The organism is Nonomuraea sp. NPDC050310 (assembly GCF_040655795.1).
Taxonomy (GTDB): Bacteria; Actinomycetota; Actinomycetes; order Streptosporangiales; family Streptosporangiaceae; genus Nonomuraea.
Genome location: NZ_JBFAKP010000013.1, coordinates 54,391 through 163,754, shown reverse-complemented (window position 1 = coordinate 163,754; position 109,364 = coordinate 54,391). Strand labels below are relative to the sequence as shown.

The 109,364-nt window shown below is 71.8% G+C and carries 110 protein-coding genes, 1 pseudogene and 1 riboswitch (2 of these 112 only partly in view); of the genes and pseudogenes, 66 read left to right on the top strand and 45 right to left on the bottom strand.

Translation table 11 applies throughout. The features are described from left to right. Window positions 1–17, bottom strand: partial view of a serine hydrolase domain-containing protein gene (locus AB0I67_RS27550; RefSeq protein WP_357928813.1) — the start only. Its footprint begins 1,408 nt before the window's first position; 17 of the gene's 1,425 nt are visible here — the first part of the coding sequence; it begins with the start codon at window positions 15–17; the stop codon falls past the left edge of the window. Between the two features lie 169 nt (window positions 18–186). Here AB0I67_RS27550 and AB0I67_RS27545 point away from each other — a divergent pair, with 169 nt between their 5' ends. The 3 genes from AB0I67_RS27545 to AB0I67_RS27535 are packed head-to-tail and all read left to right on the top strand — an operon-like array spanning window position 187 to window position 3,207. Next, complete coding sequence (locus tag AB0I67_RS27545) at window positions 187–1,329, top strand: DUF418 domain-containing protein (RefSeq protein WP_357928810.1); 1,143 nt, start codon at window positions 187–189, stop codon at window positions 1,327–1,329. Window positions 1,330–1,342: 13 nt separating this feature from the next. Continuing rightward, window positions 1,343–2,587: a sensor histidine kinase gene (locus AB0I67_RS27540; RefSeq protein WP_357928808.1), complete on the top strand. Its 1,245-nt coding sequence runs from the start codon at window positions 1,343–1,345 to the stop codon at window positions 2,585–2,587. Next, complete coding sequence (locus AB0I67_RS27535; RefSeq protein ID WP_357928805.1) at window positions 2,584–3,207, top strand: response regulator transcription factor; 624 nt, start codon at window positions 2,584–2,586, stop codon at window positions 3,205–3,207. The genes AB0I67_RS27540 and AB0I67_RS27535 overlap by 4 nt, the downstream gene beginning before the upstream one ends. A 5-nt stretch (window positions 3,208–3,212) precedes the next feature. Here the strand turns inward: AB0I67_RS27535 and AB0I67_RS27530 are convergent, their stop codons facing one another. Next, window positions 3,213–4,637: an MFS transporter gene (locus tag AB0I67_RS27530; RefSeq protein WP_357928803.1), complete on the bottom strand. Its 1,425-nt coding sequence runs from the start codon at window positions 4,635–4,637 to the stop codon at window positions 3,213–3,215. 105 nt (window positions 4,638–4,742) lie between these two features. Here AB0I67_RS27530 and AB0I67_RS27525 point away from each other — a divergent pair, with 105 nt between their 5' ends. Beyond that, window positions 4,743–5,360: a TetR/AcrR family transcriptional regulator gene (locus AB0I67_RS27525; protein ID WP_357928800.1), complete on the top strand. Its 618-nt coding sequence runs from the start codon at window positions 4,743–4,745 to the stop codon at window positions 5,358–5,360. On the opposite strand, the gene AB0I67_RS27520 is transcribed toward AB0I67_RS27525, so the two are convergent. Next, complete coding sequence (locus AB0I67_RS27520; protein WP_357928798.1) at window positions 5,344–6,366, bottom strand: saccharopine dehydrogenase NADP-binding domain-containing protein; 1,023 nt, start codon at window positions 6,364–6,366, stop codon at window positions 5,344–5,346. The two genes, AB0I67_RS27525 and AB0I67_RS27520, sit on opposite strands and share 17 nt — an antisense overlap. A 71-nt stretch (window positions 6,367–6,437) precedes the next feature. Here AB0I67_RS27520 and AB0I67_RS27515 point away from each other — a divergent pair, with 71 nt between their 5' ends. Continuing rightward, window positions 6,438–7,376 (top strand): helix-turn-helix domain-containing protein, encoded by a 939-nt coding sequence (locus AB0I67_RS27515; RefSeq protein ID WP_357928795.1) that lies wholly within the window; start codon window positions 6,438–6,440, stop codon window positions 7,374–7,376. Here the strand turns inward: AB0I67_RS27515 and AB0I67_RS27510 are convergent. After that, the gene (locus AB0I67_RS27510; RefSeq protein WP_357928793.1) at window positions 7,373–7,942 is read right to left on the bottom strand and encodes a TetR/AcrR family transcriptional regulator; all 570 of its coding nucleotides are present in this window, start codon (window positions 7,940–7,942) and stop codon (window positions 7,373–7,375) included. The genes AB0I67_RS27515 and AB0I67_RS27510 overlap by 4 nt on opposite strands. Window positions 7,943–8,002: 60 nt before the next feature. Here AB0I67_RS27510 and AB0I67_RS27505 point away from each other — a divergent pair, with 60 nt between their 5' ends. Then, window positions 8,003–9,172, top strand: coding sequence for an FAD-dependent monooxygenase (locus tag AB0I67_RS27505; protein WP_357928791.1), 1,170 nt, complete (start codon window positions 8,003–8,005; stop codon window positions 9,170–9,172). Between the two features lie 100 nt (window positions 9,173–9,272). Then, window positions 9,273–11,285 (top strand): beta-galactosidase, encoded by a 2,013-nt coding sequence (locus tag AB0I67_RS27500; protein WP_357928788.1) that lies wholly within the window; start codon window positions 9,273–9,275, stop codon window positions 11,283–11,285. Between the two features lie 52 nt (window positions 11,286–11,337). On the opposite strand, the gene AB0I67_RS27495 is transcribed toward AB0I67_RS27500, so the two are convergent. Genes AB0I67_RS27495 through AB0I67_RS27485 form a run of 3 tightly spaced genes read right to left on the bottom strand, consistent with a single transcriptional unit; the run spans window position 11,338 to window position 14,508 of the window. Continuing rightward, window positions 11,338–12,672 (bottom strand): sugar ABC transporter substrate-binding protein, encoded by a 1,335-nt coding sequence (locus tag AB0I67_RS27495; protein WP_357928785.1) that lies wholly within the window; start codon window positions 12,670–12,672, stop codon window positions 11,338–11,340. 58 nt (window positions 12,673–12,730) lie between these two features. Further along, entirely contained in the window at window positions 12,731–13,624 is an 894-nt protein-coding gene (locus tag AB0I67_RS27490; RefSeq protein ID WP_357928782.1) for a carbohydrate ABC transporter permease, read from the bottom strand. Between the two features lie 2 nt (window positions 13,625–13,626). Continuing rightward, window positions 13,627–14,508, bottom strand: a complete 882-nt coding sequence (locus AB0I67_RS27485) for a sugar ABC transporter permease (RefSeq protein WP_357928779.1) — start codon at window positions 14,506–14,508, stop codon at window positions 13,627–13,629. A gap of 183 nt (window positions 14,509–14,691) precedes the next feature. Between AB0I67_RS27485 and AB0I67_RS27480 the strand changes: the two genes are divergently transcribed. Together AB0I67_RS27480 and AB0I67_RS27475 are read left to right on the top strand one after the other, a co-directional pair. After that, on the top strand, window positions 14,692–15,774 hold the full coding sequence (locus AB0I67_RS27480; RefSeq protein WP_357928776.1) for a LacI family DNA-binding transcriptional regulator: 1,083 nt from the start codon (window positions 14,692–14,694) through the stop codon (window positions 15,772–15,774). A gap of 150 nt (window positions 15,775–15,924) precedes the next feature. Beyond that, window positions 15,925–16,194: a hypothetical protein gene (locus AB0I67_RS27475; RefSeq protein WP_357928773.1), complete on the top strand. Its 270-nt coding sequence runs from the start codon at window positions 15,925–15,927 to the stop codon at window positions 16,192–16,194. Here the strand turns inward: AB0I67_RS27475 and AB0I67_RS27470 are convergent. Continuing rightward, window positions 16,172–16,453: an antibiotic biosynthesis monooxygenase gene (locus AB0I67_RS27470; RefSeq protein WP_357928771.1), complete on the bottom strand. Its 282-nt coding sequence runs from the start codon at window positions 16,451–16,453 to the stop codon at window positions 16,172–16,174. The two genes, AB0I67_RS27475 and AB0I67_RS27470, sit on opposite strands and share 23 nt — an antisense overlap. Then, the gene (locus tag AB0I67_RS27465) at window positions 16,450–17,037 is read right to left on the bottom strand and encodes a DUF2867 domain-containing protein (RefSeq protein WP_357928768.1); all 588 of its coding nucleotides are present in this window, start codon (window positions 17,035–17,037) and stop codon (window positions 16,450–16,452) included. The genes AB0I67_RS27470 and AB0I67_RS27465 overlap by 4 nt, the downstream gene beginning before the upstream one ends. Before the next feature lie 31 nt (window positions 17,038–17,068). Here AB0I67_RS27465 and AB0I67_RS27460 point away from each other — a divergent pair, with 31 nt between their 5' ends. Both AB0I67_RS27460 and AB0I67_RS27455 read left to right on the top strand, forming a co-directional pair. Beyond that, a complete protein-coding gene (locus AB0I67_RS27460) occupies window positions 17,069–17,656 on the top strand; it encodes a TetR family transcriptional regulator (protein ID WP_357928765.1) in 588 nt (195 codons plus the stop codon). Between the two features lie 31 nt (window positions 17,657–17,687). Further along, window positions 17,688–18,539, top strand: a complete 852-nt coding sequence (locus tag AB0I67_RS27455; protein ID WP_357928762.1) for an aldo/keto reductase — start codon at window positions 17,688–17,690, stop codon at window positions 18,537–18,539. On the opposite strand, the gene AB0I67_RS27450 is transcribed toward AB0I67_RS27455, so the two are convergent. Next, a complete protein-coding gene (locus AB0I67_RS27450; protein WP_357928760.1) occupies window positions 18,536–19,753 on the bottom strand; it encodes a low temperature requirement protein A in 1,218 nt (405 codons plus the stop codon). The two genes, AB0I67_RS27455 and AB0I67_RS27450, sit on opposite strands and share 4 nt — an antisense overlap. A gap of 13 nt (window positions 19,754–19,766) precedes the next feature. Beyond that, window positions 19,767–20,972, bottom strand: coding sequence for a helix-turn-helix domain-containing protein (locus AB0I67_RS27445; protein WP_357928757.1), 1,206 nt, complete (start codon window positions 20,970–20,972; stop codon window positions 19,767–19,769). Window positions 20,973–21,159: 187 nt separating this feature from the next. Between AB0I67_RS27445 and AB0I67_RS27440 the strand changes: the two genes are divergently transcribed. From AB0I67_RS27440 to AB0I67_RS27380, 13 genes are all read left to right on the top strand, one after another. Then, window positions 21,160–21,936: an ABC transporter ATP-binding protein gene (locus AB0I67_RS27440; protein WP_357928754.1), complete on the top strand. Its 777-nt coding sequence runs from the start codon at window positions 21,160–21,162 to the stop codon at window positions 21,934–21,936. Between the two features lie 65 nt (window positions 21,937–22,001). After that, window positions 22,002–22,754, top strand: a complete 753-nt coding sequence (locus AB0I67_RS27435) for an ABC transporter ATP-binding protein (protein WP_357928949.1) — start codon at window positions 22,002–22,004, stop codon at window positions 22,752–22,754. Beyond that, window positions 22,751–23,641, top strand: coding sequence for a branched-chain amino acid ABC transporter permease (locus tag AB0I67_RS27430; protein ID WP_357928751.1), 891 nt, complete (start codon window positions 22,751–22,753; stop codon window positions 23,639–23,641). The genes AB0I67_RS27435 and AB0I67_RS27430 overlap by 4 nt, the downstream gene beginning before the upstream one ends. After that, window positions 23,634–24,692 carry a branched-chain amino acid ABC transporter permease gene (locus AB0I67_RS27425; RefSeq protein ID WP_357928748.1) on the top strand — a complete coding sequence of 353 codons (1,059 nt, stop codon included), beginning with the start codon at window positions 23,634–23,636 and terminating at the stop codon, window positions 24,690–24,692. The genes AB0I67_RS27430 and AB0I67_RS27425 overlap by 8 nt, the downstream gene beginning before the upstream one ends. Beyond that, entirely contained in the window at window positions 24,682–25,962 is a 1,281-nt protein-coding gene (locus AB0I67_RS27420) for an ABC transporter substrate-binding protein (RefSeq protein WP_357928745.1), read from the top strand. The genes AB0I67_RS27425 and AB0I67_RS27420 overlap by 11 nt, the downstream gene beginning before the upstream one ends. 2 nt (window positions 25,963–25,964) lie before the next feature. After that, the gene (locus AB0I67_RS27415) at window positions 25,965–26,726 is read left to right on the top strand and encodes an ATP-binding cassette domain-containing protein (RefSeq protein WP_357928742.1); all 762 of its coding nucleotides are present in this window, start codon (window positions 25,965–25,967) and stop codon (window positions 26,724–26,726) included. Continuing rightward, a complete protein-coding gene (locus tag AB0I67_RS27410; RefSeq protein WP_357928739.1) occupies window positions 26,723–27,397 on the top strand; it encodes an ATP-binding cassette domain-containing protein in 675 nt (224 codons plus the stop codon). Before AB0I67_RS27415 ends, AB0I67_RS27410 begins: the two co-directional genes overlap by 4 nt. 3 nt (window positions 27,398–27,400) lie before the next feature. Then, window positions 27,401–28,246 carry a branched-chain amino acid ABC transporter permease gene (locus AB0I67_RS27405; protein WP_357928736.1) on the top strand — a complete coding sequence of 282 codons (846 nt, stop codon included), beginning with the start codon at window positions 27,401–27,403 and terminating at the stop codon, window positions 28,244–28,246. Next, window positions 28,243–29,223: a branched-chain amino acid ABC transporter permease gene (locus AB0I67_RS27400; protein WP_357928733.1), complete on the top strand. Its 981-nt coding sequence runs from the start codon at window positions 28,243–28,245 to the stop codon at window positions 29,221–29,223. The genes AB0I67_RS27405 and AB0I67_RS27400 overlap by 4 nt, the downstream gene beginning before the upstream one ends. Further along, complete coding sequence (locus AB0I67_RS27395) at window positions 29,220–30,455, top strand: ABC transporter substrate-binding protein (protein ID WP_357928730.1); 1,236 nt, start codon at window positions 29,220–29,222, stop codon at window positions 30,453–30,455. Before AB0I67_RS27400 ends, AB0I67_RS27395 begins: the two co-directional genes overlap by 4 nt. 48 nt (window positions 30,456–30,503) lie before the next feature. Beyond that, window positions 30,504–31,721 (top strand): cytochrome P450, encoded by a 1,218-nt coding sequence (locus AB0I67_RS27390; protein WP_357928727.1) that lies wholly within the window; start codon window positions 30,504–30,506, stop codon window positions 31,719–31,721. A gap of 74 nt (window positions 31,722–31,795) precedes the next feature. Further along, window positions 31,796–32,239, top strand: coding sequence for a CBS domain-containing protein (locus tag AB0I67_RS27385; RefSeq protein WP_357928725.1), 444 nt, complete (start codon window positions 31,796–31,798; stop codon window positions 32,237–32,239). Next, window positions 32,236–33,510 carry an ArsB/NhaD family transporter gene (locus tag AB0I67_RS27380; protein ID WP_357928723.1) on the top strand — a complete coding sequence of 425 codons (1,275 nt, stop codon included), beginning with the start codon at window positions 32,236–32,238 and terminating at the stop codon, window positions 33,508–33,510. The genes AB0I67_RS27385 and AB0I67_RS27380 overlap by 4 nt, the downstream gene beginning before the upstream one ends. Here the strand turns inward: AB0I67_RS27380 and AB0I67_RS27375 are convergent. Next, a complete protein-coding gene (locus AB0I67_RS27375; protein ID WP_357928721.1) occupies window positions 33,461–34,588 on the bottom strand; it encodes a GNAT family N-acetyltransferase in 1,128 nt (375 codons plus the stop codon). The two genes, AB0I67_RS27380 and AB0I67_RS27375, sit on opposite strands and share 50 nt — an antisense overlap. 112 nt (window positions 34,589–34,700) lie before the next feature. On the opposite strand from AB0I67_RS27375, the gene AB0I67_RS27370 reads away from it, so the two are divergent. The 7 genes from AB0I67_RS27370 to AB0I67_RS27340 all read left to right on the top strand — a co-directional run bounded on the left by AB0I67_RS27370 (window position 34,701) and on the right by AB0I67_RS27340 (window position 42,590). Further along, complete coding sequence (locus AB0I67_RS27370) at window positions 34,701–36,359, top strand: VanW family protein (protein ID WP_357928718.1); 1,659 nt, start codon at window positions 34,701–34,703, stop codon at window positions 36,357–36,359. Window positions 36,360–36,453: 94 nt separating this feature from the next. Then, window positions 36,454–39,195: a Na+/H+ antiporter subunit A gene (locus AB0I67_RS27365; protein ID WP_357928715.1), complete on the top strand. Its 2,742-nt coding sequence runs from the start codon at window positions 36,454–36,456 to the stop codon at window positions 39,193–39,195. Beyond that, window positions 39,192–40,013, top strand: a complete 822-nt coding sequence (locus AB0I67_RS27360; RefSeq protein ID WP_357928712.1) for a Na(+)/H(+) antiporter subunit C — start codon at window positions 39,192–39,194, stop codon at window positions 40,011–40,013. Before AB0I67_RS27365 ends, AB0I67_RS27360 begins: the two co-directional genes overlap by 4 nt. Next, window positions 40,013–41,515 (top strand): Na+/H+ antiporter subunit D, encoded by a 1,503-nt coding sequence (locus AB0I67_RS27355; RefSeq protein WP_357928709.1) that lies wholly within the window; start codon window positions 40,013–40,015, stop codon window positions 41,513–41,515. Before AB0I67_RS27360 ends, AB0I67_RS27355 begins: the two co-directional genes overlap by 1 nt. 7 nt (window positions 41,516–41,522) lie before the next feature. Further along, window positions 41,523–42,044, top strand: coding sequence for a Na+/H+ antiporter subunit E (locus AB0I67_RS27350; RefSeq protein WP_357928707.1), 522 nt, complete (start codon window positions 41,523–41,525; stop codon window positions 42,042–42,044). Then, window positions 42,041–42,313: a monovalent cation/H+ antiporter complex subunit F gene (locus tag AB0I67_RS27345; protein ID WP_357928704.1), complete on the top strand. Its 273-nt coding sequence runs from the start codon at window positions 42,041–42,043 to the stop codon at window positions 42,311–42,313. Before AB0I67_RS27350 ends, AB0I67_RS27345 begins: the two co-directional genes overlap by 4 nt. Continuing rightward, on the top strand, window positions 42,300–42,590 hold the full coding sequence (locus AB0I67_RS27340) for a monovalent cation/H(+) antiporter subunit G (protein ID WP_357928701.1): 291 nt from the start codon (window positions 42,300–42,302) through the stop codon (window positions 42,588–42,590). The genes AB0I67_RS27345 and AB0I67_RS27340 overlap by 14 nt, the downstream gene beginning before the upstream one ends. A 3-nt stretch (window positions 42,591–42,593) precedes the next feature. Here the strand turns inward: AB0I67_RS27340 and AB0I67_RS27335 are convergent, their stop codons facing one another. Continuing rightward, entirely contained in the window at window positions 42,594–43,001 is a 408-nt protein-coding gene (locus AB0I67_RS27335) for a DUF6098 family protein (protein WP_357928698.1), read from the bottom strand. Window positions 43,002–43,121: 120 nt separating this feature from the next. Here AB0I67_RS27335 and AB0I67_RS27330 point away from each other — a divergent pair, with 120 nt between their 5' ends. Next, window positions 43,122–43,655, top strand: coding sequence for a hypothetical protein (locus tag AB0I67_RS27330; protein WP_357928695.1), 534 nt, complete (start codon window positions 43,122–43,124; stop codon window positions 43,653–43,655). 49 nt (window positions 43,656–43,704) lie between these two features. Here AB0I67_RS27330 and AB0I67_RS27325 read toward each other — a convergent pair whose 3' ends face one another. Then, window positions 43,705–45,723, bottom strand: a complete 2,019-nt coding sequence (locus tag AB0I67_RS27325; protein ID WP_357928693.1) for a polysaccharide lyase 8 family protein — start codon at window positions 45,721–45,723, stop codon at window positions 43,705–43,707. Window positions 45,724–45,801: 78 nt separating this feature from the next. Then, a riboswitch (glycine riboswitch) is annotated at window positions 45,802–45,889 on the top strand. 119 nt (window positions 45,890–46,008) lie between these two features. On the opposite strand from AB0I67_RS27325, the gene glyA reads away from it, so the two are divergent. Beyond that, a complete protein-coding gene (gene glyA, locus AB0I67_RS27320) occupies window positions 46,009–47,256 on the top strand; it encodes a serine hydroxymethyltransferase (protein ID WP_357928690.1) in 1,248 nt (415 codons plus the stop codon). Window positions 47,257–47,410: 154 nt separating this feature from the next. On the opposite strand, the gene AB0I67_RS27315 is transcribed toward glyA, so the two are convergent. Genes AB0I67_RS27315 through AB0I67_RS27300 form a run of 4 tightly spaced genes read right to left on the bottom strand, consistent with a single transcriptional unit; the run spans window position 47,411 to window position 51,736 of the window. Next, window positions 47,411–49,261: a propionyl-CoA synthetase gene (locus AB0I67_RS27315; protein ID WP_357928687.1), complete on the bottom strand. Its 1,851-nt coding sequence runs from the start codon at window positions 49,259–49,261 to the stop codon at window positions 47,411–47,413. A gap of 17 nt (window positions 49,262–49,278) precedes the next feature. After that, the gene (locus tag AB0I67_RS27310; RefSeq protein WP_357928684.1) at window positions 49,279–49,941 is read right to left on the bottom strand and encodes a TrkA family potassium uptake protein; all 663 of its coding nucleotides are present in this window, start codon (window positions 49,939–49,941) and stop codon (window positions 49,279–49,281) included. Then, complete coding sequence (locus AB0I67_RS27305; protein ID WP_357928683.1) at window positions 49,934–51,301, bottom strand: potassium transporter TrkG; 1,368 nt, start codon at window positions 51,299–51,301, stop codon at window positions 49,934–49,936. Before AB0I67_RS27305 ends, AB0I67_RS27310 begins: the two co-directional genes overlap by 8 nt. A 21-nt stretch (window positions 51,302–51,322) precedes the next feature. Then, window positions 51,323–51,736, bottom strand: coding sequence for a VOC family protein (locus AB0I67_RS27300; RefSeq protein WP_357928680.1), 414 nt, complete (start codon window positions 51,734–51,736; stop codon window positions 51,323–51,325). A 321-nt stretch (window positions 51,737–52,057) separates the two neighbouring features. On the opposite strand from AB0I67_RS27300, the gene AB0I67_RS27295 reads away from it, so the two are divergent. Genes AB0I67_RS27295 through AB0I67_RS27285 form a run of 3 tightly spaced genes read left to right on the top strand, consistent with a single transcriptional unit; the run spans window position 52,058 to window position 54,167 of the window. Beyond that, window positions 52,058–53,083 (top strand): AI-2E family transporter, encoded by a 1,026-nt coding sequence (locus tag AB0I67_RS27295; protein ID WP_357928677.1) that lies wholly within the window; start codon window positions 52,058–52,060, stop codon window positions 53,081–53,083. Window positions 53,084–53,123: 40 nt separating this feature from the next. Beyond that, window positions 53,124–53,516 carry a hypothetical protein gene (locus AB0I67_RS27290; RefSeq protein ID WP_357928675.1) on the top strand — a complete coding sequence of 131 codons (393 nt, stop codon included), beginning with the start codon at window positions 53,124–53,126 and terminating at the stop codon, window positions 53,514–53,516. Between the two features lie 36 nt (window positions 53,517–53,552). Beyond that, window positions 53,553–54,167 carry a DUF1269 domain-containing protein gene (locus tag AB0I67_RS27285; RefSeq protein WP_357928672.1) on the top strand — a complete coding sequence of 205 codons (615 nt, stop codon included), beginning with the start codon at window positions 53,553–53,555 and terminating at the stop codon, window positions 54,165–54,167. 79 nt (window positions 54,168–54,246) lie between these two features. Here the strand turns inward: AB0I67_RS27285 and AB0I67_RS27280 are convergent, their stop codons facing one another. Then, window positions 54,247–54,417, bottom strand: a complete 171-nt coding sequence (locus AB0I67_RS27280; RefSeq protein WP_357928670.1) for a DUF3073 domain-containing protein — start codon at window positions 54,415–54,417, stop codon at window positions 54,247–54,249. Window positions 54,418–54,502: 85 nt separating this feature from the next. On the opposite strand from AB0I67_RS27280, the gene AB0I67_RS27275 reads away from it, so the two are divergent. Continuing rightward, the gene (locus AB0I67_RS27275) at window positions 54,503–54,838 is read left to right on the top strand and encodes a metalloregulator ArsR/SmtB family transcription factor (RefSeq protein WP_357928667.1); all 336 of its coding nucleotides are present in this window, start codon (window positions 54,503–54,505) and stop codon (window positions 54,836–54,838) included. A gap of 78 nt (window positions 54,839–54,916) precedes the next feature. On the opposite strand, the gene AB0I67_RS27270 is transcribed toward AB0I67_RS27275, so the two are convergent. Continuing rightward, the gene (locus tag AB0I67_RS27270; protein ID WP_357928664.1) at window positions 54,917–56,188 is read right to left on the bottom strand and encodes a carotenoid oxygenase family protein; all 1,272 of its coding nucleotides are present in this window, start codon (window positions 56,186–56,188) and stop codon (window positions 54,917–54,919) included. Between the two features lie 117 nt (window positions 56,189–56,305). Between AB0I67_RS27270 and AB0I67_RS27265 the strand changes: the two genes are divergently transcribed. From AB0I67_RS27265 to AB0I67_RS27255, 3 genes are read left to right on the top strand one after another with little or no spacing between them, the layout of a single operon-like run. Beyond that, window positions 56,306–56,818, top strand: coding sequence for a PadR family transcriptional regulator (locus tag AB0I67_RS27265; RefSeq protein WP_357928661.1), 513 nt, complete (start codon window positions 56,306–56,308; stop codon window positions 56,816–56,818). A gap of 10 nt (window positions 56,819–56,828) precedes the next feature. Beyond that, window positions 56,829–57,707 (top strand): 1,4-dihydroxy-2-naphthoyl-CoA synthase, encoded by an 879-nt coding sequence (locus tag AB0I67_RS27260; RefSeq protein WP_357928658.1) that lies wholly within the window; start codon window positions 56,829–56,831, stop codon window positions 57,705–57,707. Next, window positions 57,707–58,615, top strand: a complete 909-nt coding sequence (locus tag AB0I67_RS27255; RefSeq protein WP_357928655.1) for an aminoglycoside phosphotransferase family protein — start codon at window positions 57,707–57,709, stop codon at window positions 58,613–58,615. The genes AB0I67_RS27260 and AB0I67_RS27255 overlap by 1 nt, the downstream gene beginning before the upstream one ends. Before the next feature lie 17 nt (window positions 58,616–58,632). Here the strand turns inward: AB0I67_RS27255 and AB0I67_RS27250 are convergent, their stop codons facing one another. Continuing rightward, a complete protein-coding gene (locus tag AB0I67_RS27250; protein WP_357928653.1) occupies window positions 58,633–59,148 on the bottom strand; it encodes an HPP family protein in 516 nt (171 codons plus the stop codon). Further along, window positions 59,145–59,999 carry an alpha/beta hydrolase gene (locus AB0I67_RS27245; RefSeq protein ID WP_357928650.1) on the bottom strand — a complete coding sequence of 285 codons (855 nt, stop codon included), beginning with the start codon at window positions 59,997–59,999 and terminating at the stop codon, window positions 59,145–59,147. The genes AB0I67_RS27250 and AB0I67_RS27245 overlap by 4 nt, the downstream gene beginning before the upstream one ends. 80 nt (window positions 60,000–60,079) lie before the next feature. Between AB0I67_RS27245 and AB0I67_RS27240 the strand changes: the two genes are divergently transcribed. Further along, window positions 60,080–60,607, top strand: a complete 528-nt coding sequence (locus tag AB0I67_RS27240; protein WP_357928647.1) for a CGNR zinc finger domain-containing protein — start codon at window positions 60,080–60,082, stop codon at window positions 60,605–60,607. A gap of 72 nt (window positions 60,608–60,679) precedes the next feature. Here AB0I67_RS27240 and AB0I67_RS27235 read toward each other — a convergent pair whose 3' ends face one another. Both AB0I67_RS27235 and AB0I67_RS27230 read right to left on the bottom strand, forming a co-directional pair. After that, window positions 60,680–61,108, bottom strand: coding sequence for a rhodanese-like domain-containing protein (locus tag AB0I67_RS27235; protein WP_357928644.1), 429 nt, complete (start codon window positions 61,106–61,108; stop codon window positions 60,680–60,682). Between the two features lie 94 nt (window positions 61,109–61,202). After that, window positions 61,203–62,096, bottom strand: a complete 894-nt coding sequence (locus tag AB0I67_RS27230) for an NADP-dependent oxidoreductase (protein WP_357928641.1) — start codon at window positions 62,094–62,096, stop codon at window positions 61,203–61,205. A gap of 140 nt (window positions 62,097–62,236) precedes the next feature. Here AB0I67_RS27230 and AB0I67_RS27225 point away from each other — a divergent pair, with 140 nt between their 5' ends. The 3 genes from AB0I67_RS27225 to AB0I67_RS27215 are packed head-to-tail and all read left to right on the top strand — an operon-like array spanning window position 62,237 to window position 69,840. Beyond that, the gene (locus tag AB0I67_RS27225) at window positions 62,237–62,791 is read left to right on the top strand and encodes a hypothetical protein (RefSeq protein ID WP_357928638.1); all 555 of its coding nucleotides are present in this window, start codon (window positions 62,237–62,239) and stop codon (window positions 62,789–62,791) included. Then, a complete protein-coding gene (locus AB0I67_RS27220; protein ID WP_357928635.1) occupies window positions 62,791–64,974 on the top strand; it encodes a flotillin family protein in 2,184 nt (727 codons plus the stop codon). The genes AB0I67_RS27225 and AB0I67_RS27220 overlap by 1 nt, the downstream gene beginning before the upstream one ends. 48 nt (window positions 64,975–65,022) lie before the next feature. Continuing rightward, complete coding sequence (locus AB0I67_RS27215) at window positions 65,023–69,840, top strand: DNA repair ATPase (RefSeq protein ID WP_357928633.1); 4,818 nt, start codon at window positions 65,023–65,025, stop codon at window positions 69,838–69,840. 21 nt (window positions 69,841–69,861) lie between these two features. Here the strand turns inward: AB0I67_RS27215 and AB0I67_RS27210 are convergent, their stop codons facing one another. Beyond that, window positions 69,862–71,490 (bottom strand): TlrC/CarA/OleB/SrmB family ABC-F type ribosomal protection protein, encoded by a 1,629-nt coding sequence (locus tag AB0I67_RS27210; RefSeq protein WP_357928631.1) that lies wholly within the window; start codon window positions 71,488–71,490, stop codon window positions 69,862–69,864. Between the two features lie 150 nt (window positions 71,491–71,640). Beyond that, entirely contained in the window at window positions 71,641–72,108 is a 468-nt protein-coding gene (locus AB0I67_RS27205; RefSeq protein ID WP_357928628.1) for a MarR family transcriptional regulator, read from the bottom strand. 52 nt (window positions 72,109–72,160) lie between these two features. On the opposite strand from AB0I67_RS27205, the gene AB0I67_RS27200 reads away from it, so the two are divergent. Beyond that, window positions 72,161–73,327 (top strand): FAD-dependent monooxygenase, encoded by a 1,167-nt coding sequence (locus AB0I67_RS27200; RefSeq protein WP_357928625.1) that lies wholly within the window; start codon window positions 72,161–72,163, stop codon window positions 73,325–73,327. 35 nt (window positions 73,328–73,362) lie between these two features. Here AB0I67_RS27200 and AB0I67_RS27195 read toward each other — a convergent pair whose 3' ends face one another. Then, window positions 73,363–74,223: a 4-hydroxy-tetrahydrodipicolinate synthase gene (locus AB0I67_RS27195; protein WP_357928623.1), complete on the bottom strand. Its 861-nt coding sequence runs from the start codon at window positions 74,221–74,223 to the stop codon at window positions 73,363–73,365. A 71-nt stretch (window positions 74,224–74,294) separates the two neighbouring features. Between AB0I67_RS27195 and AB0I67_RS27190 the strand changes: the two genes are divergently transcribed. Then, a complete protein-coding gene (locus tag AB0I67_RS27190) occupies window positions 74,295–75,227 on the top strand; it encodes a LysR family transcriptional regulator (protein WP_357928620.1) in 933 nt (310 codons plus the stop codon). Here AB0I67_RS27190 and AB0I67_RS27185 read toward each other — a convergent pair. Next, complete coding sequence (locus AB0I67_RS27185) at window positions 75,149–76,066, bottom strand: serine hydrolase domain-containing protein (protein ID WP_357928617.1); 918 nt, start codon at window positions 76,064–76,066, stop codon at window positions 75,149–75,151. The genes AB0I67_RS27190 and AB0I67_RS27185 overlap by 79 nt on opposite strands. A 176-nt stretch (window positions 76,067–76,242) precedes the next feature. Between AB0I67_RS27185 and AB0I67_RS27180 the strand changes: the two genes are divergently transcribed. Further along, the gene (locus tag AB0I67_RS27180; RefSeq protein WP_357928614.1) at window positions 76,243–76,884 is read left to right on the top strand and encodes a hypothetical protein; all 642 of its coding nucleotides are present in this window, start codon (window positions 76,243–76,245) and stop codon (window positions 76,882–76,884) included. Window positions 76,885–76,935: 51 nt separating this feature from the next. Further along, window positions 76,936–77,481 carry a hypothetical protein gene (locus AB0I67_RS27175; protein WP_357928611.1) on the top strand — a complete coding sequence of 182 codons (546 nt, stop codon included), beginning with the start codon at window positions 76,936–76,938 and terminating at the stop codon, window positions 77,479–77,481. Window positions 77,482–77,495: 14 nt separating this feature from the next. Here the strand turns inward: AB0I67_RS27175 and AB0I67_RS27170 are convergent, their stop codons facing one another. Continuing rightward, complete coding sequence (locus tag AB0I67_RS27170; RefSeq protein ID WP_357928608.1) at window positions 77,496–78,866, bottom strand: MFS transporter; 1,371 nt, start codon at window positions 78,864–78,866, stop codon at window positions 77,496–77,498. A 168-nt stretch (window positions 78,867–79,034) separates the two neighbouring features. Between AB0I67_RS27170 and AB0I67_RS27165 the strand changes: the two genes are divergently transcribed. The 3 genes from AB0I67_RS27165 to AB0I67_RS27155 are packed head-to-tail and all read left to right on the top strand — an operon-like array spanning window position 79,035 to window position 82,059. Then, window positions 79,035–80,000: a 3-oxoacyl-[acyl-carrier-protein] synthase III C-terminal domain-containing protein gene (locus tag AB0I67_RS27165; protein WP_357928606.1), complete on the top strand. Its 966-nt coding sequence runs from the start codon at window positions 79,035–79,037 to the stop codon at window positions 79,998–80,000. 37 nt (window positions 80,001–80,037) lie between these two features. Beyond that, on the top strand, window positions 80,038–81,165 hold the full coding sequence (locus tag AB0I67_RS27160) for a cytochrome P450 (protein WP_357928604.1): 1,128 nt from the start codon (window positions 80,038–80,040) through the stop codon (window positions 81,163–81,165). A gap of 3 nt (window positions 81,166–81,168) precedes the next feature. Then, window positions 81,169–82,059, top strand: coding sequence for an NAD-dependent epimerase/dehydratase family protein (locus AB0I67_RS27155; protein WP_357928601.1), 891 nt, complete (start codon window positions 81,169–81,171; stop codon window positions 82,057–82,059). A gap of 75 nt (window positions 82,060–82,134) precedes the next feature. Here the strand turns inward: AB0I67_RS27155 and AB0I67_RS27150 are convergent, their stop codons facing one another. The 3 genes and pseudogenes from AB0I67_RS27150 to tnpA all read right to left on the bottom strand — a co-directional run bounded on the left by AB0I67_RS27150 (window position 82,135) and on the right by tnpA (window position 84,458). Further along, window positions 82,135–82,731 (bottom strand): class I SAM-dependent methyltransferase, encoded by a 597-nt coding sequence (locus AB0I67_RS27150; protein ID WP_357928599.1) that lies wholly within the window; start codon window positions 82,729–82,731, stop codon window positions 82,135–82,137. A gap of 29 nt (window positions 82,732–82,760) precedes the next feature. Continuing rightward, on the bottom strand, window positions 82,761–84,050 hold the full coding sequence (locus AB0I67_RS27145) for a transposase (protein ID WP_357928596.1): 1,290 nt from the start codon (window positions 84,048–84,050) through the stop codon (window positions 82,761–82,763). A 6-nt stretch (window positions 84,051–84,056) separates the two neighbouring features. Continuing rightward, window positions 84,057–84,458, bottom strand: a pseudogene (gene tnpA / locus AB0I67_RS27140) (IS200/IS605 family transposase). 212 nt (window positions 84,459–84,670) lie between these two features. Here tnpA and AB0I67_RS27135 point away from each other — a divergent pair. Next, complete coding sequence (locus tag AB0I67_RS27135; protein WP_357928593.1) at window positions 84,671–86,062, top strand: LCP family protein; 1,392 nt, start codon at window positions 84,671–84,673, stop codon at window positions 86,060–86,062. Here AB0I67_RS27135 and AB0I67_RS27130 read toward each other — a convergent pair. Further along, window positions 86,059–86,625, bottom strand: coding sequence for a L,D-transpeptidase family protein (locus AB0I67_RS27130; RefSeq protein WP_357928590.1), 567 nt, complete (start codon window positions 86,623–86,625; stop codon window positions 86,059–86,061). The two genes, AB0I67_RS27135 and AB0I67_RS27130, sit on opposite strands and share 4 nt — an antisense overlap. 135 nt (window positions 86,626–86,760) lie before the next feature. On the opposite strand from AB0I67_RS27130, the gene AB0I67_RS27125 reads away from it, so the two are divergent. From AB0I67_RS27125 to AB0I67_RS27110, 4 genes are read left to right on the top strand one after another with little or no spacing between them, the layout of a single operon-like run. Next, entirely contained in the window at window positions 86,761–87,789 is a 1,029-nt protein-coding gene (locus AB0I67_RS27125) for an ABC transporter substrate-binding protein (RefSeq protein WP_357928587.1), read from the top strand. Window positions 87,790–87,802: 13 nt separating this feature from the next. Next, window positions 87,803–88,588 (top strand): ABC transporter ATP-binding protein, encoded by a 786-nt coding sequence (locus tag AB0I67_RS27120; RefSeq protein ID WP_357928584.1) that lies wholly within the window; start codon window positions 87,803–87,805, stop codon window positions 88,586–88,588. Beyond that, complete coding sequence (locus AB0I67_RS27115) at window positions 88,578–89,471, top strand: ABC transporter permease (protein ID WP_357928581.1); 894 nt, start codon at window positions 88,578–88,580, stop codon at window positions 89,469–89,471. The genes AB0I67_RS27120 and AB0I67_RS27115 overlap by 11 nt, the downstream gene beginning before the upstream one ends. After that, window positions 89,468–89,845 (top strand): Rrf2 family transcriptional regulator, encoded by a 378-nt coding sequence (locus AB0I67_RS27110; protein WP_357928579.1) that lies wholly within the window; start codon window positions 89,468–89,470, stop codon window positions 89,843–89,845. Before AB0I67_RS27115 ends, AB0I67_RS27110 begins: the two co-directional genes overlap by 4 nt. 4 nt (window positions 89,846–89,849) lie before the next feature. On the opposite strand, the gene AB0I67_RS27105 is transcribed toward AB0I67_RS27110, so the two are convergent. Continuing rightward, window positions 89,850–90,275, bottom strand: coding sequence for a tetratricopeptide repeat protein (locus AB0I67_RS27105; RefSeq protein WP_357928576.1), 426 nt, complete (start codon window positions 90,273–90,275; stop codon window positions 89,850–89,852). Window positions 90,276–90,340: 65 nt separating this feature from the next. On the opposite strand from AB0I67_RS27105, the gene AB0I67_RS27100 reads away from it, so the two are divergent. Together AB0I67_RS27100 and AB0I67_RS27095 are read left to right on the top strand one after the other, a co-directional pair. After that, on the top strand, window positions 90,341–91,264 hold the full coding sequence (locus tag AB0I67_RS27100; RefSeq protein WP_357928574.1) for an ATP-binding protein: 924 nt from the start codon (window positions 90,341–90,343) through the stop codon (window positions 91,262–91,264). 67 nt (window positions 91,265–91,331) lie between these two features. Beyond that, window positions 91,332–91,718, top strand: coding sequence for an SCO5389 family protein (locus AB0I67_RS27095; protein ID WP_357928572.1), 387 nt, complete (start codon window positions 91,332–91,334; stop codon window positions 91,716–91,718). A 13-nt stretch (window positions 91,719–91,731) separates the two neighbouring features. On the opposite strand, the gene AB0I67_RS27090 is transcribed toward AB0I67_RS27095, so the two are convergent. The 3 genes from AB0I67_RS27090 to AB0I67_RS27080 are packed head-to-tail and all read right to left on the bottom strand — an operon-like array spanning window position 91,732 to window position 94,364. Then, window positions 91,732–92,718, bottom strand: coding sequence for an LLM class flavin-dependent oxidoreductase (locus tag AB0I67_RS27090; RefSeq protein WP_357928569.1), 987 nt, complete (start codon window positions 92,716–92,718; stop codon window positions 91,732–91,734). Window positions 92,719–92,728: 10 nt separating this feature from the next. Then, window positions 92,729–93,394 carry a ribonuclease HII gene (locus AB0I67_RS27085; protein WP_357928567.1) on the bottom strand — a complete coding sequence of 222 codons (666 nt, stop codon included), beginning with the start codon at window positions 93,392–93,394 and terminating at the stop codon, window positions 92,729–92,731. Between the two features lie 40 nt (window positions 93,395–93,434). Continuing rightward, the gene (locus tag AB0I67_RS27080; protein WP_357928566.1) at window positions 93,435–94,364 is read right to left on the bottom strand and encodes a LysR family transcriptional regulator; all 930 of its coding nucleotides are present in this window, start codon (window positions 94,362–94,364) and stop codon (window positions 93,435–93,437) included. 80 nt (window positions 94,365–94,444) lie between these two features. Between AB0I67_RS27080 and AB0I67_RS27075 the strand changes: the two genes are divergently transcribed. Together AB0I67_RS27075 and AB0I67_RS27070 are read left to right on the top strand one after the other, a co-directional pair. Then, complete coding sequence (locus AB0I67_RS27075) at window positions 94,445–95,683, top strand: pyridoxal phosphate-dependent aminotransferase (RefSeq protein WP_357928563.1); 1,239 nt, start codon at window positions 94,445–94,447, stop codon at window positions 95,681–95,683. Between the two features lie 64 nt (window positions 95,684–95,747). After that, window positions 95,748–96,392, top strand: a complete 645-nt coding sequence (locus AB0I67_RS27070) for a GNAT family protein (RefSeq protein ID WP_357928560.1) — start codon at window positions 95,748–95,750, stop codon at window positions 96,390–96,392. A 53-nt stretch (window positions 96,393–96,445) separates the two neighbouring features. Here the strand turns inward: AB0I67_RS27070 and AB0I67_RS27065 are convergent, their stop codons facing one another. Further along, window positions 96,446–97,243, bottom strand: a complete 798-nt coding sequence (locus AB0I67_RS27065; protein WP_357928557.1) for a class I SAM-dependent methyltransferase — start codon at window positions 97,241–97,243, stop codon at window positions 96,446–96,448. Between the two features lie 108 nt (window positions 97,244–97,351). Between AB0I67_RS27065 and AB0I67_RS27060 the strand changes: the two genes are divergently transcribed. Both AB0I67_RS27060 and AB0I67_RS27055 read left to right on the top strand, forming a co-directional pair. Then, a complete protein-coding gene (locus AB0I67_RS27060) occupies window positions 97,352–97,825 on the top strand; it encodes a hypothetical protein (RefSeq protein ID WP_357928555.1) in 474 nt (157 codons plus the stop codon). A gap of 244 nt (window positions 97,826–98,069) precedes the next feature. Continuing rightward, window positions 98,070–101,069: a BTAD domain-containing putative transcriptional regulator gene (locus AB0I67_RS27055; protein ID WP_357928553.1), complete on the top strand. Its 3,000-nt coding sequence runs from the start codon at window positions 98,070–98,072 to the stop codon at window positions 101,067–101,069. A 274-nt stretch (window positions 101,070–101,343) separates the two neighbouring features. On the opposite strand, the gene AB0I67_RS27050 is transcribed toward AB0I67_RS27055, so the two are convergent. Continuing rightward, on the bottom strand, window positions 101,344–102,708 hold the full coding sequence (locus AB0I67_RS27050; protein WP_357928550.1) for a methyltransferase: 1,365 nt from the start codon (window positions 102,706–102,708) through the stop codon (window positions 101,344–101,346). A gap of 122 nt (window positions 102,709–102,830) precedes the next feature. Here AB0I67_RS27050 and AB0I67_RS27045 point away from each other — a divergent pair, with 122 nt between their 5' ends. After that, entirely contained in the window at window positions 102,831–103,133 is a 303-nt protein-coding gene (locus AB0I67_RS27045; protein WP_357928548.1) for a hypothetical protein, read from the top strand. Here the strand turns inward: AB0I67_RS27045 and AB0I67_RS27040 are convergent. Genes AB0I67_RS27040 through AB0I67_RS27030 form a run of 3 tightly spaced genes read right to left on the bottom strand, consistent with a single transcriptional unit; the run spans window position 103,108 to window position 105,236 of the window. Next, window positions 103,108–104,067, bottom strand: a complete 960-nt coding sequence (locus AB0I67_RS27040) for an NAD(P)-dependent oxidoreductase (protein ID WP_357928545.1) — start codon at window positions 104,065–104,067, stop codon at window positions 103,108–103,110. The two genes, AB0I67_RS27045 and AB0I67_RS27040, sit on opposite strands and share 26 nt — an antisense overlap. 57 nt (window positions 104,068–104,124) lie before the next feature. Next, window positions 104,125–104,721: a TetR/AcrR family transcriptional regulator gene (locus AB0I67_RS27035; protein WP_357928542.1), complete on the bottom strand. Its 597-nt coding sequence runs from the start codon at window positions 104,719–104,721 to the stop codon at window positions 104,125–104,127. A 26-nt stretch (window positions 104,722–104,747) separates the two neighbouring features. Beyond that, a complete protein-coding gene (locus AB0I67_RS27030) occupies window positions 104,748–105,236 on the bottom strand; it encodes a GNAT family N-acetyltransferase (protein ID WP_357928539.1) in 489 nt (162 codons plus the stop codon). A 58-nt stretch (window positions 105,237–105,294) separates the two neighbouring features. Between AB0I67_RS27030 and AB0I67_RS27025 the strand changes: the two genes are divergently transcribed. Further along, complete coding sequence (locus tag AB0I67_RS27025; RefSeq protein WP_357928536.1) at window positions 105,295–105,762, top strand: helix-turn-helix domain-containing protein; 468 nt, start codon at window positions 105,295–105,297, stop codon at window positions 105,760–105,762. Here the strand turns inward: AB0I67_RS27025 and AB0I67_RS27020 are convergent. Next, window positions 105,759–106,412: a VC0807 family protein gene (locus AB0I67_RS27020; RefSeq protein ID WP_357928534.1), complete on the bottom strand. Its 654-nt coding sequence runs from the start codon at window positions 106,410–106,412 to the stop codon at window positions 105,759–105,761. The genes AB0I67_RS27025 and AB0I67_RS27020 overlap by 4 nt on opposite strands. A gap of 145 nt (window positions 106,413–106,557) precedes the next feature. Here AB0I67_RS27020 and AB0I67_RS27015 point away from each other — a divergent pair, with 145 nt between their 5' ends. Both AB0I67_RS27015 and AB0I67_RS27010 read left to right on the top strand, forming a co-directional pair. Beyond that, window positions 106,558–107,322 (top strand): SURF1 family protein, encoded by a 765-nt coding sequence (locus AB0I67_RS27015; protein WP_357928531.1) that lies wholly within the window; start codon window positions 106,558–106,560, stop codon window positions 107,320–107,322. A gap of 166 nt (window positions 107,323–107,488) precedes the next feature. After that, window positions 107,489–108,685 (top strand): amidohydrolase family protein, encoded by a 1,197-nt coding sequence (locus AB0I67_RS27010; RefSeq protein ID WP_357928528.1) that lies wholly within the window; start codon window positions 107,489–107,491, stop codon window positions 108,683–108,685. Here the strand turns inward: AB0I67_RS27010 and AB0I67_RS27005 are convergent. Together AB0I67_RS27005 and AB0I67_RS27000 are read right to left on the bottom strand one after the other, a co-directional pair. After that, window positions 108,666–108,932: a YkvA family protein gene (locus AB0I67_RS27005; RefSeq protein WP_357928525.1), complete on the bottom strand. Its 267-nt coding sequence runs from the start codon at window positions 108,930–108,932 to the stop codon at window positions 108,666–108,668. The two genes, AB0I67_RS27010 and AB0I67_RS27005, sit on opposite strands and share 20 nt — an antisense overlap. Window positions 108,933–109,048: 116 nt before the next feature. Next, on the bottom strand, window positions 109,049–109,364 hold the 3' portion of the coding sequence (locus AB0I67_RS27000; protein ID WP_357928522.1) for an amidase family protein. It continues 1,091 nt past the right edge of the window; the window shows 316 of its 1,407 coding nt (coding positions 1,092–1,407); its start codon lies off the right edge, out of view; the stop codon is at window positions 109,049–109,051.

Below are 109,364 nucleotides of genomic sequence, written 5' to 3'. Positions count from 1 at the left end.
AGCGCGTTGTTCGTCATGGGGCAATCGTGCGAGGTTCCCCTTGGGGGAAGGTCAAGCCCATTCGGCATCCTCCGAATGGAGGATGGGCGGTGTCGTCCGTCCGCCGTCCAGGTGCGCACGGTCGCACGATTCGCCGGGAGGGGCCTCTCTTCCAGACTCGAGGAGACATCGAGTCGAGGAGAGAACATGGTTGCCACCCTGGGGTTGCGCCCGGTCGGCGAGGGCGAGCGGCAGCTCGCTCCCGACCTGGCCAGAGGGGCCATGCTGGCGTTGATCGCCGTGGCCAACTCCGCCGTCTACCTGTACGGCCGGCCGTACGGCGTCCGGCAGCACATCGTCGAGCACGACCTTCCGGACCGGGTGGCCGCGGCGCTGACCATGTCGCTGGTCGACGGGCGGGCCTACCCGATGTTCGCCGCGCTGTTCGGCTACGGGATGGTGCAGATCTGGAACCGGCGGCGCGACGACCTGGAGGGCCGGCGGGTGCTGAAGCGGCGCAGCCTGTGGCTGCTGCTGTTCGGCGCGGTCCACGCGTTACTGCTGTTCTCCGGGGACGTGCTCGGGGTCTACGGGCTGGTCGGGCTCGCGCTGGTCCGGTTGCTGCGGGTGCGTGACCGGACGTTGCTGGTGCTCGGCGCGGTGTGGCTGGTCCCGGTCGCGTTGTTGTCCGCGCTGGCCTACAGCACGCCGGCCGGGTCGGGCGAGCGGAGCATCTTCTGGTCGCTCGCGGTCGAGGACCCGCTGACCGCGCTGGGGCTGCGGCCGATCGAGTGGGTCATGACGCCGGTCGGGATGACCGGGGTGTTCACCGCCGCGCTGGTGGGCGTCTGGGCGGGGCGGCGGGAGCTGCTTGCCGTACCGGATGGTCTGGTACGGCGGGCCGCGCTGTGGGGGCCGCTGCTGGGTGTGGCCGGGGGGCTGCCGGTGGCGCTGGCGGCGACCAAGTTCGTGGACGTCACCGACCCCGGCGCGATCGTGGGGCTGAACGCGTTGCACGTGGTCACCGGGATCGCCGCCGGGCTGGGGTACGCGGCGGTGATCGGCCTGCTCGCGCAGCGGATCGGGGCCCGGCGCGGAGTGATCGTGACCGCGTTGTCGGCCTGCGGGCAGCGGTCGATGACGTGTTATCTTCTCCAGTCGGTGGTCTTTGTGGCGCTTTTGCCCCCTTATACGATCGGGCTCGGTGGCCGGTTGGGATCCGCCGCGACGGTCGCGCTCGCCCTCGGCACGTGGGCCGCGACGGTGGTGGCGGCCGAGGTCATGCGCCGGACGGGAGTGCGCGGACCGGCCGAGACGCTGCTGCGGCGCCTGACCTACCGGCGCAAGTGAGGGCGAGGGCGGCATGGTCAAGGACTGGGAGAAGGCCTGGCGAACCCTGCTGCTGTTCCTGCTCGGCGTCGCCGCCCTGATCGCGGTGGCCGACTCGTCGGTGCCGCTCACCGAACGGGCGGTCGACGCCGGGCTGTCCCTGCTGCTGGCCGGCTGGCACTGGTGGATGGTCATGGCGCACCCCGCCTGGCCCGAGCGCGAACTGCTGCCGATGGCGGTCTACTTCGCCGTGCTGGTCGCGGTGGCCGGGGTGCTGTTCGCGCGGCATCCGGCCTACGGGCTCCTGGTGCTGGCCTGCTTTCCCACCGCCTTCGCCACGTTGCCCGGCGTCTACGCCTACCTGGGGGTGGCGGTCACGTCCGTGGTCGCGGTGGGCGGCCCGAACGCCCTGCTGTCCAACGAGGGACCGTGGTCGGTCGCCCTGGCGGTCACCGGGGCGGCGCTGGCGGCGTTCATCGGCTGGAGCATCCGTGCCCTTGAGGCGGAGATCGAGCAGCGACGCGCCGCCAACCAGGCGCTGGCCGAGGCCAACGAGGCGCTGGAGAGCGCGAACCAGCGCCTGGCGCGGCTCGGCCAGGAGAACGCCGAGCTGCAGGGCAGGCTGCTGGCCGCGGCCCGGCAGACCGGCGTCACCGGCGAGCGCAGCCGGCTGGCGCGGGAGATCCACGACACCGTCGCGCAGGGCCTGTCCGGCATCGTCACCCAGCTCGAAGCCGCCGAGGAGGCTGCCCACGACGCCGAGTCGGTACGGCGGCGCCTGGCCGTCGCGCGGACCCTCGCGAGGGAGAGCCTGTCGGAGGTGCGCCGCTCGCTGGACGACCTGCGGCCGGGCCCGCTGACCGGGACCCGGCTGCCGGAGGCGCTGTCGGCGCTGGTGGCCGAGTGGGGCGCGGTGCACGAGACGACCGCCGCCTTCACCGTCACCGGCACCGCCCGGCTGCTGCACCCCGAGGTCGAGGTGACGGTGTACCGGGTCGTGCAGGAGTCGCTGGCCAACGTGGCCCGGCACGCCCGAGCGGGCAAGACCGGCGTCACCCTGTCGTACATGGAGGATGTAGTGGTGGCCGATATCCGCGACGACGGCGTGGGCTTCGCCGCGGCCGAGCCCTCCGGCACCGGCTTCGGGCTCACCGCCATGCGGCAACGGGTCGTACGGCTCGCCGGGCGGGTCGAGGTCGAGTCGGCCCCCGGCCAGGGCACCGCGATCAGCGTGACCGTCCCCGCCATCCCGGCCGCGGCCGAGCGGGAGCCCCGATGAGCACCCGGCTGGTGATCGTCGACGACCACCCTGTCGTGCGCGACGGCCTGCGCGGCATGTTCGTCGAGCAGCCCGACCTGGAGGTCGTGGGCGAGGCCGAGGACGGCGAGCGCGGCCTGGCCGTGGTGCTGCGCGAGCGGCCTGACGTGGTGCTGACCGACCTGCGCATGCCCGGCCTCAGCGGGGCCGAGTTCATCGCCCGGCTGGCCGAGCGGGTGCCGTCGGCGCGGGTGCTGGTGCTGACCACCTACGACGGCGACCAGGACGTCCTGCCCGCCCTGGCCGCCGGTGCGATCGGCTACCTGCTCAAGGACTCCCCGCGCGACGAGGTCTTCCGCGCCGTGCGGGCCGCCGCGGCGGGCGAGTCGGTGCTCTCCCCCGCCGTGGCCGCCCTCGTGCTCAACCGGGTGCGCACCCCGCCCCCGGCCGAGCTCAGCGAACGCGAGCGCACCGTGCTCTCCCTGGTGGCCCGGGGCGCCACCAACAAGGAGGCGGCCGCGGCGCTGTTCATCAGCGAGACGACGGTGAAGACCCATCTCGCCCACATCTACACCAAGCTCGGCGTCTCCGACCGAGCCTCGGCCGTGGCCACCGCCTACGGCCGAGGCTTACTGCCCTAGGCGGTTCAACGCGCGGCGTGGTGCCGGCGGCGCAGGACGGTGGCTGCGATGAGGACGCCGAGCAGGACGAGGGCGGTGTTGACCGCGATGGCGAGGGTGACGCCGTGCAGGATGGCCGCGCCGGTCATCGCGCCGGCGGTGGCGGCGGTGACCACCGCGGACATGATCGGGGTGCCCAGCGTGATGCCGACCTGCTGCGACATGGACGCCAGGCCGGTGGCCAGGCCCTGCTCGTGGTCGGGCAGGCCGGTGGTGGCGGTGACCATGAAGCCGACGATGACCAGCATGTTGCCGACGCCGCCGAGGAAGGTGGCGGGCAGGAGCAGGGCCAGTGAGGCTGGGCCTGTGCCGAGGAAGAGCAGCGCGGCGGTGAAGGCGGCCTGGAGCAGCCCGCCGGCGACGAGGGCGGTGGTCGCGGAGGTCCTGGCCATGACCTTCGGCGCGATCAGGCCGCCGATCACGGTGCCCGCGCCCAGGACGCCGAAGGAGATGCCGGCGGTGAAGGCGGAGAAGCCGAGCGTCTTCTGCAGGTAGAGGGTGAGCAGGTAGACCAGCGAGGTCTCGGTGGCGAAGGCGATCAGGCCGAGGATGTTGCCCCAGGCCACGGTCCGCTTGCGCAGAACGTGCACGGGCACGAGCGGCTCGCGGGTCCGGCGCTCGACGAAGTAGAAGGTGATCATCAGCACCACGCCGGCGAGCAGCGAGAGCAGCGCGACGGGGTGGGTCCAGCCGTGCTCACCGGCCTGGGTGAGGCCGAAGACCAGGGCGAGCAGGCCGAGGGTGACGGCCGCGGCGCCGGGCAGGTCGATGCGGGGACGGGTGACCGGCCGGGACTCCTTCAGCACCGCCGGGGCGATCAGCAGCACGGCCAGCGCGACCGGCACGTTGACGAAGAAGGCCCACCGCCACGAGAGCAGGTCGGTCAGCACGCCGCCGAGGACGGCGCCCGCGGTGAACCCGGCCGACATCAGGGCGCCGTTGAGCCCGAGCGCCTTGCGGCGCAGCGGCCCTTCGGGGAAGGCGGTGGTCAGCAGCGAGAGCCCGGCCGGGGTGGCCGCGGCGGTCGCCAGTCCCTGGGCCACCCGGGCGGCGATCAGGATCTCCGGCGTCGTCGCCAGGCCGCCGACCAGGGAGGACAGGCCGAGCAACGCCAGGCTGCCCAGGAAGATCCGCCGCCGGCCCAGCAGGTCACCCACGCGGCCGAACAACAGGGTGAAACCAGCCGCCGGCAGGGCGAACGCGGTGGCGATCCACTGCAGCCCGGACAGCGAGAAGCCCAGGCCGTCGCCGATGGCGGGCAGGGCGATGTTCAGGATGGAGAAGTCGACGGCCAGCATGAACTGGGCGACCAGCAACACCACGAGGACCACTTTGAGGCGGCCGGTGAGGCGGGGGGTCTCGGGCGCCCGGGCGGGTGCGGTCATGGTCATGGGAGGTCCTTCCACACAGTAAACGGGTCTGTAGTTCCGTTACGATGGAAGAAACCTAGCACCATCTCCGCCCTTAAGGGAACTGGATTCCCGTTTGGAGGCTTCATGACCACCACCCCGCCGCCCGGCAGCGTCCGTCCCGGCGGGCGTACGGCCCGCGTCCGGGACGCCGTACTGCAGGCCGCGGGCGACGCCCTCGCCGCACGCGGCTTCCACGCCCTGGACCTGGCCGAGATCGCCCGCGCCGCGGGAGCCGGCAAGACCACCGTCTACCGGCGCTGGGGCACCCCCGGCCATCTGGCCGCCGACCTGCTGGAGGAGATGGCCGCGCAGTCGCAGCCCCGCACGCACACCGGTGACATCGCCGCCGACCTGCGGGCCAACGCCCGGCTCGTGGTCAGGACGCTCACCCATCCCCGGCAGGGCCCGCTGTTCAAGGCGCTCATCGCCGCCTCGCTCTGCGACGAGCAGGCGGCTGTGGCGCTGCATCGGTTCTACGCGGTCCGGATCGCCGAGTGGGCCGGGTGCGCCGCCGACGCGGTGGAGCGGGGCGAGCTGCCGCCCGGGACCGACCCGCACCGGGTCATCGCGGCGGTGTCCGCGCCGCTCTACTACAGCCTGCTGAACACCGGCGAGGCGCTGGACGAGCAGGCCGCCGACCGGGCCGCCGAGGCCGCGCTGGCCGCCGCCCGGGCCGGGATCCTGGTCAGGACGGAAGGGTGACGGTGAGGTAGGGCTCCAGCGAGCGCAGGAAGTCGGGGGCGTCGAACATCGCGCCGGCGGAGGCGACGCCGCTGGCGCGGACGCGGCCGGACAGCACGCGGTCGAGGGCCTCCACGACCAGCGGGGCGGTGATGGCGTAGATGTCCTGGCCACGGGCGGTGGCCCGGCGTTGCTCCCCGCCCGACGTGACCAGCACGTCGACCACGAAGGTCTGGTCGGAGCGGCCGAGGTCGTCCACCGCGGCCGGGGCCGGGGTGCTCTGGTCGGCCAGGTCCCGGGCCGCCTCCAGGGTCATGTAGGTCCGGACCTCGGGGACGGGCAGGTGGCTGGGCACGGTGACGATGTCGGCCATGCTGAACTCCGCGACCACCGGGCGGCGGCCGAGCGGCTCGGGGAAGCTCCAGTCCTGCTGGGTGACCGCATCGTCGTGGTACTGCAGAGCACCGCCGGCGAAGCGGACGCGGCGGCCGGCCCGGCGCTCGTGCGAGACCTGGCCGGCGGCGCGGGTGCCGGGCGTGGGGTGCCAGCTGCTCAGGCCGTAGGCCACGTGGACCTCGTCGGCCGAGGTCCAGTCGCCCAGCGCGGCGGTCACGAGCAGGTCGCCCAGGCCGCCGTAGAAGGCCATCGCCGGGATCACCGGGGTCTCGGCGGCGGCGAAACCGGCCAGGGTGGCGGCGTTGGCCTCGATCTCGGCGGCGACGTCGAGGTACGGGATGCCGGCGCGCAGGGCGGCCTCGACGAGCGGGGTGGCGGTGGTGGCGAAGGGTCCGGCGCAGTTGATGACCGCCGCGGCTCCGGCCAGGGCGCGATCCAGCGCGGCGGGGTCGTCCACGGAGGCCGGGCGGGCTTCCAGGGGGGTAGCGGCTTGCCGTACCTGCTGGGCCAGGGCTTCGGCGTTGCGGCCGGACAGGATGGCGGTGAAGCCGCGGCGCCGGAGCTCGGCGACGACGAAACGGCCGGTGTGACCGGTGGCGCCGTAGACCACCACGGACTGGGAGTGCGTCATGCGCCCAGTTTGGTGCGCGGTGGGCTGCCGGTGTGAGGGTCCGGAACGCCATCATGCGTACACTTTCGGACATGCCTACCGTCGCCCTCCTCGCCGCCGGGAACCTGCTGCACTTCGAGTTCGGCGTGGCCTGCGAGATCTTCGGCAACCCGCCGCGCGAGGCCACGAACGGCTGGTACGAGGTGCTGCTGTGCGGCCCCCGGCCGGTGCGGGTGGGGCCGTTCCTGGTGGAGCCCGAGCACGGGCTGGACCGGCTGGCGAGCGCGGACACGGTGATCGTCCCGGCCTGCGCGGACGTCGACGAGCCGCTCGCGGCCGAGGTGGTCGACGCGGTGCGGGCGGCGCACGAGGCCGGGGCGCGGGTGGCCTCGTTGTGCACCGGCGCGTTCGTGCTGGGCGCGGCCGGGCTGCTCGACGGGCGGCACGCCACGACGCACTGGGCGCACACCGAGGAACTGAGCGCGCGGCACCCGCTGGCGATGGTCGACCCGGACGTGCTCTACACCGACAACGGCAGCGTGCTCACCGCGGCGGGCAAGGCCGCCGCGGTGGATCTCTGCCTGCACCTGGTGCAGCTCGACCACGGCGCGGCCATCGCCAACTCGGTCGCGCGGCGGCTGGTCATGGCGCCGCATCGAGCCGGCGGGCAGGCGCAGTTCGTGTCCACGCCGGTGCAGGCCGGCGGTGATCACGCGCTGGCGGGGGTGCTGGCCTGGGCGCAGGAGCGGCTGGACCAGCCGCTCACCGTGAGCGACCTGGCCCGGCGGGCCAACACCAGCACGCGCCACCTCGGCCGGCTGTTCCGGGCGGCGCTCGGCCAGCCGCCGCTGCAGTGGCTGCTGACCCAGCGCGTACGGCGGGCCCAGGAACTCCTGGAAGCCACCGACGAGAGCGTCGAGGCGGTCGCCGTCGCCACCGGGATGGGGACGGCGACGACGCTGCGCCGCCAGTTCAAGCGGGTCGTCGGCGTGCCGCCGGACAGCTACCGGCGCGCCTTCCGCACCGGCTAGACGCCCATGATCTCGGTGACGGCGGCGGCCAGCTCCGCCGGTGTCGGGGCCGAGGCCGGGTCGACGAGCCACTGCATGAGCAGCCCGCTCAGCATGGCCTGGTAGTACGAGCCCAGCCGCCGCGCCCGCTCCGGCTCGGCCTCGGGATCCACCCCGTGGAAGAGCTCGGCCAGCCCGAGCCGCCCGGCGTTCAGCCCGGCTGCGAGGTGGGCCCGCACCTCGGGCAGGTGGTCGATCTGCCCGACGATCTCGAACTGGGTCAGCCAGAGCGGCCTGAGCGTCTCGAACGAGGCCATCACCTTCTCCCAGGCCGCCTCGAACCGCGCCATCGGCGCGACGCCGGGATCGCCGGCCGAGACCAGCGCGGCGGCGAGCTCGTCGCCCCATTCGCGCATCGCCTCGAAGAGCGCCTCGTTGAGCAGCGCCTCCTTGGAACCGAAGTGGTAACCGATGCCGGCGAGGCTGACGCCGGCGGCGGTGGCGATGTCGCGGGCGGTGGTGCGCGTGTAGCCCTTCTCCACCAAGCACAGCTTGGCGCCCGCGAGAAGGTCCTCCCTGTTTCCCATGGCCACAACCTAACACAAGCGTCTTGCACAAACGTCTTACACAGTTGTACCGTTCGAGGCATGGACATCCTGATCTCCGGGGCGAGCATCGCCGGCACCACGACCGCCTACTGGCTGCGCCGCTACGGCCACACCGTCACCGTCGTCGAGCGCGCCCCGGCCATCCGGCCCGGCGGCTACAAGGTCGACATCCGCGGCGCCGCCCTCGACGTGATCCGCCGGATGGGCCTGCTCGACCAGGTCAGGGCGCACAGCACCGACATGCGCCACGCCACCCACTACAACCGGGCCGGCAAGCCGGTCGCGGTGATGGACGCGGCGATCTTCGGCGGCCGGGAGGGCGAGGACGAGGAGATCATGCGGGGCGACCTCAACCGGCTCCTGTTCGACCTGACCCGGGACGAGGTGGAGTACGTCTTCGACGACACGATCACCGCCATCGCCGACGACGGCACCGTCACCTTCGAAAACAGCGCGCCCCGCGTGTTCGACGTCGTGGTCGGCGCCGACGGCGTGCACTCCACCACCCGCCGGCTCGCCTTCGGCGACGAGTCGCGCTTCGCCCGGGAGATGGGCCACTACGTCGCCATCTGCAGCGTGCCCAACCACCTCGGCCTCGACCGCGAGGAGGCCTGCCACGTGGCGCCCGGCCGGACCGCCATGGTCTACAGCACCCGCGCCGCCACCGACGCCAAGGCGCTGTTCCTGTGGTCGTCGCCGGCGCTCGACCACGACCGCCGAGACGTCGCCGCGCAGAAGCGGCTGCTCGCCGAGGCCATGAGCGGGCTGGGCTGGGAGGTCCCGGCGCTGCTCGAGCACGTGGAGCGGGCCCAGGACTTCTACTTCGACAGCCTCACCCGCATCCACCTCGACACCTGGTCCGCCGGCCGGGTCGTGCTCGTCGGCGACGCCGCCTACTGCGCCTCCCCCGCCTCCGGCCAGGGCACCAGCCTCGCGCTGGTCGGCGCCTACGTGCTGGCCGGCGAGCTGGCGCGGGGCGACGGCTTCGCCGGCTACGAGCGGGAGATGCGGGCCTTCGCCGAGGCGAACCAGAAGCTGGCCGACACCAACCTCAAGGGCATGGTGATGCCGTCGGCGGTGGCGATCTGGATTTCCATGAAGGTGTTGTCGCTGGTGCCCAGGCTGCCCATGCGCAACGCCATGGTCGAGCGCATCGCCGGCCCGATCCGCGAGGCGGCCAACGGGATCGAGCTCAAGTCCTACCTGTAGGAGGCGGGGGTGGCGTGCCTGGCACGCCACCCGGCTTGTTTACGTAACCATGCTCCACCATACTCGTCGATGTTTACGTAACCATATGGAAGGGTCAGACGTGACTGCACACCACAGCGGCCGGTGGCTTCGCTGGCCTTCGGGCGAGGAGCGGATCGGCTACGGGGCGGACTACAACCCTGAGCAGTGGCCGAAGGAGATCTGGGCCGAGGACGTGCGGGAGATGCGCCGCGCCGGGGTGAACATCGTCTCCCTGGCGATCTTCTCCTGGGCCAGGCTCCAGCCCCGGCCCGAGGAGTGGGACTTCGGCTGGCTGGACGAGATCATGGACCTGTTGCATGAGCACGGCATCGCGGTGGACCTGGCCACCGCGACCGCCTCGCCGCCCCCGTGGCTGAGCACCATACACCCCGAGATCCTGCCCGTGGACCACGAGGGACGCACCCTGTGGCCCGGCGCGCGACAGCACTGGCGACCCACCTCGCCGGTCTTCCGCTCCCACGCCCTGCGGCTGGTGCGCGCCCTGGCCGAACGGTACGGCAGGCATCCGGCCCTGGCCGCCTGGCACGTCTCCAACGAACTGGGCTGCCACAACGTCTATGACTACTCCGACGACGCCGCCCGAGCCTTCCGCACCTGGCTGCGCGAACGCTACGGGAGCGTCGCCGAGCTGAACCGCGCCTGGGCCACCACGTTCTGGTCGCAGGGCTACGGCGAATGGGACGAGATCCTGCCGCCGCGCCTGGCCGCCTCCTACGCCAACCCCACCCAGCAGCTCGACTTCAAGCGCTTCTCCTCCGACGCGCTGAAGGAGCATTTGCGGGCCGAGCGCGACCTGCTGCGCGAGCTGACCCCGGACATCCCGATCACCACCAACTTCATGGTCATGGGCGAGACCAAGGGCATGGACTACGCCGACTGGGCCGCCGAGGTGGACTTCGTCGCCAACGACCACTACCTGCTGGCCGGCCCGCAGTCCCGCGAGGAGCTGTCGTTCTCGGCCAACCTGACCGGCTCGCTGGCCGGGGGCCGCCCGTGGTTCCTGATGGAGCACTCCACCAGCGCGGTCAACTGGCAGCCGATCAACCTCGCCAAGCGCCCCGGCGACCTGGCCCGCGACTCGCTCACGCACGTCGCCTACGGCGCTGACGCGGTCTGCTTCTTCCAGTGGCGCCAGTCCGCGGCCGGGGCGGAGATGTACCACTCGGCGATGGTCCCGCACGCCGGCACCGACAGCGCGGTCTTCCGCTCGGTGGTCGAGCTGGGCGCCACCCTGCGGGCGCTGGCCCCGGTCGCCGGCACGCGCCGCCGGCCCGCCCGGGTCGCGATCGTCTTCGACTGGGACTCCTGGTGGGCCGCCGAGCTCGACTCCCATCCCACCTCCCGGCTGCGCTACCGGCAGGAGGCACTCGACTGGTACACCGCTCTCCTGGAGGCCGGCGTGCGCGCCGACGTGGTCGGCGTGCGGGAGGCCTTCGAGGGCTACTCGCTGGTCGTCGCGCCGATCCTGCACGTGGTGCCGCAGGAGCTGGCCGACCGGCTCGCCGGCTTCGTGGCCGGCGGCGGGCACCTGGTGACGACCTACTTCTCCGGCATCGTCGACGAGCACGGTCATGCCTGGCTCGGCGGCTACCCCGGCGCGTTGCGCGAGCTGCTCGGCCTGCGCATCGAGGAGTTCGGGCCGCTGCCCGACGGGGCCGAGGTCGAGCTCGACCTCGGCGTGCGCGGCAGCCTGTGGACCGACCGGATCGACCTCGCCGACCCCGACGTCAAGGTCGTCGCCGGCTACACCACCGGCGAGCAGGTCGGCCGGCCCGCGATCACCACCCGCCTGGCCGGCACCGGCTCCGCCTCCTACGTCTCCACCCGGCTCGGGCCCGGCGGGCTGGCCCCGGTGCTGGAGCACCTGCTGGCCGTCAGCGGCGTGCGGCCCGAGCACGGCCTCGGCGGCCGGGTCGAGCTGGCCGTCCGCACCGGCGCCGACGCCGACTACTGGTTCCTCATCAACCGCACCGACGACCCCGTCGAGCTGGACGGGATCGACGGCGAGGTCCTGATCGGCGGGCCGGTTCTGGGCCCGCGCCAGGTCACCGTCCTGCGCCGCGCCCGCTGAGGACGCAGAAGGGGCCGGTCACCCCCGTGACCGGCCCCTTCCGCACGCCTGGCTACTGGACGCTGAAGCCCTGCTCCTGGCCGTACTTGAGCGAGGCGTCCTGCCAGCTCTTCAGCCCGCCGAGCAGCGTGGTGGAGCCGTCCACGTACGCCTTGCCGACGGTGTCGTTGAAGACGCTGTTGGCGTAGACCTGGAAGGGCAGGTAGGACCAGCCGGCGGCGACCTGCGCGGCCGAGGCCGCCAGCACCTCGTTGACCTTCTGGCCGCCGAAGTACGGGAACTCCTTGCCGGTGAAGGCCGGGGCGTTGAGCTGCGCGGTGGTGGCCGGGAAGGCGCCGGCGTCCACGCGGGTCTGCACGCCCTCCTCCACCGTGGCGTACTTCACGAACGCGTAGGCGAGCTTCTTGTTCGCCGAGGCCTCGGGGACGGCCAGCGAGCTGCCGCCGTTCTCCGCGCTGGCCTTGCCGCCTGCCTCCCACTGCGGCATCGGCGCCACCCGCCACTTGCCCGCGCCGGCCTTGACGCCCGACTCCAGGTTGGCCGGCATCCAGGCGCCGATCACCAGCGTCGCGATCGTGCCGTCACCCAGGCCCTTGTACCACTCGTCGCTCCAGGAGCTGATCGGCGCGACCAGCTTGCCGCTGACGAGCTGCTGCCAGGCGGCGGCGAACTTCTGCGTGCCCGGGTCGGCCGCGAAGTCGATGCCGACCTTCGTGCCGTCCACCTTGTACGGCTTGCCGCCCGCCTGCCAGATCATGCTGGTGGTGAAGCCGGCGTCGCCGGTGTCGTTGGTGATGTAGGCCTTGGGGTCGGCCTCGTGCAGCTTCTTGGCGGCGGCCAGGTACTCCTCCCAGGTCGCCGGCACGGCGATCCCGTGCTTGTCGAAGACCTCCTTGTTGTAGAAGAGCGCCATCGGCCCGGAGTCCATGGGCAGGCCGTGGACGCCCTGGGCGGAGCGCACCGCGTTCCACGGGCCCGGGGTGAAGGTGCCGTCGAGCTGGCCGGCGCCGAACGCGCTCAGGTCGGTCACGCCCTTGGCCAGCGCGAACTGCGGCAACGCGTAGTACTCGAGCTGCGCCACGTCCGGGACGCCGGAACCGGCCTTGACCGCGTTCTGCAGCGCCGTGTACTGGTCGTTGCCGGTGCCGGCGTTGACCAGCTCGACCTGGACCTTCGGGTACTTGGCCTGGAAACCGGCGGCCACCTGCTTGAGCGTGGGCTCCCAGGCCCACACCTTGATCGTGCCACCGGCCTCCAGCGCCGCCTTGAGGTCGGTGTCGGAGGCCGCGGCGGGACTCGGCGTCGCGGTGTCGCCCGAGCCACAGGCCGCGGCGGCCAGGCAGAGCGCCAGCGCCGCGCCCGCCAGGCTGCGACGGGACATCGTCATGGGACTTCCCTTTCGTGGGTGTACCTGTGGAGGGATGAGCGGTCGGGCCGGACGCGGGTCACTCCTTCACGCTTCCGGCGGCCAGGCCCGACTGCCAGTACCGCTGGAGCAGCAGGAACGCCACGATCAGCGGGATGATGGTGAGCAGTGATCCGGTGATGACGAGGTGGAAGATCGCCTCACCGCCCGCGGTGGCGGCCTGGGCGTTCCAGCTGTTGAGCCCGAGCGTCAGCGGGTACCACGCGGGATCCTTGAGCATGATCAGCGGCAGGAAGTAGTTGTTCCACGTCGTGACCACGGAGAACAGCAGCACCGTGACGATCCCGGGGGCCAGCAGCGGCAGGCTGATCCGGAAGAAGGTGCGGAACTCCCCCGCCCCGTCCACCCGCGCCGACTCCAGCACCTCGCCCGGTACGGCTTCCGCCGCGTAGGTCCACATCAGGTAGAGCCCGAACGGCGTGATCAGCGAGGGGACGATGATCGCCCAGGGGGTGTCGGTAAGCCCCAGGTTGGAGAACATCAGGAACGTCGGCACCGCCAGCGCGGTCCCGGGCACGGCGACCGCGCCGATGACGACGGCGAAGACCGCCTTCTTCCCGGGGAAGTCGAACTTGGCCAGGCCGTACCCCGCCACGGTGGCCAACAGCGTCGCGCCGCCCGCGCCGACCACGACGTAGAGCACGGTGTTGAGCAGCCAGCGGGTGAAGATGCCGCCGTCGTAGGTCAGCGTGGTGGCGATGTTGTCGAACAGGGCGAAGTCGTCGGCGAACCACAGGCCGAAGGAGCCGAGCAGGCCCTCCTGCGTCTTGGTGGCGTTGATCAGCAGCCAGGCCAGCGGGAGCAGCGTGTAGACGAGCATGAGGCCGGTCAGCACGGTCAGCACGACGCTGCGCCGGCCGCCCCTGGCCCGGCGGCGGACGACCAGAGGCTTGGCGGTTCTGGTGGTGGCCATGGTCAGGCTCCCTTCCGCGCGCCGCGCAACTGGACGACGTAGGCGATGACCATGGTGATCAGCCCCATGACGATGGCGACGGTGGCGGAGTAGTCGAACTGCTGGCCGGCGAAGGACAGCGAGTAGGCGTACAGGTTCGGCGTGAAGGAGGTGGTGATCGCGTTCGGCGCGAGGCTCTTGAGGATGCTGGGCTCGTTGAAGAGCTGGAAGCTGCCGATGACGGAGAAGATCGTGGCGATCATCAGGGCGCCGCGCAGGGCCGGGAGCTTGATCGCCCAGATGATCCGCACCTGGCCCGCGCCGTCGATCGCCGCCGCCTCGTACAGCGAGGGGTTCACGACGCGCAGCGCGGAGTAGAGGATCAGCATGTTGTAGCCGGTGAACTCCCAGGTCACGATGTTGCCGATGGAGGCCAGGATCCACTCGGGGGCGAGCGGCTCGGGCAGCGACAGGCCGAGGGCCTCGTTCAGGTTGCCGACCAGGCCGAAGCGCGTGCCGTACATGAAGCCCCACATCAGCGCCGCGACCACGGCGGGGACGGCGTAGGGCAGGAAGACGGCGATGCGGAAGAAGCTCGCGCCGTACAGCCGGCCGCTGTCGATGGCCAGCGCCAGCAGCAGGGCCAGGAACAGCATGATCGGCACCTGCACGACCAGGAAGAGCGCCACCCGGCCGAAGGCGCCCCAGAACAGCGGGTCGGTGAGCGCCTTCGCGTAGTTGTCGAGGCCGACGAAGGACGTGCCGCCGATGAGCCGGGTGCGGTAGAGGCTGAGGTGGATCGAGTAGGCGATCGGGGCCAGGAACACCAGCGCGAAGACGGCCATGAAGGGGCCGACGAATCGCCAGCCCGTCCATGACCGCGCTCTCCAGCCGCTCGTCGCCATCGTCTCGCTCCCTCTCGAACCGGATCGTGCGATGTTTACGTAAACATTGTCGTGGACCCTGGGCTCGCGGATGGCCGTCGGGAGTCGTCCGAGATCATCGGAGCAGAAATGTTTACGTAAACTTCTGCGGTATGGTGGCAGTCTGTCACACGGATCGTCAAGGTCGGTGAACGAGAGGACAACATGGCGGCGGAGCAGTCCGGCGGTCTGCCCAAGGGCGGTGCGCAGCGGGGCGGGTCGGGCATCCCCGGTGGCCGGCGCAAGCAGCGGGTCTCCATGGCCGACGTCGCCAAGCTGGCGGGCGTCTCCTCCCAAACCGTCTCCCGGGTGGCCAACGGGCACCCCAACGTCATCGAAGCCACCCGCGAACACGTGCTGCGCGCCATGCGCGAACTGGGCTACCGGCCCAACAGCGCCGCCCGCGCCCTGCGCTACGGGCAGTTCAACACCATCGGCGTGATCCTCTTCAACCTGGCCTCCACCGGCAACAGCCGGACCGTCGAGGCCATCGCCACCCACGCCGCCGCCGAGGGCTACGCGATCACCCTCATCCCCGTCGACATCCCCACCCAGGACAACGTCCTGGGCGCCTTCACCCGCATGGGCGAACTCGCGGTGGACGCCGTCATCGTCATCCTGGAGATCCACCTGCTCGACGCCGGTACGGTCACCCTGCCGCCGGGCGTGCACGTCGTGGTGGTCGACTCCGACGCCGGCGACCGCTACAGCGTCGTCGACACCGACCAGGCCGACGGCGCGCGGCGGGCCGTCCACCACCTGCTCGACCTGGGTCACCGTACGGTCTGGCACGTCACCGGGCCGGAGACCTCCTACGCCAGCCAGCGCCGGACCGAAGCCTGGCGCACCGCCCTGGAGCAGGCGGGCCGGCCCGTGCCGCCACCCCTGCACGGCGACTGGTCGCCCGACTCCGGCTACGCCGCGGGCCTGCTGCTGGCCGAGGAACCCGACTGCACCGCCGTCTTCGCGGCCAACGACCACATGGCCCTCGGGCTGCTGCGCGCCTTCCACGAGCGCGGGCGCCCGGTGCCGGGACAGATCAGCGTCGTCGGGTTCGACGACATCCCCGACGCCGCGCACTTCGCGCCCCCGCTCACCACCGTCCACCAGGACTTCACCGAGGTCGGCCGGCGGTGCGTGGAGCGGGTGCTGCAGCAGATCAGCCTGGGCCTGCCCGGCGAACCCGGCACCGACCTCGTGCCCACCCGGTTGATCACCCGCGCCAGCACCGCCCCACCGGCTCGCTAGGGTGATCCGCACCTCGGGCTGGCGGCCTGTCTGAGCGGCCTGGATCGGGGCCGGGTGGGGCGCAGGGTGGCCGCCGGGCTCATCCTGATCGCCGTCCTTGGACCCATGACGCCCTGGTACCTGGCATCACCGGAAGAGTGCGGCGGCCCTGTGCCGCTCCTCAGCGCCGAGTGGTTCGCCACCGTGGCGAGGGCCTGGGGCACCGACCAGGTCTTCCGGCTGAGCGCCGCCGCGCTCGTGCTGTGCGTCACCTGGCGTCCCGAGCTGGGGCTGACCTGGCGACGGATCACGGCCCTGCTCGCCGACTACCTCGTTGTCAGCGTGGCGCTGGACGCGATGTGGTCGCTGGCGGACCCCGACGGGCGCACCTTGCACGAACGGCTGTCCGGGACCGAGGTCAGGGCTCGACGAGCCGGATGATCTCGCGGGGCCGTACCTCCCGGTCGTCGTAGGCCACGTCCAGGCCGGTGGCCTCGCCCACGGAGGCGAAGGAGGCGGCGAAGGCCGCGTCCGACTCCCAGCGGACGATGGACACGACCGCGTCGTCGGTCAGCCAGCACTCGGCCGACAGGCACCCGGGCCGGGCCCGGAAGAACGCGGCGACATCCTGGACCCGGGCGACGAACGCGTCACGGTGGTCGGGGTGCGGGTAGTGGTGGGCGATCATCCCGACTTTCATGCGGCACTCCTCTGCCAGCCGCGTCCGATGAGCCGGACGAGGGCGGGGTCGACGATCAGGTGGCGGAAGGGCCGGATGGCGGCCATGTAGGCCCGCCCGAAGGCCCCGTTGGGCTTGACCAGCACGGCCATCTGGCCTCGGTGGCCGCCTTCGGGGGTGGGCACCCAGCCGATGTGCATGACGGTGTGCACGGTGCGGTTGGCCAGTTCGGCCGCCCATTCGGTGCCGGTCAGGAACACCGAGGTCAGCGGCACCGCGGCCAGGTCGGGGCCGGGCGAGCTCAGCAGGTCGGCGGGCAGCCGGGCGCGCAGGCTCTCGACGCGGGCGCCGACGCGGGTCTCGGGGGCGTCCCAGCCGAACCACCGGCCGAGCTTCCAGCGCAGGGCGAAGAGCGCCCGGGCGGCGCCGGTGAAGTCGCCCGGCCCGCCGGCCATCTGGCGGACGAGGCGGTCGAGATCGCCGGGGCCGCCGGGGGTGGGCAGCGCCCAGACGTCCTCCAGCCGGAAGTCGGGGACGAGGGCGTGGATGCGCCAGGGCTGCGCCGTGTGGGCGGTGTCCGGCAGACGTCCTGTGTTGGTCAACATAGAATATGATTGGTAGCACAGAGGAGGTGGCGTGACAACACGACGAGAGCAGACCAGCCAGGAGAGCCGGGAGCTGATCCTCGCCGCGGCGGCCGAGCTGTTCGCGGAGAAGGGCTACCGGCAGACGACCTTCATCGACGTCGCCGCCCGCTCCGGCATCAGCCGCGGCTCCATCCCGTGGCACTTCGGCAGCAAGGAGGGCCTGCTGCTGGCCGTACTGGAGCGCTCGATGGAGCGGGTACGCGCCACCCTGGCCCAGGCTCCGCCCGAGGCGTTCGAGGTGGGGATCGAGGCGCTGCTGGCCACACCGACCACCAAGCTGTTCGTGACGCTCCTGGTCGAGGCGCTGGAGCCCGACTCCCCCATCCGCGAGCGCTACGCCGAGATCCACGCCGCGCTGCGCGAGCACTGCCGGCGCTGGCTGGAGACCCGGGCGCTGCCGCCCGAGGTGCCGGTGGACGCGCTGGCCGTCGCGGTGATCGGCGCGGGGATCGGCATCCACCAGCAGTGGCTGCTCGCTCCCGAGCAGGTCGACTTCGGCCAGGCCCTGGGCGCGCTCCGGTTCCTGGTCGAGGGCGCCGCGCCGGCCGAGCAGACCAGAGCCGGGAAAACCAGGTGACAAGCTCCGTGGAACGTGGTGAGGTCCCGCCATGACGCGAACCCCCTTCCTCCTCGGCGGCGACCTGCCCGTCTCCCGTCTCGGCTTCGGCACCATGCGCCTGACCGGCCCCGGCATCTGGGGCGAGCCGGCCGACCACGCCGGCGCGCTGCGAGTGCTCCGGCGGGCGGTCGAGCTCGGCGTGACGCTGATCGACACCGCCGACTCCTACGGCCCGCACGTCGCCGAGTCGCTGGTGGCCGAGGCCCTGCACCCCTATCCCGAGGGCCTGGTGATCTCCACCAAGGGCGGCCTCACCCGGCAGGGCCCCGACCGGTGGCAGGCGGTCGGCCGTCCCGAGTACCTGCGGCAGTGCGTGGAGATGAGCCTGCGCCGCCTCAAGCTCGACCGGATCGACCTCTACCACCTGCACCGCATCGACCCCGGCGTGCCGCTGGAGGACCAGATCGGCGAGCTCGACGCGCTCCGCGCCGAAGGCAAGATCCGGCACATCGGGCTGTCGGAGGTGACCGCGACCGAGATCGCCGCCGTGCAGAAGCTGGCCCCGGTGGCGAGCGTCCAGAACATCCTCAACCTCACCCGCCAGCGCTACCTGGACACCGTCGCGTACTGCGAGCGGGAGGGCATCGCCTTCGTCCCGTTCTTCCCGCTGGGCCGGGGCGAGCTCACCGCGCCCGGCGGGGAACTCGCCCAGCTCGCCGCCGCCCACGACGCCACGCCGGCCCAGCTCGCCCTCGCCTGGCTGCTGCACCTGTCGCCGGCCGTCGTCCCGATCCCCGGCACCACCTCCGTCGCGCACCTGGAGGACAACCTCGGCGCGCTCGACGTCAAGCTCACCCCCGAGCAGGTCACGGCCCTGTCGGCGCGCTGGTCGGACAGCTAGGTCGCGGGGAGCGGCGGTCCGGCGTCCGGCCCGGCGCTGGACCGCGCTCCGGTCTGGTCGCCGGACGGGCGGTAGCGGATGCGCCAGAGCGGGGCCAGCACCAGGAGCGTCACCACGAGCCAGCCGTCCAGGTCGAGGCCGAAGAGCCCGACGGCGAGCGGCAGCAGAGCGGTCGGTACGGCATAGCCCCAGGTCCAGCGCCGCCCGGCGCCGTTGGCTGTGCCGAGGGCGGCCGAGGCGGCGAGGTTGAGGCTGAGGCCGGCGCACATCAGCCAGGCGACCGCCGGAGGCAGCGCGGTGTCCGGGTTCTCGGCGGTGACGCCGAGCCCGGCGGCCAGGGCGACGATGCCGGCGGTCATGAAGAAGTGCGCGGTGAGCGCGACGCTGGGCCGCAGGGCCGCGCCGCCCAGGCGTTGCGGGGCGGCGCTCACGCCGTACTGGAAGGTGAGCCACCACAGGGAGACCACCAGCGCGAAGCCGGCCACGGCGACCAGCCCGAGCTCCAGGTCCCAGGCCACCTTGGCCGCGCCGATGACGACCTGCATGACCGCCTCGCCCAGGACGATGATGGTGAACAGGCCGAGCCGCTCGCCGAGGTGCTCGGGGTCGAGGACGCCGCGGGTGGCGAGGGGGTCGCGGCCCTTGTGCCGGGCCTGCTTCTTCCTGACCCTGGCCATGATCCGCTCGGGGTCGCGGCTGCGGCGGACGGAGACCAGAATGTCGAGCACGATGCCGACGAACCAGAGCTGGTAGGTGACCGGCGCGTCGAACCAGATCGACAGGATCCACGGCCCGAGCGCCAGGCCGCGGCTGAGCTGGGCGGTAGGCCAGGAGGTCATGACCGTGCCGGCCTTGCGGAAGGTGCCGGCGGCGGTGAAGCGGCAGATCACGTACGCCACGGCGAAGGCGAAGTCGCGGGTGTCCTGCACCTCGGGCAGCCGGTTGCCGACGCCGGGCACGGCGGCGGCCATGACCGCGATGCCGAACATGCCGATCAGGATCGACCGGGTGCGGGTCCGGGTGGCGGCGACGTTGGCGTAGAGCGTGTAGGAGATCCAGACGCTCCAGATGGCGTAGAAGAGCGTCAGGGTGACCGTGGCCCCGGCCCAGGAGGGGTCGTGCAGGCGGTGCGCGAGCTGCACCACGGCGGCCACGACGACCAGGTCGAAGAAGAGTTCCAGCCAGCTCGCGTGCCTCTCCCCCGATGCGGTCACTCACTGAGCGTAATCAGTCCGGCTGGCCGTGGTCGAGCAGGCGGGCGGCTTCGAGGGCGAGGGCGACGTCGACCAGGTCGCCGGGGCGGCTCAGCGAGCGTCCGGTGAGCTGCTCGATGCGGCGCATCCGGTTGATGATCGTGTTGCGGTGGCAGAACAGCCGGCCGGCGGCGCGGGCGGCGGAGCCGTCGCAGGCCAGCCAGGTCTCCAGGGTGGTCAGGAGGGTGTCACGGTCGGCCGGTTCCAGGGCGAGCAGCGGGCGGAGCACGCCTTCGACCAGGTGCCGGGAGATGTCCGGCTGGCTGATGACCAGGACGGCCGGCACCCGCTGGTCCAGCCGGGCGATCTCGGGGCCGCGGTCGGCGCAGGTGCGCAGCGCCAGGCAGGCCAGCTCGTAGGCCAGGCCCAGCTCGGCGAGGCCGCCGGCGACCGGGCTGACCCCGGCGACGCCGCCGACGATCACGCTGAGTTCGCGGCACAGGTCGTCCAGCGTGGCCTGGCCGAGCACCGCGACGGCGACCTCGTGCCCGGCGCGCATCCGCCACAGCAGCCGGATCGCGCCGAGCTCGACCGGCCGCCGCCCGTCGAGGCCGGAGCCGCGGCGCGGGAAGCGCACCGCCACGACCGCGTAGTTCCCGCGTTCGGGCAGGTCGAACGCGGCGGCGACGGAGCGCACGACGGCCGGCTCCGCGGCGCCGTTGAGCAGGGCGTCGAGCAGCGCGCCGACCCGTTCCTCGCTGCGTTCGAGCAGCTCGCGCTCGCGGCGGCGGTAGGTGTCGCCGGCGACCAGGGCCTGCCGGTCGATGGCGTGCCAGACGTGGCTCGCCGCGCGCACCAGGATGCCGAGGCGTTCTGGGCACTCGCGTTCGGTGTACTCGGTGATCGCCGACCAGATGACCTGCCCGGCCAGCCGGTACAGCCGCAGCAGCGAGTCGAGCGGCAGTCCCTGCTCGGCCCGGCGGCGGGCCATCTGCGCGGTGAAGGTCAGGTCGCGGCGCTCGCCGGGCGGCTGCAGGATGGCCGTGATGCCCAGGCGGATGCCTTCGAGCGTGCTGTCCCAGTGCTCGTCGTAGGGCACGTGGGCGCAGTAGGTCTCGTCACCGCCTCGCACCCGGTCGACCAGCTCGTCGGTCAGCTCGGGCAGGCGTCCGAGCAGGGCCCGGGCGGCGGCGCGCAACGTCTGGCGGACGTCGTCGTCCACGGCTGTGGGGGGACGCATTCTCCCGAGACTGCCATCCGCGCCAATCCCAGAACAAGGTTCTGTAGCGATTCGTGATCTGACGTTGTGCAGGTGCACAGCGAGGGCCGCGGCCCGGTGGGCAGCGCGCCTGACTTCCCTGCCGCGTCTGGACGACCGTGCCGGGCGGGGATTGGGTGACCTGCATGGCGGCATGGGAGGAATTCGAATGGCCGAGCTGACGGTCGGCGGCCTCGTCGTGGACTACGGTCCCGTCCGGGCGTTGGACGGGGTCTCGCTGCGGGTGCCGTCCGGCTCGATCGTGGCCCTGCTGGGTGCCAACGGCGCGGGCAAGACGACCCTGTTGCGCGCGATCTCGGGAACGCTCCGTTTCCACCGCGGCCGGGTCTCCCGCGGCGAGATCGCCCTGGACGGCGTCCGGCTGGACGGCACGGCCGCGGCGGCGGTGGTACGGCGGGGCGTCACCCAGGTGCCCGAGGGCCGGCGCGTCTTCGCCCGCATGACGGTGGAGGAGAACCTGCGGGCCGGCGGCCTCGGCACCCCGCGCGGTGCGGCCGGCCGGGCGCGGGACCGGGTGCACGAGCTCTTCCCCGTGCTGGCCGAACGCGCCCGCCAGCACGCCGGGTTGTTGTCCGGCGGCGAGCAGCAGATGCTCGCGATCGGCCGGGCGCTGATGGCCGAGCCGTCGGTGTTGCTGCTGGACGAGCCGACGCTGGGGCTGGCGCCGCAGATGGTCTCGCGGATCGCCGAGACGATCCGGACCATCAACGCGACCGGCACCTCGGTGCTGCTCGTCGAGCAGAACGTCGCCATGGCGCTCGCGCTGGCCTCGCACGCCTACGTGCTGGAGGTCGGGGCGGTGGCGCTGTCCGGCGAGTCGGCGGAACTGGCGGCCAGCGACGAGGTCCGGCGCCGCTACCTGGGCGTCACGGACACCGGACCCGCCTTGAGCGAGCGTCCGGGGCTGGCCCGGTGGTCGGCGTGATCCCCGAGTTCGAGCCCGCCCTGCTGCGCGCGCACTCCACATACCAACCGGACGGTACGGATGCGCTGGAGGTCAGGGACGTGACCGTGCGCTTCGCCGGGGTCACCGCGCTTGACGGCGTCAGCTTCACCGTCGCCCCCGGCACCGTGCACGCCGTCATCGGCCCCAACGGCGCAGGCAAGTCCACCTGCTTCAACGTGCTCTCCGGCGTCTACCGGGCCAGCGAGGGCAGCGTTCGCCTCGGCCCGGCCGAGCTGACCGCGCTGCGCCCGCACGAGATCGCCGGGCTCGGCGTGGCCAGGACCTTCCAGAACATCGCCCTCTCCCCGCACCTGCCGGTGCGCGACAACATCCTGCTCGGCCGGCACCGGCTGACCCGCTCCGGCTTCCTGGCGGCGGGGCTTCGCCTGCCGTACGCCAGGAAGGAGGAGCGGATCCACGCCGCCCGGGTGGCGGAGATCGCGGAGTTCGTCGGGCTGGCCCCGTGGCTGGCCACGCCGGTCGGGCTCCTGCCGTACGGCGTGCAGAAGCGTGTCGAGCTGGCCAGGGCGCTGGCGATGGAGCCCCGGCTGCTCCTCCTGGACGAGCCGGTCGCCGGGATGAACAGCGGCGAGCGGGTGGAGATGGCCGAGCTGATCCTGGCCGTGCGCCGCAGCCTCGGCATCTCGATCGTCCTGGTCGAGCACGACATGGGCATGGTCATGCGGCTGGCCGACCGGGTGACGGTCCTGGACTTCGGGCGGCGCATCGCCGACGGCACACCCGCCGAGGTGCAGAGCGACCCCAAGGTCATCAACGCCTATCTGGGGGAATCGTGACGACGTTCCTGGAACTGCTGGTCAACGGGATCTCCATCGGGGCCGTCTACGCGCTGATCGCGCTCGGCTTCGTGGTGATCTTCAAGGCGACCGAGGTGGTCAACTTCGCGCACGCCTCGCTGCTGCTGGCCGGCGGCTACGTGGTGGCGCGACTGCATCCCTACGTCGGCTTCTGGGCGGCGCTGGCGCTCGGCATCGCGGCGGCGGCGGTGATCGGCGCGGCGGTGGAGTTCCTGGTCATCCGCCGCTCGAAGGCGGCCAACCACAGCGTGCTGGCGATCGTGACGATCGGCGTGGACATCGTGCTCACCACCGAGCTGACCCGGCAGATCGGCACCGAGGTGCTGGCGATGGGCGACCCGTGGGAGTCGCGGGTGGTGCAGATCGGCGGCATCACCATCGCCGAGACCCGGATCGTCGCGCTGGTGACCGCCACCGCGCTGATCGCCGCCTTCCTGCTGGCCTTCAAGTACACCGGCTGGGGCGTGGCGATGCGGGCCACCGCCGAGGACCCGGAGACCGCGGCGCTGATGGGCGTGCGGCTGGGCCGGGTCTCGCTCAGCGCCTGGGCGGTCGCCGGGGCGCTGGCCGCGGTCGCCGCGCTCTTCCTGTGCGTCTTCCCGACGCCCGGGCTCGACCGCAGTTCCTCGCTCGCCGCGCTGAAGGCCTTCCCCGCCGCCATCCTCGGCGGCCTCGACTCCACCACGGGAGCCCTGGTCGGGGGCCTGGTCGTGGGCATCACGGAGGCGCTCATGACCGGCTACCAGAACGACCTGTCCTTCCTCGGCCGGGGCATCGGCGACGTGGCGCCCTTCCTGATCATGATCGCCATCCTGCTCTGGCGGCCCGCCGGGCTCTTCGGGACCAAGGAGCTCGCCCGTGTCTAAGTGGATCATCCGCCTGGCGGTGCTGGCGGCCTTCGTGGCCGTCCCGTTCTACCTCGAAGGCTTCTGGCTGCAGACCGGGCTGTTCGCCATGTCCGCCGCGGTCGGCGCGATCGGCATCAACCTGCTGACCGGCGCCACCGGCCAGCTCTCGATGGGCCACGCCTTCTTCCTGGCGGTCGGCGCGTACGCCTACGTCGCCTTCTCCGCCGACCTCGGCCTGCCCACCCCGCTGGCCGCCGTGCTCGCCGTCCTGCTCACCGGGGCGGCCGGCGGCCTGTTCAGCCCGATCGCCGGCCGGTTGAAGGGCGCCTACCTCGGCATCGCCACCCTGGCGCTCATCTTCGGCGGGCAGCACCTGCTCTTCAACGCCGAGCCGGTCACCGGCGGCTTCAACGGCCGGGCCGTCCCGCCGATGGAGCTGTTCGGCCTGACCTTCGCCGACGCCCCCGCGCTCGTCGTGCTGGACGTGCCCTTCGGGGTGCTGGAGCGGCTGTGGTTCCTGGGCGGCGCGCTGCTGCTCGGCGCGGCGCTGTTCGCCCGGGGCGTGCTGCGCGGCCGGCCCGGCCGGGCCATGAACACCATCCGCGACCACGAGCTGGCCGCCGGTGTGATGGGCGTCCCGGTCACCCGCTACCGGGCCGGCGTGTTCGTCCTGTCCTCCATGTACGGCGGAGCCGCCGGCGTGCTGCTCGCGCTGGTCTTCCAGCGCACGGTGCCCGACTACTTCGGCATCCTGCTCTCCCTCGACTACCTCGCCATGATCGTCATCGGCGGCCTGGGCTCGGTCGGCGGCGCGGTGATCGGCGCCGTCTTCGTCTCGCTCCTGCCGCAGCTGCTCACCCGCTACAGCGACGCCATCCCCCTGGTCGCCGCGCCCGGCTCGGGCGGCCTGTCCCCCGCCGAGGCGGCGCGCATCCTCTACGGCGCTGCGGTCGTGGCGGTCGTGCTGTTCCTGCCGGGCGGCCTGCTCGGCCTGTTCCGCTCCCTGCGTCCGAAGTTGCCCCGCGTCGTGTCCCGCATCCCTGAAACGAGGAGCTCTCATGCCGGTTAACCGCACAGCAGTCGCCGCCGCGGTGGCGGTGCTCGCCCTGGCCGCCTCGGCCTGCGCCAGCGAGAAGGCCACCGGGGGCGCCTCGGCGCAGCCGTCGGCCGCCGCGGGCGGGGACGGCGTCAAGACCGGTCCCGGCGTCACCGCCGACACGGTCACGCTGAGCCTGCTCACCGACCTGACCGGCCCGTACGCCTCCCTCGGCAAGAGCCTCACCCAGGCGCAGCAGCTCTACTTCGAGCAGCTCAACCAGGCCGGCGGGGTCTGCGGACGCAAGATCGAGACGGTCGTGCGCGACCACGGCTACGACGCGCAGAAGGCGATGGCCTCCTACGCCGAGGTCGCGCCGAAGACCGCGGCGATCCCGCAGTTCATCGGCTCCCCGATGGTCACCGCGCTCAAGGACAAGATCACCACGGACAAGATCCTCACCATCCCGATGGCCTGGGCGACCGGCCTGCTGGGCAGCGAGGCGATCCAGGTGACCGGCACGACCTACGACGTGGACATGGTCAACGCGGTCGACTTCCTGATGGCCGAGAAGGGCATCAAGTCCGGCGACACCATCGGCCACCTCTACTTCGAGGGCGACTACGGCCAGAGCGCGCTCGACGGCTCCAAGTACGCCAGCGAGAAGCAGGGCCTGACCCTGGTCGAGCAGAAGATCAAGGCCACCGACCAGGACATGACCGCCCAGGTCGCCGCGTTCAAGAAGGCCGGGGTCAAGGCCGTGCTGGTCTCGGTCGGGCCGCGGCAGACCGCCTCCCTGGTCGGCGTCGCGCTGGCCGGCGGCATGGACGTGCCCTTCGTCGGCAGCAACTCCGCCTACAGCCCGCAGCTCCTGCAGACCCCGGCCGCCCCCGCGCTGCTCAAGGACTTCTACTACGTCACCGCGGGCGCCCCGATCAGCGCGCCGCTGCCGGTCTACCAGAAGCTGATCACCGACTACCAGGCCAAGTACGCCGGCCAGCCGCTCGACAGCGGCGTCGCCGCGGGCTGGACCGCGGCCATGATCGTCGGGGACGCGCTGAAGAAGGCGTGCGAGGCGAAGGACCTCAGCCGCGAGGGCATCCTGGCCGCCCACCGCTCGCAGAAGGCCTGGGAGGGCGGCCTGGGCGGCACCCCGATGGACTTCAGCGTCTACGACAAGCCCGCCTCCCGCGCCTCCTACGTCGTCAAGCCGGACAAGGACGCGGTCGGCGGCGCGACGATCTTCAAGGAAGCCGCCGAGTCGGACCTGGCCAAGGGGTATGCGGTGCCCGCGGCCGGCTGACGGTGGACGCCTTACTGGAGATCGGCCGGCTGAGCATGCGCTTCGGCGGCGTCAGCGCGCTGTCGGAGATCGACCTCGTGGTTCGCGAGGGCGAGCTGGTCGGGCTGATCGGACCGAACGGGGCCGGCAAGAGCACCCTGTTCGACTGCCTGACCAGGCGGTGCACCCCGCAGGAGGGCTTCATGCGGCTGGCCGGCCAGGACCTGGCGCGGGTGGCGCCGCACCAGGTCGCGGCCTGCGGGATCGCCCGGACGTTCCAGACCACGGTCGTCTTTCCCGGCCTGTCGGTGCGCGAGAACGTGCTGGCCGGGGCACACCGGCACGGGCGGGCCGGCTTCTGGGCCGCGGCGGCTGGGCGGGCCGGGGCGGAGGAACGGCGGCTGCGGCAGGACGCCGACGAGCTGCTGGAGCGGTTCGGGCTGGCCGGGTACGCCGACCATCCGGCGGCCGGCCTGCCGTACGGGATCGGCAAGCGGCTGGAGATCGCCCGCGCGCTGGCGGCGCGGCCCAGGCTGCTGCTCCTGGACGAGCCGGCCGGCGGCCTGGCGCCCGGCGAGGTGCCGGCCTTCGCCCAGCTCATCGCGCGGCTCCACCACGAGCGCGGCATCACGATCGTGCTGGTCGAGCATCATTTGGAGTTCGTGCTGGCGTTGTGCCGCCGGATGGTCTGCTTCGAGCTCGGCCGCAAGATCGCCGACGGTCCGGCTCAGGTCGTGCGGCGCGATCCCGCGGTCGTCGCCGCGTGCCTGGGAACCGTCCAGTGAGCGGGCTGCGAGTGCGCGGGCTGCGCGCGGGCTACGGCGCGGCCCAGGTGGTGCACGGCATCGACCTGGAGGCCGGGCCCGGCGAGGTCGCGGTGCTGCTCGGGCCGAACGGCGCGGGCAAGACGACGGTGTTGCGCGCGCTGTCCGGGCTGGTCCGGGCCCGCGGCAGCGTGAGCATGGACGGCGTCCCGCTGCTCGGGCGCTCCCCGGACGAGATCGCCCGGCTCGGCGTGGCCCACGTGACCCAGGAGGACGGCACCTTCGCCCCGCTCACCGTGGAGGAGAACCTGCGCGTCGCGGCCCGGGCCAGGCCACGGCCCAGACGCGGGGTGAGCGAGGACGTGGCCCGGGTCTTCAGCCACTTCCCGGTGCTCCAGGCGCACGTCACCCAGCCCGCCGGCACCCTCAGCGGCGGCGAGCAACGCCTGCTCGCGCTCGGCCGGGCGCTGATGGCCCGGCCCAGGCTGCTGCTCCTGGACGAGCCCACCCGCGCGCTGGCCCCGGCCGCCGGGGCCCGGCTCTTCCGCACCCTCCACTCGATCAACCGGCACGAGGGAACCACGATGATCATCGTCGAGCACAGCGTGGCCGCGGTGCTGGAGGTGGCCCACCGGATGTACGCGATGGAATCGGGCCGCATCACCGGCCTGCGCACCCGGCAGAGGTGGTGAGCCGTGCTTCAGCAGATCCTCCAGGGGCTCGGTGCGGGCGCCGGCTACGCCGCCCTGGCGCTGGCCCTGGTGCTCAGCTACCGGTTCACCGGGATCGTCAACTTCGCCCAGGGCGAGCTGGCCATGCTGGCCACCTATGTCGCCTGGCAGTTCATCGAGGACGGCCTGCCGTACTGGGTGGCGTTGCCCGTGACCGTGGCCATCGCCTTCCTCGCCGGGGCGGTGACCGAGCGGCTGGTGATCCGCCGGGTGAGCGGCGAGTTCGGGCTCGTGGTGACCACGATCGGGCTGTACGTGCTGGTCAACGCGCTGGCCTCGCTGGTGTGGAGCTCCACGCTGCGGGTCTTTCCCGGGCCGTTCCCTGACGCGCCGCCGGGGCTGGCCGCGCTCGGCGCGGCGGGACTGGCCGGGCTGGTGCTCGGGGCGCTCGTCCTGGTGCTGCGGCACACCGGGCTGGGACTGGTGATCCGGGCGGTGGCCGCCGACCAGCGCTCGGCCCGGCTGTCCGGGATCCGGGTGGGCTGGGTGCTGGCGATCGGCTGGGGCACGGCGGCCTCGGTGGGCGCGCTGGCCGGGGTGCTGCTGGCTCCGGCGCTCTTCCTGGAGCCGGGGATGATGACCGGGGTACTGGTCTACGCCTTCGCCGCGGCGGTGCTGGGCGGGTTCGGGAGCGCGCGGGGGGCGATCCTCGGCGGGCTGGTCGTCGGGGTGACCGAGACGCTCGCCGGGACGTACGTGGGCTTCGTGGGGGCGGACCTGAAGATCGCGGTGCCGCTCGTGGTGATCGTGGCCGTGCTGGTGCTCCGGCCCCAGGGCCTGTTCGGCGCCCCGCTCGTGGAGCGGGCGTGAACGCGGTCGCCGCCGGGCGGCGGCGGGTGGCGGTCGGGCAGGTCGCGGGCGACCGGCGGCAGGTGTGGCCGTGGCGGCGGACCGCGCTGGCGGCGGTGCTGCTGCTCGCGGCGGCCCTGCCCTTCGTGCTCCCGCCCTACCGGCTCTTCCAGGTGACGCTCGTCCTCGTCTACGCGGTCGCGCTGCTCGGCCTCGACCTGGTCGCCGGGCACGGCGGCCAGATCTCCCTCGGGCACGGCGCCTTCTTCGGTGTAGGCGCCTACACCGCGGCGGTGCTGATCTCGCGGGTCGGCCTGCCGTACCCGCTGACCCTGCCGGTGGCGGCGCTGCTGGCCTTCGGGCTGGGACTGGCGGCGGCCCGGCCGGCGCTGCGCTTGCGCGGCCTGTACCTGGCGATGATCAGCTTCACCGTCGCGGTGGTGGTGCCGCCGCTGCTCAAACGGCTGTCCGGGCTCACCGGCGGCGCGATGGGACTGCCGGTGCCCACCCCGGACGACGACCAGGTGCTCTACTTCCTGGTGCTGGCGGTGACGGTCGCGGCCTTCGCCGGCGTGCGCAACCTGACCCGCTCGCGCGCCGGGCGGGCGCTGCTGGCCGTCAAGGCCCACCCGGCCGCGGCCGAGGTCCTGGGCATGCGGCCGGCCACCTACCAGGCGCACGCCTTCGCGTGGAGCGCGATGTACGCCGGGGTGGCCGGCGCGCTCTACACCTGGACGGTCGGGTTCGTGGCGCCCGACTCCTTCGGGCTGGCGCTGTCGATCACCATGCTCGCCGGCGCGGTGATCGGCGGGCTGGGCAGCCTGGCCGGGCCGCTGATCGGAGCCGTCGTGGTGCTGGCGCTCACCTCCGAGGTCAACCCGGCCGCGCCGGGGCTGGTGTCGGGCGCGCTGCTCATCGTGGTGATCTGCCTGGCCCCGACCGGGCTGAGCGGGCTGCTGCGCCGGGCGGCCGGGTCGTTGCTCAGGAGGCGGTCGTGAAGCGCGTCGTGCTGATCCCGGTCCTGCTGCTGGTCCTGGTGCTGGCCGGGTGCCGGCTCGGCGGGGACGGCGAGGTCGTCCTGGGCGGGGCCTGCGCCGGCCAGGTCGCCACCGGAATCACCCCGGACTCGGTCAAGGTCGGCGGCATCTACCCGCTCTCCGGCCCGGCCTCCGCCTACGCCGTGGTCGCGCAGGGCGTGCGCGCCCACTTCGAGCACGTCAACGCGCAGGGCGGCGTCGACGGCCGGCGGATCGAGTTCGTGGTGCGCGACGACGCCTACCAGCCCGCCCGCGCGCTGGAGCAGGCCCGCCGGCTGGTGCTGCACGACCGGGTCTTCGCGCTGTTCCAGACGCTCGGCACGCCGTCCACCGCGGCCGTGCGCGAGTTCGCCGGGCGGCGCGGCGTGCCACAGGTCTTCGTCGCCACCGGCGCCACCCAGTGGGGCGCGGACGGCGAGCACCCGTGGACGATCGGCTTCCAGCCCAGTTACACCGCCGAGGCCCGCGTCTACGCCCGCCACCTCGCCCGGGAACGACCCGGCGCGCGGGTGGCCGTGCTCTACCAGAACGACGACTTCGGCCGAGACCTGCTGGAGGCCTTCCGGGCCGCGGTGCGCGGCACCGAGGTGTCCATCGTGGCCACCCGCGCTTACGAGGTGACCGACCCGAACGTGCAGGGCCAGCTCGCCAACCTCGCCGCCTCCGGCGCCGACGTGCTGCTCAACGTGAGCACGCCCAAGTTCGCCGCCCAGGCGCTGGCCGCCGACGCGGCCATGACCGACTGGAACCCGCTGCACATCGTCAACGGCGTCGCCGCCTCCCCGGCCGTGCTCAAGGCCGTGGGGGTGGCCAAGGTGCAGGGCGTGGTGACGGCCGGCTTCCAGAAGGACCCCGGCGCGCCCGAGTGGGCCGACGACCCCGGCGTGCGCACCTACCTGGCCGCCATGGCCAGGCACGTGCCCGAGGCCGACCCGCGCAGCCAGCAGGTCGTCTTCGGCTGGGCCGCGGCCCAGGCCTTCGTCCGGGTGCTCGAGCGCATGCCCTGCCCGTCCCGCGAGGGCGTACGGCAGGCGATGCGCAGCCTGACCGAGGTGGAGATCGACATGCTGCTGCCGGGCATCACCCTGTCCACCGGCCCCGGCGACGGCTTCCCGATCGAGGCCATGCGGCTGGCGCGCTTCGAGGGCGAGCGGTGGGTCCCCTTCGGCAAGGTCATCGACACCCGGTCCTGACACTCCCGCCTGTGGACCGGGTGTGGATCTCTGGTCTACCGTCGGGCGGTGAACGTGACCGAGGCGGGACTCACCCTCATCGACCCGAGCGCCTACGCCGACGAGGCGCGCTACCACGCCGCCTGCACCCTGCTGCGCCGCGAGTCGCCGGTGCACCGGGTGGACGGGCCTGGCTACCGCCCGTTCTGGGCGGTGACCAAGCACGCCGACGTGCTGGAGATCGAGCGCCAGCATGAGCTGTTCCTCAACGCGCCCCGGCCGCTGCTCAGCCCCGCCGAGGCCGAGGACCGGGTGGCCGCCTCCGGCCTGGCCCTGCGCACGCTGGTGCACATCGACGACCCCGACCACCGGGTCTTCCGCGCGATCGGCGCCGACTGGTTCAAGCCGGCCGCGATGCGCCGCATGCAGGAGCGCATCGACGTACTGGCCAAGCGGTACGTCGACCGCATGCTGGAGTTCGGGGGCTCGTGCGACTTCGCCACCGACATCGCCGCGCACTACCCGCTGTACGTGATCCTGTCGCTGCTCGGCCTGCCGGAGAGCGACTTCCCGCGGATGCTCCAGCTCACCCAGGAGCTGTTCGGCGGCCAGGACGCCGAACGCCGCCGCGGCGAGACCGTCGACGACCAGATCACCGTGCTGCTCGACTTCTTCGCCTACTTCCAGGAGCTGACCGCCGCCCGCCGGGCCGTCCCCACCGACGACCTGGCCTCGGCCATCGCCAACGGCGGCCTCAACGACTTCGACACCGCCTCCTACTACGTGATCATCGCCACCGCCGGCCACGACACCACCAGCTCGGTCATCGCCGGCGGCCTGCACGCGCTGATCGAGAACCCCGCCGAGCTCGCCCGGCTGCGCGCCGAGCCCGCCCTGATGGCGAGCGCGGTGGACGAGATGATCCGCTGGGTGACCCCGGTCAAGGAGTTCATGCGCACCGCGACCCGCGACTACACCCTGCGCGACACCAAGATCAGCGAGGGCGACTCCCTGCTGCTGGCCTACCCCTCGGCCAACCGCGACGAGGAGGTCTTCACCGACCCGTTCCGCTTCGACGTCGGCCGCTCGCCCAACCGGCACCTGGCCTTCGGGTTCGGCGCGCACTACTGCCTGGGCGCGGCGCTGGCCCGGATGGAGGCCAAGGCGTTGTTCACCGAACTGCTGCCCCGGCTGCGATCGGTCGAGCTCGCGGGCGAGCCGAGCTGGATCGAGACCCTGTTCGTCGGCGGCCTGAAGCGCCTGCCGATCTCCTACCGGCTGACGTGAGCGCCTGATACGTTCGTGACAGGTGTGCCGGGAAGTCTGGTCGGCGAGACGTTTCGCCGACCCCGGAGGCTCCCATGCGTGCCCGTGACCTCGTCGCCCCCTTCCCCGCCGTCTCCCTCGACACGCCGGTGCTCGAGGCCGCCCGGCTGCTGGCCGACCAGGACCTGCCCGGCCTGATCGTGGTCGACGAGCACGGCCGGCCCTCCAGCATCCTGCCCGGCACCCAGGTGCTGCGCCTGGCCGTGCCCGGCTACTGCATGGACGACCCGGCGCTGGCCAGAGTCGTGGACGAGGCGCACGCCGACCGCTTCCTCGACGCGCTGGCCGACCGGAAGGTACGGGCGGCGCTGCCACCGGAGCCTAGAGAGTTGCCCATCACCGGCCCGCAGGCCACGGCGCTGGAACTGGCCGCGCTGATGGCCCGCACGCACAGCCCGCTGGTGGCGATCGTCGAGGACGGCCGGCTGCTCGGCGCGGTGACGCTGCAGGCGCTGCTGGACCGGCTGGTGGCTTCGTGACGCTCACCGCCTGGCTGGCGGTGGCGGTCTTCCTGGGCGCCTACGCGCTCATCGCCACCGAGAAGATCCACCGGGTCGCGGCGGCGCTGGGCGGCGCCGGGATCATGCTGCTGATCAGCGCGACCGGCGCGGGCCCGGCGTTCTTCAGCGAAGAGACCGGCATCGACTGGAACGTCGTCTTCCTGCTGCTCGGCATGATGATCATCGTCGGGGTGCTGAAGCAGACCGGCATCTTCGAGTACCTGGCCATCTGGGCGGCCAAACGGGCCAGGGGCCGGCCCTTCCGGCTGATGGTGCTGCTGGTGGTCATCACCGCGAGCGCCTCGGCCCTGCTCGACAACGTCACCACCGTGCTGCTCATCGCCCCGGTGACCTTCCTGGTCTGCGAGCGGCTGGCGCTGCCGGTGGCGCCCTACCTGATCGCCGAGGCGATGGCCTCCAACATCGGCGGCACCGCGACGCTGGTCGGCGACCCGCCGAACATCATCATCGCCAGCCGGGGCGGGCTGACCTTCAACGACTTCCTGATCCACCTGGCGCCGATCGTCATCGTGCTCATGGTGGTCTTCATCGGGCTGTGCCGGTGGCTGTTCCGCGACGCCTTCCGCTACGACCCGGCCCGCGCGGCCGAGATCATGCTGCTCAACGAGCGCGAGGCCATCCAGGACCGCCGCCTGCTGTGGCAGTCGCTGGCCGTGCTCGCCGTGGTCATGGTCGCCTTCGTGCTGCACCTCTACGAGCCCTCGGTGGTCGCCCTGCTCGGCGCCGGAGTGCTGGTCGCGGCCACGAAGGTCACCACCGAGGAGGCGTTGGCCGAGGTCGAGTGGCCCACGCTGACCTTCTTCGCCGGGCTCTTCGTCATGGTCGGCGCGCTGGTCGAGACCGGCGTCATCGGGCTGATCTCCGAGGCGGCCGTGTCCGCGACGCAGGGGCAGCTCACGCTGACCACGCTCGGGCTGCTGGGCTTCTCCGGCGGGGTGTCGGCGATCGTGGACAACATCCCCTACGTGGCGACAATGAGCCCGATCGTCGCCGAGCTGGTGCAGGCCAACGGCGGCGACACCGTGTTGTGGTGGGCGCTGGCGCTCGGCGCCGACCTGGGCGGCAACGCCACGGCGGTGGGGGCGGCGGCCAACGTGGTCGTGCTGGGCATCGCGGCGCGCAACGGGGCGCCGATCAGCTTCTGGCAGTTCACCCGCTACGGGCTGGTCGTCACCGGGGTCACGCTCGCCCTGTGCGTGCCGTACCTGTGGATCCGGTATCTCCTGTGAGGCGGGACAGCGAGCCGCGCAGCCGGCCGTAGCGCTTGAGCAGGCGGTCGGCCGGGACGCGCAGGGCCGAGTGGGCCAGGACGGTGTTGCGTGCCGTACGGACCGGGGCGCTGCCCAGCCAGTGCAGGGCGGCGGCGGGGGTACGGCGGGCCAGCCGGCCCTCGGCGACGACGAGCTCGCCGGTCTTCAGCTTGTCCTTGTACTCCTTGGCCCCGCGCCCGAGGTCGATCACCTGGATGCCGTGCGCGGCGGCCTCGCGGGCCATGGCCAGGTGGTGCACCAGGCCCGGCGAGTAGCGGGAGAAGGCCGGGTCGTAGGCCGGGAACCAGCCGGCCAGCACGTTCTCGCTGCGCAGCCCGAAGTGCCCGACCACCGGCACGCCGGCGACGTAGACCAGGTCGAGGACGCCGGCGAACCCCGGCGTCTGGGTGGCCAGCAGGTCCTCCACCAGCGCCACGATCCACGGCTTGGCGAAGCGGTCGGAGCGGCCGGTGCGCCGGTACTGCTCGCTCTTCCAGCGCAGCAGCACCCGGAGCTGCTCGACGTCGGTGATGCCGTAGCGGTGCGTGACCTCGCCGAAGTCGCGGCCGAGCTTGCGCTGCTTGGCCAGCGTGCTGCGGTAGGTCTTGCCCGACTCGCGGCTGACCTCGGCGGCGTAGGCCTCGTAACCGGCCCGCAGATCCATGATCGGCGAGGCGTGCCGGCTGGTGTGCGCATCGGCGAACTGGCCGGCGACCAGGTGGTCGAACTCCCACACGCTCAGCCCGGCGCCCTTGAGCAGCAGCCGGGGGTCGGGGGTGAAGCCGGGCGCCAGGACCGCGCCCTGGGCGTCGGTGAGGCCCGCGCCCACCGGCTTGCCCACGCCGCGCGGATGCCGCTCGAAGGGCAGGAAGCCGGCGAGCTGCCCGGCGTCCTCGATCACGGCCACCCGCACGTCGTCGCGGTGCCGCCCGACGGCCAGGGTGAACTCGGGGCAGAGGAAGGGGCTGACCAGCTCGTCCCCGGCCCGCTGCAGCGTCCGCCAGACCTCCAGCTCGGAGCCGCTCAGCTCCTCGGGACGCGCCACGCGGATCTTCATGGGACCAGTTATACGGAGGTCGCATGAAGGTTCCCTGAGAGGAAGATTACGAATCTTGCAGCAGATCCTTTTAGCGGCAAATGTCGTGGTAGAGGGCGTATAAGGTGTGCGCATGATTCGCAGGCGACGATGGACCCTGCTCCTGCTGGGGCTGGTCATCCTCGCGGTGCTCGGCTACGCGGCCGCCGCCCTGTCCCTCGCGGGCAAGATCCCGCCCGGCACCCGGGTCGCGGGCATCGACCTCGGCGGCCTCTCCCCGGACGCGGCGCACGCCAAACTCACCCGCGAGTACGCCGCCCAGGCCGCCGTCCCGCTCACCCTCGAAGCCAACAACGAGGAGGTACGGCTCGCCCCCGACGAGCTGGGCCTGACCCTCGACACGGTCGCCACCCTGGAGAAGGCACAGGAGGGCGCGCTCACCCCGGCGGGCCTGTGGACCTCGCTCTTCGGCCGCCGCGACCTGCATCCCGTGATCAAGGTGGACGAGGGCCGGCTGGCCAGCGCCCTGACCGAGCTGGGCGAGCAGACCGACCGCAAGCCGGTCGAGGCCCGCATCGGCTACGAGGGCCTGAAGCCGGTGGTGCGGGAGTCGCGCACCGGCCAGGGCATCGACCGCGAGCAGTCCGCCCAGGCCATCCAGAAGGCCTACCGCGAGGACCTCACCCCCGCCCGGATCGTCCTGCCGGTGGGCGAGCGGCCGCCGGCGGTGACCACCGAGGAGGCCCAGCAGGTCGCCGAGTCCACCGCCAAGCAGGCGGTCGAGGGGCCGCTGACGCTCACCGGCAGCGAGGACAAGCAGGCCACGCTCACCCCCGAGCAGGTCGCCGAGCGCCTGACCTTCGTCAACGACGGACAGGGCGCGCTACGGCCGAACTTCGACGCCTCCGGCCTGGCCGGCGAGCTGGTCGGCGGCGAACCCAAGGACGCCACCTTCAAGATCGTCAAGGGCAAGCCGCGCGTGGTGCCCTCCAAGCCCGGCAAGCAGGTGGACGGCAAGGCCCTCGGCACGGCCATCGCCGACGCCCTGGCCGGCGGCACCCGCACGGTCGCGGTGCCCACCCGCGACAAGCAGCCCCGCCTGACCACCGAGAAGGCCGAGACGCTGGGCATCAAGGAGAAGGTCAGCAGCTTCACCACGAACTACCCCTGCTGCGCCCCGCGCGTCACCAACATCCACCGCATCTCGGAGATCGTCGACGGCCACGTCGTGCTGCCCGGCGAGACCTTCTCGCTCAACGGCCTGGTCGGCAAGCGCGACACCGCCCGCGGCTTCGTCGAGGCGCCGATGATCCTCAACGGCCGCTTCGTCAACGACGTCGGCGGCGGGGTCTCCCAGTTCGCGACCACGATGTTCAACGCGGTCTTCTTCGGTGGCTTCCAGGACGTGCAGCACACGCCGCACCAGTTCTACATCTCCCGCTACCCGGCCGGCCGCGAGTCCACGGTCTCCTTCCCGCAGCCGGACTTCCGCTGGAAGAACGACTCCGAGCACGGCGTGCTGATCAAGGCGTCCTACACCTCGACCTCGGTGACCGTGCAGTTCTGGAGCACCAAGCGCTTCGACATCGAGTCGCGCACCTCCGGCCCCTACGACGTGAAGCCCTTCCCCACGCTGCAGGAGTCGGGACCCGACTGCATCTCCATGCCGGGCGCGCAGGGCTTCGCGATCGACGTGTGGCGCACCTTCAAGAAGGACGGCAAGAAGATCAAGGAGCAGCGCTTCCACACCGTCTACCAGCCGGAGCCCAAGCTCACCTGCACCGGCGGATAGCCGCTTCCTTGACGCTCGGGTGACCGAATCCTGAGCCGCCGCCCGAGCGCGCCCACCGGGTGCGCGGTATCTCCCGCTGAGACGCTTCTGTCCCATGGAGGTGATGCTGGTCGTCCATGCGGTGGCGGCTCTGGCCGCGCCCGCACTGGCCCACCGGTGGGGACGGAACGGCCTCTACCTCCTGGCGCTGGCCCCGGCGGCCGGCTTCGTCCACACCCTGTGGACCGGGGCGCGCACCAGCAGCCACGACTGGGCGCCCGCGCTCGGGCTGAGCCTGTCCTTCCGCGCCGACACCCTCACCCTGCTGCTGATGTACCTCGTCACCGGGGTCGGCGCGCTGGTGCTGATCTACTCCGCCCGCTACCTGGACGCCGACGATCGCGGAGCCGGCCGCTTCGGCGCCTTCCTCGTCGCCTTCGCCGGCGCCATGTACGGCCTGGTGGCCGCCGACGACCTGCTCCTGCTCTACGTGTTCTGGGAGCTGACCACCGTCTTCTCCTACCTGCTGATCGGCTACCAGGCCGACCGGCGACCCAGCCGCTCGGCCGCGATCCAGGCCCTCACCGTCACCGGCTCCGGCGGCCTGGTCATGCTCGCCGGGCTGATCGTCCTCGGCCAGCAGGCCGGGACCTACCGGCTCTCGCTGCTGCTGGCCGACCCGCCCTCCGGCACCGCCGTCACCGTGGGCGTCTGCCTGGTCCTGGTCGGCGCGCTCGCCAAGTCGGCCATCTGGCCCTTCAGCCTCTGGCTGCCCGGCGCGATGGCCGCGCCCACGCCGGTCTCGGCCTACCTGCACGCCGCCGCCATGGTCAAGGCCGGCGTCTACCTGCTGGCCCGGCTCGACCCCGCCTTCGGCAGCCTGCCCGCCTGGAAGCTCACCGCCATGGGCCTGGGCGGGCTCACCATGCTCATGGCCGGCTGGCGCGCGTTGCGCGAGACCGACCTCAAGCTCGTGCTCGCCTACGGCACGGTCAGCCAGCTCGGCTTCCTGTTCGTGCTGTTCGGCGCGGGCATCGTCGGCGGCGCCATCGCCGGGGCCGGCATGCTGCTGGCGCACGCGCTGTTCAAGTCGGCGCTCTTCCTCGTCGTCGGCATCGTCGACCACGCCACCGGCACCCGCGACCTGCGCGAGCTCAGCGGGCTCGGCCGGCGCATGCCGTGGATCCGCGCCGCCGCCGTGCTGGCCGCCGCGTCCATGGCCGGGCTGCCGCCCTTCCTGGGGTTCGCCGGCAAGGAGGCCGCCCTGGCCGCCCTGCTCGGCTGGCCGGTGCCGCTGGCCGTCGTCGTGCTCGGCTCGATGCTCACCGCCGGCTACTCGCTGCGCTTCCTGTGGGGCGCCTTCGCCGCCAAGCCCGGACTGGAGCCCACCCCGCTCCACGCCACCCCGGCCTCCATGGCGGCGCCCGCCTGCCTGCTCGCCGTCCTCGGGCTGGCCGGCGGCCCGTTCGCCGTCGCGTACGGCGAGGCCATGGCCCCCTACTTCACCACCTTCCGCGGTACGGCAGGCGAAGCCCACCTGACCGCCTGGAGCGGCTTCACCCTCCCCCTGGCCCTGTCGGCGCTCGCCCTGGCCGGCGGCGTCGTGCTCTTCCTCGCCCGCGACCTGGTCGCCCGCGCCGGGACGGCGATCTCGCTGCCCGACGCCAACGAGGTGTACTGGGGCCTGCTCGGCCGGGTGAACTCCTTCGCCCTCCAGCTCACCGGCATCGTCCAGCGCGGCTCGCTGCCCGACTACCTGCTCGGCACGCTGCTCGCGCTGGTCGCCATCGGGGCCTTCTCCCTGCTCTACGGCACCGACCAGGGCCTGCGGGTGGACGTCATCCTGTGGCAGCGGCCCGAGCGGGTCGGCGTGGCCCTGCTGCTGGTCGCGGTGGCCGTGACCACCCTGTGGATGCGCTCCTACCTGGGGCTGGCCATCGTCGCCGGGCTCACCGGCTACGGCGTGGCGCTGCTGTTCCTCAGCTACGGCGCTCCCGACCTGGCGCTGACCCAGGTGCTCTGCGAGACGGTGAGCCTGGTGGTCTTCGTGCTGGTGCTGCGCCGGCTGCCCCGCACGCCCGAGCACGACCGGCGGCGCATGCGGCTCGGCTTCCGGCTGGCCGTCGGGCTGGCCACCGCGGCCGTGGTGGTCTGCGCCGGCGTGCTGGCGGCCGGCGCCCGCGTCACCACCCCGGTCAGCGCGCTGGTCAAGGGGGCGGTGGACGAGGGCAACCTGGTCACCACCCTGCTGGTCAACATCCGCGCCTGGGACACGATGGGCGAGAGCTCGGTGTTGCTCGCGCTGACCCTCGGCGTCACCTCGATGATCTTCGTGCGGAGCCGTACCGAGACGATCAAGCCGGTGCTCACCGAGGCGCCGCGCGGCTGGCTGGTCACCCCCGAGCCGCCGGACCGGCAGTGGGCGGTCCTGGCCATCTCCGCGCGGCTGCTGTTCCACCTGATCCTGCTCTTCTCGGTCTTCCTCGTCTTCAACGGCGAGAACTCGGTGGGCGGCGGCTTCGCCGGCGGCATCGTCGCCGGGCTCGCCCTGACGTTGCGCTACTTCGCCGGCGGCGGGCTGGAGCTGGAGGTCTCGCTGCCGGTCGGCGCCGGCATCCTCATCGGCGTCGGCCTGCTGCTGTCCACCGCGGCCGCGCTCATCGGCCTGGTCGTCACCGGCAGCCCGCTCACCGTGCTCTCCACCCACCTGCACGTGCCGTGGCTGGGCGAGCTGCACCTGTCCACCGAGCTCCTGTTCGACCTGGGCGTCTACATCCTGGTGCTGGGCGTGATCCGGGACGTGCTGCGGGCCGTCGGCACCGAGCTGGACCGGCAGATCAAGGAGCCCGCCCGGTGACCACCTCGCTGATCCTGCTCGTCGCCGTGGCCGCGCTCATCGCGGCCGGGGTGACCCTGCTGCTGGAGCGCAGCCTGGTCCGGATCCTGGTCGGCATCATCGTCGCCGGCAACGGCGTCAACCTGCTGATCCTCACCGTCGGCGGACCCGGCGGCCAGCCACCGATCAAGGGCCGCTTCGAGCCCGACCGCATGGCCGACCCGCTCGCCCAGGCCCTCGTCCTGACCGCGATCGTGATCACGCTCGGCGTGACGGCCTACCTGCTGGCCCTCGCCCACCGCACCTGGCAGCTCGTCGGCGACGACACCGTCCAGGACGACACCGAGGACCGCCGCGTCCGGCTGGCCGCCACCCGCGGCGACCTGATCGACTCGGTGGTGGCGACCCGGGAGCGCTACCGCGCGATCCTCGACCAGCAGGAGCGCGAGCTGGCCGAACTGGCCGCGGAGTCACGCCGCCGGGTCGAGGAGGGCGAGGCCGAGCTCGAACAGCAGATCCTCGCGGTCAACGTCGACCTCGGGCGCTGGATGGAGGACCACCGCAACGCCGGGCTGTCCCCCGAGGAGCTCATGGCCAGGTTCGAGGAGGCCCGCCGCCTGGAGGAGTCCTCCAAGCAGGACCTCGCAGAACGCGAGCGCGAGCTCCGCCAGCGCTACGCCGCCAGGCGCCGCGAGCAGGAGGCGACCGAACGCCAGGCCCGGCGCAAGATCCAGGCCCGGGCGCGGCAGGCCCGCAAGGAGATGCGCCACGCCATCCGCGAGGACCGCCGCCGCCAGGCGCTCGCCCTCGACCCGGAGATGGAGGGGCAGGACGACTGATGTCCGCGCTGATCTGCCTGCCCGTCGTCCTGCCGCTGCTGGCCGCGGCGCTCAAGCTGGCCATCGGCCAGCGCCTGAGCCGCCTGCAGTCGCTGATCAGCGTGGTCACGCTGATCGTGGTGCTGGCCATCGCGATCGTGCTCGCCGTCGCCGTGGACCGTGACGGCACGCTGGTCGCCCAGGCGGGCGGGTGGGCGGCGCCGATGGGCATCTCGCTGGTCGCCGACCGGCTGTCCACGCTGATGCTCGCGGTGTCGGCGGCGGTGACGCTGGCCGTGATGGTCTACTCCATCGCCCAGGACTTCGCCGACCAGGACGAGACCGCCCCGCTGTCCATCTTCCACCCGGCCTTCCTGGTCATGGTCGCGGGTGTCTCCGACGCCTTCCTGGCCGGGGACCTGTTCAACCTGTTCGTCGGCTTCGAGATCCTGCTGTCCGGCTCCTACGTGCTGCTCACCTTCGGCGGGACCGAGTCGCGGGTGCGGGCCGGCGCCACCTACGCGGTGATGGGCCTGACCTCCTCGCTGCTCTTCCTGATCGCCATCGCGGTCACCTACGCCGCCACCGGCACGATGTCGATGGCGCACATCGCCGAGCGCTTCGACGGCCTGCCGCTGGCCATCAAGCTGCTGGTGGAGCTGACCCTGCTGCTGGTGTTCGGGGTGAAGGCCGCGGTCTTCCCGATGTCGGCGTGGCTGCCCGACTCCTACCCGACCGCCCCGGCGCCGGCCACCGCCGTCTTCGCCGGCCTGCTGACGAAGGTCGGCGTCTACTCGATCATCCGCCTGGAGTCGCTGCTGTTCCCCGGCGGCCCGGTCGCCTCGCTGCTGCAGTGGGTCGCGCTGGCCACCATGCTGGTCGGCATCTGCGGCGCGATCGTGCAGAGCGACATCAAACGGCTGCTCTCCTTCACGCTGGTCAGCCACATCGGCTACCTGGTGTTCGGCGTCTCCCTGGCCACCCCGCACGCCCTGGCCGGGTCGGTGTTCTACGCCGTGCACCACATCACCGTGCAGACCAGCCTCTTCCTCATCGTCGGCCTGATCGAGCGGCGCACCGGGACCACCTCGCTCGACCGGCTCGGCGGCCTGGCCAAGCTCACCCCGGCCATCGCGGTGCTCTTCTTCGTCTCGGCGATCAACCTGGCCGGGATCCCGCCGCTGTCCGGCTTCATCGGCAAGCTGGGCCTGCTCCAGGCGGGCCTGGCCGACGGCGGCGACAGCGAGCTGATCCTGGTCGGGGGGCTGCTGCTGACCAGCCTGCTCACCCTGTACGCGGTGGCCCGGGTCTGGAACCGGGCGTTCTGGCGGCCCTCGAAGTCGGTCGAGCTGGTGGAGTCGGTGCCCGCGCCGATGTGGGCGGCGACCGCCGGGCTCGTGGCGCTGGCGCTGTCCTTCACCGTCTTCGCCGGGCCGCTGTCCGGCCTGGCCGAGCGGACCGGCGCCGAACTGCTGGCGCGCCAGCCGTACATCACCGCGGTGCTGGGAGGCGAGGGGCGGTGAGGCGGCAGTGAGGCGGCTGTGGCGGCGGCCCTCCGGGTGGCAGGTGCTCTGGCTCACCGTGGTGTGGACCGCGCTGTGGGGGCACCTCAGCCTGGGCGTGGTCGTCTCCGGCGCGGTGGTCGGCACGCTGGTGCTGGTGCTGCTGCCGCTGCCCTCGACCTCGCTGGGCTTCCGGGTGCACCCCGTCGGGCTGGTGGCCTTCCTGGGCGGGCTGCTGTGGGACCTGGCCCGCTCCAGCCTGCGCATCTCCTGGTGGGCGCTGCGTCCGGGGCCGCCGCCGGACACCGCGATCGTGACCGTGGAGCTGCGGAGCTCCTCGGAGACGATGCTCATGCTCACCACCATGGCGTTGTCCGCGCAGCCCGGCAGCCTCGTGGTCGACGCCCGGCCCGGCACCGGCCGGATGACGCTGCACGTGCTGGGCGCGGGCGACGAGCCGCAGGCCACCGCCCAGCGTGACGTGTCGCGGCAGGAGGCCCTGGTCGTGGGCGCCTTCGGGACCAGGACCGACAAGGAGGAACTGGGATGACAGTCGTCTACGGGATCGTGGTCGCCATGCTCGGCGTGGCCTCCGCCCTGGCTTCCTGGCGTACGGCACGCGGCCCCTCCACCCTCGACCGGGCGGTCGCGCTGGACACGCTGACCGCGCTGGCCATGTGCTGGATGGCCCTGGGGATGAGCCGCCTGGGCGGCGTGGTGGTGCTGCCCATCCTGCTGGCGATGTCGCTGCTCGGCTTCGCCGGCTCGACCGCGATCGCCAAGTGCGTGATGAGGAGGCGCGGCGATGGAGGCGCTTGAGCTGGTCGCCGCGGCGTGCGCGCTGGTCAGCGCCGGGCTGGGGCTGACCGCGGGGGTGGGCCTGGTGCGGTTTCCCGACACGTTGTCGCGCATGCACGCCGCCGCCAAGCCGCAGGTGCTCGGCGTGCTGCTGGCCCTGGCGGCGGCGTGGTGCGAGGAGCCGAGCTGGGGCATCGCCGGACCGCTGCTGCTGGTGGCGATCTTCCAGATGGTGGGCGTGACCATGACCTCCTACACGGTCGGCCACGTGGCCTGCGAGGAGATGCGCGACCGATAGGGCTCAGCTCGTCGAGTCCCGGCCGACCTCGAAGGCCTCGTGGTAGCGGCGGCGGGCCTGCCGTACCACCCGCTCCGCCAGCCACGCGACCGGTTCGGCGTCCACGACGAGCGGCTCGTGGTCGGGCCCGTGGGCGACCACGCGACCGGCCAGGACCCATGCCCGGCGTCCGTCCTGTCCCAGGTCGGCGTACTTGCAGACCTGCCGGGCCAGCCAGTCCTGCGGCGGCCGGGTCCACCACGACTCGGGGTCGAGCACGGTCGCCGACAGCCCCGGCAGTTCGAGCCCGCTCTCGTAGTCGACGCTCGCCTCAGCCCCGTCGGTCTCCGGACCCTTGGAAAAGCGCAGAAAGAGTCCGGGCCGCTCCGTAACCAGCTCGGTCAGCTCCTCCAGCGTGAGCACCTCGTCCATATCCCCTCCGATACGTTCCACTCTTTCCACGTGAGAGGCATCTATCCCCCTTCGGGCGCTCCGTCGGTGGCCGCCGGGTAGCAGCAGGCACCGTCCAAGCGTTACCTCAGGAGGTATCCGGTGACCGACTACCCAACGCAGCAGACCGGGCAACCGGTGGAGCGCACCAAGCAAGCGGCCCGTGAAGTGGCGGGCGAGGCCGGGTTCCAGACCAGGCGCGTGGTCGGCCGGCTCCGTGAGCGGGCCGGACGCGAAGCCGACTCCCAGGCCCAGCGCGCCGCCCACGGCATCCGCCAGTGGGCCGACGACCTCAGCACGATGGCCGAGAGCAGCAAGCCCGACTCCCCGATCAACCGGGTGACGCACCAGATCGCCGGGGGTGGCCGCCGGGCCGCCGACTACCTGGAGCAGCAGGGATTCTCGGGCGCGATGCAGGATCTGCAGCAGTTCGCCCGCCGCCGGCCGGCGCTGTTCGTCCTCGGCGCCATCGCCGCCGGTTTCCTGGCCGGACGCGCCGCCAAGGCCGGCGTGGACCTCCAGCAGGAGGAGCGGGCCCCCCGCCCCCAGCCCGGCGAGGGCTACGCACAGAGCGGCCAGAGCGGCCAGGAGGAGGCCCGCGATCAGGCCGATCAGGTTCGCCACGACACCTATTGACGGCTGAGGGGGACCAGTACGGCCCGCGACCGCGTGCCGTACCGGCTCTTCAGGTCAGGTCGACGGTGGCGCCGCCCGGGCCGGGCCGGGGAAAGGTGAGGTCGCGGCCGTCCACCGTGACGGTCAGCTCGGCGAGCTCGTCCCGCGGATCGGCGACGGTGAGCCGCCCGCCCCGGAGCAGCACCGCGCAGGGCCCCGAGGCCGTGATGCCGCCGGCCGTCCCCGGTTGCCAGAAGGCGACCGCGGTGAGCCCGAGCGCCGGGACCCGCACCGCCTGCTGGGCGTCGGTGTTCGCCGGCACCTCCAGCCAGCCGAGCCCGGCCAGTTCCCGCGTGCGGGCCTCGGAGGCCCCGGGCAGCAACACGTACCGATAGCCCGCCCCACGCGGGTCGACGCCGTGGTCGAACCAGAACGTGCGATACCCCCGCTCCCCGGCAGTGCGGAAGCCTTCGCCCAGGTACCCGGCGTGCCCCGCCAGGTGCGCCCACCCCGCCCCCTCGGCCGGCTGCGCCGCCGAGCGCCGGTTGTCCACCACGGTCTCCACGGCCACCCCGTCCGAGCACGTGATGCCCGCCCCCAGGCAGACCACCGCCTCGTCGAGGAAGACCCACGCCTTGAACGCCTCCAGCGTGCTGCCCAGCCCGGCCAGGTGCTGCCCCACGATCGCGTAGGTGCCGTCGCTCGCCCCGCCCACCCAGCGCCACTTCGTGCGCGTGTCGCCCCAGCCGCGGCCCGCCCCGTCGGCCAGCCGCCGGGTCGAGACGGTCGTGCCGGGCAGCCGGTAGGGGTCGACGGTGTGCCAGAAGTCGGAGTAGTGGTCGCGCTGCCCGGCGGCCCACCAGTAGAGCATCCCGGAGCCGGTGTGCCAGCCGCGCAGGTTCTCGCCGTTGCCGTGCTCGTAGTGCCCGATCCGGTGGGAGGACATGCTGAGCGCCGCGGTCCAGCCCGGCCGGCGGTGCACCGCGCGGGCGCTCATCGGGAACAGCCGGTGCCCCACCGGCTCGGGGGCCGCGGGCACGCTCGCGTCGGCCAGCAGGTCCTCGAACCCCGCCCGGTAGCCGCCCCGCTCCGCCCAGCCCTTCACCAGCGACCGCCAGCGGGCCCGCTCCGCCGCCGGCGCCGACTCGCCGAGCAGCAGGACGGCCGAGGCGATGGCCTGGCCGCGCCGGTGGTCACCGTACGGCCGGCGCGCGATCCCCCGGCCGCTGACCAGGTCCATGCACAGCCCGTCCAGCACGAAGGGCGCGAAGCTGCGCTCCACCTGGTCGAACAGGAACCGCCCGTCCACCTCCCACGGCGTGCCGCGCACCAGCGCCAGCATGATCGCCGCCCCGGAGAGCAGCACCGCCCCGTAGCCGCCCTGGTAGGGGATGGTGGTGTGCTGGAGGAAGGACCCGTCGCGGTAGAACCCGTCGCCCTTCTCGACGTAGCGGAAGACCGGCGTCAGCGCCTCGGCCGCCCGCCGCACCTCGTCCGGCTCCTCCACCACGATCGCGCGCAGCAGCCGGACCAGGCACAGGTCCACCCGGTTGGCGCCCGTGCTCCGCCCCCGGTAGGCCGCCAGCCGGTCGTCCGGCACGAAGTGCCGCACCGCCTCGGCCAGGGCCCGGTCGCGCGAGCCGATGAGCACGGCGGCGTCCAGCAGCTTGCGCGGGACCCCGATCTCCCAGTCCCACCAGTTGCCGACCGGCTCGGCGCCCTCGGCGTAGACGTGCCGCACGTAGTGGGCCAGGCCCTCGGCGGTCGCCTCGGCCAGGCCGGGATCGCCGGTGATCGCGTGCGCCCTGGCCATCGTCTGCAGCCGCGCGGGCGTGTCGTCGAGCGACGGGTAGGGCAGGTCGGCCCAGAGCCCGCCGCGGGCGGGCCGCATGCTCGCCCGGTGCCCGGCCGCCGCCTGTTCCACCCTCCCCGCGTACGGCACCGCCGTCACCTCCCGCCAGCGGCGACGCAACAACGGGAAGGTGGCGTCGGGCGTGTGGGCGGGCCGGGCCGGGAGGAGCGTGGCCAGCGTGCCGAGCGCGGCGAGGCTGCCCAGCCTGGCCAGTGCGCGCCGCGAGAGGGGGGACACAAGGTGATTATCCGCGACTTGTTGACACGCGGGCGGAGCCGTACCTAATGTCCTGACCTGGACAACTGCATAAGCCCATGATCCCGCGCGGGAGAGTCCACAGGCTGTGGACGCCGAAGGAGCAAACCTCCCCGGAAACTCTCAGGCCCAAGACCGCGTGGAGGAGGCGAACTCTGGAAAGAGGCGCACCCGGCGTCTCGCCCACGGGGCAAACCGCACGCAAGCGCGGTGAATCTCTCAGGCCTATGACAGAGGGGGAGGCCCTACGGCTACGTGAGGAGCCTCATGCTCGACGCACCCCTGTCCGCGGTCGACCCCGAGATCGCGGCGGCGCTGGACGCCGAACTCGACCGCCAGCGCACCACCCTGGAGATGATCGCCTCCGAGAACTTCGCACCGGTCGCGGTCATGCAGGCGCAAGGCAGCACCCTCACCAACAAGTACGCCGAGGGCTACCCCGGCCGCCGCTACTACGGCGGCTGCGAGCACGTGGACGTCGTCGAGCAGCTCGCGATCGACCGCGTCAAGGCGCTGTTCGGCGCCGAGCACGCCAACGTGCAGCCGCACTCCGGCGCGCAGGCCAACGCCGCCGCCATGCACGCGCTGATCACGCCGGGCGACACCATCCTCGGCCTCGACCTCGCGCACGGCGGCCACCTGACGCACGGCATGCGGCTCAACTTCTCCGGCAAGCTCTACAACGCCGTGGCCTACCACGTCTCGGAGAGCGACAACCGGGTGGACATGGCCGAGGTCGAGAAGCTGGCCCTGGAGCACCGGCCCAGCCTGATCGTCGCCGGCTGGTCGGCCTACCCGCGCCACCTCGACTTCGCCGAATTCCGCCGGATCGCCGACCTGGTCGGCGCCCGGCTCATGGTGGACATGGCGCACTTCGCCGGCCTGGTCGCCGCCGGGCTGCACCCCAGCCCGGTGCCGCACGCCGACGTCGTCACCACGACCACGCACAAGACGCTCGGCGGCCCGCGCGGCGGCGTCATCCTGTCCACCGCCGAGCTGGCCAAGAAGATCGACTCCGCGGTCTTCCCCGGCCAGCAGGGCGGCCCGCTGGAGCACGTCGTCGCGGCCAAGGCGGTCGCCTTCAAGCTCGCCGCCACCCCCGAGTTCCGCGAGCGGCAGGAGCGCACGCTGGAGGGCGCCCGCATCCTGGCCGCCACGCTCACCGGCGCCGGGCACCGCCTGGTCACCGGCGGCACCGACGTGCACCTGGTGCTGGTCGACCTGCGCGAGTCGGTCCTGGACGGCAAGCAGGCCGAGGACCGGCTGCACTCCATCGGCGTCACGGTCAACCGCAACGCCGTGCCGTTCGACCCGCGCCCGCCGATGGTCAGCTCCGGGCTGCGCATCGGCACCCCCGCGCTGGCCGCCCGCGGCTTCGACGCCCGGGACTTCACCGAGGTGGCCGAGGTCATCGCCGAGGCGCTGCGCCCCGACCTCAACCCGCCCGCGCGCACCCGGCTGCGGGCCAAGGTGGCCCAACTGGCCCAGCGGAGGCCGCTCTACCCGGAGCTGTGACCGTTCACCTGCCCTAGCTTGACCCAAGCGGGGATAGGAATCCGGACATGAGCACATCAGGGGCGGGGAGCGTGGCCACCGCCGCGCTCAGCGCCCCCGATGTTCATCCTGCTCCGGTTGACGGCGGTGTCCCCCCACGACCGGGACACCGCCTTCAGCCGGACCTGAGCGCCCGCTCGATCTCGGCCAGCACCGCCGGGTCCTCGATCGTGGACGGCGGCCGGTAGGTCCTGCCGTCGGCGATGGCCCGCATCGTGCCCCGCAGGATCTTGCCCGACCGGGTCTTGGGCAGCCGGGCGACCACGCTGACCCGCCGGAAGGCCGCGACCGGGCCGATGCGCTCGCGCACCAGCGCCACCAGCTCGGCCTCGATCTCCGCCGCGGGCCGCGCCGTCCCGCTCTTGAGCACCACGAAGCCAGCCGGGACCTGGCCCTTGAGCTCGTCGGCCACGCCGATGACCGCGCACTCGGCGACGTCGGGGTGGGTGGCGACGACCTCCTCCATCGCCCCGGTGGACAACCGGTGGCCGGCCACGTTGATCACGTCGTCGGTGCGGCCCATGACGAACAGGTAGCCGTCGGCGTCCAGGTGGCCGCCGTCGCCGGTGAGGTAGTAGCCCGGGTAGCGGGCCAGGTAGGCCGACTCGAAGCGGTCGTGATCGCGGTAGAGCGTGGGCAGCGTGCCCGGCGGCAGCGGCAGCCGTACCACGATGGCGCCCTCGACCCCGGGCGGGCACTCCGCGCCGTTCTCGTCCAGCACCCGCACGTCGTAGCCGGGCACCGGCACGGTCGGCGAGCCGGGCTTGGGCGGCAGCGGTTCGAGTCCCATGCAGTTGGCCGCGACCGGCCAGCCGGTCTCGGTCTGCCACCAGTGGTCGATCACCGGGACGCCCAGCAGGTCGGAGGCCCAGTGGTAGGTGTCCGGGTCGAGCCGCTCCCCCGCCAGGAACAGGTAGCGCAGGCCGTGGTCCTTCACCAGGTCGCCGTTCGGGTCCTCCTTCTTGATCGCGCGGATCGCGGTCGGCGCGGTGAACAGCGTCTTGACGCCGTACTCCCCCGCCACCCGCCAGAACGCCCCGGCGTCGGGCGTGCCGACCGGCTTGCCCTCGTACAGCACGGTCGTGCAGCCGGCCAGCAGCGGCGCGTAGACGATGTAGGAGTGCCCGACGACCCAGCCCACGTCGGAGGCGGCCCAGAAGACCTCGCCGGGCCCGGTGTCGTAGACGGCGGCCATGCTCCAGTGCAGGGCCACCGCGTGGCCGCCGTTGTCGCGCACGATGCCCTTCGGCATGCCGGTCGTGCCCGAGGTGTAGAGGATGTAGAGCGGGTCGGTCGCCGCCACCCACTCGCAGCCGGCCGGCTCGGCCCCGGCCACGGCGGTGGCCCAGTCGAGGTCGCCCTCGCCCATGGCCGCCTCGCACTGCGGGCGCTGCAGGATCACGCAGTGCTCCGGCCGGTGCGCGGAGGCGGCCAGGGCCGCGTCGAGCAGCGGCTTGTACTCCACGATCCGGCCCGGTTCCAGGCCGCAGGAGGCGCTCAGCACGACCTTCGGCCGCGCGTGCTCGATCCGGGCGGCGAGTTCTGGCGCGGCGAAGCCGCCGAAGACGACCGAGTGCACCGCGCCGAGCCGCGCGCAGGCCAGCATGGCGACGACCGCCTCGGGGACCATCGGCAGGTAGATGACGACGGTGTCGCCCCGGCGCACGCCGAGCGACTTCAGCAGCCCGGCCGTCCGGGCGACCTCGTCGTGCAGCTCGGCGTAGGTGTAGCTGCGCCTGGTCCCGGTGACCGGGCTGTCGTAGATCAGCGCGGCCTGGCCGCCGCGGTCGGCCAGGTGCCGGTCGAGGGCGTTGTAGCAGGTGTTGAGCTCACCGCCGGGGAACCAGCGTTCCCCGTCGAAGACCTCGGTGAAGGGGGTGTGCCAGTCGATCCCGGCGGCCGCCTCGCGCCAGAACGCGCCGGGATCGTCGAGGCTCCGCCGGTAGACCTCGTGGTATCGAGCCATGGCCCGATCGTGTCACCTCAGGGCAGCTCCGCGAAGCGCTCGACGGCCTCGACGCTGCCGGAGACGATGATGACGTCGCCGTAGCTCAGCTCGGTGTCGGCGGTGGCGTAGGTGAAGTCCTCGCCGGGGCTCTTCACCGCGACGATGGTCACCCCGTGCTTACGCCTTAAATTCGACTGGCCCAGCGGGCGGCCCACGTACTCCTTCGGCGGCCGGGTCTTGGCCATCGCGAAGTTCTCGTCGACCTCCATGTAGTCGAGCATGCGCCCGCTGACCAGGTGCGCCACTCGCTCGCCCATGTCGTGCTCGGGGAAGACGACGTGGTGCACGCCGATGCGGTGCAGGATCTGGCCGTGCTGCTTGCTGATCGCCTTGGCCCAGATGTCCTCGATCTCCAGCTCGGCCAGGAGCGAGGCGGTCAGGATGCTCGCCTCCAGGTCGGTGCCGATCGCGACGACCGCGCGGTAGAAGTCGGGCACGCCGAGCTGCTTGAGCGCCTCCATGTCGGTGGCGTCGGCGGCGGCCACGTGCGTGATGTGCCCGGAGAGCTGCTGCACGGTCTTGGGGCTGTTGTCGATGGCCAGCACCTCGGTGCCGCGCCGGGTCAGCTCCAGCGCCAGCGAGCTGCCGAAACGGCCGAGGCCGATGACCACGACCGGGTCGCGGTTCTTGTCAACCAACGAGCATCCTCTCCTCGGGCAGCTCGTAGCGGGTGCGCCGGTCGCGCAACGCCAGCGCAGAGCCAAGCGTAAGCGGGCCGATCCGGCCGATGAACATCAGGAGCGCCAGCACGACGTGCCCGGCGGGCGGCATCTCGGTGGTGATCCCCGAGGACAGGCCGGTGGTGGAGAAGGCCGAGATCGCCTCGAAGAGGATCTGGTCGAGGTCGTGCTTGGTCATCACCATCAGCGCGTAGGAGGCCACTCCGATCGCCGCCGCGCTGAGCAGGACGACGCAGATCGCCTGGCGCTGCACCGCCTCGGAGATGCGCCGGTGGGCGATGTTCACCCGGGGCTCGCCGCGCAGCTCGGCCATGATCAGGAAGAGCAGCACGCCGAAGGTGGTGACCTTGATGCCGCCGGCGGTGCTGGCGCTGCCGCCGCCGATGAACATCAGCAGGTCGGAGACGAGCCAGCTCGACTCCGACATCTGCGTGATGTCGATGGAGTTGAAGCCGGACGAGCGGGTGTTGACCGAGGCGAAGAAGGCGGCCAGCACCTTGGAGCCGTCGTCGAGCCCGCCGAGCGTCTTCGGGTTGCGCCACTCGGTCAGCAGGATGAGCAGCGTGCCGGCCACCAGCAGCGCCAGCGAGATGCCGACGGTGAGCTTGGTCATCACCGACCAGCGGCTGGGGTGGCGCCAGTTGCGCACCTGCTCGAAGACGACCGGGAAGCCCAGGCCGCTGACGATGATCGCGGCGGCGACGGTCAGGCTGATCCATGGATCGCTGACGAACTGGCTCAGGCTGTCCGGCCACAACGCGAAGCCGGCGTGGTTGAAGGCCATGATCGAGTGGAAGACGCCGTAGTAGAGCGCCTGCCAGAACGGCTCGCCGTACCCGATCACGAAGCGGCCGGCCAGCACGGCGGCGATCACGGCCTCGCAGCTCAGGCTGAACAGGACCACCTTGCGGGCGATCCGGCCGACGTCGGCCATGCTCAGCATGCTCGTCTCGGCCTGGGCCAGCAGCCGGAAGCGCAGGCCCATCTTGCCGCCGACCAGGACGGCGATGAGGGTGGCGAAGGTCATGATGCCGAGCCCGCCCACCTGCACCAGCCCCGCGATCACCACCTCGCCGAAGGCGGACCAGTGCGTCCGCGTGTCGACCGTGGCCAGCCCGGTCACGGTCACCGCGGAGGTGGCCGTGAAGAGGGCGTCGGTGAAGGTGGCGGGCGCTCCGGCCGCGGCGGCGGGCTGGAGCAGCAGGACCGTGCCCAGCGCGCACGCCAGGGCGAAAGCCGCCACCACGATCTGCGTGGGGTGGTTGAAGCGCGCCAGCAGTGCCGCTGACCAGCGCGCACGCCTGCCTAGTGGGCTCATAACCCCCGGAATGCTAGTGGATTACGCGCGTGAGGTGATTTGCTGCACCATCCAGCGGTTGCCGTCGGGGTCGGCGAAGGACACGAACCCCACGTTGTTCAGCTCGGCCTCGTCCTCCCGCGCGGGCCGGAACCCGTTCGGTCCGGCCACCTGCACCTCGCTGACCTCGACGCCCTTGCCCGCCAGGATCTCCCGTGCCGCCCGCACGTCGTTGACGACGAGCTGCAGGCCCTCCAGCGAGCCCGGCTTCATCGTGGTGAGGCCGCTGCCGATGACCACCGAGCAGCCGGAGCCGGGCGGGGTGAGCTGGACGATGCGCAGCGTGCCGGTGTCGGTGTCGTGGTCCACGGCGAAGCCGAGCTGCCCGGCGTAGAAGGCCTTGGCCCGGTCGACGTCGGCCACCGGGACGACGACCACTTCGAGAGTCCAGTTCACTGCGGGTTCTCCCATCGCTCAGGGCTCTTCCCGACGATCTAACCCGCCTGGTGCGGGCTCGCCAAGGGGGCGGCCTCCCATTCGTGGCAGGGCAGCAGCGCCTGGTGATGGAAGATGAGACCCAGCCCGCGCGGGGCGAGCTGGCCGAGGGGGCCGCAGGCGCAGTCCGCGGAAGCCTCGTGCCCGATCGCATCATCAACCGGCCTGACGTGGACAATCAGCGCCATCTTCCGCCGCCCTTCCCAAAGATTGCATGTAGTTTATGCATCTTTGACCGTTTTGCCAGCGGGCATGACCGGAACCCGGGGATAGCGTGCCGCCATGCTCTCCCGCGGTATGCGCATCCTGGTGGGTCTGGCGGCCGCGATGATCATCCTGGCCGGGGCCAGGTCGCTCAGCGACATCGTCGGCCCCGCCTTCCTGGCCCTGACCCTGACCATCGCCGTCGCCCCGCTGCGCTCCTGGCTGGTACGGCGAGGCGCCGCGGGCTGGCTGGTGATGGCCGCCCCGCTGACCGTCGTCCTGCTCGTGCTGATCGGCCTGGTGCTGGCGGTGGTCGTCTCGGTGGCGGAGTTCGCCGCGCTGATCCCGACCTACGCCCCGCAGTACCAGGCCCTCCTCGCCCAGGCCCAGAGCTGGCTGGAGGCGCACGGCGTGACCTCCGCCCAGGCCGGCCAGGTCTTCTCCCACCTCGACATGGGCCAGGTCCTGCGGGCCGCGGGCGGCGTGCTGTCCAGCCTGGCCGGCACCGCCTCGACCGTGCTGATCGTCATCCTGCTGCTGTACGGCATGAGCCTCGACGCCGCCTTCCTGCAGAAGGCCATCACCGCCCTGCCGGCCAAGCGCGCCGACCTGGCCGGGGCGCTGGTGCGCTTCGCCCGGCAGACCTGCCAGTACCTGCTGGTCTCCACGCTCTTCGGGCTGATCGTCGCGGTGCTGGACACGATCGGGCTGATGCTGCTCGGCGTGCCGCTGCCGCTGCTGTGGGGACTGCTGGCCTTCATCACGAACTACATCCCGAACATCGGCTTCCTCGTCGGGCTGGTGCCGCCCGCGCTGCTGGCGCTGCTGGACTCGGGCGTGGGCACGATGATCTGGGTCATCGTCGTCTACAGCGTGCTCAACTTCGTCATCCAGTCGGTGATCCAGCCCAAGTTCGTCGGCGAGTCCGCCGGGCTGTCGACCACGGTGACGATCCTGTCCCTGCTGGTCTGGACCTGGGCGCTCGGCGCGCTCGGCGCCATCCTGGCCGTGCCGCTCAGCGCGTTCGTGCGGGCCGTGCTGCTCGACGCCGACCCGGCGACCTCCTGGGCATCTCCCCTGGTAGCGGGCAAATCATCGCCCTGACTTTGCCCTAGGCCGGACGTGCGTCGGGTACCACCGGGCCATGGCAAAGATCACCGGCTGGGTTGGCTGGATCTGGTTCGCCGGCATGATGCTCATCATGAACGGCCTGTTCAACGTGATCACAGGTCTCTACGCGATCTTCGACGACCAGCTCTACGTACCCTCGCGCTTCGGGCTGCTGCTGTTCGACCGGACCGGCTGGGGCTGGGTCCACCTGATCCTGGGCATCGTGCTCGTGATCGTCGGCATGGCCGTCTCGGTCGGCCGGGGCTGGGCGCGCTTCGTCTCGGTCATCCTGGTCATGATCAACGCGCTCACCCAGCTCGTCTGGATCGCGGTGAACCCGTGGTGGTCGCTGATCATCATCGTGATCGACGTGTTCATCCTCTACGCGCTGATCGTGCACGGCAAGGAAGCCGAGGAATTGTCCTGACTTTCCGGTGACCCGGTGGCGGGGAGGGGTGGCTGCATGAGCCACCTCATCGCCATCGACTATCCCGACGTCCAGACCGCCCAGCGGGCTCGCGACCGTCTCCTCGACCTGCAGAAGCAGAACCTCATCACGCTGGACGACGCGGTCGTCGTCGAGCACCGCCCGGACGGCAAGATCAAGCTCCACCAGCTCAACAGCACCGTCGGCTTCGGCGCGGCCAGCGGCGCGCTGTGGGGCGGGCTCATCGGCCTGATCTTCTTCATGCCGCTGCTGGGCATGGCGATCGGCGCCGCGGGCGGTGCGGCCGGTGGCGCGATGACCGACGTCGGGGTCTCCGACAGCTTCATGAAGGAAGTCGCCGCCAAGATCCCGCCCGGCACCGCCGCGCTCTTCCTGCTGGTCAGCCAGAGCACGCCGGACAAGGTCATCCCGCAGATCGCCGAGTTCGGCGGCGACATCATGCAGACCTCGCTCAGCCAGGAGGCCGAGGAGCAGCTGCGCGCCGCCGTCGCCAGCGCGACCGCCGCCGCCCAGCGCGGCACGGCCCAGCCGAACGCCGGCCAGCAGAACGCGGCCCAGCGGTCAGGGTCGACGCCCCAGGCACCGACGCCCCAGGCGCCCAAGCCCAAGGCCCCGACTCCGGCGAGCTGAGCTCAGCCGGGCAGTCCCACGCGCGACAGGCCGGTCGGCACCCGCCCACCGGCCTCTCGTTCGTCCCCGTGAGTCCGCGTCAGCGCGCGGGCTCGGACTCCTGATCGTGCGTGGAGGTCTGGGGAATGTCGTCGCTCGATGAGTACGCGCCCAGTTCCTTGCTCAGGCTCTCGACGTCCAGATCGTGGCTGGTGTACTTGAGCTGGCGAGCGACCTTCGTCTGCTTCGCCTTCGATCTTCCTCGGCCCATGGCTACTCCCTCGTCCCGTCTGTCATCCTAGCCAACGCCGTTACGACTTGAAGAATTATGCAAGTCGCTATATTACACTGACCACATGCCCGTTCCGCTGTACCAGGCCAAGGCAGATTTCTTCAGAACGCTCGGGCATCCAGCCCGTATCCAGGTGCTGGAGCTGTTGCAGAAGGGGCCACTGCCGGTCCGGGATCTCCTGGCGCAGATCGACATCGAGGCATCGAGCCTCTCCCAGCAACTCGCCGTGCTCCGCCGCGCCGGCATCGTCAGCGCCAGCCGCGAAGCCGGAAGCGTCGTCTACTCCCTGGCCAGCCCCGACGTGGCGCACCTGCTCACCGACGCCCGCCGGATCCTCACCGACATGCTCGTGGACCAGGAAGAACTCCTGGCAGAACTGAGAGCCGAGGCCCGAAGTTAGGGCCCCGGCTCTGTCATTGGCGCGGTCATTGCCGCTGTCATCGAATGCTCGCTGGTCCTCCGCCCAGCGGGGTGTGGGTCAGTCGGCGATCCAGGAGCCGTGGAACCCGGCCGGCACCCGGCGCGGCAGCCGGACCGTCGCCACCGTCTCCAGCCCGGCGGCGTCCAGCACGAGCAGCCGGTCGTGCACGATCGACATCAGCCACCCGTCGTCCTCCGTGCGCGCCGCCTGCGCGGGCACGAACACGGCCTCCCCCGGCCGTCCGTCGATCGCCCGCACCTGGCTCGTGCCGCTCTCGGTGTCGTACTTGACGATCTCCGCGTCGGTCACCGTGTAGAGGTAGCGGCTGGCCCGGCCGAGCCGCTCGTCGTTGAAGGTCGGGAACTCCACCTGCCGGTCGTCGAGCTGCGCCTCGGCGGCCCGGCCGGTGGCCGGGTCGAGGGTCCAGCGGTGCAGCGTCGCGCCGGCCGCGTGTGCCGCCGGGTCCTGCTCGCCGCCGATCTCGTCCCAGACGCTGGTGAACGCCTCGCGGGTGTAGCGCACGCCGTCGAGCACCACCCGGCCGGCGGCGTCCTCGCGGGCGTTGCCGACGTGGAAGACGTAGCACGGGTCGATCTCGAACCATGTCACCTTGCCCGCGCGGTCCATCACGCCCAGCCGCGCGCCGTAGCCGTCGTCCCACCCGTACGGCATGCCGCCGCCGAGCCGGTCGAGGTCGAACACCACCGGCAGGTCGAGCCAGACCACGTAGTGCTCGGTGACCGCGAAGTCGTGCATCATCGTCGGCCCCGGCACGTCCACCACCCGGCTCTCCACCAGCTCGCCCTTGGCGTCCAGCCGGTGGTAGGTCAGGTACGGCGGGGCGAAGCCGTACCCGAAGAAGTGCAGCTCCCCGTCGAGCTCCTTGGGGTGCGCGGTCATCCCGCTGGTCGTCAGCCGCCCGCCGAAGTCGCACGGCCCGATGGTGTTGAGCTCCCCGTCCACCTCGTACGGCAGGCCGACCTCGACGAGCGCGAGGATCTTGTCCGCGTGCCGCACGACGTGCGTGTTGGCCTGGACCGCGGCCCGGTCGAAGCCGTTGTCGCCGACGAAGGAGGCCCCGTCGGTGAACAGCGAGGTGCGCACCCAGCGGTTGCGGTACCACTCGGCGCGGCCGTCGCGCAGCCGCACGCCGTGGAGCATGCCGTGCCCGGCGAACCAGTGCCCGGGGTCCTCGCCGGGCCGCGGGTTGGGCCCGTTGCGGAAGTAGCGCCCGTTGAGCTCCGCGGGCAGGACGCCTTCGACGGCCAGGCCGGTGGCGTCGATCTCGTCGGGGACGGGGGCGAGGTGCCCCTCCAGGTAGGTCTTCATGACACGCCTTTCACGATCTTCGATCATCGGCGGCGCCTCTGGTGCAGGAGCTCACCACGTTCCATGCCTGACATGTCGAAAGTAGAACGTCACGTCGCGATATGTCAATATAGGAAGATGAGTCTTCGGCACGGCGTGCTCGGCCTGCTCGCCCACTCCTCGGCGAGCGGCTACGACCTGATGCGGGCGTTCGACCTGTCCCTCGCCAACGTCTGGCCGGCCACGCAGAGCCAGCTCTACGGCGAGCTCGGCAAGCTCACCGCCGACGGGATGATCGAGGTCGTCGCCGAGGGCCCGCGCGGGCGCAAGGAGTACGCGATCACCGCGGAGGGCCGCGACGAGCTGCGCCGCTGGCTGATCGACGTGCCGCCGGCCCGCGTGCGGCGCAGCGACATGCTGCTGCGGGTGTTCTTCCTGTCGCAGGTCGACCCCGACCAGGCCCGCGCCTACCTGCGCCGCCAGGGCGAGCAGGCCGAGCGGGCGCTGGCCGAGCTGGAGTCCATCCGCGGTGTGGTGGAGGGCGGCGACGACGACCTGCGCCACCACGGTCGGCTCGCCTTCGAGTACGGCCTGCGGCTGCACCAGGCCGAGGCCGAGTGGGCCCGCTGGGCCGAACAGCAGATCAGTTAGGCTTTCCGCCATGGTCTCCGAGCTGTTCGACGCCGCGGCGTGGAAGGAAGTCGAGGGTTTCGACTTCGCCGACATCACCTACCACCGCGCGGTGGACCAGGGGACGGTGCGCATCGCCTTCAACCGGCCTGAGGTGCGCAACGCCTTCCGGCCCCAGACCGTCGACGAGCTCTACCGCGCCTTCGACCACGCGCGCCAGCAGCCCGACGTCGGCTGCGTGCTGCTCACCGGCAACGGCCCCTCGCCCAAGGACGGCGGCTGGGCCTTCTGCTCCGGCGGCGACCAGCGCATCCGCGGCAAGGACGGCTACCAGTACGCCGACGGCACCCCGGCGACCGGGCGGCTGCACATCCTGGAGGTGCAGCGGCTGATCCGGTTCATGCCCAAGGTCGTCATCTGCGTCGTGCCCGGCTGGGCGGCCGGCGGCGGCCACTCGCTGCACGTCGTCTCCGACCTCACCCTCGCCTCGCAGGAGCACGCCCGCTTCAAGCAGACCGACGCCGACGTCGCCTCCTTCGACGGCGGGTACGGCTCGGCCTACCTGGCCCGCCAGGTCGGGCAGAAGTTCGCCCGGGAGATCTTCTTCCTGGGCGACACCTACTCGGCCGAGGACGCGCACCGCATGGGCATGGTCAACGCGGTCGTCCCGCACGCCGACCTGGAGCGGGTCGCGCTGGAGTGGGCGCGCAAGGTGAACGGCAAGTCGCCGATGGCCCAGCGGATGCTGAAGTACGCCTTCAACGCGGTCGACGACGGCCTGGTCGGCCAGCAGCTCTTCGCCGGTGAGGCCACCCGGCTGGCGTACATGACCGAGGAGGCGGCCGAGGGGCGCGACTCCTTCCTGCAGAAGCGCGAACCCGACTGGTCGCCCTACCCCTGGCACTTCTGATGATCGACGTCCCGGCCGAGCTGGCCGCCCATCACGCGAAGTACGCCCACGAGTCGGGTCCGGAGTGGACGGCGGCGCTGCCCGGGCTGGTCGGCGACTTCGTCACCCGCTGGGACCTGCGCGTCGACGGCGCCGCCATGCACGGCGTGGTGTCCCTGGTCGTGCCGGTGTTGCGGGCCGACGGGACGCCTGCCGTACTGAAACTGTCCCCGGGCACGGACGAGAACCTCACCGAGGGGCCGGGGCTGCGCGCCTGGGACGGCGACGGCATCGTGCGGCTGCTGGCGGAGGAGACGCTGCCCGCCGCCGGGCCGTCCGGGCTGGGCAACGTGCTGCTGCTGGAGCGGCTGACCGGCCCGACGCTGGAGACCCACCCCGACGTCATGACGGCCACCGAGCTGCTGGGCGGCCTGCTGGCCCGGCTGACCGCGCACCCGGCGCCGGCCGGGCTGCGGCACCTGCGCGACATCGCCGGCGCGATGCTGGAGCAGGTCCCGTGGGCGATGGAGCGGATCTCGCCCGCCGACCGGCCCTGGCTCGACCTGGTGGCCGGGCCGGTGCGCGAGCTCGTCGCCGAGCCCGGCGACCGGCTGCTCCACTGGGACCTGCACTTCGACAACGTCCTGGCTGCCGAGCGCGAGCCGTGGTTGGCGATCGACCCCAAGCCGCTGGCCGGCGACCCGGGCTTCGACCTGCTGCCCGCGCTGGGCAACCGCTGGGACGGGGTGGCCGACTCGGTCAAGCGCTTCGACCTCCTGGTGGAGATGCTCGGCCTCGACCGGGCGCGGGCGGTCGGCTGGACGCTGGGGCGGGTGCTCCAGAACACCCTGTGGGACATCGAGGACGGCGAGAGCGAGCTCAACCAGGACGAGTTCGCCCTGGCCGAGGCGCTGTACCGGCGCGGCTGAGCGCGCCGGTCCCGGCCTCAGCGCCACTGACCGGTGGCCTTGGTCAGCACCCACCCCGCGGCGATCACCACCAGGCTGCCGGCCAGCACCGGGTTGAGCAGGAAGAGCGGCTCCGGAGCGGTCAGGCCGACCAGCGCCGCGGTCGCCACCGCGGGCGGGTGCGGGGCCTTGAGCAACACCATCGGAGCCAGGGACAGCCCCGCCGCGACCGCTGCCGCCCAGACCGACGGGCCGGCCGCCGCGGTGACGGCCAGGGCCAGGACGGTCGCGGTGAGGTGACCGACCAGGATGCCCTTGGGCTGGGCGAAGGGGGCGGCCGGAGCCAGCGCGACGATCGCCGCGCTGGCCGCGAACGGCAGGGCGAACAGGTGCAGGCCGGTGGTCGCGGTGATGGCGGCCAGCAGCAGCAACTGCGCCAGCGCCACGCCGGTGATCAGCAGCGCGGCCCGGCCGGTCCGGGGCGCGGCGGCCACCGGCTGGGGACCGGTCGTGACGGCCGGCACCGGCTGGGGGCCGGTCATCGGGCCGGTCATCGGGGCAGGCGGCGCAGGAAGGCGCGGATGAGGTCCGCGCTCTCCGCCAGCCGCGTGGTCAGCGGAAAGTGCCCCGCGTCCAGCAGGTGGATCTCGGCGTCCTTGGCGTCACGGGCGAAGGCCCGAGCGCCGTCGGGCCCGAAGATCTCGTCCCCCTCGCCCCAGGCCGCCAGCACCGGCAGCTGGTGGGTGCGCAGGTACTCCTGCCAGGCCGGGTACTGCGGCGGGTTGGTGCCGTAGTCCAGGAAGAGCGCGAGCTGCACCTCCTGGTTGCCCGGCCGGTCCAGCAACGCCTGGTCGTGCAGCTCCAGCGCGGGGTCGACGTGCGCGACGTCCGGCACGCCGTGGGTGTACTGCCAGTGCGTGGCCTCCCGGGTGAACAGGCCGCGCAGCGCGTCGCCGTTCTCGGGGGTCGGCTCGGCCCAGTACTCCTTGATCGGCGCCCAGAACGGGGTGAGGCCCTCGTCGTAGGCGTTGCCGTTCTGGGTGATGATCCCGGTGACCCGCTCCGGGTGGCGCAGGGCGAGGCGAAAGCCCACCGGCGCGCCGTAGTCGTGCACGTACAGCGCGAACCTCTCGACGCCCAGCCGGTCGAGCAGCGCGTCCACCACGTCGGCGAGGTGGTCGAAGGTGTAGTCCCACTCCTCGACCGGGGGCGCGGAGCTCAGCCCGAAGCCGGGGTAGTCGGGAGCGATCAGGTGGAACTCCCCGGCCAGCTCCTCCATCAGCGTGCGGTAGGCGACCGACGAGGTCGGGAAGCCGTGCAGCAGGAGCAACGTGGGCGCGGACGGGTCGCCGGCCTCGCGGTAGAAGATCTCCAAGCCGTCGACGTCAAGGGTCTGATGCTTCATGGGATTAACCTCCAAAAGTTGTTACGCCGGTTAAGCTAGCACTCCCAGCATTAACCAGTCAACGGAGATATAGTGGTTACATGAAGAGACCCTTGCTCGGTGAGCCGCTCCCGCTGGACCTGGTCGACACCGACTGGGTCGAGCACGGGGAGCCGGTGGACTGGTTCGACGACGTCGCCCGGGTGGCCGAGTGGCTGGCCGCCTTCGGCCTGCCCGGCGACGCGGAGGCCGTTCGCGAGCCGTTGCGCGCCACGCGGGCGGCCATGCGGGCCGCGCTGGCCGGCGATCAGCGGGAGCTCGACGCGGTGCTCGACCGCGGCTCGGTGCGGCCCCGGTTGCGGGACGGCGTGCCGTACGAGGAGGTGATCGTGGCCGACCCGGCGTGGCACGCGGCCTGGGTGAGCGCGGCGGCCTTCGTCCGGCTGCTCGGCGAGCGGCCCGAGCGGGTGCGCAAGTGCGCGAACCCGGAGTGCGTGCTGTGGTTCCTGGACGTCAGCAAGAACGGGAGCAGGCGCTGGTGCTCCATGGAGGGCTGCGGGAACCGCGCCAAGGTGGGTCGTTTCAACCAGCGATCACGGAATCTGGTTGACCGAGGTCAGACGGGGTAAGAAAACGATCGCCCCCGACAGGTGTGTCCGGTCGGGGGCGCCAGCTTCCGGCAGGCTTTCACCTGCGCCTATTCAGCACGCACAGGCGATGCCCGACTTGGGAGCGGTCAGCGGGTCGATCGGCGGCCGGCTCACGCCGTCGGCGGTCTGCACCTCGAAGCCCTCCCGGGCCCAGTACTCGAACCCGCCGAGCATCTCCTTCACCTGGTAGCCGAGCTTGGCGAACTCCAGCGCGGCCTTCGTCGCCCCGTTGCAGCCCGGCCCCCAGCAGTAGGTGACCACCCGCGCCGAGCGCGGGATCTCCGCCTCGGCGCGGGCCGCGATCTCCCTGGTGGGCAGGTGCAGCGCGCCCGGGATGAAGCCCTGCTCCCAGCTCTCCAGGTTCCTGGTGTCCACCACGACCAGCCCCTCCGTGCCGGCGGCCAGTTCGCCGGCGACGTCGGAGACGTCGGTCTCGTAGGCGAGGCGGGTGGTGTAGTACGCGATGGCGTCGGTGCTCATGAGCGAGTCCTTCCAGGTCAGGTACGGCGTAGCCCCCATCCTCCAGGCACGCCCGCCCGCCCGGCAGTGGCGGGAACGCCGCTGACCGCTCAGATCACGCCACGACCACCACGACCTTGCCCCGCCCGTGCCCGGTCTCGATCTCCCGGTGCGCGTCGGCCGCCCGCTCCAGCGGGTAGGCCCGCCGGACCGGGAAGGCGAAGCGCCCCTCGGCCACCAGCGCCGCGTACCGCCCCAGCCGCTCGGCCGTCCGCACGCCCTCGGTCACCCGCACCCCGAGCTCGGCGGCCCGCCCGTGCTCGACCAGGGTGAGGATGCGCTTGCGCTCGCCGACCAGCTCCAGCGACAGGTCCAGCGCCTCGCCCCCGGCCGCGTCGAGCACCACGGTGACCGGCCCGAGCCCGGCCAGCCGCTCCCGCAAACCCTCGCCGTAGGCCACCGGGATCGCGCCCAGCGCCCGCAGGTGCTCGTGGTTCTCCGGTCGCCCGGTGCCGATCACCCGGGCGCCCCGCATCCGCGCGATCTGCACCGCCGCGGTGCCGACCGACCCCGAGGCGCCGTGGATCAGCAGCGTGTCCTGCGGCCCCACCGCCAGGTTGTCGATCGCGATCTCCGCGGTCTGCACCCCGGCGGTCAGCCCGCCGGCCGTCTCCCAGGCCAGCCCGGCCGGCTTGGGCGTCACCTGGTCGGCCGGCACCACCACGTACTCGGCGTAGGCGCCGAGCTGGGTGAAGCCCAGCACCTCGGTGCCCACCGGCAGCGAGTCCGACTGATCCACCACCCCGGCGAACTCGTTGCCCGGGATCCGCGGCAGCACGTCCGTCACGCCCGCCGGCACCCAGCCGGCCCGCACCGCGGCGTCGTACGGCTGGACGCCGGCCGCCTTCACCCGCACCCTGACCTGCCCGGGCCCCGCCTGCGGGGTGGGCACTTCCATGACCTTCAGCACTTCCGGGGATCCCGGAACCTCGAACGCGGCAGCTCTCATGGCGACCAGCGTGCTACCTCAACCAAGGTTGAGGTCAACTAGGTCGCAAGTCGACTGCAATACCGCCTCGAATACTGAAAAGCGATGGTTACCGGGGATATAGTCGGCCTTCCGCTTTTACGGGGACAAACGGGGAGCCGATGAGCGACTTCATCGACGCCGCACTCGACTTTCCGGCTGTGGTGTTCACCTTTCTGCTGCTGGTCGTGGTGGCCTACTGGCTGATCGTGCTGACCGGCCTGGCCGAGCTCGACGACGAGCTGCCCTGGCTGGGGCTCGGCGGCGTGCCGGCGGGCGTCACGCTGTCGCTGCTGATCCCGATCGCCTGGTTCCTCTCCCTGGCCGGAGGGCTGCTGGTCTCGCACACCCTGCTGCGGGTGGCGGTGCTGGCCGTCGCGCTGACCGGGGCCTGGTACATCACCCGGCTCCTGGTCATCCCGCTGCGCAAGCTCTTCCCAGACGGCAAGCAGCCCTCGCGCGCCGACTTCGTCGGGCAGTCGTGCGTCATCCGCACCGGCGAGGTCACGGGCGCCTTCGGCCAGGCCGAGGTCACCGCGACGGACGGGTCCACGGCGATCATCCAGGTCCGCACCACCGGTTCCGACGTCCTGGGGCGGGGCGAGACCGCCCTGATCTTCGAGTACGACGCGAACGGCGAGTTCTTCTACGTCATGCCCTTCGAAAGGCAACTTTGATGGACATCCTCACCAGCGGCCTGGGCATCGTGCTCGCCGTCATCCTCCTGGTCGTCATCGGCCTCCTCGTCATCGTGAGCCGGCTGTTCCGCAAGGTCGAACAGGGCAAGGCGCTGATCATCTCGAAGGTCAACCGGGTCGACGTGACCTTCACCGGCGCGGTGGTCTGGCCGGTCGTGCACAAGGCCGAGACCATGGACATCTCGGTGAAGACCATCGAGATCGCCCGGACCGGCCGTGAGGGCCTGATCTGCCGCGACAACATCCGGGCCGACATCCGGATCACCTTCTTCGTCCGCGTCAACAAGACAGCCGAGGACGTCATCAAGGTCGCCCAGGCGATCGGCACCGAGCGGGCCAGCGACGAGACGACCCTGCAGGAGCTGTTCAACGCCAAGTTCTCCGAGGCGCTGAAGACGGCCGGCAAGCACCTCGACTTCGTCGACCTCTACACCAAGCGCGACGAGTTCCGCGACGAGATCGTCCGGCTGATCGGCACCGACCTCAACGGCTACAGCCTGGAGGACGCGGCGATCGACTACCTGGAGCAGACCGCGCTGCTCTCGCTCGACAAGAGCAACATCCTCGACGCGCAGGGCATCCGGAAGATCACCGAGCTCACCGCCCTGGAGCACGTGCGCACCAACGAGTTCCAGCGCGCCGAGGAGAAGGAGATCACCCGGCAGAACGTCGAGGCCGCCGAGGCCATCCTGGAGCTCAAGCGCCGCCAGGCCGACGCCGAGATGAAGCAGAAGCGCGAGATCGAGACGCTCAAGGCCCGCGAGGAAGCCGAGATCGCCCGCGTCCAGGCCGAGGAGCGGCTGCGCGCCACCGCCGCGAACATCAAGACCGACGAGCAGCTCGGCATCCAGCACGAGAACCGCGAGCGCGAGGTGGCCGTCGCCGCCAAGAACAAGGAACGCGTCATCGCCATCGAGAGCGAGCGGATCGAGAAGGACCGCATGCTCGAAGTGATCTCCCGCGAGCGCGAGACCGAGCTGTCGCGCATCTCCAAGGACAAGGAGCTGGAGACCGAGAAGCGCTCCATCGCCGAGGTGGTCCGCGAGCGCATCGTGGTCGAGAAGACCGTCGCGGAGCAGGAAGAGGGCATCAAGAAGCTGCGCGCCATCGAGGAGGCCGAGCGGCTGCGCCAGACCACGATCATCGCCGCCGAGGCCGAGGCCCAGGAGAACCTGGTCAAGGACATCAAGGCGGCCGAGGCCGCCGAGGCCGCCTCGAAGTTCAAGGCGCGCGAGGAACTCGTCCTGGCCGAGGCCCGGCAGCAGGCCGCCGACCTGGAGGCGCGGGCCAAGATCCGGCTCGCCGAAGGCGTGCAGGCGTCGGCGGCGGCCGAGGGCCTGGCGAGGGTCCAGGTGCGTGAGCGCGACGCCGAGGCGACCGAGAAGGTGGGCCGCGCCGAGGCCGCGGTGCTCAGCGAGAAGCTGCGCGCCGAGGCGGAGGGCGCCCGCGCCATGGCTCTGGTCGAGGGCGAGCGGCTGAAGGCCCAGGCCGACGGCGAGACCGCGCTGGCCGGCGCCGAGGCCGCCAAGCTCAGGGCCGAGGCCGAGGGCACCGCGGCCAAGCTCAAGGCGCAGGCGGAAGGCGCCACCGCGATGGCCCTGGCGGAGGCGTCGGCGGTGGGCGAGAAGCTCAAGGCCGAGGCCGAAGGTCTCACCGAGAAGGCCGCGGCCCTGGCCGCCCTCGACGAGGCCTCCCGCACCCACGAGGAGTTCAGGCTCCGCCTGGAAGCCGACCGCGACGTGCGGCTCAAGCAGATCGACGTCAACCGGCAGATCGCCGAGTCGCAGGCGGCGGTCATCTCCGCCGGGCTGTCGAAGGCCAACATCGACATCGTCGGCGGCGACACCATGTTCTTCGACCGGGTGGTCGGCTCGATCACCGCGGGCAAGGTCGTGGACGGCTTCGTCGAGCACTCCGACATCGCCTCGACGCTGGCCCAGCCGTACCTCAACGGGTCGGCGAGCCTGCCCGACGACCTCAGCCGGATCATCGGCGGGGTGTCCAGCGAGGACCTGAAGAACCTCACGCTCTCCGCGCTGCTGCTCAAGCTCATCCAGGACGGCGGGCCGGACAGCTCCAAGCTCAGCGAGCTGCTCGACACGGCCAGGCGGCTCGGCGTGGCCGACTCCCCCATGGCGGCCCTCGCCGCCGCGCGGGCCTGATCTCGGCGAGCACTGGCAAGCACGGAGCTAGGCACGGAGGACTGATCGATGACCACGGTCTCCACGGAGACGACCGGGCTGGAAGCCGGCACCTACGAGGTGCTGCGCAACCGCCTGCTGGCGCAGTCGAAGCAGCTCGCCGAGGCCGCCGAGGAGCTCAACGCCCAGCGGCTGGGCGTCTTCGGCGGCTCGGAGCTCACCCTGGTGGGCACCGAGCGGCTGCGCACGGAGAACAACTGCGTCCCGAGGGACATCGTCTCGCTCGGTGACGTGATGCTCTTCGGCTACAACGTGTTCATCGGCCTGAAGTCGGAGACCGCGGTCGACGACGTCTTCTCCGTGCACCGCTTCACCCGCGACGGCGCGGCCTTCCGTTTCGACCCGGCGGAGCTCGCCACGCTGGCCGAGCCGGGCTTCCGCAAGGACTTCGCCGAGCTGTACCGCTACTACAAGGAGACCCGCCTGCTGCAACTGCGGCGGGTCGAGGGCAAGCTGCTGGCGGTCTTCCAGACCGGGCCCAGCGACACCAGGGTGCTGCGGTGGTCCGTCGACACCGCCGGAACGCCCAGGTACCTGGACAACCGGGGCGAGCGCGATCACGTCTTCCCGCCCTCGCACGACTTCGAGTGGATCCCCACCACCCGCGACGACCACATCCTGGGCCGCCACCCGCACATCTCCATCGGCAACGAGGTCTTCGTCGAGACGGTCGGCGGCGACCTGACCATCAAGATCGAGAACAACACCGAGTCCGGCGAGGGCATCTACACCGAGCCGGTCGAGGAGAAGCTGCAGTCGCTGGCCGACGCCGACGTCGAGCACGCCCGCGTCGGGCCGCTGATCCTGCTGCGGGTCAAGCCGTACAAGGAGACGGCCTGGCGGCACCTGGTCTTCAACACCCGCACCAGGACCGTGGTCCGGCTCGACGGGCTCGGCCAGGCCTGCCAGCGGCTGCCCGAGGACCAGGGGCTGATCTTCCCGGGCGGGTACTACCTGGCCACCGGGATCAGCAAGACCTTCGACACCGACGTCACCGACCTGGAGTTCGAGCGCGCCATCCGCTCGCCGAACGGGGAGGACGTGCTCTACGTCTTCCACGCGCGCGGCGACGGCCGCTCGCTGCTCCTGCCGTACAACGTGATCAGGAAGGAGGTCGCCAACCCGATCCCGTGCCACGGCTACTCGATCTTCGACGACGGCACGATGGTCATCTTCCGCGCGACCTCCGACGAGCCCACCCGCGTGCATCCCATGCAGGTCTGGCAGACGCCGTACGTCTCCGACACCTACGCCGCCGCCCAGCCCGCCGGCACCGGCCCGCTGGAGCGCATCGGCAACGCCGAGCTGGTGCGCGGCATCTCCGACTGCCTGTCGGTCGCGCGGATGGCCGACGAGATGGCGCCCTCGCTGGCGATGTTCGAGGCGCTCATCGCGTCCTGCACGCGCGCCTTCGACGCCTACCACTGGCTCGGCGAGCAGGGCCTGCGCACCCCGCTGGCCGACGTGCGGGCCACCGCCGAGCAGGTGCTCGACGAGTACGAGAAGGTCGAGCAGCTCACCGCCCAGGCCGCGACGCGGCTGGCCGAGGCCACCGCCGAGACGACCACGCTGATCCGGCAGGCCCGCGCCGACATCCCGGCCACCGCCGACGCCTGGGTCGCCTCGCTGGCGACGTTGCGCCGGGCGCAGGGCCGGCTGGTCGGCCTGCGCGAGGTGCGCTACCTCGACACCGCCCAGCTCGACCGGCTCGTCGCCGACCTGGCCGCCGAGCTCACCTCCGTGGGCGAGCGCGCGGTCGCCTTCCTCCAGGGCGAGGAGGCCTTCACCGGCTACCACGCCGCCGTCGACCAGCTCGCCGCCGACGCCGCCGCGATCACCACCGTCGCCGGGGCCGCCCCGGTCACCGAGAAGCTCGCCGCCCAGGCCGAGGGACTCGAAGTGGTCACCGAGGTGGTCGGCTCCCTCGACATCGCCGACGCCACCGTCCGCACCGCGATCCTGTCGCGCATCGGCGAGGTCGTCGCCGGCGTCAACCGCGCCCGCGCCCTGCTCGAAGGCCGCCGCCGCGAGCTCATGACCACCGAGGGCCGGGCCGCCTTCGCCGCCGAGTTCGCGCTGTTCGGCCAGGCCGTCACCGGCGCGCTGGCCATGGCCGACACCCCCGAGCGCTGCGACGAGCAGCTCGGCAAGCTGATGCTCCAGGTCGAGAACCTCGAATCCCGCTTCGGCGAGCTCGACGACTTCGCCACCCAGCTCGCCGACAAGCGCGACGACGTCTACGAGGCCTTCTCCGCGCGCAAGCAGTCACTGCTGGACGACCGCACCCGCCGCGCCGACCGGCTGTTCACCTCCGCCGAGCGCATTCTGTCCAGCGTGTCGCGCCGCGTGGCCACCCTCGCCTCGCTGGACGAGGTCAACACCTACTTCGCCACCGACCCGATGGTCACCAAGCTCGCCTCGGTCGCCGCCGAGCTGCGCACGCTGGGCGACGCCGTACGGGCCGAGGAGCTGGAGGGCCGGGTCAAGGCCGCCCAGCAGGAGGCCGGACGCTCGCTGCGCGACCGGCTCGACCTGTTCACCGACGGCGGCGAGACCCTGCGGCTCGGCCGGCACGCCTTCGCGGTCAACACCCAGCCGATCGACCTCACCCTCGTGCCGCACGACGGGGAGATGCACTTCTCCATCACCGGCACCGACTACCGCTCCCCCGCGCCGCCCGCCTTCGCCGAGACGCGGCCCTTCTGGGACCAGCTCGTCGTGTCCGAGACGCCCGACGTCTACCGGGCCGAGCACCTGGCCGCCTCGCTGCTGCCTGCCGCGCAGCCCGGCGCCGATCTTTCCTCGCTGGTACGGCAAGCCGCCGAGCAACGCTACGACGAGGGCTACGAGCGCGGCGTGCACGACCACGACGCCACCCTCATCCTCGACGCGCTGGTCCGCCTGTCCGCCGGAGCCGGGCTGCTGCGCTACCCGCCCGCGGCCCGGGCGGCGGCACAGCTCTACTGGGCCCACGGCGTGGACGAGGTTTCACGTAAAACATTGACCATCCGGGCGTCGTCGCTGGTCAGAGCCCGTGAGGCGTTCGGCGCCTCGCCCGCGCTCGACCAGTTCACCGACGAACTCGCCACCGCGGTCACGGCCTTCCTCACCACGCTCTCCCCCGACCACTCCCCCGGGATGGCCGGCCTGGCCGGCGAGTACCTCGTCGAGGAGCTCGCCGCCACCCCGCCCGGCTTCGTCACCAGCGCCGCGGCCCGCGCTCTGCTCGACCGCTTCCGCCAGGCGCTCGGCCCGGCGCGGGCCAAGGAGTTCGACCACGACCTCGAACAGCTCGGCCTGCCGTACCGGGTGCAACTGGCCCAGGCGTGGCTGGCGGCCTTCGACGACTCGGCCGAGCTGCCCGAGGCGGTGGCGCTGCTGCTGGCCGAGCTGCCCAGGTACGACTCCAGCGCCACGCTGACCGCGACGGTCGAGGGCCTGCTCGGGACGCACCCGCGGATCAGCGAGCGCAAGCTGGAGCTGCGCCTCGACGAGCTGCTGCCGCGCGCCAAGGCCTTCCGCGAGGAGCGCGTCCCGGCCTACCGCGCCTACCAGAAGCGCCGCAACGAGCTGGTGCAGGCCGAGAAGTCCCGGCTGCGGCTGGAGGAGTACAAGCCCAAGGTGATGAGCGCCTTCGTGCGCAACCGGCTGCTGGACGAGGTCTACCTGCCGCTGATCGGCGACAACCTGGCGAAGCAGCTCGGCGCGGCCGGGTCCGGCAAGCGCACCGACCAGATGGGCCTGCTGTTGCTCATCTCCCCGCCCGGCTACGGCAAGACGACGCTGATGGAGTACGTCGCCAGCCGCCTGGGCCTGCTCTTCGTCAAGGTCAACGGCCCGGCGCTGGGCCACGAGGTCACCTCGCTGGACCCGGAGGAGGCGCCCAACGCCACCGCCCGCCAGGAGGTGGAGAAGATCTCCTTCGCCCTGGAGTCGGGCAACAACACGCTGCTCTACCTGGACGACATCCAGCACACCTCGCCCGAGCTGCTGCAGAAGTTCATCTCGCTCTGCGACGCCCAGCGCCGTATCGAGGGCGTCTGGAACGGCCGCACCCGCACCTACGACCTGCGCGGCAAGCGCTTCGCGGTCTGCATGGCCGGCAACCCCTACACCGAGTCGGGCCAGCGCTTCCGCATCCCCGACATGCTCTCCAACCGGGCCGACGTCTGGAACCTCGGCGACGTGCTCAGCGGCCGGGACGACCTGTTCGCGCTGAGCTACATCGACAACGCGCTCACCTCCAACCCGGTGCTCGCGCCGCTGTCCACCCGCGACCGAGCCGACGTCGAGCTGCTGGTCCGGCTGGCCCGCGGCGACTCGGCGGTGCGGCCCGACCAGCTCACCCACCCCTACTCCAAGGTCGAGCTCGACCAGGTGCTCAGCGTGCTGCGCAAGCTGGTGCGGGTGCAGCAGGTGGTGCTGGCCAACAACCAGGCCTACATCGCCTCGGCCGCGCAGTCCGACGACTCCCGCACCGAGCCGCCCTTCAAGCTGCAGGGCTCCTACCGCAACATGAACAAGCTGGCCGAGCGCATCGTGCCGGCGATGAACGACGCCGAGCTGGAGTCGGTCATCGACGACCACTACGTCGGCGAGGCGCAGACGCTCACCAGCGACGCCGAAGCCAACCTGCTCAAGCTGGCCGAACTGCGCGGCACGCTCACGCCCGAGCAGGCGGCCCGGTGGGCGGCGATCAAGCAGGCGTACCTGCGGGCGCGGGCCCTCGGAGGGTCCGAGGACGATCCGATGACCCGCGCCGTCGGCGCGATCGGCCTGCTCGCCGACCGGGTGAGCGAGGTGGGCTCCGCCATCCGCGGCGAGTGACCTCTTGCGCGGCCCCGCCGGTCAGGCGGCCTGGAGGTGGGCCACGTGGCCCGCGTCCAGCTCCAGGTGCCGCCCGGAGAAGCCGGCCCGCATGCGCCGGTCGTGGGTGACCACGACCAGCGCGCCGGTGTAGCTCTCCAGCGCCTCCTCCAGCTCCTCCACCAGGGCGGGCGAGAGGTGGTTGGTCGGCTCGTCCAGCAGCAGCAGGTCCACCGGCTCGGTCACCAGCCGCGCCAGTTCGATCCGCCGCCGCTGGCCGTACGACAGCTCCCCGACCCGCAGTCGCAGGTCGCCGGGGTGGAACAGGCCCAGCGAGAGCAGCAACTCGGCGTGCTCCGCCGGGTCGCCCGGCCGGCCCTGGGCGAAGGCCCGCAGCACCGGCAGGGCCGGGTTCCACGGCGTCTCCTCCTGGCGGAGGTAGCCCACCTTCCCCCGCACCGCGACCGTGCCGCCGCCCGGCGTCAGCTCGCCGGCCAGCACCCGCATCAGGGTGGACTTGCCAGCGCCGTTCGGCCCGGTGACCAGCAGCCGCTCGCCCTGCCCCACGGTGAGGTACGGCAGGCGCAACCGCGAGCCCACCCGCACGTCGACCAGCTCGGCCACCGCCCGGGCCGGCTGGTGCCCGCCCGGGTTCTCGTGCGGGTGGCCGATGGCCGCGGTGAAGCGGAGCCGCTCGGGAGGCGGCGCGACCGGGTTGTCCTGCAGCGCGGTCAGCCGCTGGTGCGACTGCCGGATCCGGCTCATCGCCCCGTGGCTGCGCGAGCGGGCCCGCCACGCGCCGGTGCCCATCCCGGCCTGGGTGACCTTGCGCGGGATGGCGGCCAGCCGCCCGGCGTTGGCGGTGACCAGCGAGCTGTGCCGGTCGATCTCCAGCAGCCAGTCCTGGTAGGCCCGGATCATCGCCTGCCGCTCGGCCGCCTTGGCCGCGAGGTAGCCCTCGTAGCCGTTGCCGAACCGCCGCACCTGCCCGCCCTCGACCTCCAGGATCGTGGCGGTGATCCGCTCCAGGAACACTCGGTCGTGGGTGATCGCGACGACCGTGCCGCGATGCCCGCGCAGGTGGTTCTCCAGCCAGGTGACGGCCTGGTCGTCCAGGTCGTTGGTCGGCTCGTCGAGCAGCAGCAGCTCGGGCGACGACGCCAGCACCGCGGCGAGCGCGAGCCGCGCCCGTTCGCCGCCGGACAGGGTGCCGAGCGCCCGCGACCGGTCGAGGCCGGGCAGGCCCAGCCCGTCGAGGGCGATGTCGAGCCGCAGGTCGGCCTCGTACCCGCCACGGGCTTCGTAGCGGGCGAGCAGCTCGCCGTAGGTGTCGAGGTCGGTGAGGTCGGTCTCGGCCGCGCGGAGCTGGGCTTCCAGCTCCCGCAGGTCGGCCAGCGCCAGGTCCACGGCGTCCTGGACGCTGGCCTCGGCGGGCAGGTCGAGGGTCTGGGCGAGGTAGCCGATCCCGCCGGGCGCGCTCACGGTGAGCTCGCCGTTGTCCGGCGCGACGACGCCGGCGACCAGCTTGAGCAGGGTGCTCTTGCCGGAGCCGTTGTCGCCGATGATCCCGACCTTCTCGCCGGGCTTGACGGTGAGGGAGACCTGGTCGAGGACGACCCGGTCGTCGAAACGCTTGGTGACGGAGTCAAGGGTGAGTTGCGCGGTACGCATGTAAGCGTGCTCCTGTTGTCTCGGCATGGCTGAGGGCGGCGTGGTACGGCGGAGCGGGGCTCGACGCCGTACGGCGATCACAGGAACGACAACATGGGCGTTACGGTACACAAACCCAAGACAAGACGCAACGTCTCGTCTAGAAATTCTTCAGGAGATCTCGGCGGTCGCCGCCGTCTGAATGGCGGTCACCCGGTTGAGGAAGTCGAGGATGAGCTCCAACTGCTCGTCGGTGTAGCCCTCGTAGAGCTCGGCCAGCCCGTTCACCAGCGTCGCGAACAGGTCCTCGCCGCCGTGGAGCATCTCGGGGTTGATCTCGACCATGACCCGCCGGCGGTCCCGCGCGTCCCGCACCCGGCGCACGTACCACTTGGCCTCCAGCCGGTCGATCAGCCCGGTCACCGAAGCCGGGGCGAGCCCGGTGTGCTGCACGATCTCGCCCGCGCTCAGCGGGCCACGCCGCTGCAGCAGGTCGAGGGTCTTCTCCTCGCTCGGCCCCAGACCCATGCGCGCGGCGACCGCGCTATGGAACATCACGGCCGCCTGACTGTTCTCCCGCCCGGCCACGGTGAGGTCGTCGAGCAATTTCTTTCGGTGCTCCGAAATATCTCTGGACACGCCGTCTCCCGTCTGCCTAATATTTCGTTCAAGCGAACGAAAGGATATCACCATGAAGGTTTTGATCATCGGGTGCGGCATCGGCGGCCCGCTCACCGCGATGGCACTCCAGCGCGTCGGCATCGACGCCGAGATCTACGAGGCCTACGGCGACAGCGCCGTGGGCGTCGGCTCCTTCCTCAACGTCGCCTCCAACGGGCTCGACGCATTGCGCGTGCTCGACGCCCACAAAGCGGTCATGGCTGCAGGTATCCCCACTCCGCAGATGGTCATGTGGAACGGCAACGGCAAACGCCTGGGCGAGGTGCCCAACGGGATGGCCCTGGACGACGGCACGGTGAGCCACACCATCCAGCGGTCCGACCTCTACCGTGTGGTCCGCGACACCGCCCTGGCCCGGGACATCCCGATCACCTTCGGCAAGCGCCTGGTCTCCTTCGACGACACCGGCACCGGCGTGACCGCCCACTTCGAGGACGGCACCAGCGCCCGGGGCGACGTGCTGGTCGCCGCCGACGGTGTGCACTCCCGCACCCGCCAGGTCCTCGACCCCGGCGCCCCGGCTCCGCGCTACAGCGGCCTGTACAGCCTGGGCGGCCTGGTCAAGGACGGTGGCCTGCCCGGCGAGGTCGGGGTCTATCACATGATCTTCGGCAAGCGGGCGTTCTTCGGCTACACGGTCGCGCAGTCCGGCGACACCTGGTGGTTCGCCAACCTGCCCCGCGCCCTCGGCGACGTCCCGGCCCCGGCCAAGTCGGTCGAGGCGTGGCGGCCCCTGCTGGTCGAGGCGTTCGCCGACGACTTCATCGCCGCCTCCGACCTGCTCACCCGCACCAGGATCGACCCCGCCGTGCCGATCTACGACCTGCCGCCGCTGCCGCTGTGGCACCGGGGCCGGGTCATCCTCACCGGCGACGCCGCCCACGCCACCTCACCCAGTGCCGGGCAGGGCGCCTCGATGGCCGCCGAGGACGCGATCGTCCTGGCCCGCTGCCTGAGCACCGAGCGGGACCCGGGCCGGGCCTTCACCGCCTTCGAGCGGGCACGGCGCGAGCGGGTCGAGCGGGTGGTGGCGTACTCGCGGCAGATCAGCAACAACAAGGCGGCCGGGCCGGTGGGGCGGGTGCTGCGGGACCTGATGATGCCGTTCTTCCTCAAGCGCACGGCCAGCCAGACCAACCTGACCTGGCTCTTCCACCACCACGTCGACCTCGTCTGACCCTTCCTGCGAAGACCTGTTCTGGGGAAAGCCCGTCAGAGCAGTGCCAGGGCCGCCGCCACCGTCTCCGGACTCGCCGGGAGCAGCGGCAGCCGCACCCCCGCCGTCGGGATGAGTCCCTGGGCGGCGAGCACCCCCTTGATCACCGTCGGGTTGGGCTCGGCGAAGAGCGCCGCCGACAGCCTGGCCAGCCGCCCGCCGATCGCCCGGGCGCGCACCACGTCCCCCGCCGCCCAAGCCCCGGCCAGTTCCACGAACTCCCCGGTCGCCAGGTGCGCCGAGGCCAGGATGCCCCCGGCCGCGCCCAGCGCCAGCAGCGGCGAGGCCACCGCGTCGTCACCGGCGAGCACCGCGAAGTCCGGCGGCAGGTCACCGAGCAGGTCCATCGTCTCGCCGTCCACGCCGCCCCCGGCGTACTTGACCCCGGCGATCATCGGCAACGCGCCGAGCCGCCGCAACGCCCGCCCGCTCAGCGCCTGCCCGGTGCGGTAAGGGATGTGGTAGATCACGATCGGCACCGGCGACTCCGCCGCCAGCGCCTCGAAGTGCGCGATCACCCCCCGCTCACCCGGCCGAACGAACGACGGCACTGTCACCAGCGCGGCGGCTCCGGCGGGCAGGTCGCGCAGCGCCACGGCGGTCGCGCGGGTGTCCGGCCCGCCGGCCCCGACGATCAACCGCACTCCGCGCTCGCGGGTCACCCGCGCGCACACCTCGATCACCGCGGCGCGCTCGGCGGCCGTCAGGGTCGCCACCTCGCCGGTGGTGCCCAGCGCGACCAGCCCGGCCGCGCCCTGGTCGAGCACGTGGTGGCCCAGCTTCTCCACCGCGTCCAGCGCCACCTCGCCCTCGGCGGTGAAGGGCGTGATCAGCGGCACGAAGATTCCGTTCAGCATGGAACGAGCCTGACCCCGGAGCATCGTGCAGGTCCAGTTCAGGTTTCTACCGTCGAGCGTAAGCTGACCTGATGCTGGACCCTCGTAAGCTGCGCCTGCTGCGCGAACTCGCCCACCGCGGGACGATCGCCGCGGTGGCCGAGGCGCTCACCTTCACCCCCTCGGCCGTCTCCCAGCAGCTCGCCGCGCTGGAGCGCGAGGCCGGGGTGCCGTTGCTGGAGCGCACCGGGCGCACGGTGACGCTCACCCCGGCCGGGCGGCTGCTGGTCGAGCACGCGCAGGCCGTGCTGGAGGAGCTCGACCGGGCCTCGGCGGCGCTCGCGGCCACCCGGGAGGGACCCACCGGGCCGCTCCGGATCGGCGCCTTCCCGACCGTCACCCGCACGCTGGTCCCGGCGGCGCTCGCCGAGCTGCCGCCGGGGCTCGAACCGATGGTCACCGAGATCGACCCCGCCGACGTCTCGGCGGCGTTGCGAGCGGGTGAGCTCGACGTGGCGTTGATCCACGAGTACGACTTCGTGCCCTCGGTGATGGATGCCGGGGTCGAGTGCGCGCCCCTGTTCAGCGAGCCGATCTACCTGACCACCCGCGCCGCCCGGACCGCCCCCGCTGATCCGGCCGCCGCCGGTTCGCTCGCCGACGTGCGGGACGAGCCGTGGATCCTCAGCAAGCCCGGCACGCTCTGCCACACGATGGCCGTGCGCGCCTGCCACGCCGCCGGTTTCGAGCCTCGGGTGCGCCACTACATCGACGACTTCGACACCGTGCTCACCTTCGCCGCCGCCGGTCAGGGCGTCGCCCTGGTGCCGCGCCTGGCGGCGCCGGCCCCGCCCGCCGGGGTACGGCTGACGCCGCTGCCGATCAGCCGCCGCACCCTGATCGCCTTCCGGCGCGGGTACGGCGGGCATCCCGCGATCAGCGCCTTTCAGCGCGCCATGGCGGCCAGGATCGCCTCGACGACCTTCCCGCTCGGCGCGCCCTGCTCCTCGATCGGCAGGTTGTAGAGCCCGGCCGTGACCGCGACGACCAGGTCGAGGCTCGGCACGACGTAGAGCCGCTGCCCGCCGTTGCCGAACCCGCCCATCCACGGCTGCGGCGTCGGCCCGAGGTACCACTGGTGCGCGTACCAGAACTCGTCGGCGATCTTGAAGTGCGGCTCCATCGTGATGCCCTGGTCGAGCACGTACTGCCCGATCTTGGCCAGGTCGCGGGGCGTGAGCCGCAACCCCGAGGCCGCCCGCACCACCCCGTCGGCCCCGGCCGACCACTCGAACCGGTCGATGCCGAGCGGCTCGAACAGCACCTTCCTGGCGTAGTCGTCCAGCCGCAGGCCGGTGCCCTTCTCGATCAGCCGCGCCACCAGGGCGCTCGCGCCGCTGGAGTAGGTCCAGGTACGGCCCGGCGGCTCGACCTGCGGCTGCTCCAGGATGAAGCGGAAGCGGTCGGGCGCGAACTCCATCGCGATCTCGCTGTTGGCCGTGCTCGTGTACGGGGCGCTCTCGTCCCAGAGCAGGCCCATCGTCATGGTCAGGGCGTGCTCGACGGTCAGCTCGGCCCGGCCGGGGAGCTCGGGGTACTCGGGGAACTGCGCCATCAGCGGCTCTTCGGGGGCGGCGACCTGGCCGTCGCCCAGCGCCTTGCCGTACAGCAGACCGACCACGCTCTTGGTCACCGAGCGGATGTCGTGCAGCGTCTCCGGCCCGAAGGTCACGTTGCCGAGCGCCTGGTCGAGGTGGAAGTCCTCGCCCTCGCCGTACCGCTCGTGGATGATCTCGCCGCCACGCCGTACGACCAGGCCGTGGAGGGCCGGGTGCCAGGCGTCGCTTGTCCAGTCGTGAGTCATGCGTCCCTGTCTAAAGCCTCACACGGTGTCAGCCACAAGCCCTTGACTGTGGTTGACCCATGCCAGTTGAGATTTGTTGGAACAAATGGCAAGAAAGCCCTGGAAATGCCCGGCAAAGTGCGCATACTGAAGGAACCCCGGTTCAGGAGCGCATCATGCGGAAGACGCCCCCTCGCATGACATCCCCAGCGGAACTCCTCGACACGAGCGAGTTCCTGCCTCTCGTCGCAGTGGACTTCACTGGCATCTACGCGGTGCACCTCGCCGCGAAGGACGAGCGGCTCAAGATGACGCGGCTGGCCATGAGCCTGCTGTCGGTGCCGTTCGCCGCGGCCATCGCCCTGGCGAGCACCAAGGTCATCGACCCGGCCAGCCTCACCTCCTGGCACGAGGTGCCGTGGTACCTCTTCGCCCTGGTCGCCGCGTTCGGCCTGCTCGGCGTGCTGCCCTTCCTGCGCATGATCGAAGCGGTCAACGCCCACGCCAGGACCGCCCGGGCGATCAACAACTTCCGGCTGCTGTACACCACGCGGCTGCGGGACCAGCTCGACTGGGTGCCCAACCTGCCGCTCGACCCGCGCTTCCCCGAGACCTACGCCCCGCTGACCTGGCCCGGCATCAACGTGATGATGCTCGCCCTGGTCAACTCCACCTACCTCACCGTCGGCGTCACCGGCCTCAGCGGCCAGGCGCCCCACCTGCTCCTGCTGCTGACCGGCATCCTCATGGTCGCGCTGGTGCACTACTCGGTCTACTACGTGCGCTGCAACGTCACCCGGCGCCGGCGCCTTCCCCACGATCCCTACCTGGAGAACTGAATGCACGGCCCCGTCGAATGGGCGTCTTGTGGGGAGGCGTGGTTGTGGCTCATGCGGCATGTCCGGGCGTACGGCACGCCCGCCGACGACGACCGCGGGCCCATCCTCGAAGCGCCCGCCGTCCTGTTCACCATCAAGCAGATCAGCCACGACGACCCGCTCCTCGCCCGGCACGGCGACCCGGTCAAGGCCGCCCTGTACGCGCGCAAGTTCACCGAGGAGCAGGTCGTGGCGCCCTTCAAGTACAGCTACGGCGAACGCATCAACGGGCAGCTCACCTGGGCCGCCGACGTGCTGCGACGCAAGCCGTACAGCAAGAGCGCCTGGATCTCGCTGACCCGGCCGGCCGAGCCGCCCAACGAGGTGCCCTGCCTGGCCGGGGTCGCCTTCCGGATCCGGCAGGACCGCCTCGTCCTCACCGCCGCGTTCCGCTCGCAGAACGCCTACACGAGCTACCTGAATTATGTGCCGCTCTCAGACGTCCAGGCCGGGATGGCGCGGAATCTCGGCCTGGGCTGCGGCCCCATGCACGTCTTCGTCGCGGTGCCGCACCTGTACCTGAGCGACCTGACGGAGGTCTCCACCCTCACCGGCTGACCCGGCCCCGCCGCTCAGGCGGGGCTGGAGGCCGGTGCGGTGGACAGCGGCGCGGCGATCTCCTCCAGGCCGCGCCGCTCGGCCTTCACCCCCAGGAGCAGCTCCACGATGCCCGCCGCGATCATCACACCGGCTCCGATGGCGAACGCCAGCGCCGTCTTGCTCGGGTCCGCGGTCTCCACCAGCGAGGCGAAGATCAGCGGTCCGGCGATGCCGCCCGCCGCGGTGCCGATGGCGTAGAAGAAGGCGATGGCCATGGCCCGCGTCTCCATCGGGAAGATCTCGCTCACCGTCAGGTAGGCCGCCGACGCCCCGGCCGAGGCGAAGAACAACACCACGCACCAGCACGCGGTCAGCGTGACCGCGGTCAGCACGCCCTGGTTGAACAACCACGCCGTGCCCAGCAGCAACAGCCCCGACCCGATGTAGGTCGCCGAGATCATCGGGATCCGTCCCACGGTGTCGAACAGCGGCCCGAGCAACAGCGGCCCGAGGAAGTTGCCGACGCAGATGACCGCGAAGTAGTAGCCGGTGTTCGTGTCGATCCCGAAGAAGGTGGACAGGATCTGCGCGTAGCCGAAGGTGATCGCGTTGTAGAGGAAGGCCTGCCCCAGGAAGAGCGACAACCCGAGGACCGTGCGCTTCGGATAGAGCGCCACCAGCGTGTGCGCGATCCGCACGAAGCCGATCGACTTGCGGGTGTGGATCGTCATCGAGGTCTCCGGCTCCGGCAGCCGCGCGCCCGTCTCGCGCTCGACCTCCTCCTCGATGTCGCGGACGATCGCCTCGCCCTCCTCGCCCCGGCCGTGGATGAACAACCACCTCGGGCTCTCCGGCACGTTCTTGCGCACCAGCAGGATGCCCACGCCCAGCACCACGCCCAGCCCGAAGGCGATCCGCCAGCCGACGTTCACCGCGAAGTTGTTCAGCAACGGCACGGTCAGCAGGGCTCCGATGCCCGCGCCCAGCCAGAAGCTGCCGTTGATGATGATGTCGATCCGCCCCCGGTGCCGGCTGGGGATCAGCTCGTCGATCGCCGAGTTGATCGCCGCGTACTCCCCGCCGATCCCGAACCCGGTCAGGAACCGGAACAGGAAGAACCACCAGGCGCTGAAGGAGAAGGCCGTGGCCGCCGTGGCCACCAGGTAGACCAGCAACGTGATGATGAACAGCCGCTTGCGCCCGAACTTGTCGGTCAGCCAGCCGAAGAACAACGCCCCCGTGCAGGCCCCGGCCACGTAGAGGGCCGCGGCGAGCCCGGCGACCTGGGCTTGGGTGATTTCCAGACCGCTGCCCGGCTTGGCGAGCTGGGCGGAGAGATTCCCGACGATGGTCACTTCGAGACCGTCGAGGATCCAGACCGTGCCGAGACCGATAACGATCATCCAGTGCCATCGAGACCATGGAAGCCGGTCAAGGCGAGCGGGGACCTTGGTGGTGACTGTGCCCGTCATACCGGTGACGCGATACCCAGAAGCCCCCGACAAATGCCGTCCGATCCCCGCAAGAGGGACTCAACCGCTCTGCAATCCGCGCCCACTAGATTGCCTGGGATGAAAGCCCGGATCACCCACACTGCCGTCCACCTCCCGAAGGACACGCTGGCCAGCGACGAGGTCGAGCGCAGGATCGAGGGGTTCCGGCCGCCGCGAGGGATCGTGGAGCGGATGACCGGCATCAGGCGGCGCCACGTCGCGGCCCCGCACGAGCAGGCCTCCGACCTGGCCGCAGCCGCCGCCAGCAACCTCGGGACCGACCTGAGCGACGTGGATCTGCTGATCTTCGCCTCGGCCTCCCAGGACATGGTGGAACCGGCCACCGCGCACATCGTCGCCGCCAAGCTGGGCCTGAGCTGCCCGGTGTTCGACGTCAAGAACGCCTGCAACAGTCTGCTCAACGGCGTCCAGGTGGCCGAGGCGCTGATCCTCACCGGGGCCCACCGGCGGGTGCTGGTGGTCACCGGCGAGGTCCCGTCGCGGGCGATCCGGTGGCAGGTGCGAGACCGGGCACAGTTCGTGGACTCCTTCGCCGGCTACACGCTGTCCGACTCGGGGGCGGCGGTGCTGCTGGCGGCCGACCCGCAGCGCGGGATCTTCTACCGCGACTTCTCGGCCGACTCCACCGCGTGGGCGATCGGCACGCTGCCCGGCGGAGGCACCGCCCATCCCCGCGACCCCGAGTACAGCTACTTCCGCGGCGACGGGCGGCGGCTGAAGGAGGCCTTCGAGCTGGTCGGGCCGACGCTGTTCCTCAACGCGCTCAAGCAGACCGACCTGACCTGGAACGACTTCGCGATGGTGGCCGTGCACCAGGTGGCTCTGCCGTACCTGCACTTCCTGGCCAGGTCGCTGGAGATCCCGGAGGAGAAGCTGGTGCTGAGCCTGCCCGAGCACGGCAACTGCGCGTCGGCTACCCTGCCGCTGCAGTTGTCCATGGGCGGCTGGCGGCCGGGCGATCGGGTGGCCATGCTCGGCCTCGGCGGAGGGATCAGCCTGGGCGTCATGTTCGCCGAGATGTGAACCCCCACCGACCACCCCGCACCCCGAGATCAGGAACGTGAACCACGAGACCCGGCTCCACCTCGCCGCCCATCCCGTCGCCTACCCGCTGCTGCGGCTGCTGGCGAGGATGGGCCCGGTGGTGCGGGTCCCGGGCCTGGGCGTGGTGGTGAACGACGCGGCCGTCGCCCGGACCGTGCTGATGGACGCCGACTTCCGCAAGGACGGCCCGGGCTCGCCGGGCGACCTGTGGACGCCGGTGCTGGGACCGTCGGTGCTGCTCAACATGGAGGGCGAACCGCACGCGGCGCTGCGCGCGAAGCTGGCGCCGCTGTTCACCCCCGCGTCGGTGCGAGCGCTGGTGGCCGACGTGCTGGCCGGGCCGCTGGCCGAGCTGGACGCCCGGCTGGGCCGGGGCGAGCGGGTCGATCTGGTGGACACGATGCGGCTGATGGCCGGCGCGGTGATCTGCCGCGCGGTGGGCCTCGGCGAGGTCTCGGAGGCCAAGGCCCGCGAGCTGTTCGCCGACGGCGAGCGGGTCGTGTCGATGGTGTCGTTGCGCACCCGTGGCCTTTCCGAGCGCCAGGTCGGCCTCGCCAAGCAGGTGCTGGACAAGATCGGGGACATCGCCGCCACCGCCTACCACGCGGGCGACCCGGCGACGGTGATGGGCCGGATGCGGGAGCTGGACCTGTCGGAGGCCGAGGCGCGCGGCGCGGCCGGGGCCTTCTTCCTGACCGGCACCGAGACGGTGGCCACCTTCGTCCCCCGGCTGATCGCGCTGCTGCACGACCACGACGCCCTGAATGCCGGGCTCGACCTGGACCGGGCGATCGAGGAGGCGATGCGGGTCACGACGCCGACCCCCGTGATGTTGCGCTCGGTGGCCCGGCCGACCGCCGTGGGCGGGCTGCCGGTCCGGCCGGGCGACCGCGTCGTGATCGCCACGCATTCGTGCGCCCGCGCCTACGGCGGCTTCGACCCCGGCCGGCCGCACCCGCCCGAGCTGCGGCGGCTGTGGTTCGGCGCCGGGCCGCACTTCTGCATCGGCTACCCGCTGGCGCTGGCCGAGATCCGGGCGGTGGCGGGCGTCGTGTTGCGGCACCGCGTGCGGATCGTGCGCCGGCGCGCGGCCCGGCGGGTGTTGCTGCCCACCTACGCGCACCTGTGGATCGAGGCGAGCTGAGCCGTGCGGGTCGCCGTCACCGGGGCGTCGGGGTTCGTGGGCGGGGCGGTCGTCCGGGCCGCCGCGGCGCGAGGGTGGGAGGTCTTCGCCTTCGGCCGCCGCGCGCACGCCGAGACCGGCGGTGTGCCGTACCGATCCTGGGACCTGACCCGCGGGCCCCGGCCCGAGCTGCGGGTGGACGCGGTGGTGCACTGCGCCGGCAGCGTGACCGACTGGGGCGACGCGGCGGAGATCTGGCGGGCGAACGTGACCGGCACCCGGACCGTGCTGGAGACCTTTCCGGACGCGCGGCTGGTGCACGTGAGCACGGCCAGCGTCTACGACCCCTTCCGGCCGACCGTGCGGGCGCGGGAGGAGGAGGCCCCGGTGGCGCGGTACGTCAACGCCTACGGCGCCTCGAAGGCGGCGGCGGAGCGGCTGGTCGCGGGCCGGGCGGTGATCCTGCGGCCGCACGCGGTCTACGGGCCCGGCGACACCACGCTGCTGCCCCGGGTGTTGGGCGCGGTCCGGGGCCGGTGGCTGCTCGCGGTCGGCGGGGGCGACCAGCTCGTCAGCCTCACCGCGGTGGACAACCTCGTCCGGGCCTGCCTGCTGGCTGTGGACCACCCGGAACCGGCCGTCTACAACGTGACCGACGCCGAGCCGGTGCGGCTGGACGACGCGTTGCGGGCCCTCCTGCGCGAGCGCGAGATCGACGCCGTCCCGCGTTACCTGCCCGCCCGGCTGGCGCATGCGGTGGCCGCGGTGAGCGAGCGGCTGTCGGCCACGCCCCGGCTGACCCGTTACGCCGTCGGCCATCTCGCGGTGGAGCGCACCCTCGACATCTCCAGAGCCCGCGACCGCCTCGGCTACGCCCCCGCCCCCACCTCCTTCACCGGCGCAGCAGCCTGGTGACCTGAACCGGCTTACGAGCCTGGGCACCAGCAAGGTGGCTCAGCTCGGTTTGCGGGCCTCCACCAGCAAGATGGCTCAGCTCGGTTTGCGGGCCTCCACCAGCCAGGTCGCGAACCACGGCCCGCCGTACCAGAACCGCCAGCCGAGGTTGCGCCGCCGCACGTCGGCACCGCCGAGCCCGCGCAGGACCTCCTCGTCCGCCTCGCTCCCCTGGACCTCGGCGAGCAACACCCGCCCGCCCGGCCGCACGACCCGGAAAGCCTCCGCGACCGCCCGCGCCCGCCCTTCGGCATCCCGGAGATCCCGCAGAGCCAGGCTGGAGATGACCACCTCGAACGAGCCGTCCGCGAAGGGCAGGTCCCGCAGATCCCCGACAGCCGCCCCGGACGCGGACCCAGCCCGCACCAGCAAGGACCTTCGGCCCAGCTCCAGCACGCTCTCCCCACCGCCCGGCCCCAGCAGCTCCGCCCAGACCCTGGCCCTGCCCCACCCCATCGTGTAGCCGTAGCTCGCCGCGCTCAGCGCCGTGTACAGCGCACCGGCCAGAAAGGCCACCCCCGCCGGCGCGGCCCCGGTCGAGAACCCGGCGACCGCCAGCGCGACCAGGACGAACGTCCCCAACACCAGTCCCAGGAACGGACCAGGGGCGTCGAATCCGCGGTGTCGGCGCATCCCCGCGTTATTTGAAGTGCTCCCCATGGCTAGGACCGGGGGATTCCAGCCAGCCCAGTGCCCGCCGTAGCGTGGCCCTGAGCTGCTGTTGCTTGGCGGTTCGCCTTCCGGCCCACCCGATTGGGAGGTTTGCGGGCCCCAGCCCGCACACCCGGTCGGGGTCGTGCGTGCTCCGCTCTTCCGGCGGTGAGGATGTTCTTGGCGGCGTTCACGTCGGCGTGGTCGGTATGGCCGCACGAGGTGCACCGGAAGACCGCTTGGCTCTCGCGGGACTTGCGGTCGACCATCGTGCACACGTTGCACGTCTGACTCGTGTACGCCGGATCAACGGTGATCACGCTGGTGCCCGTGTACCGAGCCTTGCTGCGGGTGGCCAGCTCGATCCGATACCAGCCCTTGTCCAGAATGCTGCGATTCAGGCCTGACTTGGCCGCAGCCCCATTCGGCAGGAACGCGCCCGGCCGTCTGGGATCGGGTCTGGGTTCGACGGCGGCGGTCATGTTCTTGGTCCTCAGCGCCTCGAACACGACCAGCTCGAAGCCGGTGGCCAAGGTGTGGGCGGTCTTGGCGGCGAAGTCCCTGCGACGGCTGCGGACCCTTCGCACCATGTCGGCGACCCGCGCCGCGGCCAGTGTGCGCCGCCGGCTGCCCTTCTGGGTGCGGGCCAGGTCACGCTGTAGCTTTTTGATGTGCTCGACCTCCCGATCGCGGGCGAACACCCGGTGGTGGAACACGCCGTCGGAGCGGGAGACGATCTTGGCCACGCCCCGGTCGGTCCCCACGGCGCTGCCCGGGCTGGTGTGCCGTTCGGGCGGGGCGATGCTGTCCTCGACGAGGAAGCTGATGGACCAGTACCTGCCGTCGCGGGAGACGGTGGCGTTCTTGATCTTCCCTCCGAGCGGGCGGGTGATGCGGAAGCGAGCCCAGCCGAGCTTGGGGAGTTTCGCCCGTGCCCAGCACCGGTTGAGCCGCTCGATGGTGATCTTTCCGCCTTCGGGGAAGCGGAAGCTCGGGGCGTCCCCGGTCCGCGACTTCCAGCGAACTTTCCACGTTCCGTACCTGGCACAGGCCCGGTCCAGGTCGATGAGCGTCTGTTGAAGGCAGTGACCGGGCACGTCGGCCAGCCACTCGAATGCGCCCTTGGCTTCCACCAACTGGCCGGCTTGGTCGTGGTAGCCGATGAACGCGCCCCGACGCCGGAAGGCGCGCCGTTGTTCCAGGCCGGTGTTCCACACGCTGCGACAGGCTCCGCCGATCCGCTCGGCGAACTCAGCCTGCTCCTCGGTGAGGCCCAGGCGGTACTTGCGTCCGGTCAGCATGATGCCTCACCGGCTCTTCCGGTTCTCGGCATACCGTTCGACGTCTTCCAGGCGCGCCCCACCCACGCTGGCCAAGAAGCAGGAGGTGGTCCACAGCGTCGACTTCCAGCTCGGAAAATCCCGGCGCAGGACGCGCGAGGAACGGCCCTTGCTGGCCTTGACCGGCTTGTGGATCCCGAGCTGCGGGTTCACTCCGGCCGGCGGGTGAACGTGACCGGGCGTGACTTCCAGGTCCACCACCACGCCCCTTTCTCCTCGCTCATCCCTCTTCGATTACCTCGCGGATCAGCTCTATCAGCCGCGCACCGATCCGCCTGCCGAGCACGCGCCTGCGATATTTGGTGCACCACCCCACGTGAATGCCGCGCTGGACGCGATGTCGCTGGTCGCGCATACGGTCACAGCCACATAGATCAAAATACAGCGTTGGCTTACCACCGCTCCAAGATTCGACAGAAGGGCTTACGCCATGGCTGAGGCCAAGGCCCCATGCCCTGGAACTCCGATCGCAATCAGCCCTTGCCCGTGAATTGACAAGACCCGATCTGCACGTTGGCGCTTCCATCCAGGTGCCGTTACTAGCCTGTGAGAGATCTGCTGGTAACGGGGGTTGAACAGGCATGACAGGCGGAGAGCGCGGTTTCGGGCTCGGTAGGTGCGTCGCGCTGACGCTCGGTTCGGCGCTGGTCTGGGGGACCGCCCACCTGGCCACCGGGCACAAGCGCACGGGCATGGTCCTGCTGACCGCCTGGGCGCTCCTGGCCGCGCTCGTGGCCACGCTCGTGCTGGTCGGCGGCCCCGGCCTGCTCTCGCTGGCGGTCCAGCCGGGCTGGCTGACCGCCTTCGCCGTCGCGCTCGCCACCGTCGCCGCGGTGTGGACGATCGTCATCGTCTGGTCCTACGTCCTGGTCCGGCCGGCCAACCCCACCCCCGGGGCCCGCGTGGGCAGCATCGGCCTGGCCGCCGCGCTGTGCGCCCTGATCATCGCGCCCAGCGCCTACGCCACCCGTCTGGCCTACCTCTCACACGACGTCGTGACCAGCGTGTTCTCCCCCACCAGCACCCCGGTGATCGCCCAGGACCCGTGGAACGGCGCCAAGCGGGTGAACATCCTGCTGATCGGCGCCGACGCCGCGCCCAACCGCCCGGGCGTGCGCACCGACAGCATGACCGTCGCCAGCATCGACACCGCCACCGGCGCGACCACGCTCTTCGGCCTGCCGCGCAACCTGCAGAACGTGCAGTTCCCGCCCGGCCCGGCCCGCCAGCGCTTCCCCTACGGCTTCACCGGCGAGCCGCCCTACACGCCCGGCCTGCTCAACGAGGTCTTCCAGTACGCCGAGGACTACCCCGAGATGGTCCCGGGCGTGCACAGGGGCCAGCGCGGCCCGGCCCTGCTCAAGCGCACCGTCGGCAGCATCCTGGGCCTGCCGGTGCCGTACTACGCGATGGTCGACATGGCGGGCTTCGCGCAGATCATCGACGCCATGGGCGGCGTGAAGGTGACCATCAGGGAGCCGATCACCTACGGCAAGTACAGCGAGGGCTACCTGCCCGCCGGCACTCGCAAGCTCTCCGGCCAGGAGGCCCTCTGGTACGGCAGGAGCCGCACCAACAGCGACGACTACGTGCGGATGGGCCGGCAGAAGTGCCTGCTGAACGCGGTGGCCAAGCAGGCCGACCCGATCACCGTGCTGAACAGCTTCGAGAAGCTCGCCACCGCCACCAAGCGGGCGATCTCCACCGATCTGCCGCAGAGCCTGCTGCCCGCGCTGATCGACCTCGCGGCGAAGGTGAAGGGCACGCAGATCAAGAGCCTGCAGTTCGTGCCCCCGCTGATCAGCACGGTCTACCCGGACTGGGACCTGATCCAGCAGAAGGTGGACGCGGCCATCGCCGACCGCCCGGCGCACCGCTCGGCGACCGCCAAGGCGGCTCCCGCGCCCGGCGCCCGGCCTTCGGCGTCCTCGCACCCCGACCGCCCGGTCTCCCTCGACGAGGCCTGCGGCTAGCGCCGGACGAGCACGGTGGTGCCGACCGGCAGGCGGGGGAAGAGCCGGTCGGCGATGTGCAGCGGCATGCGGACGCACCCGTGCGAGGCGGCCCGCTTCGGCACCTCGACCGAGCCGTGCAGGGCGATCCCGCCGTTGAAGTAGACCGGCTTGTACATGGCGCCGAGCGGGCCGTCCTCCCAGCCGTGCACCCGGCGCTGGACCCGGAACTCGCCGACCGGCGTGACCGCGTAGCCGCAGTGGGCCTTCAGGCAGTAGTGCCGGTTCGCCCCGGTCGAGACGTGCGCGATCAGCCGCAGCTTGCCGCGTTCGTAGTGGAACAGCAGTTGGTCGCCGAGGTCGACGACCACTCCGTCCCGCACCGGCCGGCGGATCTTGCGGGGCCGCTTCAGCGCCCGCTCCGTGGCGGGGGTGACCCGCGAGACCGGCTTCAGCCCGTTGAGCTTCTGCAGGGCCCAGAGCGCGGTGGCGGTCTCCTCGGTGAACACCCCGTCCACCACGCCGGGATCGAAGCGCAGCTTGGCCAGCCGCTCTTCCACTTCCAGAATCTGCTGGTCAAGCATGGTTTCGAGTCAAGCACCCCGCGCTTCGGGCCAGGCCGGACTTGACCTTCTCCATAATTCCGACTTGACGAGAGGGGAATCTGGCTCTTTGATGTGCACATAGCCGACTGATTAAGTAGGAATTAGGGAGAACCCATGAAGATCCGCGCGGTGGTCGCCGCCCTCTCGCTCACCCTCCTGGCGGCCGCCTGCGGAAGCGGCGCGGAGACCGGCGCGGGCGGCGCCGCCAAGGAGGTGCGGCTCGGCTACTTCCCGAACATCACCCACTCCACCGCCCTGGTCGGCGTCGAGAAGGGCTTCTACGCCAAGCACCTGGGCGTCCCGGTCAAGACCAGCACCTTCAACGCCGGACCCGCCGCCATCGAGGCGATCTTCTCCGGCGCCATCGATGCCACCTACATCGGCCCCAACCCCGCCATCAACGCCTGGGCCAAGTCCAAGGGCGAGGCGATCAGGATCGTCGCCGGCTCCGCCTCCGGCGGCGTCTACCTGGTCACCAAGCCCGAGATCAACGGCGTCGCCGACCTCAAGGGCAAGAAGATCGCCACCCCGCAGCTCGGCAACACCCAGGACGTCGCCCTGCGCTACTGGCTCAAGCAGAACGGCCTGAACACCGACACCAAGGGCGGCGGCGACGTGCACATCGTCCCGCAGGAGAACTCCCAGACCCTGCAGACCTTCGCCACCGGCGACATCGACGGCGCGTGGGTCCCCGAGCCCTTCGCCAGCCGCCTGGTCCTGGAGAGCAAGGGCAAGATCCTGCTCGACGAGCGCGAGCTCTGGCCGGACAAGCAGTTCGTGATCACGCACCTGATCGTCCGCCAGGCCTGGGCCGAGCAGAACCCCGACCTGCTCAAGAAGCTGATCCAGGCGCACGTCGAGTCGACCACGTTCATCAACGCCGACCCCAAGGCCGCCGCCCAGACCGTCAACGCCGCCATCGAGAAGCTCACCCAGAAGCCGCTCAAGCCCGAGGTCCTGGACAGCGCGTTCAAGAACATCACCTTCACCAACGACCCCATCGCCTCGTCGCTGACCGGCAGCGCCGAGCACGCCGTCCAGGTCGGGCTGCTGGAGCCGGTGGACCTGACCGGCATCTACGACCTGAAGCTCCTCAACGAGATCCTGACCGCCCAGGGCCAGCAGTCGATCGCCGACAAGTAGGAGGCCACCCCACATGACCGCTCCGCTCACGGAGCAGGCCACCAGCCGGACCGACGGCCACGCGGTCCGGCTGGACGCCGTCTCCAAGATCTACGGCCACGGCGCGCGCAGCCTGCTGGCCCTCGACCACGTCTCCCTGTCCGTACGGCCCGGCGAGTTCGTCTGCCTGCTGGGCGCCTCCGGCTGCGGCAAGAGCACACTGCTGAACCTGGTCGCCGGGCTCGACCAGGTCAGCAGCGGCGAGATCGCCACCTCCGGCTCCCGCATCGCCATGATGTTCCAGGAGCCGGCCCTCTTCCCCTGGCTGACCGTCCAGGCCAACGTCGAGATGGCCATGCGCGCCGACGACATCGCCAAGCCGGTACGGCAGGCCAGAGCCGAGGAGCTGCTCGACCTCGTGCACCTCGGCGGCTTCGGCGCCAAGCGCCCGCACGAGCTGTCCGGCGGCATGCGCCAGCGCGTCGCCCTGGCCCGGGCGCTCGCCCAGGACGCCGGGGTGCTGCTGATGGACGAGCCGTTCGGCGCGCTCGACGCCATGACCCGCGACCTGCTCCACGACGAGCTGGAGCGCATCTGGCGCGAGCGCGAGCTGGCCGTGCTGTTCGTCACGCACAACGTCCGTGAGGCCGTGCGGCTGGGCGACCGGGTCATCCTGCTCAGCAGCCGGCCCGGCCGGGTGGTCGAGGAGTTCCCCGTCGAGCTGGCCCGGCCCCGCCGTACCGACTCGGCGGAGGTCGCCACGCTCGCCGGGAAGATCACCGACCGGTTGCGCGAGGAGGTCTCCCGCCATGGCTCTTGACGTCAAGGACACCCCGTCGCAGGACCGCGACACCACCTCGCACGAGCGGCGCATCACCGGGCTCGACGCCCTCGAACTGGTCACCGAGCAACGGGCCGGGCTGGCCGGCCGGATCTGGGGACGCGCCTGGCCCATGCTGACCGCGGTGGCGCTCGTGCTGGCCGTCTGGCAGCTCGTGGTGCTGAGCGGGCGCTGGCCCGAGTACGTGCTGGCCGGTCCGGTCACCACCTTCCAGGAGCTGTGGCATCGGCTCGGCGAGCCCGAGTTCTACCAGGCGCTGGCCACCACGATGCGGCGCGCGGTCACCGGGTTCGCGCTCGCGGTGCTGATCGGCCTGGTCATCGGCGCCTCGGTGTCGCGGATCAAGATCCTGCGCGCGGCGTTCGGCTCGCTCATCACCGGCCTGCAGACCATGCCGTCGATCGCGTGGTTCCCCTTCGCGATCCTGCTGTTCGGGCTGACCGAGTCGGCCATCCAGTTCGTGGTCATCCTCGGCGCCGCGCCATCGATCGCCAACGGCCTGATCGCGGGTGTGGACTACACGCCGCCGCTGCTGCTGCGCGCCGGGCACGTGCTCGGCTTCCGCCGGCTGCAGCTCTACCGGCACGTCATCCTGCCCGCGTCGCTGCCCAGCTTCCTGGCCGGGCTCAAGCAGGGCTGGGCCTTCGCCTGGCGTTCGCTGATGGCCGGCGAGCTGATGGTGATCATCGCCTACCAGGCCTCGCTCGGCGAGCAGCTCGCCATCGCGCGCGAGCTGTCCGACTCGCCGGGGCTGATCGGCACGATGATCGTCATCCTGGCGATCGGCATCTTCATCGACCTGCTCTTCGAGGCGGCCGACCTGTCGCTGCGCCGCCGCTGGGGCCTGCACCAGGAACGATGAGGCTCTCCGCGAGGACCCAGTACGCCCTGCGGGCGGTGAGCGAGCTGGCCGCCGCCCCGCCGGGTCCCGTCCCGGCCGAGCGGATCGCGCTGGCCCAGCACATCCCGCGCCGCTTCCTCGACAACATCCTGCTGCAACTGCGCCGGGCCGGGATCGTGCACAGCCTCCGGGGGCCGGACGGGGGCTACTGGCTGGCCCGCCCGGCCGCCGACATCACCCTGGCCGACGTGATCGACGTCGTGGAGGGCCGGCCGGAGTACCAGGCCGACTACCCCGGGGTGGCGCAGCCGCTGGCCGAGGTCTGGAACGCCCTGCGCGAGCACGAGGAGCGGCTGCTCACGGAGATCACCTTCGCCCAGATCGTCCGGCCCTGAGCGCTCAGACCGTCTCGTCGAGGTGGTCGGCGTAGTAGGCCGCCGGCCGCTCGTAGCCCCCCAACTGCTCCTTCTCCGCCAGCAGGTGCAGCAACTCCCCGACCGCCTCGCGGGAGCGCCCCAGGTTGTAGCAGGCCATCGCCCGGAAGGCGCGCAGCGCCGGATCGCCGCGGAACTCCGCCAGCCCCCGGTCGAAGGCGGCCACCGCGTCCTCGAAACGCCCGATCACCCGCAACGTGCTGCCGTAGCCGGTCCACAGTCCCAGCCGGTCCTCCTGCGCGAGTTCCAGGGCCCGCTCGTAGTACGGCACCGCCTCGTGCTCCAACCCCATCCGGTCGTGCTGGTAGGCGGTCTGCCGCAACAAATCCGGATCATCCGGGCGCTCGGCGAGCCGCGCCAGCAAGTCGTTCAGCTTTTCCTCATCAGACATGCGCGCAGTATGTCATCATCGTCGGCAACGGAAACGGTTTTCATTTCGGACCAGGAGGTGCCGCCGTGCGCGTGGCTTTCGTCGGCAAGGGAGGCAGCGGGAAGACCACCTTCTCCGCGCTCTTCAGCAGGTTCGTCGCCCGGCAGGGCCGGCCGGTGGTCGCCATCGACGCCGACATCAACCAGCACCTCGCCCTGGTCCTCGGCCTCGACCGGCAGCCGGAGCCGCTCGGCGCGCACCTGAACGAGATCAAGGAGTTCCTGCGCGGCGACAACCCGCGCATCCTCAGCGCCGAGGAGATGCTCAAGACCACCCCTCCCGGCCGTGGCTCCCGCCTGCTCGGCCTCGACGGCCTGCCGTACACCATGGAGACCCCGCACGGCCTGCGGCTGATGGCCACCGGGCCGTTCAGCGAGGACGACCTGGGCGTCGCCTGCTACCACTCCAAGATCGGCGCGGCGGAGCTGCTGCTCAACCACCTCGTCGACGGGCACGACGAGTACGTGGTGGTCGACATGACCGCCGGGGCCGACGCCTTCGCCTCGGGGCTGTTCACCCGCTTCGACCTGACCGTGCTGGTCGCCGAGCCGACCCGGCAGGGGGTGAGCGTCTTCCAGCAGTACCGCGAGCACGCCGCCGACTTCGGCGTCAGCCTGGCCGTGGTCGGCAACAAGGTGCACACCGCGCACGACGTGGAGTTCCTGCGCGAGCACGTGGGCGACGCGCTGCTCACCTGGATGGAGCACTCGGCCGCCGTGCGCGCCCTGGAGCAGGGCCGGCCCTTCGAGCTCGACGACCTGGAGCCGGCCAACTCAGAAGCCCTGGCGATGGTGCTCAAGCACCTCGACTCGCAGGAGAAGGACTGGGCGCGCTTCGGCCGCCAGGCCGCCGAGTTCCACCTGAAGAACGCCCGCGCCTGGGGTGACGCACGGGCCGGACGCGACCTCGCCGACCAGATCGACCCGGGGTTTGTGTACGGAAGGATCTAGTTTTGTCCCCTTTGCGGCTTCCCCCGGAGAACCTAGCGTCAAAGAGATCCCTTCGAGAGGAGACAGCATGTCGCTGACCGTTCCCAACGATCTGCTCGACCAGGCCAAGCTCGGTGAGGTGGACGACCAGGCCTTCGTGGACTGCGTCCGCGAGTCCCTGCCGTACGCCTGGTCGGTGATCAGCGGCCTGGTCCAGCAGCGTGAGACCACCGGCGCCGAGTTCGCCGACAACCACGTCCCGCCGCCCGACGAGGCGGCCCGCGGGCAGCTCCTGCGCTGCCTGGCCAGCGACGCCATGCGCAGCGCGCTAGAGCGTCACTTCGGCGTACGGCTCGCCTTCCAGAACTGCCACCGGGTCGCCGTCTTCGACCCGTCGGCCGAGAGCGCGCTGCGCGAGTTCGTGACGCCCCGCGCGCAGATCCTCAACCAGAAGCCGGAACTCGTCGACTGCTGACGTTTCCTGCTCCTCACCGGGCGGGCGGCCCCGCCCGCCCGGTGAGGCGGGGCAGCACCTCGGCCCCCAGCCGCCGGATCGACCCGGCCGGATCGCCGGTCGCCTCGACCATCAGCAGCAGCCGCCGCAGCCCGGTGGCCTGCGCGGTGCGCGCGATCACCTCTGCGCAGTGCTCGGGCGAGCCCACCGGGTGCACCCGCGTCAGGAAGTCCACGTACGCGCCGGTGTCGCGGCGCGTCCGCTCCCGCCCGTCCACGGTGACGTAGCCCGCCAGGCCCGGCTCCAGCCAGGCGGGCATCCGCTCCCTGACCTCCTGCACCGCGACGGCCGTGCTGCCGGCGACGTGCGCCACCACCACCGCCACGTGCTCGGCGGGCGAGCCGCCGTAGGAGTCGAGCATCTCGCGCTTGCCCGCGTCGTCCAGGTGCATGCCGAGCAGCATCGGCAACCCGCGGGCCGCGGCCAGCCGTACGGTGGGCTCGGAGGTGCAGGCGACCACCGGCCGCAGCCGCGCGGCGGGCACCATCGCCACCTCGCGGAAGGCGAAGAACTCCCCCGCCGCCGCCACCGCCCGATCATCGGACAGGCAGGCGCACAGCAGGTCCAGCGCCTCGGGGAAGCCGCGCTCGAACCGTTCCACGCCGGTGCCGAAGACCTCCAGGTCCACCCACGGCCCGCCCCGGCCGACCCCGAGCGTGAAGCGGCCACCGGACAGGTGGTGCAGCATCGCCGCCTGCTCGGCCAGGGCGACCGGGTGCTGCGTGGACAGCACGCTGACCGCGGTGCCCAGGCCGATGCGCCGGGTCCGGCCGAGGGCGAGCGCGGCGAGCGTGACCGGCGAGGGGCAGACGCCGTAGGACATGAAGTGGTGCTCGGCGAGCCACACGTCGTCGAACCCGGCCTGCTCGGCGGCCACGACGGCGTCCAGGGTCTGGGTGAGGGTCACTTCCGGAGGAATGCCGGGAAAACCGGCCGCGATGAGAAATATCCCGATCCGCACACCCCAGCTCTTACCCGAAGAGCGAGAGCTGGCCCTCCCCGGCGAGCGGATCGCGGTGTCGCTTGAGGTGCCGCCACTGCGGCAGGTCGTCGAGATACGACCACGACAACCGGTGATGCTCGGTCGGCCCGAACTCGGCCAGCGCCGCCTGGTGCACCGGCGACGGGTAACCCGCGTTCTCCGCGAAGCCGAACTCCGCCCGGCCCAGCGTCGCCATGAACGCGTCCCGCCGCACCTTGGCCAGCACGGAGGCGGCGGCCACCGAGATCGAGGCCGCGTCCCCGCGCACCTCCAGCCGCACCGGCCAGGGCGGGCCGATGTAGTCGTGGGAGCCGTCGAGGATGACGAAGTCGGGCCGCGCGGGCAGCGCCCCCAGCGCCCGGCGGGCGGCCCGGCGCAACGCCTCGGTCATGCCGAGGGTGTCGATCTCCTCGTGGGAGGCTTCGCCGTACCCGATGCCGGTGGCCCACGTGGCGATCTCGGCGGCCAGCGACTCGCGGCGGGCGGCCGAGAGCTGCTTGGAGTCGGTGAGCCCGGCGGGCGGCTCGGACAGGTCGGTGACGACCGCGCAGACCAGCACCGGGCCGGCCCAGGCGCCCCGGCCGACCTCGTCCACCCCCGCCACCAGGGTCCCCGGCCGGGCGGTCAGCAACCGTTCGATGTCATACGTGGGCACCCGATCAGGCTAGCCGGACCGGCCCGGGCCGGGAGCCGGGTCAGGCCAGCCGTACGGGCTCCAGGTCGGAGGCCAGCAGCCGGGCGGCCACGTGGATCGCGCGCAGGGTGACCATGACCGCGGGCCGGTGCACCGACGCCTCGCGCGCCACGGCGTGCACCTCCCGCGCCACCTGGTTGCCGGGGAACTCCCGCACCGCGATGCCGCGCACCCCCGCCGCCAGCGCCAGCGCGGGCACCGCGGCGATGCCGATGCCCTTGGCGACCAGCGACAGGATCGTGCCCAGGCCCTCGAACTCCCACGGCGTGGGCCGCGGGCCGCCGACGTCGACGAAGAGCCGGTCGACCGCCAGCCGCGACGGCTCGCCGTCGGGCGTGGCCATCCACGGCTCGTCCCGCAGCTCGCGCAGGTCGATCGGCACCGCGGGGTCGGCCAGCCGGTGCTTGCGCGGCACGACCAGCACCAGAGGGTCGTGCAGCAGCGGGAAGACGCGCAACGTCTCGAACGCGCGGGTCCTGCCGTACCAGCTGTCGATCAGGGCCAGGTCGACCTCGCCCGACTGCACCTCGCGCATGCCGCGCCCGGACCGCGACTGCCCCAGGCGCAGGGTGAGCTCGGTGTAGCGGCGCAGGGACCGGGCCAGCGCGGGGGCGAAGGCGACCGCGGCGGTCGGGAAGGCGGTGAGCACGACCCGCCCGGACGGCTTCCCGGCATGCGCGGAAAGGTCGGACTCGGCCTCCTCCACCATCGTCAGGATGCGCTCGGCGTGCTGGACGAGCCGGCGTCCGGCATCGGTCAGTTCGGCGCTGCGCGCGGTCCGGTCGAGCAGCACCGCGCCCGCCTCCCGCTCCAGCGCGGCCAGTTGCTGGGAGACCGCCGACGGGCTGTAACCCAGGGATGCGGCCGTCGCCGCGATGCTGCCCCGACGGGCGAATTCGCGGATCAGGACAAGTCTCCGCAGATCGAGCATCACTCTTCCTTATGCCTACCCACCAAAAGCCTCGCTTGTGGTGATGCCTTTCATCCAACCATCTTGGGAACGTGACAAACATGACCGTGACCCTTTCCGCCACGTTGGCGGCCAACGAGGACATCGAACGAAGACGACGCGCCGGGGAACGTGTGCTGCACCTCGCCTTCGGCGAGGCTGGCCTGCCCGTCCACCCGGCGCTGCGCGACCGGCTCGTCGAGGCTTCAGGACGCAACGGCTACGGGCCGGTCGCCGGAGCGGCCGAGCTGCGCGCGGCGGCGGCGGGCTACTGGAGCCGGCGGGGCCTGGAGACCGATCCCGAGCTGGTGGTCTGCGGACCGGGCAGCAAGTCGCTGCTCTACGCGCTGCTGCTGGTGCTCGGCGGTGACATCGTGCTGCCGAGGCCGAGCTGGGTCAGCTACGCGGCGCAGGCCGACCTGGTCGGCTCCCGCTCCATCCTGGTCCAGGCGAGCGAGGGCGGCGTGCCCGACCCCGAGCTCGTCCTCGACGCCGTACGGCGGGCCCGCGCCGAGGGCCGCATCGTCCACTCGATCCTGGTGACCCTCCCGGACAACCCCACGGGACGCCTGGCCACCCCCGCGACCATCGAGCGGCTCGTCGCGGTCGCCCGCGAGCTCGACCTGGTCATCATCTCGGACGAGATCTACCGCGACCTCGTGCACGACCCGGCCCTGCCCTACCTCTCGCCCGCCGACCTCGCGCCCGAGCGGACCGTGGTGACCACCGGTCTGAGCAAGAGCCTCGCGCTCGGCGGCTGGCGGATCGGCGTGGCGCGACTGCCCGACGGAGCGCACGACCTGCGCCGGACCCTGCTGGCCGTCGCCAGCGAGATCTGGTCCGCGCCGGCCGCTCCGGTGCAGGCCGCGGCCGCCCTCGCCTTCGAGGAGCCGGCCGATCTGGTGGCCCATGTCGAGCGCAGCAGAAGACTCCACGGCCTCGTCGCACGAGAAGTTTGCGAAAGATTCATCCAGGCCGGAGCGGTCGTCGCGCCGCCTCAGGGCGGTTTCTACCTCTACCCGGATTTTTCACATTTCGGGCTCGGTGGATCGGCCGAACTGACCAAGATCCTTCTCAACGAGCACGGCATCGGCGTCCTGCCTGGTCATGCTTTCGGCGACGAACCGGAGCACGCGCGGGTGCGCGTCGCGACCAGCTTGCTCTACGGCGAACTGGCCGAGGAAAGGCTCGACGCGCTGGCCGCCGACAACCCCCTCGAACTGCCCTGGATAGCCGCCAACCTGGCCTTCCTGAGCACCGGTCTGACCGCTTTGACCAGGGAAAACAAGCAGGTTGCATAAAGTTGCAGAATTCCGGGATGGTTAGCTGGTACCGAGCACTGCCGGCAGGCCCCATCATGTGCTCATGCCCGCTCTTGTCACCTTGTCCGGGCGCCTTGTGCGCCTGGAGCCTCTCAGCCTCGCGGTGGTCGATGACCTCGTAGCCGCGGCGAGTGAAGACCGCAGCACGTATGCCTTCACTCGCGTCCCTCATGGGTGGGACGAGATGGCCTCCTACGTGGAGGCCGCCATGGCTGAGCAGGCGGAGGGTCTCGCGATGCCCTTCGCCGTCCGGTGGCTGAACACCGACCGTATCGTCGGTGCCACCCGTCTGATGAACCTCGAGTACTGGCAGGGCCCCATGCCCTGGCCTCCCGGGGTTCGGAGCCTCGTGGGAGACGTTCCGTCCGTGGCCGACATCGGTTACACCTGGCTGGCCGCTTCGGCCCAGGGCACGGGTGTCAACCGGGAGAGCAAGTTCCTGATGCTCTCGCTCGCCTTCGACACCTGGAACGTCCACCGCATCACGCTCAAGGCCGACGTGCGCAACGTCCGGTCGCGAGCCGCCATCGAAGCGCTCGGCGCGCACTTCGACGGGGTCCGCCGGGCGGAGAGCAGGGGGGCCGACGACACGGTCCGAGATACCGCCTTCTATTCGATCCTGCGTGAGGAATGGCCGGCGATCCGTGATCGCCTGTCCCAGCGCCTCGGACTCGTCGAGGCGGCCTAGACCGATCTTCCGACTCGTTTCGCGGACGCCCGGCTGGAACCCCCAGCCGGGCGTCAACTCTTTTCCGGCCCGACCAGCCCGCGCACGGCCCACGCGCGAGCCTTGAGCGCGATCGACCCGTCCTCCGCCACCGGCAGGCTCGCCCGCAGCCGCTCGCGCAGGTCGGCCCGGTGCTCCTCGCCCAGTGACACCACGTACGCCGGCGCCGGACCCACCCCGGCGAGGAACGGCGTCCAGAAGTCGGCGAAGTCGCGGAAGACGGTCGCCACCTCGATCGCCTCGACCGCCACCTCGCGCAGCCCGGCCCCCGTCCAAAGCTCCTCCAGCGGCCCCGGCCGGCACAGCGGGAAGAGCGCGGCCTCCGACCCTCTGTCCGGATCGAGCGCCAGAGCGGCCGTCCAGAACGACCGGATCATCCCCATCCCCTCGGCGTAGTCCCACACATACGCCGCCACCACCCCGCCGGGCGCCACCACCCGCACGAACTCCCGCAGCGCCCGCTCGGGTTCGGGCAGGAAGTTCACCACCAGCCCGGAGACCGCCGCGTCGAACCGGTCGTCCGGGTACGGCAACGCCTGGGCGTCCCCCACCTCGAACCGCGCCCGCGGATCACTCACCTGGCCCCGCGCATGCGCCACGAACCCCACAGAGGCGTCGATCCCCGCCACCTCGGCCGGCTCGGCCACCCCCAGCACCGTCGCGGCCAGCGCCCCCGTCCCGCACCCGGCGTCCAGCCACCGCCCACCCGCCGGCACCCGCAGCCAGGGCACGAACTCCGCGGCCACCAGCCGGCCCCACCGGCCCATGTACCGCTCGTAGGCGTCCCCGCGCGTCCAGACGTCCTCGGCCATGAGCCGACCCTACGTGCCCCGTCGTGGAACCGGGGCGGAACCCGGTGGAACGCCGATAAATAGTCACCATTTCTTACTTTCCACGAAGCACCATTCAGGAGGCAGCTCATGTCCGTTCGTTCTCTCGCCCTGCTCGGCGCGGTCGCCGCGATCCTCGGTCTCGGTGCCGCTCCGGCCCAGGCCGATCCGAAGCCCGGCGTCATGGCCTCGCCCCGGCTGACCATCCAGCAGGCCGGCGGCGGCCAGTGCCGGCTCACCGTGCTCACCTCGGTGGGCATGGCACAGGCGCAGGCGCAGTATCAGATCGACAACGGCGCGGTCGCCCGGATCGAGGTGTGGGCCGACGACCTGGTCTACGACAACCGCCTCCTGAAGGCCCCGAACGCCGCCCTCACCGCCAGCCGGTACGGCAGCGGCCTGGTCGTCACGGCCCAGCCCACCCTGCCGTGCTCCGCCCTCGACGAGGACCGCAGTTCCAACCTCGACACCGAAGGGGACGAGATCTACGTGAAGGTCGTCTTCGACGGCCCCGGCTACCCCCGCCTGTCCAAGAACTCCAACGTGGTCAGCGGCCGCTGGTAACCGCACGTCGGCCCGTCGTGGGCCGGGCGGGAAACACCCACCGCCCGGCCCCGCCGGTATCTGGAAGGCATGGCCGCCCCCGTGGGACCATGCCTCTTTGATAGAGAGCATGGGCTTTCGGGCTCAATGCCTGATCAACGCTCGATCAACACTTCGATGAACGAATCAAGGCATGCCTATGTGTTAGGCATGAGTCGTTCTATCATTTGGTCACAAAATATTCCTTTGACTGGGAGACAGGGGCATGGCTGGAGGACTGCGGTTCGCCGTGCTCGGTCCCGTCCGGGCCTGGCGTGAGGGCATCGAGCTCGACCTGGGCACTCCGTTGCAGCGGTCGATCCTCGGTGTCCTGCTGCTGCGCGAGGGCCGGGCGGTCACCCCGACCGAGGTGATCGACGCCGTGTGGGGCGACGACGCGCCTCCTCGGGCGCTCGGCGCGCTGCGGACCTACGTCTCCCGGCTGCGCACGGTCCTGGAGCCCGACCGGCCGGCCCGCTCCCGTCCCGAGCTGCTCACCTCGGTCGGCCGCGGCTACGCGCTGCGCCTGGAGGACGGCGCGCTCGACCTGACCCGTTTCGAGCGCCTGGTGCACGAGGGCGAGGCCGCCCGCAAGGCCGGCGCGCTCAAGGACGCCGCCGAGTCCCTGCGCTCGGCGGTCGCGCTCTTCGAGGGCGAGCCCCTGGCCGGCGCGGTCGGCCCGTACGCCGACCACCAGCGCGACCGGCTGGTCGAGCGGCGGCTGACCGTCGTCGAGACGCTCATGGACCTCGACCTGGAGCTCGGCCAACACGCCGCGGTGGTCTCGGAGCTGATCGCGCTCACCGCCGACCACCCGCTGCGCGAGCGGCTGCGCGCCCAGCTCATGCTGGCCTACTACCGCTGCGGCCGGCAGGGCGACGCGCTCAACGTCTTCACCGAGACCCGCGAGGCGCTGATCGAGGAGCTGGGCATCGAGCCCGGCCCCGAGCTGTCGGCCCTGCACCAGCGCATCCTCAACGCCGACCCCGGCCTGGCCGCCACTCCGCCGGCCGAGACCGGCCCGGCGCCCGCGCCGGAGGAGGCGGAGGAGGAGCGCTGGCTCGACCTGCCCCGCCCGGCGCAGTTGCCCGCCGCGGTCAACGACTTCACCGGCCGCCGCGAGCTGGTCGGCCGGTTGCGCAGCCTGCTGGCGGCGCAGAGCGCCGTGGAGGGCGTGCCGGTCGCGGCCATCTGCGGCATCGGCGGCGTCGGCAAGACCGCCCTGGCCGTGCACGTCGCGCACGCCTGCGACGACCTCTTCCCCGACGGCCAGCTCTACGCCGACCTGCGGGGCTACACCGACGAGGCGACCGCGCCCGAGTCCGCGCTCGGCGCCTTCCTGCGCGCGCTCGGCATCCCGCCGGACGTCATCCCCGAGGGCCTGGCCGAGCGCTCGGCGCTGTACCGCTCGCTGTTGTCCGACCGGCGCATCCTCGTGCTGCTGGACAACGCCCGCGACGCCGCGCAGGTCACGCCGCTGCTGCCCGGCTCCCAGGGGTGCGCGACGCTGATCACCAGCCGCGCCAAGCTGGCCGACCTGCCCTCCGCCCGGCTGATCGACCTCGACGTCCTCGAACCGGACGAGGCCCTGTCGCTGTTCGCCGCGGTGGCCGGGCCGGAGCGGGTGGCCGCCGAGCGGGCCGCGGCCATGGACGTGGTCGCCGCGTGCGGGTTCCTGCCGCTGGCCGTACGCATCGTCGCCGCGCGCCTGGCCGCGCGGCCGAGCTGGACGGTCAGCTCGATCGTCTCGCGGCTGGCCGACGAGCGGCACCGCCTGGACGAGATGCGGGTGGGCAACCTGGCCGTCGAGGCCACCTTCGCCCTCGGCTACGGCCAGCTCTCGCCCGCCCAGGCGCGCGCGTTCCGGCTGCTGTCGCTGCCCAACAGCCCCGACATCTCCACCGGCGCGGCCGCCGCGGTGCTGTCGATGAGCACCTTCGAGGCCGAGAACCTGCTGGAGTCGATGGTCGACGTCAGCCTCCTGGAGGCGCCGACGCCGGGCCGCTACCGCTTCCACGACCTGCTGCGGCTGTTCGCCCGCCGCCAGCTCGAACAGGCCGAGCGCGTCCAGGCCCGCACGCTGGCGCTGCGCCGCCTGCTCGGCTTCTACCTGGCCTCTGCCCAGTCCGCGCACCGCCTGGCCTACGAGGGCAGCCTGATCGCCGACCACCTGGTCGTGATCGGCAGCGGGCGCAGCTTCAGCTCGGTGGACGAGGCGGTCGCGTGGCTGATCGCCGAGGGCGACGCCCTGTTCGCCGCGATCAACCAGGCTTCAGAAGCCTCCCGTACGGCGGAGCAGCTCCTTCCGGCCGGCGACCTGCTGGTGGCGATGGAGCCGCTGCTGGAGTCCGGCACGCACACCCGCGAGTTCGACCTCGCCACCCGCGCCGTCCTGGCCACCGCCCTGAAGCTCGGCGACCCCGCGGCCGAGTTGCGCGCCCGCTATGTCCTGGGCCGCGTGCTCTTCGCCGCCAACCGGCTGACCGAGGCCGAGGAGCAGTTCAGGATCGTCGAGCGGCTCTCGGCCGAGCGCGGCGAGAAGGTCGTCACCGGCGAGGTGCTCAACGCCCTGGCCGTCGTCGTGGGCCGCCAGCGCCGGCACACCGAGGCCCTGGAGTGGTTCGACCGCGCGATGACCTGCTACCGCGAGGCCGGCGTGCCCGGCGGCGAGGCGCTCGTGCTGAGCTACTCCGCCCGCGACCACCTGGGCCTGGGCCGCCCGGAGGACGCCATCGCGGCGGCCGAGAAGGGCCTGGCCATCTTCACCGAGATCGGCAGCGGCGCCGGCATGGCACGGGCGCGCTACCACCTGGGCATCGTCCTGTCCCGCGTCGGCCGCCTCACCGAGGCGGTCCACCACCACGCCGAGTGCCTGGCCTTCTTCCGCGCCGGCAAGCAACGCGTCTGGGAGCAGCGGGTCTGCTCCCGGCTGGCGGAGACCTTCATCGCCGCCGGCCGCTACCCGGAGGCGGTCCGGCACGCCGAACAGGCTCTCGTGGTGAGCAGGGAGATCGGTCACCCCTACGGCGAGGCGCTGTCGCTCGCGGTGCTCGGCAAGGCGCTGCACGGCATGGGCAGCCTCTCGCGCAGCACCGACTGCCTACGGCAGGCCTACGACATCTTCTCCCGCCTCGGCGCTCCCGAGGCCGCCGACCTCAAGGCCCTCCTCGCCGCCGCCCCGGCCGTCGGCGGGGCCGCGGCCGTCGATTCCGTCGTCGAGGCCTGAGTACAGCTCGTCGTCGAGCCTGGTCATCCACACGTGGTTGAACAACGGGCTTTCCTTGTCCCAGAAGGTTTCAGCCCGGCCGGTCATCCGGCCGCCGCGCTTCGCCAGGGGGCCCGGTTGTCCGGATGCTCCACGCGGCGGCTAGCCGCCTCACAAGACGACCGGCCGGGCCAGGCACGGCCCCGAACCCCCCGGGACGCGCCTGCCTCCTCAGGGTGCTCCCGGAGGCTCAACGCCCGATCAACGCCGGATCAAAGGGGGTCCTGACCTGGGATCACAGCCGGAAGTAGCCTTCGGCGATGAGCGGGCGCAGCCGGTCGGCGTCGACCCGGTCGCCGCCGACCAGTTCGGCGATGACGTTGAGCAGCGGGCCCAGGGCGAGCTGGCCGTCGCAGACCCCGGCCAGGGCCGCCTCGACGGTGCCGACGTCGGTGCTGCGGCGCAGGCCGCGCGTCTGGCGCAGGACGATCCTGGACGGGTCCTCCGCGCCCGGCAGCCCGATGCGCTCGTCCAGGAGGCCCTCGGCGGTGCGCAGCCGGGCCTGGTCGAGCTCGGTCAGCCGGTGGGCCAGGCCGATGGCGTCGAGGATCTCGTCCACGTAGCCGCCCACCGGGAGCTCCACCTGCTGGGTCAGCCGCTCGACCCGCACCACCGGGTCGATGCTGTCGGAGCGGCGCAGGGTGATCCAGCCGAAGCCGATCCCCTCGACCTTCTGCTCCTCGAACCAGCCGAGCCACTCGTCGTAGCGCTGGGTGTAGGCGGGGGTGCCCTGCTCGGCGGCGTCCTTCAGCCATAGCTCGACGTACTCGGCCGGGTCCTGGACGTCGCGCTCGACCACCCAGCCGTCGCAGGTGATCCAGTTCCCGACCCGCTCCTGCCAGTCCTCGCCCTCGACGTGCAGCCAGTTGGCCAGGAAGTGGGCCTGGCCGCCGGGGTTGAGGTGGTCGGGCGCCTGCCGTACGAGCTCGCGGCAGAAGCCGTCGCCGCCGCTCTCGCGGTAGGTGAAGCGCTTGCCGGGGGAGAGCACGAAGGGCGGGTTGGCGACCACGAGGTCGAACAGCTCGTCCTGGACGGGCTCGAACATCGAGCCCACCCGGGCGTCGACGCCGGAGATGCCGGACAGCTCCCAGCTCATCCGGGCCAGCTCGATCGCCCGCGGGTTGAGGTCGGTGGCCACGACCTGCGCGGCCCGATCGCCGAGCTCCAGCACCTGGACGCCGCAGCCGGTGCCGAGGTCGAGGGCGCGCTCGACCGGTCGCCTGGTGACGAGCTGGGCCAGGTTGGCCGAGGCGCCGCCGGCGCCCACGACGTGGTCGGGGCGCAGCGCCGGGTCACCGGGGCGGACCTTGCGGTCGGAGACCAGGTAGCCGTCCTCGCCCCAGGGCTGCAGGTGGTAGCGCGCCCGGCCGTCGGCCACGAGCCCGGCCTCGACCAGCGGGGCGGGGATCGGGCCCTCGACGGGCACGCCGAGCCAGAACAGCCGGATCAGTACGGCCAGCGGATCCAGCTCGCGGGTGGCCCGCAGGGCCGGGACCAGTTCCTCCCGCGCCAGCGCGGTCGCCGCGACGTCGCCGAGCCGCTCGCGCACCCCGTCGACGGTGTAGCCGGTTTCGAGGAGCAGGTTCCGCAGGTGTTTCATCGACTTCCTTCGACGGACAGTAACCAGACTGTTACAACTTACCCAAGCGTTCCACAAGCGGGGACCAAGTCCCCCGCGATATCTCTGGTGCGGTCAATCCGACCATCCCACGAGGAGGATCGATGCTGATCCCCTGCCTGGCCTGCGAGGCGCGGTTCGGGCCCGACGAGTACTTCCGGGCCTGCTCCGACTACCACCGCGGCCGCGACCTGGTCTCCTGGACCTGCCCGCGCTGCGGCAACCACGACGACCTGCGCGTGCTTCCGGGAGAGCTCGGATTCGGCTATCCCCGCCATGGCCGCTTCGCCGTGCGCGACCGGGTGCGGGTGCCGGGGCTGCGGCGCACCAGGGGCGAGCTGCGACTGGACATCTCTCTCGATGCGGGCAACTGGCGGGTGCCTACACGAGCCCGGCACTCGGCATGACCACCGGCGTCTCGCCCCGCACCAGGCTCTCGATCTCCTCGACGACCCGCTCGGCCCGCTCCTCCTGGCTCTCGTCGGTCGCCTCGCCCAGGCGCGGCGTCAGCACCACGTTGGACAGCCGGGTCAGCGGGTGGCGGGGGTCGAGCCACTCGCCCTCGAAGTGGTCGATGCCCGCGCCGCCCAGATGTCCCCAGCGCAACGCGTCCACCAGGGCCGACAGGTCGTGCAGCGAGCCGCGCGAGGTGTTGAGGTAGATCGCGCCGCGCTTCATCAGGCCGAGTTCGGTGTCGCCGATGAAGCCGCGCGTCTCGGCGGTGACCGGCACGTGCAATGAGACCACGTCGGCCTCGGCCAGCAGTTCGGGCAGGGTGTGCGTGGCCTCAGGGACGTAGGGGTCGCAGGCGATCACCCGCATGCCCAGCCCCTCGCAGCGCCAGCGCACCGCCCGGCCGACGCGGCCCAGGCCGACGATGCCGAAGGTCCGGCCGGCCAGGCGCGAACCGCGGTAGCGCTCGGCCGGTGGCACCTTGGTGCGGTAGACGCGGCCCCGCCGTACCTCGCGGTCGGCTGGGACGATGTGCCGGCTGAGCGCGAACAGCAGCGCCAGCGTGAGCTCGGCGACGGCGTCGGAGTCGCGGTCGTCGACCCGCAGGACCTTCACCCCGAGTTCGGCGGCGAGGGCGAGATCGATGGTGACCGGGGCGCCCAGGCTGGCCACCACGTCGAGCGGCAGGCTCAGGACCGAGCGGCGGACCTCGTCCCCGTCGGTGATCAGGATGGTGGCGCCGGTCTCGATCAGCAGGTCGGCGAGCTGCTCGTCGGTGAAGCCGAGGTTGGGCCGGTCAGGCGCGCGGACCACGTCCGCGAACTCGCCGAGACGTGCCAGAGCGCTCTGCGGCAGGGCGGTCAGAACCAGCGCCCGAGGTCGTCCCACAAAGCCGACAATACAGCACAGAGGGTGTGCGGATCATCGCTCCCCGTTGGCAGGCGTTCAGGCCTCGCGCTGCCGCAGGCTCTGCCACGCCGCCTCGCCCAGCGCCTTGATCTCCTCCTCGGTCGGCGCGTGCGCCCCGGCGAACCACAGCCGGCACATCTCCTGGGTGGGCCCGAGCCAGAGCACGTAGCACATGGTGGGGTGGACCGGCTGGAGCTCGCCGTTCTTCATGTGCGGCTTCCACCAGTCGGAGACCTGGCGGAAGAAGGTGCGCCGGGCCTCTGCCACCTCGGCGCCGCCCGGCTCGTTCTTGCGCGGCGGGCGCTCGCTGACCAGGATGCGGGCCTGCTCGGGATACTCCCCGGCCCAGCGCATGTGGAAGGCCGGGATCGCCTCGATGCCGGCCTTCGCGCCGTCGTGGCTGGTCAGCTCCGCGAGGAAGGCCGCCTGGTAGGAGGCGAGGATCTCGGCGTAGAGCACGCCGTAGACATGCTCTTTGCTGGCGAAGTGGTGGTAGAAGCTGCCGACGCTGACGCCGCTCTCCTCGCGCAGGCTGGCGAGGGTGGTGGCGGAGACGCCGTCCTGGCTGAAGCGGCGCAGGGCACCCTCGATGATGCGGGTGCGGCCGTCGCGTCCGTTCTTAGCAGTCTTCACAAGGTCAATGGTGTACCACTAGAACCTTATTCTGCAAATAGCCCTGCCGGTTCGATCATAGCGATCACCTCCACGGCACCGGAAGAGACGGAATATCGTGCTTCGGGCCACGCCCTGCGGATCATGCGCAGGACCCGGCGGTTCTCGCCCAGGACGTCCATGCCGACCGTCTCGGCGCCCCTGAACCAGGCCCGCGACAGGATCGCGTCGATGAGCCTGGGCCCGATGCCGACGCCCTGCCACTGGTCGGCCACCACCACCCCGATCTCGACGTCGGCGCCGACCGGGCCGCCCCGGTAGGACATCGCGTGGCCGACGATCTCCCCCTCCAGGACGGCGACCAGGGCGTCCCGCGTCTCGTCCACGGCCAGCAGGCCGCGCACCAGGCCCGGCGACGGGCGGCCCAGCCCGCTGAAGAAGCGCAATGTCTGGGTGTGCAGGGACAACCCGCTCAGGAAGCGGGTGAGCGCCTCCTCGTCCTCCGGGGTGACCGGGCGGATCTGGGTTCCGAGCATAGACTCAGCATCCTCCGCTCGTCTGGGTCTGTCAATTGAACTCAGATATGATGGGCGGATGAACGTGGCCTTCCGGGTGGACAACTGCTCGATCGAGCGCACCCTCGGCATCGTCGGCGAGAAGTGGACCTTCCTCGTGCTGCGCGAAGCCTTCAGCGGCGTGCGGCGCTTCGCCGACATGCAGGCCATGACCGGCGCCCCCCGGCAGGTGCTCAGCGCCCGGCTGGCCCGGCTGGTGGACGAGGGCCTGATGCGGAAGGTGCCCTACCGCGAGCCGGGGCAGCGCCAGCGCGACGAGTACCGGCTCACCGACAAGGGCCGCGACCTCTATCCCCTCCTGGTGGCCCTGATGCACTGGGGCGACCGCTACCTGGCCGACCCCGAGGGCCCCCCGGTCGTCCTCACCCACCGCGACTGCGGCGCCCCCATCGAGCAGGTCTTCCGCTGCGCCGAAGGACACGAGGTCCCCGGACCCCGCGAGGTCACCCCCGAGCCCGGGACCGGCGCCAAGCTCCAGAGCGCCTAGAGCTCAGCCTCCACTCGCAGGGCCGACAACGTCCGGCGGAAGTCGAGCAGCGCCGCCAGCGCGGCCAGGCTCAGCAACACCGCCACCGCCGAGGTGCGCAGCAGCAGGAAACCCTGCACGCTCTCGTGGAAGAGCACCCAGGCGCTCAGCGACGCGTTGCCGAGTTGCACGCACCCCCACATCAGCGACTGCCGCCGGAAGAAGCGCCGCATCGCCGGATGCTCCTGAACCCGTGCCGGCATGGGCACCAGATCGCAGGCCACCCGCCTGGCCAGCGGCCGCCGGGTCGGGGCGGAGAAGAGGAAGACCAGCGCGACGCAGAACACCCCCGCGATCGGCGGCAGGAAGTAGAACACGCTGTTCCCGGTCACCAGCGCGAAGGCGGTGCGCGCGGTGATCGCCGCCATCGCGAGGATCACCAGCCCCGGCAGGACCGCCCGGCGGCTCAGCCGCCACAGGGCGCATCCGAACACCCACAGCAGCCCGGCGATCAGCCCGGCCGACAGGTCGAACAGGAAGATTCCGGCATAGGTCACCACCGGCGGCATGATCATCGACTCGACGACCCGCGGGATCGCGTGCCGGACGAGAGCCGGCAGCGGAGGCATGGTGAACGGCGCCGCGATCGGCGCCGCTTCGAGCACAGACATACGAGAGCGCAGCTCCTGAGGGATGGAGCGTTCCGGGACAGCTCACGACCGTACGCGATCGACGCCGACTTCGTCCCGCTTTCGCAAGTGACGGCCTCGGAGTCCGGTGGCCCGACCGGTGCCCACGGTGCCTACCCTGGATGACGTGTACCGCTTCCTGCTGACCCCTCGATGGCTGACGCTCCACGTCGTGGTGCTGCTCGTCATCCCGGCCTTCGTCTTCCTGGGCAACTGGCAGTTCGGGCGGTTCGAGGAGCGGTCCTCCAGCAGCGACCTGATCACCGCCAACCTCGCCGCCGCGCCCGCCCCGATCGGCCAGGTGCCGGCCACCGAGGCCAACCGCTACCGCGCGGTCACCGCGAGCGGCGCCTACGACCCGGCCAACCAGTTGCTGGTACGGCTGCGCTCGCAGAACGGGCGGCCGGGCTACTACGTGCTCACCCCGCTGGTCACCGCGCCGGGGCAGGCGGTCCTGGTCAACCGCGGCTGGGTCAAGGTGGGCGCGACCGCGCTGAGCGCGCCCGAGGTGCCGCCGCCGGCCACCGGCCAGGTGACGGTGACCGGGCGGTTGCGGCTGAGCGAGACCGAGGAGTCGACCGGGATCAAGGAGCGCGCCGGGGCTCCGGCCGGGCAGATCCTGCTCATCGACACCGAGTCCATCGCCGGACGCCTGCCGTACAAGCTGAGCGGCGGGTACGTGGAGCTGATCGAGCAGCGGCCGGCGGCGGGCACCTCGCCCGAGCCGGTGCCGGCGCCCGACGTGGGCGCGGGCGGCGGGCTCAACTTCGCCTACGGCGTGCAGTGGTGGTTGTTCATCGGCGTCGCGATCGGCGGCTGGTTGTTGCTGATCAGACGCGAGGTCGCCGATCGGCGTCAAGCCGCGCGGACTGAAAGCGCCTCGGTCGGGTAGGGGCGAGGCCGGGTCCGCAAAGCAGCAGTACCCTCCTCAAAATGGCGGGCCCTCGTGCCCGAGCCTGGCACGGGCACGGAGCGACCGGGATCGCCGGCCCCTTTCCCCCTCCGGCGATCCCGGGTCCGCTTGTTCGACGCCTCACGCACGTCGTACGGTTACCTGCGTGACTACGGCGCTCCTCCCCCACCCCGAGCAGAGGCGGCGCGACTATGTGATCATCTCCGCCGACGATCACCTCATCGAGCCCCCCGACCTGTTCGAGCACCGACTGCCCGCCAAGTACGCCGAGGCGGCGCCGAAGGTCGTGGAAACCGACGCCGGCCACCAGGTCTGGCGGTACGGCGGAGCCACCTACCCCTGCGTCGGCCTCGACGTCGGCGCCGGCCTGCCGCGCGAGCAGTGGACGCTGGAGCCGGTCCGCTTCGAGAACATGCGGCCGGGCTGCTACGACATCGAGTCCCGCATCGAGGACATGGACCTGGCCGGCATCTGGGCGGCGCTGTGCTTCCCCGGCATGCTGGCCGGCCAGTCCGGCATGCCCTTCGCCCGCACCCGCGACCAGGACCTCGGCCTGGCGCTGGTCAAGGCCTGGAACGACTGGCACATCGAGGTGTGGGCGGGCACCTACCCCGAGCGCATGATCGGCCTGCAACTGCCGTGGCTGCCCGACCCGGAGGTGGCCGCGCAGCAGATCAAGGAGAACGCGGCGCGCGGCTTCAAGGCGGTCGTCTTCCCCGAGTTCCCCACCCGGCTGCGGCTGCCGTCGATCCACACCGGCCACTGGGATCCGTTCTTCGCCGCCTGCGAGGAGACCGGCACCGTCGTCTGCCTGCACACCGGCTCGTCCTCGTGGTCGCCGGTGCCCTCCCCGGACACCCCCATCGAGGCGATCACCACGATGATGCCGGCCAGCGCGATGTTCGCCTGCGCGGACTGGCTGTGGTCGGGCGTGCCGCTGCGCTTCCCTGCGCTGCGCATCCTCATCGTCGAGGGCGGCGTGGGCTGGGTGCCGATGCTGGCCGAGCGGGCCGACTACGCGCTCGACCACCCGGTCGCCGGCGAGGCCTCGTGGGACGGCGGGCTCAAGCCGAGCGAGGTGCTCAGGCGCAACTTCTTCTTCGGCACGCTCGACGACCACGCGTTGTCCGGCGTCCGCCTGGCCGTCGGGCTCGACCACGTGCTGCAGGAGAGCGGCTACCCGCACTCCGACTCGACCTGGCCCGACACCCAGCAGGCGGTGACGCGCAACCTCGGTCAGCTCCCGCCGGTAGACCTGGCCAGGGTGGCCTACGGCAACGCCGCGCGCCTGTTCGGCCACCCCCTGCCCTCCCGGGCCTGGCTCAGGCGGGAGTCGATCTGATCAGCCGGCGGCGTTCGTGCTCGACGTAGTCGCCGCTCTGCCCGAGCAGCGAGGCCATGAGCCACAGGAAGACCCCGAAATCGTCGACGACGCCGATCCCGAGCAGGAATTCCGGGATGGCGTCGACCGGCGAGATCAGGTAGACCAGGCCTAACGCCATCATGGTCAGCTTGCCCTTGCCCAGGGCCGGGTAGTGGCCCCGGCCGGCGGCGCCGAGCATCCGCGGGATCGCCCGGAGCCTGGCCATCAGCCCCGGGGTCCCCGGACGTGAGATATCCCTGTACGTGCGCCACGCCCTGACAGCTTTTGTCATCGTGAGCACCTCCCTCACGACTCAACGCAGTGCCCCGGCGGGCGGGTTCCCTAACGCGCCGCCGGATGCTCGAACGGCCGGGCCGCCTCGACCTGCGACGCGACCCGGACGAGCAGATCTTCGCGGCCCATCGCCGCCACCAGTTGCACGCCGACCGGAAGCCCCGCCGGGGTGCGATGCATCGGCAGCGAGATCGACGGCTGCCCTGTGGCGTTGAACGGCGCGGTGAAGGAGACCGCGTGCGCGGTCCGGCCCAGCGCGGTGCTCAGGTCGTCTTCCGGGATCCAGCCGAGCTCGAACGGCTCGACGCCGAGCGACGGCGCGAGCAGCAGGTCGAACCGGCCCCACCAGGCGGCCATGCGGCGG

Bases quoted from the DNA above. Each gene is read 5' to 3' on its own strand.
- AB0I67_RS27080 (WP_357928566.1), bottom strand. From the start codon at position 94,364: ATGCTCGATCTGCGGAGACTTGTCCTGATCCGCGAATTCGCCCGTCGG.
- AB0I67_RS27515 (WP_357928795.1), top strand. From the start codon at position 6,438: ATGCCTACCGTCGCCCTCCTCGCCGCCGGGAACCTGCTGCACTTCGAG.
- AB0I67_RS27025 (WP_357928536.1), top strand. From the start codon at position 105,295: ATGAACGTGGCCTTCCGGGTGGACAACTGCTCGATCGAGCGCACCCTC.
- AB0I67_RS27520 (WP_357928798.1), bottom strand. From the start codon at position 6,366: ATGACGCACTCCCAGTCCGTGGTGGTCTACGGCGCCACCGGTCACACC.
- AB0I67_RS27420 (WP_357928745.1), top strand. From the start codon at position 24,682: ATGCCGGTTAACCGCACAGCAGTCGCCGCCGCGGTGGCGGTGCTCGCC.
- AB0I67_RS27250 (WP_357928653.1), bottom strand. From the start codon at position 59,148: ATGACCGGCCCGATGACCGGCCCCCAGCCGGTGCCGGCCGTCACGACC.
- AB0I67_RS27125 (WP_357928587.1), top strand. From the start codon at position 86,761: ATGAAGATCCGCGCGGTGGTCGCCGCCCTCTCGCTCACCCTCCTGGCG.
- AB0I67_RS27240 (WP_357928647.1), top strand. From the start codon at position 60,080: ATGAAGAGACCCTTGCTCGGTGAGCCGCTCCCGCTGGACCTGGTCGAC.
- AB0I67_RS27210 (WP_357928631.1), bottom strand. From the start codon at position 71,490: ATGCGTACCGCGCAACTCACCCTTGACTCCGTCACCAAGCGTTTCGAC.
- AB0I67_RS27270 (WP_357928664.1), bottom strand. From the start codon at position 56,188: ATGAAGACCTACCTGGAGGGGCACCTCGCCCCCGTCCCCGACGAGATC.
- AB0I67_RS27060 (WP_357928555.1), top strand. From the start codon at position 97,352: ATGTCCGTTCGTTCTCTCGCCCTGCTCGGCGCGGTCGCCGCGATCCTC.
- AB0I67_RS27365 (WP_357928715.1), top strand. From the start codon at position 36,454: ATGGAGGTGATGCTGGTCGTCCATGCGGTGGCGGCTCTGGCCGCGCCC.
- AB0I67_RS27355 (WP_357928709.1), top strand. From the start codon at position 40,013: ATGTCCGCGCTGATCTGCCTGCCCGTCGTCCTGCCGCTGCTGGCCGCG.
- AB0I67_RS27530 (WP_357928803.1), bottom strand. From the start codon at position 4,637: ATGACCATGACCGCACCCGCCCGGGCGCCCGAGACCCCCCGCCTCACC.
- AB0I67_RS27020 (WP_357928534.1), bottom strand. From the start codon at position 106,412: ATGTCTGTGCTCGAAGCGGCGCCGATCGCGGCGCCGTTCACCATGCCT.
- AB0I67_RS27115 (WP_357928581.1), top strand. From the start codon at position 88,578: ATGGCTCTTGACGTCAAGGACACCCCGTCGCAGGACCGCGACACCACC.
- AB0I67_RS27120 (WP_357928584.1), top strand. From the start codon at position 87,803: ATGACCGCTCCGCTCACGGAGCAGGCCACCAGCCGGACCGACGGCCAC.
- AB0I67_RS27295 (WP_357928677.1), top strand. From the start codon at position 52,058: ATGCTCTCCCGCGGTATGCGCATCCTGGTGGGTCTGGCGGCCGCGATG.
- AB0I67_RS27315 (WP_357928687.1), bottom strand. From the start codon at position 49,261: ATGGCTCGATACCACGAGGTCTACCGGCGGAGCCTCGACGATCCCGGC.
- AB0I67_RS27525 (WP_357928800.1), top strand. From the start codon at position 4,743: ATGACCACCACCCCGCCGCCCGGCAGCGTCCGTCCCGGCGGGCGTACG.
- AB0I67_RS27340 (WP_357928701.1), top strand. From the start codon at position 42,300: ATGGAGGCGCTTGAGCTGGTCGCCGCGGCGTGCGCGCTGGTCAGCGCC.
- AB0I67_RS27375 (WP_357928721.1), bottom strand. From the start codon at position 34,588: ATGAAGATCCGCGTGGCGCGTCCCGAGGAGCTGAGCGGCTCCGAGCTG.
- AB0I67_RS27490 (WP_357928782.1), bottom strand. From the start codon at position 13,624: ATGGCCACCACCAGAACCGCCAAGCCTCTGGTCGTCCGCCGCCGGGCC.
- AB0I67_RS27480 (WP_357928776.1), top strand. From the start codon at position 14,692: ATGGCGGCGGAGCAGTCCGGCGGTCTGCCCAAGGGCGGTGCGCAGCGG.
- AB0I67_RS27535 (WP_357928805.1), top strand. From the start codon at position 2,584: ATGAGCACCCGGCTGGTGATCGTCGACGACCACCCTGTCGTGCGCGAC.
- AB0I67_RS27495 (WP_357928785.1), bottom strand. From the start codon at position 12,672: ATGACGATGTCCCGTCGCAGCCTGGCGGGCGCGGCGCTGGCGCTCTGC.
- AB0I67_RS27175 (WP_357928611.1), top strand. From the start codon at position 76,936: ATGCGGCATGTCCGGGCGTACGGCACGCCCGCCGACGACGACCGCGGG.
- AB0I67_RS27145 (WP_357928596.1), bottom strand. From the start codon at position 84,050: ATGCTGACCGGACGCAAGTACCGCCTGGGCCTCACCGAGGAGCAGGCT.
- AB0I67_RS27290 (WP_357928675.1), top strand. From the start codon at position 53,124: ATGGCAAAGATCACCGGCTGGGTTGGCTGGATCTGGTTCGCCGGCATG.
- AB0I67_RS27255 (WP_357928655.1), top strand. From the start codon at position 57,707: ATGATCGACGTCCCGGCCGAGCTGGCCGCCCATCACGCGAAGTACGCC.
- AB0I67_RS27215 (WP_357928633.1), top strand. From the start codon at position 65,023: ATGACCACGGTCTCCACGGAGACGACCGGGCTGGAAGCCGGCACCTAC.
- AB0I67_RS27510 (WP_357928793.1), bottom strand. From the start codon at position 7,942: ATGGGAAACAGGGAGGACCTTCTCGCGGGCGCCAAGCTGTGCTTGGTG.
- AB0I67_RS27470 (WP_357928771.1), bottom strand. From the start codon at position 16,453: ATGAAAGTCGGGATGATCGCCCACCACTACCCGCACCCCGACCACCGT.
- AB0I67_RS27545 (WP_357928810.1), top strand. From the start codon at position 187: ATGGTTGCCACCCTGGGGTTGCGCCCGGTCGGCGAGGGCGAGCGGCAG.
- AB0I67_RS27540 (WP_357928808.1), top strand. From the start codon at position 1,343: ATGGTCAAGGACTGGGAGAAGGCCTGGCGAACCCTGCTGCTGTTCCTG.
- AB0I67_RS27285 (WP_357928672.1), top strand. From the start codon at position 53,553: ATGAGCCACCTCATCGCCATCGACTATCCCGACGTCCAGACCGCCCAG.
- AB0I67_RS27305 (WP_357928683.1), bottom strand. From the start codon at position 51,301: ATGAGCCCACTAGGCAGGCGTGCGCGCTGGTCAGCGGCACTGCTGGCG.
- AB0I67_RS27445 (WP_357928757.1), bottom strand. From the start codon at position 20,972: ATGCGTCCCCCCACAGCCGTGGACGACGACGTCCGCCAGACGTTGCGC.
- AB0I67_RS27005 (WP_357928525.1), bottom strand. From the start codon at position 108,932: ATGGCCAGGCTCCGGGCGATCCCGCGGATGCTCGGCGCCGCCGGCCGG.
- AB0I67_RS27260 (WP_357928658.1), top strand. From the start codon at position 56,829: ATGGTCTCCGAGCTGTTCGACGCCGCGGCGTGGAAGGAAGTCGAGGGT.
- AB0I67_RS27385 (WP_357928725.1), top strand. From the start codon at position 31,796: ATGCGTGCCCGTGACCTCGTCGCCCCCTTCCCCGCCGTCTCCCTCGAC.
- AB0I67_RS27225 (WP_357928638.1), top strand. From the start codon at position 62,237: ATGAGCGACTTCATCGACGCCGCACTCGACTTTCCGGCTGTGGTGTTC.
- AB0I67_RS27135 (WP_357928593.1), top strand. From the start codon at position 84,671: ATGACAGGCGGAGAGCGCGGTTTCGGGCTCGGTAGGTGCGTCGCGCTG.
- AB0I67_RS27070 (WP_357928560.1), top strand. From the start codon at position 95,748: ATGCCCGCTCTTGTCACCTTGTCCGGGCGCCTTGTGCGCCTGGAGCCT.
- AB0I67_RS27045 (WP_357928548.1), top strand. From the start codon at position 102,831: ATGCTGATCCCCTGCCTGGCCTGCGAGGCGCGGTTCGGGCCCGACGAG.
- AB0I67_RS27180 (WP_357928614.1), top strand. From the start codon at position 76,243: ATGACATCCCCAGCGGAACTCCTCGACACGAGCGAGTTCCTGCCTCTC.
- AB0I67_RS27185 (WP_357928617.1), bottom strand. From the start codon at position 76,066: ATGACTCACGACTGGACAAGCGACGCCTGGCACCCGGCCCTCCACGGC.
- AB0I67_RS27190 (WP_357928620.1), top strand. From the start codon at position 74,295: ATGCTGGACCCTCGTAAGCTGCGCCTGCTGCGCGAACTCGCCCACCGC.
- AB0I67_RS27075 (WP_357928563.1), top strand. From the start codon at position 94,445: ATGACCGTGACCCTTTCCGCCACGTTGGCGGCCAACGAGGACATCGAA.
- AB0I67_RS27105 (WP_357928576.1), bottom strand. From the start codon at position 90,275: ATGTCTGATGAGGAAAAGCTGAACGACTTGCTGGCGCGGCTCGCCGAG.
- AB0I67_RS27220 (WP_357928635.1), top strand. From the start codon at position 62,791: ATGGACATCCTCACCAGCGGCCTGGGCATCGTGCTCGCCGTCATCCTC.
- AB0I67_RS27170 (WP_357928608.1), bottom strand. From the start codon at position 78,866: ATGATCGTTATCGGTCTCGGCACGGTCTGGATCCTCGACGGTCTCGAA.
- AB0I67_RS27465 (WP_357928768.1), bottom strand. From the start codon at position 17,037: ATGTTGACCAACACAGGACGTCTGCCGGACACCGCCCACACGGCGCAG.
- AB0I67_RS27110 (WP_357928579.1), top strand. From the start codon at position 89,468: ATGAGGCTCTCCGCGAGGACCCAGTACGCCCTGCGGGCGGTGAGCGAG.
- AB0I67_RS27230 (WP_357928641.1), bottom strand. From the start codon at position 62,096: ATGAGAGCTGCCGCGTTCGAGGTTCCGGGATCCCCGGAAGTGCTGAAG.
- AB0I67_RS27485 (WP_357928779.1), bottom strand. From the start codon at position 14,508: ATGGCGACGAGCGGCTGGAGAGCGCGGTCATGGACGGGCTGGCGATTC.
- AB0I67_RS27245 (WP_357928650.1), bottom strand. From the start codon at position 59,999: ATGAAGCATCAGACCCTTGACGTCGACGGCTTGGAGATCTTCTACCGC.
- AB0I67_RS27165 (WP_357928606.1), top strand. From the start codon at position 79,035: ATGAAAGCCCGGATCACCCACACTGCCGTCCACCTCCCGAAGGACACG.
- AB0I67_RS27505 (WP_357928791.1), top strand. From the start codon at position 8,003: ATGGACATCCTGATCTCCGGGGCGAGCATCGCCGGCACCACGACCGCC.
- AB0I67_RS27150 (WP_357928599.1), bottom strand. From the start codon at position 82,731: ATGCGCCGACACCGCGGATTCGACGCCCCTGGTCCGTTCCTGGGACTG.
- AB0I67_RS27130 (WP_357928590.1), bottom strand. From the start codon at position 86,625: ATGCTTGACCAGCAGATTCTGGAAGTGGAAGAGCGGCTGGCCAAGCTG.
- AB0I67_RS27275 (WP_357928667.1), top strand. From the start codon at position 54,503: ATGCCCGTTCCGCTGTACCAGGCCAAGGCAGATTTCTTCAGAACGCTC.
- AB0I67_RS27235 (WP_357928644.1), bottom strand. From the start codon at position 61,108: ATGAGCACCGACGCCATCGCGTACTACACCACCCGCCTCGCCTACGAG.
- AB0I67_RS27345 (WP_357928704.1), top strand. From the start codon at position 42,041: ATGACAGTCGTCTACGGGATCGTGGTCGCCATGCTCGGCGTGGCCTCC.
- AB0I67_RS27055 (WP_357928553.1), top strand. From the start codon at position 98,070: ATGGCTGGAGGACTGCGGTTCGCCGTGCTCGGTCCCGTCCGGGCCTGG.
- AB0I67_RS27335 (WP_357928698.1), bottom strand. From the start codon at position 43,001: ATGGACGAGGTGCTCACGCTGGAGGAGCTGACCGAGCTGGTTACGGAG.
- AB0I67_RS27265 (WP_357928661.1), top strand. From the start codon at position 56,306: ATGAGTCTTCGGCACGGCGTGCTCGGCCTGCTCGCCCACTCCTCGGCG.
- AB0I67_RS27095 (WP_357928572.1), top strand. From the start codon at position 91,332: ATGTCGCTGACCGTTCCCAACGATCTGCTCGACCAGGCCAAGCTCGGT.
- AB0I67_RS27030 (WP_357928539.1), bottom strand. From the start codon at position 105,236: ATGCTCGGAACCCAGATCCGCCCGGTCACCCCGGAGGACGAGGAGGCG.
- AB0I67_RS27200 (WP_357928625.1), top strand. From the start codon at position 72,161: ATGAAGGTTTTGATCATCGGGTGCGGCATCGGCGGCCCGCTCACCGCG.
- glyA (WP_357928690.1), top strand. From the start codon at position 46,009: ATGCTCGACGCACCCCTGTCCGCGGTCGACCCCGAGATCGCGGCGGCG.
- AB0I67_RS27455 (WP_357928762.1), top strand. From the start codon at position 17,688: ATGACGCGAACCCCCTTCCTCCTCGGCGGCGACCTGCCCGTCTCCCGT.
- AB0I67_RS27370 (WP_357928718.1), top strand. From the start codon at position 34,701: ATGATTCGCAGGCGACGATGGACCCTGCTCCTGCTGGGGCTGGTCATC.
- AB0I67_RS27440 (WP_357928754.1), top strand. From the start codon at position 21,160: ATGGCCGAGCTGACGGTCGGCGGCCTCGTCGTGGACTACGGTCCCGTC.
- AB0I67_RS27280 (WP_357928670.1), bottom strand. From the start codon at position 54,417: ATGGGCCGAGGAAGATCGAAGGCGAAGCAGACGAAGGTCGCTCGCCAG.
- AB0I67_RS27065 (WP_357928557.1), bottom strand. From the start codon at position 97,243: ATGGCCGAGGACGTCTGGACGCGCGGGGACGCCTACGAGCGGTACATG.
- AB0I67_RS27050 (WP_357928550.1), bottom strand. From the start codon at position 102,708: ATGAAACACCTGCGGAACCTGCTCCTCGAAACCGGCTACACCGTCGAC.
- AB0I67_RS27195 (WP_357928623.1), bottom strand. From the start codon at position 74,223: ATGCTGAACGGAATCTTCGTGCCGCTGATCACGCCCTTCACCGCCGAG.